The organism is Wolbachia endosymbiont (group A) of Gymnosoma rotundatum, from assembly GCF_947250765.1.
Classification (GTDB): domain Bacteria; phylum Pseudomonadota; class Alphaproteobacteria; order Rickettsiales; family Anaplasmataceae; genus Wolbachia; species Wolbachia pipientis.
Map to the genome: position 1 here is coordinate 346,029 of NZ_OX366347.1, position 115,343 is coordinate 461,371.

A 115,343-nucleotide genomic window follows, 5' to 3' on the forward strand; every position below is an offset into this window, starting at 1 on the left:
TGATGGGTGGGTATATAGCGTCTTCAAAGAGCTTGGTAGATGTAATAAGAAGTTCCGCTCCAGGATTTATTTTCACCACTGCTATGTCGCCTGTTTTAGCAGCGGCAGCAAAGGCAAGCGTTGAACACCTAAAATCGAGCAACATTGAAAGGGAAAAGCAAAAGCAAGTCGTTGAAAAAGTAAAAAACTCACTGAGAAATACAGGAATTAACTTCATTCCAACAGAAACTCATATAATTCCAATAATAATTGGCGACCCAGAGTTATCCAAAGGAGCATCAAAATTATTATTTGATGAGCATGGAATATACGTTCAACATATAAATTATCCAACAGTGCCAAGAGGAACTGAGCGTTTCCGTATTACCCCTACACCTTATCATACTGATGAAATGATAGAACATTTAACAGAATCTCTTGTAAAAGTTTTCGAAAAGTTGTCTATCTCTGTAGCCTGTTTATCCTAATTTAATATCGCCAGCAATAATCAATCCGTTGTCTTCCGTTAGCCTTCCACCGCTTTCTTGCAGAAAAAGTCTACCGAGCAAGGCTTTATATTTGTTAACTCCAGAGTAAACTGCTCCTCTGTGCCTTCCTGCTGCAAGGTACGCAAAGCCTAAAATTGTTGAACCGATGGAGCGTACATTACTATTGCCAGGCAGCAATTTATTTAATAAATTACCACTTACATCTATTAGACCCCCTTCACGGCTTTTCACCCGCATTTTTATATGACGAGATCTAAAGTCCTCAAGAAAAGCACCTTTCTTTTCTTCTGCCCAAAAAGTTTCTCTAAGAGCCGGAGCATCAATTACAGCTGCCACAACTTTATTTTTATGAATGAGACAGACTGATACTGCAAAATAAACCATGCAACTAGAAAAGTTCTCCCTGCCCTCTATAGGCATAATAAACCAAGTATAACCGTTATCTTTTATTTCTTGGTCAGTATCATCTTCGGAAATAAACCCATAGTCTCGTTTGTAGTCGTGCAAGCAATCGTATATGGTTTGCTTGGATTTTGAATAAGTTTTATTAATGAAGTCTGCTGATTTAACATTAGAAATTTGCAATTCATTAAAATCGCGCATAAGCTGCCTGGAAGCACTACGCACAGAATCAAGCATCACATTAATTCGTGGTGATGAGATGGACATTCTTCCTTTTACTCTTTCACTCTTTCATAATAGCTGTCACCTGGAGTATATACTACAATTTTATCCTCTTCTTTTATAAATTGAGGCACGTTAACGCGCATTCCGTTTTCCAAAATTGCAGGCTTATAAGAAGCAGTAGCAGTTTGTCCTTTAATAACAGACTCTGTTTCTTTCACAGCAAGTGTAACATAATCAGGCACATGCGCAGAAATTATTTTGTCTTGATAAGCTACAACTTTAATTTTCATGTTATCCTGTAAATAAATTTTTTTTTCTCCCAATAAGTCCAAATTTATAGTGATTTGCTCGTAATTACTTGGATGCATAAGATTTACAATGTTTCCTTCAGTGAAAAGGTAAACATATTCCTCTTCATCTAAAATTGCCCTTCTGATTGTTGCATCAGAACGAAATCTTTCATAGTGTTTTGCTCCGGTCTTGATATTTTTCATTTCAGCTTGTATGTATGCACCACCTTTACCAGGTTGAGTATGCATAATACCTACAACCAAAAATAATCCGCCGTTATGTTCCAACACCTGACCTGGTCTAATATCGTTAGCTCTTTCTGCCATAATTACATTTTCAGTTTGATCTTACAATTATAAATAGCTTTATATAAATATCAAAGTCTTTATTAGTCAATAAATTCTGGTATATTTAATACTATATACCTCCCCTTTATATTTATATGTGGAAATATCTCTTTAGTGAAAGACAGCATAATACGTTTTTTTGTGCTGATAACTAAAATTTCTAATATATCCCCTGAGCCGAAATTATACACAGATTTTACATAGCCATATAATTCATTACTTTTCAGCCTTACTTCCATATCTACAAGGTCACTTTGGTAAAATTCATCCTCATCATTTAGCTCTGGTAACTTGCTTCTTTCTATATATAGCTTCTTATTCCTTAAAAGCTCTGCTTCATTACGGGAATTTACTCCGCTTATTGTAGCTATTACTAAATTATCACCTATGACGGATACTGAGTCTATTTTATAATTCTCATCACCACTTATTAGCTTACCATATAAGAAGATATTTTCAGGCTTTTCAGTAAAGGTTTTTACTTTAACAGCTCCTTTAATTCCGTGAGGAGAGGTAATAATTCCTAAGCATACCAGATTGTCGTTCATATTAATGCAAGTATCTAATCAGAAGATTTCTCAGATAAATATTGAGTCAAAATCTCGATGCCTTCATCAATCTCTTTTTCAGTGATAATGAGTGGAGGTAAAATTCTCACAACGTTATCTGATGTTACCCCAACAGTAAGCAAGCCGCGATGACTTAACTCTTCTGCAAACTTTTGATTGTCTGCTTTCACTTTTATTCCAAGCATTAACCCTTTCCCTCTTACTTCCTCTATTATTGGAAATTTACTTGCTAAGTCTTCTAGTTTATTTTTTAAGTATTTACCTCTAATTTCAACATTTTTCAAAAAGCCGGGGCTGAGCAATTCTTCGAGCACAGCATTACCTACTGAGGTTGCAAGCGGATTGCCACCAAAAGTGGAACCGTGCATACCGACCGCCATATATTTAGCAGCATTTTCAGTCGCAAGACAAGCCCCTAGCGGAAACCCGCCGCCTATTCCCTTTGCAAGAGCACATATATCAGGTTCCACTCCTATATGTTCGTATGCAAATAATTTTCCTGTCCTGCCAGCACCGCATTGCACGCAATCAAAAAATAACAATATGTCATTTTCATCACACAGCTTTCTTAGTTCTTTCATAAAGACTTCATTCATTACTTTGATACCACCTTGCCCTTGTATTGGTTCTATTAATATAACGCCTATACCACTTGAAATTGCTTTCTTTACGCTCTCAATATTGGGCTCGATGTTATCACACCAATCAATGTAGGGATTTAGTAATTCAGAAAATTTCTGTTTATCGTTTGTAGCACAAGTTAAAAAGGTTCTTCCATGAAATGCACCAAGGAATGTTAAAATTCTGTGACGATTTTTATTGCCTTTTCCATTTTGATAGATCCTAGCAATCTTAAGCCCACATTCTACTGCCTCTGATCCAGAATTTGAGAAAAATACAGTGTCAGCGAAACTGTTGTTTATTAATTTTTCTGCAAAATTATTGGCAGCAGGTATATTATAGGTATTTGATATATGCCATAATTTTTCTCCTTGCAATTTAAGAGCACTAATTAATCGCGAATTAGTGTGACCTAAGCTACTAACGGCTATTCCGGAGTGAAAATCTACGTAGCGCTCACCATCAACATCATATAGGTAGATACCTTTGCCATGAGAAAAATTTATATTAACAGGAGAATAAACTGGCAAAATAGGAGAAATTGTCATAAAATATTATATGCTAAATTTTATTATTAATAACATAAAAACCGTTGTTTTACAATAAGAAGGATATGTATAAGCTAGGTAAATTGATGTTTTCTGCGTTGAAGAAAAACAAATACACAAAAGTTATTGTATTACTCTCATCGATCTTTATGATTTTATTCAGTGTGATATATTGTAATCATTTACTAAGAAGTAATTTCCTTTCTTCTTACCGTGATTCAAGTGTAAACTTAAAAAGCGTACTGGAAAATGGCATAATAAAAAAATACCATTATTTACTAATAGAAAAGCATCACATTAAATACAAAAATTTTGACTACATAAACCAACTAGTAAAACTACGTGCTGAATTATTACAATCAGTGAGCAAAGTAAAGGATTTCAGCTTAATACTGTATGATCAAAACGGCAGAATAATATTCAGTAATTTTAACACTCAAGATTATGATTATGAACAGTTACTTACAAACGATGAAATTGATAAACTATTAAGTAACCAAGAAATATTTTATACTACAGGAAATACATTAACTTCTATTTTCCCTATATTCCATGAAAATAGCGTTAAACCGTCGTTTTTTTTGAAGATTCTTCGAAACTACAATAATTCTTATGTTATAGCATATGGCCTGTTTTTAACATTTTTGGGCCTATTATTAATAATCTTAATATTAATAATGTTCTATTTGCACTTTTCTAATACCCAAATGCTAGCCAAGCAACATAAAACTAACATTGAATTACAGCAGATAAAAGAGACATTAGAGCAAGAAAATGCAAACAAGCTAAAGTTTTTTGCAAGCGTTACACATGAATTACGCACACCTCTTAATGCTATTATTGGATTTGCGGAGTTGATCAAAAATAAAACTTTAGGTTCAATGGATAATTCTCAATACAAGGAGTATGCAGACGATATATATAATGCAGGAACACACTTACTTACCTTAATTAATGATGTGCTCGATTTTTCTAAAGCTGAATCAAGTAGTTTAACAGTAGAAAAAGTGAAGTTTAACCTGAACAAAATAATGGATTCATGCGTAAATATGCTATTACCTAAATTAAAAGAAGCCGGGATTAATTTAAAAAAAGAGATGACTAATAAACAATTATTAGTCATTGCAGATCCCAAGAGAATGAAACAAGTTATAATAAATTTATTATCAAACTCAATCAAGTTTACTCCCAAAGATGGTTTAATAAGAATGGTGATAAAAGAAAATATAGAAAAAAACTTATTAACTATTGAGTTTCATGACAATGGAATAGGAATAATGCAGCAGGACATATATAAAGTTATGTCTGTTTTTGGCCAAGCAGATTCGGGGTATAGAAACGAAGGTACGGGCATCGGATTGCCGCTAAGCAAGAAATTAGTAGAGTTAATGGGTGGAACTTTTGACATTAAAAGTGAAGCAAAACTTGGTACTACGATAACATTGAACTTCTTTTATGAAGAACAAACATGTGAAGATTCGATTGATTTTTAATAGGATCTATTTGATATGGCCTTACATCAGACGAAAACCACACTTTATCAAAAGCGGCAAGCCGAGAAGGTAGGCAGAAATTCATCAATAAGCCCCCATCAAGAATCTTATCTGTTAGCTATATATAAAATTTGATACTCTGACTACAATATACTACTATAGATGGAAGTGTTATTAATGGAGCAAGGTATGGAATTAGCAGTAGGAAATAATGCACCCGATTTTAGCTTGCCAGCAGATTCTGGTGAAAATTTATCACTGAGTGAATTTTTTGATAAAAAAAATGTAGTTCTTTATTTTTATCCTAAAGACGATACTCCGGGTTGTACAATGGAGGCAAAAGGCTTTAGAGATAAAATAGATGATTTTTCTTTCCTTGACACAGTGATAATTGGTATATCAAAAGATAGTGTTAGATGTCACACTAACTTCAAAGCAAAATATTCTCTGCCGTTTTCTTTAGTTTCTGATGAGAATGCTGAAATGTTGGGAAAATATGGTGTTTGGGTAGAGAAAAGTATGTTTGGCAAAAAGTATATGGGAATAGAACGCACTACTTTTTTAATAGATAAAAAAGGTAAAATAGTGAAGATCTGGAAAAATGTAAAAGTTAGTGGACATGTTGATGAGGTTCTGGAAGAAGTAAAGAGAATATAAACTAAAGAATAGGTTAATGGCTACCCATTGCTACATAAAAAAGCTGAAATTACATAATTTTCGTAGCCACTCAAACTTTGAACTGGATTCAGATGATAGCTCAGTTGTAATAACTGGCAAAAACGGTATTGGTAAAACTAATATACTTGAAGCAATCTCGTTGCTTGCTAAAAGCAATGGAATGAAAAAAGCAAAAGCCAGTGAGATACAAAATAGATTCAGTAATGAAGATTGGGTAGTGCACTATGATTTTTTTAATGGAATGGATTTTAATTCAATTGGTATCGCAAAGAGTTTTGATAAGAAACTAATACAAATTGATGGAAAAACGCAATCGAGTTATTCATCTTTGTATAAGATATCCAATGTAATATGGCTGATTCCACAAATGGACTATGTTCTTCTTAATTCTCCAAGTGACAGATTAAAATTTTTAGACCGTATAGTCTCACTGTTTGAGGAAAATTACACTTGCTGCTACATGAAACACAGAAAAGCTAAACGTGAGCGAAGTAAACTGTTAAGAGAGAACACCTTGGACGAAAATTGGCTCTCTAGTCTTGAAAACATAATGGCCGTTAATGCAGTTAGTATTTTACGTATGCGATCGTCTGTTTTAAAGACACTACAAGACACAATTGATAACCATTCCAGTGAGTTTTTTCCGAAGGCAAGTTTGAAATTCAGCAGCCAGCTAACTTTGGACGATACTGCAGAATATTTTCAGAATCGTCTAAAGGAAAACAGAGAAAAAGATTCATTGACTGGTAGAGTAACCTTTGGTGTGCATAACGATAATTTTCGGGTTTTTTGTCAAAAAAGAAACGTACCAATAAATCTGTGCTCCACTGGAGAACAAAAGTTATTACTGCTTTCTATTATTTTATCCAGTGTAAAAGCAAGGTGTATTCATTACAATAAGGCACCACTTCTTCTACTTGATGATATAATGTCTCATCTGGATAAACATTACAGAAAGGCGTTAATGGAGGAAGTGTTAAGTATTCAATGTCAAACTTGGATAACTGATGTAAATCAAGATAATTTCAATAGCTATCTTTATTCTTTCAAGTTTTTTGAATTATCAAATGAATAGTACCTCTTTCAAAGCTCATACAGGCAACTCCCAATTGTAAATTCCGGCAATTAAACCTCAAACCAAAACATTTCTGTTTTTTTTACTTTAAATTAAATGCAAAAGTTACTTTACAAACTTCGCCAGTCCCCTTATCATGAAACTGAAGCTATTTATTTATCTTCTCTGTACAGATTAAATGACAAAAAAACTCACGTATCTGGCGTCCCATGTTTAATTTTTTGCACTATGTGCACCTTATGTCTTTATAAAATTTCTAGGTTTTTACCTAATATAAGCTGAAATGCGCTTATAAAGCATTTAAAACATCAAAAAACGCCGATTTAAAAAATGGATAGTGAATAACTAGCTACCCTAGGGTTTCTTTTGCCTTTTTTTCTGTTTAGTAAATTTCTTAATATTTATAATTTAGATTAGTTGCGGCTTAAAAGCAGCTGAATCGCGGTTATTAAGCGTTTAGAATAAAAAAACGCCATACTTGAAAGTATAATGTAAGTAATTAGCCAACCACGGGGCTTCTTTTGCCTTTTTTTTCATTTGGTAAATTTCTTAATATTCATAGCTAAACGACAACCGTTATTCCGCTGCTTGTTAGCTGATGAGATACCGCGAATGAATCGCGGTATGACGGTATGCGGCGGCATGACGATAAGCCTTGTCATTCCAGCGCGTGACGCTGGAATCTAAACTTTAACTGATATGATTACAGAAAGAGAATTTATTAGGTATTCATAGACACTGAAAGTGGTCAGCTTGACCACTTTCAAGTAAAGAAAACTACGTTTGTGCCTCCAATAATTTCTATTACTTATCCGCTACTGCACCGTCTTTACAAATCACACCTCCTGGTGTTATTTTTGAAACGACTACAGGAGCGCCAAAAAACACAGCAGTGAATGCACCGAGTGCAAAAAGCGCTGGCCACGGCATTCTACCGAATATTGCAAGCAACGCTGCACCAATTATCACTATTGTGATCATTGGTCCACCTATGCCATGAGTATAGCCTATTATCTTGCATATCACTGATGATGTTGTATCACTTGTATCAACAAAAGCATCTGCAGCATTTGCATCAAACGCAAAGGAGAAAATTAAAACCGCAAGTAGAAGAAAATTTTTCATTATACCCTCCAATCATTTCTGTCCTAAGTTAGATTATTCTGCAATTTGATTAAATTTGAGTAAATGGTAAGGGTTCTAGTAAATTTGTCATCCTATCAGTTTATAAAAATTCCCGGATCTCAGTGTTATGCACTTGGACAACATTTATACAATTGTGGAATAATGGTGCTCCTTTAAGAAGCACCGTTTAGCTAATGCTTTTCTAAATCTGCAGCGCCTATTTTTTACACGCTCCTGTACTTGTATCCCAGTTGGTACCATCAGGGCAAGCAGTTGCACCATTTTTACAAATCACACCGCCTGGTACTATTTTTGAAACAACTACAGGTGCACCAAAAAACACAGCAGTAAATGCACCGAGTGCAAAAAGCGCTGGCCACGGCATTCTGCCAAATATTGCAAGCAATGCTGCACCAATTATTACTATTGTGATCATCGGTCCACCTATGCCGTGAGTATAGCCTACTATTTTGCATATTGTGTTTGACGTTGCGTCATCAGTAACACTGCTAGCAAAAACATTATCAAATGCAAAGGAGATAACTAAAGCCACAAGTAAAAGAAAATTTTTCATTATGCCTCCAATAATTTCTATTACTTATCCGCTACTGCACCGTCTTTACAAATCACACCTCCTGGTGTTATTTTTGAAACGACTACAGGAGCGCCAAAAAACACAGCAGTGAACGCACCGAGTGCAAAAAGCGCTGGCCATGGCATTCTGCCGAATATCGCAAGCAAAGCTGCACCAATTATCACTATTGTGATCATCGGTCCACCTATGCCGTGAGTATAGCCTATTATCTTGCATATCACCGATGATGTTGTATCATTTTTATCAACAAAAGTAGTACTTGCAGGAGGAGCACCTGCATCAAACGCAAAGGAGAAGATTAAAGCCACAAGTAGAAGAAAATTTTTCATTACGCCTCCGATAATTTCTATTTAATGCTGGATTATCCTTCACTTTGATTAAATTTAAGTAAACGGCAAGGATTTTTTTGCTTAAAAATATATTTTATTTCATTTAGAATACTTTTCTTGTTCATTTATATTACATGCTACAGAAATTTTACAGCATCGTTTATTGCCTTTATCGTGCTTTGATTGACACAATTTATAATGATGGAGTGGAGCACGCAGGGTATTTGTCATTTTTAATCCTGTTATCGATATTTCCTTTTCTCATCGTTTTAATGGCTGTGGCGTCAACATTCGCAAGTTTCTTAGACCAGTACAACATTGGCTGGGTATTTATCATTGATAACATGCCACAGGATATTTTATCATCTTTGATGCCGCGCATTAGGGAGATAATATCAGGCCCGCCGCAAAGCTTACTAACTTTAGCAATTGTAGGTGCTGTTTGGACCGCTTCATCGACAATTGAAGGGCTTAGAACAATACTCAATAAGGCCTATAAAGTTCCGGTTTCGCCGCCTTATATATTAAGAAGAGTACTAAGTATATTACAATTTTTAGTAATCACGCTTATTATAACTCTAACTATAGTGTTTTCTACACTAGTACCAATGCTAATTGATTTTTCCTATCAGGGGCTAAGTTATACTAGGTATTTACTTATTGAATTTGTACTTTTCACAGTAGTCTCTTGGCTATATTTTATGTTACCAAACATAAAACAAAATTTATCAGACGTATTTCCTGGATCTTGTGTAGCTGTTATTCTTTGGACGATTTCTGCTTCAGCTTTTAAGCAATACTTAAAAGCTTCCTTTGACCAACTGGATTTGATATATGGAAGTTTAGGTGGTGTGGTAGTGTCATTACTATTTTTTTATATGCTAAGTTTGATTTTTATATATGGAGCAAAATTTAATTTTCAGCTAAAATATTTCAATGAATCTCGCTAAGGAGAAAGAAATGAGTAAGTTAGAAGGTAAAGTAGCTTTAATCACCGGAGCTTCAGGTGGAATAGGCTCTGCTGTTGCAAAAAGGTTTATAAGAGAAGGTGCATGTGTGATTCTGATTTCAAGATCTCTTGATAATCTCAAGCCACTATATAATGAAATTGAAGAGCTTGAAGAATTTAAAGAAGGCTCTGTGAAACTAATTCAGCTTGATCTTTTAGACTTTGAGAATGTAAAGATACTGACAAACATGATAGAAAGCCTGAAATTATCAGAATCTGGAGCACTTGATATATTAGTTGCGTGTGCTGGAATTTTAGGCAAACTGAACCCCATTCATGACTGTGAGATTGAAGAGCTACAGAACGTAATGAATACAAATTTTACTGCCAATTGGTACTTACTGAAAAACTTAGATCCAATGCTAAAAAAGTCTAATGCTGGAAGAGCGATATTCATGACCTCAGAAGTGACACTTTCTCCTTCCTCTTATCCATATTGGATGCCGTATGCTGCAAGTAAAGTTGCACTAGAAATAATGGTGCAGATATATGCATCTGAGACAAAACATACAAAATTATGTGTAAATGCTGTATACACGGAAGGACCTGTGGGTAGTGAGCAGGCATTTCCTGGATCTGAATTGGTGTCACCTGATAAACTAACAGATAAATTTGTGGAATTAGCTTCTGAAGACTGCAGCATATCAGGAAAAATCTTACCGCTCAGCAAATCTCCCGAATAAATTACCATAGTATCTGCAAAGATACCATTAAGCCCACAACTGTATGAACATTGTGATTTGAGAGTAATCTCCACTAGGAAGGATGTCATCCCAGTGCCTCTATGGTGTCATGCCAGTGCGTGACACTGGAATCTAGTCTTTATTATGCAGCCACTTATTTAAAGTTAAGTTTTCTGGATCCCAGTGTCTGGGCACTGGGATGACACCTCTGGGCACTGCCGTCATAAAGGAACCAGTGTCAGCTACTTGAATGACATCATTTGCTGTGCAATTTACCTTCAAAAATGAATGTTTGTACAGCTGTGTGTCAAGCACTGGAATCTGCCACGCAAATTGCAATGTTCGTACAGTTATGCGTCAAGCCTAAAAGTAATTAGCTAATAGGTTTAATAAAAATTCACATATACAGGAAAGATTGGTAACATTACTTGAATAGAGACCGTTATTGTAATTATGCCGAAACGCACAGATATAGAATCTATATTAGTAATAGGAGCAGGCCCAATAGTTATAGGTCAGGCATGCGAGTTTGATTATTCTGGAACGCAAAGCTGTAAAGTATTAAAAAGTGAAGGTTATAAAGTCATTTTGGTTAACTCCAACCCCGCAACTATAATGACAGATCCTGAATTCTCTGATGCAACTTATATTGAGCCGGTACTGCCTGAAATCATAGAGAAAATTATAATTAAGGAGAGGCCAGACGCAATATTGCCAACAATGGGCGGGCAAACAGCACTCAATTGCGCAATAAAACTTGCAGATGATGGAGTGTTAGACAAATACAACGTAGAATTAATAGGGGTAAATAGAGAAGCAATAAAAAAAGCAGAGGATAGAGAGTTATTCCGTCAGTCCATGGATAGAATAGGACTGAAATATCCCAAAAGTATCATTATAAAAAATCAAGAACAAATAAAAAAGGCTTTGGACTACGTTGGATTACCAGCAATCATCCGTTCATCATTCACTCTTGGTGGCGCAGGTAGTGGCATAGCATATAATAAAGAGGAGTTTTTCAATATCGCAGAAAGTGCTCTCAAAATTTCGCCAATAAATGAAGTTCAGATAGATGAATCAATTATCGGCTGGAAAGAGTATGAAATGGAAGTTATCCGCGATTGTAAAGATAACTGCATAATAGTCTGTTCGATAGAAAATGTTGATCCAATGGGAGTGCACACCGGAGATAGTATTACGGTTGCTCCTGCTTTGACTCTGCGTGATGCTGAATATCAACAAATGAGAAATGCATCTATAGCAGTGCTGAGGGAAATTGACGTTAGTGCCGGTGGTGCAAATGTTCAGTTTGCAGTGAACCCTAAAGAAGATGGAAGCCTCGTTGTAATTGAAATGAATCCAAGGGTTTCTCGCTCCTCTGCACTTGCTTCGAAAGCAACAGGCTATCCTATTGCAAAAGTTGTAACTAAACTTGCTATTGGCTATTCGCTCGATGAAATACGTAATGACTGCGCTCCAGTTATACCTGCTGCATTTGAACCAGTGATTGATTATATCGTCACTAAAATTCCTCGTTTTGAATTTGAGAAATTTAAGGGGACGAATTGTGAATTATCAACCTCCATGAAATCGGTGGGAGAAGTAATGTCTATAGGCCGCACTTTTAATGAGTCGCTGCAGAAAGCTTTTCGCTCGCTTGAAACTGGGCTCACGGGACTTGATGAAGTGTTTTCTGAAAATACTGATATTGATCACATCAGATCTCAATTAGCAAAATTGCTACCAAACAGATTGCTGATTGCTGCTGATGCAATGCGTCATGGAATTAGCATAGAAGAAATAAATTCAATTACAGGTTATGACTTATGGTTTTTGCAGAATATACAGCAAATCATCTTGGCTGAACAAAAAATCAAGGAAAACGGCCTCCCTGGAACTGCATATGAAATGTTAGAGCTGAAAAAAATGGGATTTTCAGATGCAAGATTGGCGAAATTAAGCAATAAGAAAGTAGAGCAAATCGAAGAAACAAGAAAAAAATTTGGCATCAAACAAGTTTATAAGCGTGTAGACACCTGTGCAGCTGAATTTGAATCGAGCACTGCTTATATGTATGGCTGTTATGAGGGAAACATTACAAATAGGACAGAATGCGAAGCGGACATTTCTGACCGAAAAAAGGTTGTCATTTTAGGAAGTGGTCCAAACCGCATTGGTCAAGGTATTGAATTTGATTATGCATGCGTACATGCAGCTTCTGCCGCCAAAGAAATGGGGTATGAAACAATAATGATCAACTGTAATCCAGAAACTGTTTCAACTGACTACGATACCGCTGATCGTTTATATTTTGCCCCACTGATTGCAGAGGATGTGCTTGAAATACTAAGCAAAGAGCAAGAAAATGGCACACTGGTTGGTGTAATAGTTCAAATAGGTGGTCAAACACCTTTAAAGTTAGCCAAAGTGCTTAACGAGAGAGGTTTCAAAATTCTGGGAACTTCGTTTGATTCTATTGACCTTGCAGAAGATCGCATGAGGTTTAAAAATCTTGCTTTGCAACTTAATTTAAAACAACCTGAAAGTTCTATCTGCCATTCAGTAGAAGAAGCGTTAACCAATGCAGAAAAGGTGGGGTTTCCACTAGTAGTCAGGCCATCATATGTCCTCGGTGGTCAATCCATGTCGATTAGACATGATACTCAGAGCTTTAAAGAGTACGTCTTAGATCAAACTAAAATCTTTGAGCATGGTTCGCTGCTTCTTGATAAATTTTTAGTCAATGCAGTTGAGGTTGACGTTGATGCTGTATGTGATGGGGAAAAAGTTTTCATTGCAGCGGTCATGGAGCACATTGAAGAAGCTGGTATTCATTCTGGCGATTCAACATGCTCAATACCGACAAATACATTGAGTGACGAAGTAATAAAAGAGATCGAGCTCCAAACTGAGAGAATAGCATTAGCATTAAAAGTGAAAGGTCTGATAAACATTCAGTTTGCTGTTCAAGAGAATAGACCTCTTGCAGAACCTGTTTGTGATGAGAAATCTTTAGGAAAAGTGCAGATGAGCACCACAGAATACTCGAATGTATTTGAGGAGCGCAGACAAGCTTTGACGACAAAATTGCCTTCAGAAATCGAGTTATGCAAGAGGTCTAGTGATGTATACATACTTGAAGTGAATTTAAGGGCTAGTCGAACCGTTCCTTTTATTTCCAAGGTAATCAATATTCCTATTGCAAAGCTTGCCACTCAGGTTGTTTTGGGTAAAAAATTGAATCAGGAAAACAAGCCTTTCAATCATTTTGCAGTTAAAGCTGCTGTTTTTCCATTTACCCGCTTTGCAGGAGTTGATACTTTACTTGGTCCTGAAATGAAATCAACAGGAGAAGTGATGGGAATTGACTCATCATTTGAAGCTGCACTTGCAAAAACGCACATGGCTGCAGGATACAAGTTACCAACAGAAGGAACAGCTCTGGTTTCAGTAAAAGATGATGATAAAAAGTATATATTGCCAGTTGCACGAATGTTGAAAGAACTGAGTTTTGAAATATATGCCACCAAAGGCACAGCTTCGTATCTGAACAATAACGGCATTGCTGCACAAGCTGTAAATAAAGTAAGAGAAGGCAGACCCCACATAGTTGATATGTTCAAAGATGGAAAAATAAATCTAGTGATTAATACTTCAAAAGGTGTAAAGTCAGTCTCAGACAGCAAAGATATCAGGAGAACTGCTATTTTGCAAAATATAGCTTACAGCACCACAGCTTCCGGAAGTAAAGCGTTAGTGCTTGCAATTCAATATGTAAAGAATAGCAAACTGGAAGTGAAATCATTACAGCAGATACAAAACGTTTAAATATCAAAACTAGAATAATTCACTCTCAAAATGCTAAAGAGAACATAATAAAAAGATGGAAATTTTGAAGGAAATAGTATACCTAAAGAATCAACTAGCGTAATTGAACAGCCAAATGCTGCAACGAATGCTCCACAATCTCACCTAGAGGACACTTCCCTTATATGTTAAGAACAAGTCTTTATAAATATCAAAGTAGTGAGATTAAAGACACACAGAGAAGAGGAATCGTCACGCCCCTTGATTATAAGAATCGTTGTTCAGCAAGGTTCTCTTCTCTGGTTTATTATACTGAAAGTTCCGAACAACTGATTGAGCTTTTAGGCTCGTATATAAGGCTGGAAAATGCAGTATATGTTATTATTACGGAGGAATTATGAATTCATCAAACATTATTGCTGGCATTGATGTTAGCAAAAGTAAATTAGATCTCCACATTCACTCACTTGAGCATTATAAAATATTTGAAAACAATGTACAATCCATTGGTGAAATGCTGGACTTTTTACGTTTGCATAATGTAACCAAAATTGGTCTTGAGGCAACTGGTGGATACGAAAAATTATGTGCCTATACTTTACTAAGCAATGGTTTTGAGGTGTACGTCATTCAACCAAGGTGGGAGAGACTATGCTAAAAGTCTTGGTATTACTACAAAAACTGATAAAATAGACTGCAGTATCATCTCACGTTATATTAATAATACAGATATGCGTGTTACTCCTTTAACAGTTAGTAATGGTAATATTGATTGCTTGAAACAAAAATTATCTCGTAGAAACCAACTTGTAGAAATAGCAAAAATACAAAAAACCCAAATCCAACAGGTAACTGATACATCTATAATCAAACAAATAGAGGAACTTCTTGCAATTTTACGTAATCAAATTAAAACTTTAGAAGATGAAATGATTACATTTATCGATCAAAACCAAGAGCTTAAAAGAAAATATATATCAATAACTATATAGTAGCGGGATGACGGTTTTTCAAATTGTCGGTAAATCTAAGTCAGTTTAGCTATAGGCAGCAATTTTCTGTATTTATTTTAAATTGAAGAAAGCTCAAATGAAAGATCGTGTTTTGCTAAAAATCACAGAATGCAGTCTGGTTACTATTTAAAAGGATATGTTCAAAAAAACTGTGTCAAATCAACTCATACACTTCATTACCAACTTCATGATGAAGTTCCGCAGTTGGATGGAAATAATCAAAAAAGAAATAATCCTTTAGTGTTTCTTTGCTACACCCAGGGTTATAGTGAACGTCAAGTTCCCCTTTAAATATCAACTTTAAGAGTATTTTTATATTTTCTTTAAATCTCCCAACTTGGTCTGCAATGTTCGATGTGCATGCATCTTGACAATTTAAACCTTTGCTCTTGTATTCGCTAAACATACTTCTCATTTTAGAGTTAAGATCAAATGCTTTTATTTCAAGATTTGTACTTTTCTTCATATAATCTAAGCCTTTAGCCAGTTTTGCATTGAAACTCTCCGTGAGCTTTGTAGCTAGTTCCCTTGCTTTTTCATCTCTATTAAAAGCTGGTATTGAGCCAACTTCAGGTGCATTTGCAACAACTACATGCTTAACACCATGTTCATTTAGAACCTTAAGTGCATTACATATTTCACTCACTGCTTGTTCCAACACTTCTTCCGCTTTAGTATCGTCATAAGCAGTGGCAACCATAACATCATTTCTGCCGATTATGATGCAAAATAAATCTTCTTTACCTATATCTGGATGATGTTTAATTACCGCATCTAGCTGGTTAGCTAAACGAAATTTATTGAAGAAATAAGAAAAAATAGGGTCAAAAATTTCAGATGCTGTTGCATATGAAACTGCGTAATTCTGACCTTGCTGTTCGTGGCATCTCCCAAAAAATGAATAACTCCACCCAGGTTTAAATTCATCTAAATCTAAATATTTTGCTATATATTCAACAGCAGTAGGGCCATTGCTAAAAGATCTTCCTTGATAAAAAGGATCATCAAATTTTACGCTTTTTGCAAAGGATAAATTATTTAAAATTCCAATGATTGCGCCATTATCGGATAAGCTATCACCCAGAACATAAAAATTTCTATACTTTGAATTAGAATTGTCATTTTTGTTTGTCATAATATTTACCGTAGATTAGCATGTTGTTTCATTAGATTCATAGAAAAAGAAAAATAGCGGTGAAATTATACAACTTTGGCCTAACTTGCTCTCCACTTTTTCCGGGCAAAATCAGCTTCTTCTTAACTTGACACGTATACTTAAAAGAACCCTCTAAGTTTTCTAGCACGGCTTGGATGTTTCAACTTGCGCAGTGCTTTTGCCTCTATTTGCCTAATTCTCTCACGTGTTACATTAAAAATTTTTCCTACTTCTTCTAAGGTATGTTCCTTCCCATCTTTACCAAGGCCAAAACGCATTCTTAAAATTCTTTCTTCCTTTGGTGTTAAAGTTGCAAGGACATTGGTTGTAATGCCACGCAAGTCAGCAAGTATTGCAGCATCCTCTGGCCTGGAGACTCGCTTGTCTTCTATACAATCACCAAAGGTACTACTATCATCTTTTCCTGTTGGAGCTTCAAGACTGACTGGATCCCTTGCTATTTTCATAACTTTGCGTATTCTTTCCAGTGGCATTGTCAGTTCTACACTCAATTCCTCTAACGTCGGCTCTCTTCCCCTCTCATGAGTCATCTTTCTTAATGCTCTGTTGATTTTACTGATAATTTCCACCATATGAACTGGTATTCTAACTACTTTAGACTGCTCAGGTATTGCTCTAGTGATTGATTGTCTTACCCACCAAGTGCCATAAGTTGAAAATTTATATCCACGTTTGTAATCAAACTTATCCACGGCCTTCATAAGACCAATATTGCCTTCTTGTATCAAATCAAGCAGATCAAGGCCTCTTTTTGAATACTTCTTAGCAATGGAAACTACTAGCCTTAAGTTAGCCTTAATCATTTCTTGCTTTGCTTCAGAGACTTCTCGTTCGTGTTTTTGTATTCTCTTGATTAGCTCCTTAAATTCTTGTACGTTATCTTCCTGTATATGCTGCTTAATACCGTTCAAGGTACTAGCTATATGTTCAGAGTTATCGTCTATAAACCTTAAAAATTTGTTTTTTAATTCACCTGTAAAAGAGGACTGATTTTCATTGATCTTTAAAAGACTTATCTTTTTCAATTCGTGCTTTAAAAGCACGTCATCATAAACTTTATAGAAACTTTCTCTATCGATATCGTATTTTCTAGCCTCAGCAATAAGATTAGCCTCTTCAAGCGTAATGGATCTATTTATCTTATAAAGTTCTTGTGTAATTCTGGCAACAGCAGCATCACTTAACTTAATTTGTAATGCTATAGACCATATTTGATTATACAAATTTTCTAGCTCATTAGAGAAATTTTTAGAATTTTTTCTTAATATCAACGCTTCATTTGTTAAAGTAATTATCTCATCCAATGCAACTATGACCTTTGGCAATAAGTCACTTTCCATTTCAAGAATAGAAACATTTAAATTGACTGAACTTATATCTTCATTATTACCGTCTTTCTCATCATCACTACAGTACTCAGCATCTTCAGAAACATCCTCAGAATCCTCAACATCTTCAGCACTTTCTTCACTCTCTTCACTTTCTTCTTTGGGTACCACATTAAAATCAGAGTTATAAATTGCATCCAGATCTATAATTTCTCTCAGTAAGAGAGCTCCATTACTTAAATCATCACGCCATACTTTTATCACCTTTAATGTTACTGATGTTTCAATTATTGCGCGTAACATGTTATGCTTTTCAGATTCAATTTTTTTTGCTATCTCGATTTCATCTGCCCTTGATAAAAGCTTTACGGAGCTCATGTCTTGTAAATAAATCCTCACTGGATCATCATTTTGTACTAAAGTTGCAGTAACATTTGGCGATGTGTCATCATCATCAAGTTTACTATCATCACTGTTGGAAGGAATATCTTCTTCATCTTCGCTACTTTCAAGCACATTAATTCCGGAATCCTGCAATAAAGATATAGCATCATCTATAAAGTCAGACGAAAAATTTTCATCTGATAATTTATCATTTATATCATCAAAGGTGATAAAACCACCCTTTTTTATACTCTTAGTTACCAGATCTTTGATAATTTTTTTCTTATCTTCTGCATCATTAATAGTTGACATCATTACCTTTATAGTTTATAATTTTATTTCTTATTAACAAACAAACTTACAACGAGCAAGTCTATAATTTTACTTTTAACTTGTGGCTATTTGTTACTTCATATAGTTTAAGATACTGTTAATTTATGTACACTTGTCTTAATCAATTGTTCCATACTTTTCTTCCATTTTTACTGCTATGGATAATCCAACTGAAAATGTTGCAATTCCAACCACTATAGCAGTAAGCATTAAAACATGGGGTATAGGATTGCTATATGAATAAAAATTTGAAACCAATATAGGAGGCAAGGAACTTTTTATATATCCTAGAGATATGTAAAATAACAAAACAGATGCTTGGAAGACGCTTACCCCTATCATTTTCTTGATTAAATTTTTATCGTTTATAATAATATATAAACCTAGCACCATTAATACAATAATAATCGTATAATTATATAAAGTCATTGTTTTTTCCTACGAGCAAAATTTATATATATAATTAACATAGAGGAGCAGACAGTAAATGCTACACCTAATTCCACCAAAAAAATACCTAATTTTTGACCGGTTCTATTATTGGTTAACAAGATATCATAAGATAAAAAATTTTGGCCAAGTAAAGTTGTTGCAACGCCCGTTCCTCCATAAATTAAAATACCTAACACGTTAGTCAATCTAATCACAGAATAAGGTATTGCTTTTAGAGTTGTAGATACACCAAATAGCATTGAATATAATATTATCCCGGAGGCAATAATTATTCCTGCTTGAAAACCTCCACCCGGAGTGTAATCACCGTGAAATTGTATGTATAAACCAAATAAAATGATAAAAGGTATCATCAAAAATGTTACTGCATTTAATATCGGATCTTTAATCATTTTCTTTTTCTTCTTTTAATATCAACGTTATACAAAGCGCAGCAGTAAAAACTACTATAGTTTCTCCAAACGTGTCATAACCACGAAAGCTTGCCAAAATAGCTGTCACTATATTAGGAATACCGGTAGCTTTTTCGGTATTTTCCACATAATAAGGAGCAACATGCAAGTGGATCGGAGCATTGTGGCTGCCAAAATCTGGCAATTGAATCATAAAATATGACAAACATACAGCCAGAAATAACATAAAAAAAAGCGTTATAGGGTTATGAGATAGATTTACTTTATGATTCTTTATCAAGGAGAGTGCTGCAAACGTAAAAACTGTACTGAGCCCCGCACCAACAGAAGCTTCAGTAATTGCAACATCAGGTGCATTCATAATTAAGTATATAAGCGCAATCAGTGAACTAAATACACACATTAGAACAGCACTTACGACTAAATGTCGCGAGAAAACTATAAAAACCGTAACTGTTAGTAACAACAAAAGTAACACTACATTTAATATTTCTAACACCTTAGCCTTCTTTAACAGTTTTTTTCTTAACTTTATAATGAGTGCGCGCTAAAATATAGCTATTAGTTGAGTTAGCTACCCATATTATAAAAATTAATAATACTATTTTAACAGTATTGATTGAAAATCCATTCTGCAAAGCAAAACCAATTAACAATAACGTTGCACCGCTAGAATCTGTAATACCTGCTGCATGTAACCTAGTATAGAAATCAGGAAATCTGATCACCCCTATATTTGAAATAATTATCAAACAAATACCTAAAAATATGAAAATGGATCCTATCATAAATTATCAAAACAACATTAATCTCATTAGTGCTATAGTTGATATAAAGCTAACGCTAGCATACAACAATGCTATATCAATTAAAAAAAAATTATTCAGAATGATTGATATTGCTGTTATAAGTACAACTACTTGCGTTGAGAAATTATTGAACGCTAAAACCTTATTGTACACATCATTTGACTTAGACACTATGCAACACAACATTACACTCATACAGAACAACAGTGTATAGATAGCAATGCAAATCATTTAAAGACTATGTGACTTCAGTAGATTTCTAAACGGATACTTCTTCATCGCCATCTTGATCATTTATTTCATCATCTATTTCACCATCCACTTCATAATCTTGGCTTTCTTGACTTGCATCAAGATCTGTGTTATCAGAAAAATTTAATAAATTCGCTAGCTTACTTGTATTACTGCTGTAAACATTATTCATATTTCCTTTCATGTATTCCTTGCATCTACCTACCAAAAGGCTAAACAGCTCATGAGTATCCACCTGTTTTCCTGCTATTTCATGTAAGGAAACTATGGTATTTTTATGACCTTTAAACTTAGCTGCTTGAATTGGATTACTTGCCCCTGTATTTAAATCATGTGTTCTTTGACTTGCCAACAGAACCAATTTGAAACGGTTACTTACCCGTTCTATACACTTTTCTACAATAGACTCAGCCATAAGATACTACCTTAATAAGTTTTATACTATATCACAAAAAACAAGTTGTCAACTTTGTATCTATTGCGATTCAACTTCATGTTTTACTTTTTCTGCCTCAGATTTTATTTCTTGGCTTTCTGTCATCGTGATTGTTATCTCATGATCAAGTTTTTTTAGAAATCCTAACAATCGCTCTAAAGAAAAACCATCTATTTTACCATTTTTAATTTGCGATACCTTTGGCTGATCAATACCAAGTTTCTCAGCTGCAAAAGCCTGAGTCCAAGCATTTTTTTCTATAATTTTATTTATTATATAAAGCAACTTTGTTTTTATTCCTGCACTGTCTAAGTTATTTAACGATATTATTTCCATAATTCTTACACTCACATATCAATTAACTTTATTAAATATTATAACATAATATTTAATATACCAAGATATTAATATCATGTAACTTGTCAATAATTATATGATATCAATATTTAAAACTTTAAGTTGATTATATATTAATATTTTTATCAAATTTCTAGTAATTTTAAATTACCATTCTACCATCAGTCTATCTGAAAAAACCATTTATAGAAAGAACAAGCTAAGATTACAAAGCTTGAAATACAAAAATAATTATTTTATAAATTTATCTTACATAAGAAGTTTATATCTCTATATCTTAATATAAATATTTATTTAAATTTTTAAAATTTCTATTTTAACGAGAATTCTATATATTATATTTATAATATAATTTAAATATTTGTTGCTTTTTAGTTGGAACATTATTTAGTTAGTAAGTAAAATTGTGTTGAATATGACAAAAATAAAAAAAGATGTTGCTGTTATTATGGGAAGTGAGTCAGATTACACCACTATGGTCCATACTGTTGATATGTTAAAAGCATTAGAAGTTTCACATGATATATTCATAATATCTGCACATAGAACACCAGAAAGGCTCTTCAATTTTGCTAAATCTGCACAAGAAGAAGGTTTTAAGGTTATTATAGCTGGTGCAGGAGGTGCAGCTCATTTACCTGGTATGGTTGCGTCACTAACTTGTTTACCAGTTATCGGCGTTCCTGTGCATAGTAAACAATTAAATGGGCTGGACAGTCTACTCTCTATAGTTCAAATGCCAAAGGGTGTTCCAGTTGCAACCATGTCTATAGGAGAAAATGGAGCATATAATGCTGCCATTACTGCCGTATCTATATTGTCAATTTCCAACAGTGAAATTGCAGGTAGGTTAAAAAAGTGGAGAGAGAAACAGACCAAAGAAGTAAAAGAGAAACCAGTTTCATAATAAATCTATGGCAATAATTCTTTTAGACACAAAAACCATAAACCGTATAGCAGCGGGGGAGGTGATAGAAAGGCCAGCAAGTGTAGTAAAGGAATTAGTGGAAAATGCAATAGATGCTGGAAGTTTAGAAATAGAGATTAAAATAGAAAGTGGTGGGCGTAACCTTATTATTGTGACAGATGATGGTAACGGAGTAGAAAAAAACGATTTAGAACTTGCGTTTATGCGCCATGCTACTTCAAAATTGAGCGATAGTGAATTAATAGAAATCAAGCATCTTGGCTTTAGAGGAGAAGCTCTGCCTTCAATAGCAGCAGTAAGTAGGATAAAATTATCGTCTAAGGCAAGAGAAGCAAATGAAGCATGGTCTATAAGTTATGAGGGTGGAGAGAAAATAGGGGAGCTAACTCCTTACCCTTTATCACAAGGGACACATATTGAAGTACGAGATTTGTTTTTCGCTACCCCAAATAGACTAAAATTTCTAAAAACCGAAAGAGCAGAAACTCAAAGCATTGTTGATATTGTAAACAACCTAGCAATGATTAACTATCATATAGGGTTTACTCTCACTTCAGGTAATAAAAAGCTCTTAAAATACGCTAAGCAGACTTCGTTATTTCATAGATTGTGTGAAGTAGAAGAAGAATTTCAGGGCAATTCTTTGGAGATCAATGAAGAAGAAGACGACATTAAACTTACGGGACACATCTGTAAGCCGACCGTCAATCGTGGTAAGTCAACTCAGATCTATACGTTTGTTAATGGAAGGCCAGTCAAAGATAATCTACTTATTGGCGCAGTTAGGTATGCATATCATGATTTTATTCCAAGCGATAGGTATCCTTTCGCAGCGTTACATTTAGAGATACCTTATGATCAAGTAGATGTAAATGTGCATCCAAATAAGTCAGAAGTAAGGTTTCAGAATAAGAAGCTCATATATGAGATAGTGACAAGAGGATTAATTAAAGCATTGTCAAGAAGGATAGGCACCTTTCTAGCGCATGACCAGAAAATGGATTCAACATTGCCAGATCCTTTTGATAAACCTAATGTTCAAAATGAAAGAAGGCCAAGTCCTTTTGAAAATCAACTAATAAAAGAATTTGCTTCTCCAAATGAAAGAGTAAAAAGCTTATCAGAACAGTCAAAATCGTTTGATTATACCGGCATACAGAAATTACCATCACAAGCGGAGACTATGGTTCTAGAAAAAAAGGTGTTAGAGCAAGTTGATTTGATAGAGAGCCACCCGCTCGGGTTTGCACGCTGTCAGGTCTATAATACTTATATTATTGCAGAGGTAAGGGACAAATTGATTATAGTCGACCAGCATGCAGCCCACGAAAGGCTAGTATATGAATGCTTAAAACAAAAATCAAGTGTAAAAAGACAAAAACTACTTCTTCCTGAAACGGTTGAAATCAAAAATCAAGCCGGAATGGAGATGATTGAAATCTATAAAGATAAGTTATTTGAAATGGGTTTTGATATTGAGATCAAACCAGAAAATAAAGTGATAGTAAAAGAAATCCCTGCAATTTTGGGAGCAATAGATGTGAAAGAGATGCTAATTAATATAGTCGATAGATTAACGGAAATAGAAGATACATTGCCAGTAGAAGATAAAGTGAACAAAATATTGGCCACTATCGCTTGTTATGGATCAATTAGAGCGGGTAGAAAAATGAGATTAGAAGAAATGAATGTGCTGCTTAGACAAATGGAAAAAACCCCATATTCCGGGCAATGCAACCACGGAAGACCAACTTATATAGAAATGAAACTCAGTGATATTGAAAAACTTTTTGAGCGGAGGTAAGAGGTTGCCATAAATATGTAAGCGCTTCTTCCTCGTCATCCAAGTAGCTATAGAAACAAAAAACTTACTTGACAAACTCCGCCAGCCCCTTTATCATGAAACTGAAGCTATTTATTTATCTTCGCAATCTGTGCAGGTTAATGACAAAAAACTTAGGGTATTTGGCGTCTCATGTTTAATTTTTCGCACTACGTGCATCGCATGTCTTTAAAAATTTCTGGGTTTTTACCTATATAAGCCGAAACGCGCTTACAAAGCGTTTAAGACAGCAAAAAACGTCAAATTGACAAGGGAGAATTTGAATGCTAGCTACTACGGGGTTTCTTTGCCTTTTTTCCTGCTTGGTAAATTTCTTAAACACTTGCGGTGTAGGTTAGTTGCAAGTTAAAAGTAGCTAAATCGCTCTTAATCAAGCGTTTTAGAATAAAAAAAACGCCGATATTTTAGTACATAGTAAATAGCTAACCACCACGGGGCTTCTTTTGCCTTTTTTTTCATTTGGTAAATTTCTTAAATATTTATGACTAAACGATAATCGTCATCCCTAAGTATCCCGCTGCTTGTTAGCGGGATCTATGTTAAGGTATGACAGTTAAGTAGGGGATCTATGTTAAGAGATACCGCGAATGAATCGCGGTATGACGGTTCGCGGCGGCATAGTATAGCCTTTCTTATAATAGTCCGAATGCGATAAGATATGTGTTTATGGCTATAGCAGGCCAGTAGCATATTACGGTCTGTTCGGATTATTGTAAAAAAAGCTATAATTCGTCATCCCGCTGCTTGTTAGCGGGATCTTTTGTTAGCGCCGCGGCGGTATGACGTCTCGCTTGCAACCTATAGCTTTGTCATTCCAGTGCTCCTTTTTTTGTCATCCCAGTGCCTTGACTATTTGGATCCAGAAAACTTAGCTTCGAGTCAAGTAGGCTGCAAATAAAAACTGGATTCCAGCGTCACGCGCTGGAATGACACCCTGACAATCGTCATCCCGCTACGTGTTAGCGGGATCTATGTTAAGAGATACCGCGAATGAATCGCGGTATGACGTATAGAAACTAAAAAAGTTCTTTTTTAAAAAACTTAAGTTATACTTATAAGTATTTGATACTTTTTATAGTGATTATGTCGAGTTTAAGCTGCCTTTATGGTGATAATGCAGAATTTGTGGAAGAAATGTATAGCCGTTATTTGCAGGGTGATAAATCAATCGGGGAGGATTGGTATAGAATTTTTTCAAGCAATTTAGAAGTTAATAAAGCGGAGACCTGCAGTCCGCAGCATGTAACCAAGACGGATGATTCGGCTTCTGATTTGGCAAATTTCTTTAGGTCCTACGGTCATTTTTTTGCAGACCTTAACCCGCTATCACCAAATGAAAATCAAGAAATAGATTATCAAAAATATTCAAATTTATCCCCAGCACGTGACGCTGAAATCTATAGAGATATTTACTGCAAGAATATCGGCTTTGAATTTATGCATATCTCCTCTTATGAAGAGAGAATGTGGCTGCAAGAAAAAATTGAAAATCAAACCTATACGCTGAGTTCACAAGATAAAAAGGAAATACTGAGGCACTTAATTGAATCTGAAATGTTCGAACAATTTCTCCATATGAAATTTCCTGGATATAAACGCTTTTCTATTGAAGGTGGAGAATCAGCTATCGTTGCAATTGAAAAAATCATTAGTGATTCTACGGTTTTTGGTATTGAAGAAATAGTCCTTGGCATGGCTCACCGCGGACGACTCAATGTTCTAACCAAAGTGATGGGGAAAGAATATGCGGCAATGCTGTCTGAATTTCAAGGCAATCTTGCATACCCAAGTGGTCTTGAGGTGTCCGGTGATGTTAAATATCACCTTGGTTACTCTTCTGATCGAGCACTTTCAGGTGGCAAAAAAATACATTTAAGTTTATGCCCTAATCCATCTCACCTTGAAGCGGTAAATCCGGTTTTGGCTGGAAGAATAAGAGCAAAACAGAATATAAGATCTGTGCTTGGCATATCAATTCATGGTGATGCGGCTTTCATCGGTCAAGGAGTGGTTGCTGAAACTTTAACCTTAAGCAATATTGAAGGCTATAAAGTGGATGGCATTGTGCACATTGTCATTAATAACCAAGTTGGTTTTACTGCTAACCCATGTTGCGCACGATCCTCTTTTTATTGCACTGATATAGCAAAATCAATAGAAGCTCCAGTGTTTCACGTCAATGGAGATAACCCGGAAGCTGTGAGTTTTGCTACAAGTCTGGCGATGGAATATAGGCAGAAATTTAAAAAGGACGTAGTAATTGACATAATGTGCTACCGCAAATATGGCCATAATGAAGGTGATGAACCGAATTTCACTCAGCCACTTATGTATAAGGCGATATCAAAGCATAAAACTCCTGGAACATTGTATGAAGAAAAATTGACTGCAGAGAAAGTATTAGATGGCGATGAAGTAAATAAATTGCGCAGTGAATTCAGGGCAAAATTAGATAAAAGTCTTGCTGAATCAGCGGCTTACACTCCAAAAAAAGCTGACTGGTTCGGTGGAGTGTGGTCAAAATTAAGAAGAGCAAAGCTGAACGATTTGAGCGAATACTACACGGATTCTGGTGTTCCGCCAGATGAGCTGAAAAAATTAGGTGTGCGTATAAATAGCAATATCCCAAGTAACTTTAACATTAACAATAAGGTTAGAAAAATACTCGATGGCAGAATAGACAGCATAAATTTTGGTAGTAATATAGACTGGGCAACTGCCGAAAGTCTTGCGTTTGCATCACTGCTCACAGAAAGAATAGGAGTGCGTTTATCAGGACAAGACTCTGGTCGTGGAACTTTCTCGCACCGTCATTCAAGGCTTGTTGATCAGGTAACAGAAGAAGCATTTATTCCGCTAAACAATATAAATGAAAAGCAAGCTCACTTTGAGGTCATAGATAGCGCACTATCTGAGTATGCTGTAATGGGCTTTGAATATGGATATAGTTTTGATTCTCCGTATTCACTGGTGCTCTGGGAAGGACAATTTGGTGATTTTGCAAATGGTGCACAAATTATGATCGACCAGTTTATCGCATCTGCAGAAACAAAGTGGTTGCGATCAAGCGGTCTAGTTTTGTTGCTGCCTCATGGTTATGAAGGACAGGGACCTGAGCATAGCTCCGCGCGTATAGAGAGATTTTTGCAACTCTGCGCAGAAGATAATATGCAGGTAGTTAATTGTTCCACTCCGGCAAATTACTTCCATGTCTTACGCAGACAAATCCATAGAGACTTTCGTAAGCCTCTGGTAGTGTTTACACCAAAATCGCTACTGCGTCACAAAAGAGCAGTTTCTAACCTATCTGACTTTGAAGGAAAATTCCTCACGGTAATCCCAGAATGTAGAACAGGTTTAGTTTCGAATGATAAAATACGTAAAGTTGTAATATGCAGCGGTAAAGTTTATTACGACATAATTGAAGTATGTGAAGCACAAAAAATAAACGATATAGCAGTAATACGTTTGGAGCAATTCTATCCATTTCCTGCCGATAAACTAAGTATTGAACTTGAAAAATACAAAAGCGCTGAAATTATATGGTGTCAAGAAGAACCAAAAAATATGGGAGGGTGGTTTTTTGTCAACCCATTGATAGAAGAAGTGTTGTCCAATCTCAATATTCAAGCAAAAAGACCTAAGTGTATCGCAAGACCTGCTGCTGCATCTCCTGCATGTGGTTATGCTAGTGTACATGCTCAGCAACAAGAGGAGATTTTAAAGCAGGTTATGCAGGGGATCTAGCACAATTGTGCAAATATTGAAGCGAGAGCTGGCAAGCGAACATTGTTCATCAGATCTTGACGCTGGGCACTGCAGCCAGGCGCAATAGAAAACGCATTACACCAATAAAGCCCTTTTGGTACTCAAGCAAATATAAAAGATTTTTATTCTATTAAAAAAAAATTAATTTTTATTAAAATTTTCATTTATTTTTATTTAAAAAGTAAACATTATTAATATTTACTTTAATTAATATAGGATATATATGAATACAAAAATATTTGAGATGTTAATAAGGAGAACTGGTCTACGCAGAGATAGCAAAGCTGAGATCATACAGTTAAATAGAAATGAAAAAGCTTTTGTAGATGAGGATAAAGAATCTATCGAATTAGCTGAGGCCATTTTTGAAGAGAATAATATGTTTCATTTCCGCAAACCAGGTCCTGCTATGGATTACATTTTGCACAAATTAATAAATGATAGGAAGCTTTTCGAGGAAATGAAAGATAGAGGTACAAGTATAATACGTCTTTTTTCTTTGTTATCAATGTATCATAGTCTTCCCAAGTGCTGTGTTGTGAGAAGAAGAGGGCGTATTACTGAGTGTGGAATATTTGCTTATGCTGACAACTGTTTAGAACTAGTACCTTTAGAGGACTTTATACTTATTGAGCCTTCCTCGTACCTCGAGTACATTGTGTTTGACAATGAGAATATCAGAAATAGGTTAGCTGAAGACTTAACTGAAGATAAAACAAAATTAGATATTTTCGTAAATGGAATTTTAGCAATAAAGAGCTCGGATTTAGTATTATCTTGTATTAACAAGATAGAGGTTCTTAATGAGGAAGATAGATATTTTGTTAATCGCTTACAGAAAAACAACATGCTAGACTACATCTTAAACAAAGATGATACAACACTTGAAAAATTAACTCTAAAGGAATTGTTGAAGCTTTCTATTTTGCAGGAAGAAAAAAGCACTGAGTTAGAATCTCCCCAAGCTTCAAGTGTAAATGTTAGCAAAGCTCAGCAACATTGTAGTATATAGCTGGTGATAAAGTTTAAAATAATTGCATATACTAAGGCTCATTTAAATATAGAGCCTCAGTGGTGCTTAATTTTTTCAATTGATGGTGACTAGTAGCCCTACTATGATGTGGATCTATGCTCGCTTATAACTAAAATTTCACTTCCACCAAGGGGATATTATTCCAGCTATTGCTTCCATAGTCATCAATAGAAGCGTTTAAGTAATCTGTATCAAAGCGCACGGGCACATCAAATTCAAAGCTCGCAGTGATTATCACATCTTTTACTGGTGGCTTCATAAATGTTATTTCTCCAGTTGAATAATTTACTGAATATTCACTCTCTTCTTTACCATTTAAATAAATCTTTACTGTCCCATGTACTGGCTTTTTGATCATACGTATATGCTTATCTTCCCCACTTACATAAGTTTTGATTAGCTGAAAAGTCGTTTTTTTGTTATCTCCTATACCAATCTCTTGGTTGATGGCTATAAAATCCGACCAATCCTTAAAACGAAACCCTATTGCTTTACCTTTTCGTGCATGAAAAAATGTTATTAGTTCTAGTAGCTGCTCGTTTGATCTGACCCCGTAAGCTATGTTGTATCTAGTGCGTGCATGAGACCAATTGATGTTACGCTGTTCACAACCATTGTGAGTTGTTACAACGTCAGTGGAAAATTCCGGTCCTCCAGCGGAACCATAAGATATATTTTCTGGAAATCTAATTTCTGTGAATGACATATACCCTCCTGTGAAAGTAAAATAGTTTGGTTGAAGAAAATGTTGTAATTTGAAAGCGTTTCACATAGTAAATGACGCTATGGAAAGTGGATGAGACTACTGAGTTAAACTGCTGTCACACCCACAGTTACTATACTCAGGTTCATTTGAGTTGTCAAGCAAAAAAATAAAATTTTATGGCAAACTGTAACTAGCCTTGCTTGTGACTTAATTCATCTACTTTTTTGCGTAATACATTCAAATCAGTTGCTCCTACAAACAGGCTATCTCCAATTATTAAAAAAGGTGTACCACCTACTCCCAAATCTCTTACTAGAAGCCTACTGTTGTTTATCATTTGCTCAATTTTGTCCGCGTTATCTTTTATGGAATCATTAAAATCGTCCTCATCAATCCCTATGTTTTTCACTATATCCAATATGCTTTCGTCTGAAAATTCTCCTTTGTGACTTAAAGCAGCATGGTGAAAATCGAAATATTTTTCTTTATCGAGAAAATAGACAGCTAAAGCACTTTTTGCTGCCTTTAAAGAAGCGTTACCAAGTATTGGAGCATCCCTAAAGATATACTTAATTTTGCCGTCGTTAATTAACTGCTTTATATCATTCTTTATAGCTTTGCAATGTCCACAAGAATAGTCAAGGAAGCCTACAGCTATAACACTACTATTTTCATTTCCGGAGTAAGGATAAGTAAGGTCAAATATTTGATCCTTGTATTGTGAAATTTTACTTTTGGTTACATTATCTCGAGCAGCGTAACTACTTTTAATCGACTCCTCTTTGAGAGTTTTTACGATCTTATCAAAATTTCTGCTTATATAATTATCTAATTTCTCACCTATATAATCATCGTTTAGCGTTTGGCTGCGATTTGAAAGCCAATTATTTATTATCGGCAAGCTTGCTATTGCTATTATTAAAATCAATAAAAACGATACCCTAGACATACAATTTATTTAAAAACCTACAACATAAAACTTTTAGTACACATTTACCTGTATATTAAAAGGAGCATCTAATGTTAATATATAAAAACATTTATATCAAGTGTATTTTATAGTCAGTTTTGCCTCGAATACAAACTTTACGTACAATGATTAGGTATATTGTCACAAAGTTCATCAGAAGACTTGATAATGTAGGTGACCAAACTACCCCCAGAATAGCCAATTATGAGATGCTCTATCTTTTACCGCCGCGCTGTAAACATGGCGGTAAAACAAAGTTGATAATTTTATTCCGCTGTGTATAATTTTCCGCGGAATAAACATATGAGTGAACCAATAATTGGCAGAGAAAAAGAAATAGCTATTCTACAAGACAAACTTCTTTCTCAATCAGCCGAATTTATTGCTGTTTATGGTCGGCGTCGTGTAAATGTTGTATTATCTGCATTTTATCAGCATAATATAGAAGTAATGTAATGCAGATATTATGCCGATGCCGAATTATACGATTACTTCTAAAATTGCTAGTTGTCTTATAAGGATTGAAGCAGCAAAAGAAAAAGTGTTACATTTGCCGCTCACTGTATCAATGCTTTTGTCTCTTCGTGAAACTGCACGGCTTTATACCACACACTATTCTACTATGATTGAAGGAAATCGACTTGAACCTAAACAGATTGAAGAGGTTTTAAGTGGTAAAAGCCACTTTCCAAAATATAGGAGAGATGAAAATGAGGTTAAAGGATATTATGCAGCTTTAACTCAAGTTGAACAATGGGCAGCAAGGAGAATACCCATTACTGAGAAAGCTGTTCAAACACTACATGCTCTAGTAATAGCAAGTGGAAAATCTAAAATAAAATCAACACCTTATCGTGATGGTCAAAATGTTATCCGCGATAGTCTTACACGTGCAATAATTTATATGCCACCTGAAGCAAAGGATGTACCAAAGCTCATGAGCAGTATGATTGATTGGATTCGTGGCAGTGAGCAAGTGCCTTGCCCAGTTATTGCAGGTATTGCTCATTATCAATTTGTAACAATTCACCCTTACTATGACGGTAATGGTCGTACTGCAAGATTGCTGACTACATTAATTTTACACCTTGGTGGATATGACCTAAAAGGACTGTACTCATTGGAAGAATATTATGCTAAAAATCTAGGGGCTTATTATGAAGCAATAACATCGCACAATTATTACATGGGGCGAGCTGAAGCAGATATCACTAAGTGGGTGGAGTATTTCGTAGAAGGTATGGCAAATTCATTTGAGAACGTTTTACAACGTATAAATGAAGAAGAATACCACACTGATCAGACTGATCTTATACGTAAGCTTGATCCTAAACAACGCAAAGCTCTTGAGCTCTTCCAGGAGTTTTCCGCTATTACAGCTAGTCAGGTTGGCGAACTATTTAATTTTAAGCCTCGTACCAGTGCGCAACTTTGTAAAAAGTGGGTGGAAATGGGGTTTATCAAGATTGTAGATTTTTCCAATAGAGGAAGGAAATACAAACTTAGTAAGCAATATGAAGATTTGATCTCAAATTAACTGAAAGCTCGCTAGACAGTGCATAGATCAAATTTCAATAAAGTGCTTGAAAACTAAATGTAAACTTAAAATTTTAAAAACTGGAATATGTACAACAACTTACGCGACTTCATCAAAGCCTTAGAAGAAAAAAAGAATTTGATTAGAATTAAGGAGAAAGTTTCAACAGTTCTTGAAATGACAGAAATTCACCGTAGGGTTTTGTCAAACAAAGGGCCAGCGATCATTTTTGAAAATGTTGTCACAGAAAATGGTAAAAATTCGATTCCTGTTTTGGTGAATTTATTTGGTACTATTAAGAGGATTGCATTGGGGTTGAACATAAATCCTGATGAACTAAGAGATCTTGGTAAACTTTTAGCATTTTTGCAATCACCTGAGCCGCCAAAAAACTTTAAGGATGCTATAAAAATGTTTCCTTTGTTGAAAGTCGTGTTATCGATGCGAAGTAAAGTCGTGAGCAAGGCTCCATGTCAAGAGGTAGTGCTAACCGGAGATGAAGTGGACCTAAGTCTACTGCCCATTCAAACATGCTGGCCAAATGAACCTGCACCACTTATCACCTGGCCGATTGTGGTGACAAAAGGACCTACGAAAGACAAACAAGATAATTTCAATCTTGGAATATATCGTATGCAGGTCATAGATAAAAAAACAACTCTAATGCGTTGGCTTGCGCATCGTGGAGGAGCAGGTCACCATAAACGATGGAAAGAGAAGGAACAAAATATGAAATTTCCTGCTGCTGCTGTGATCGGTAGTGATCCTGCAACGATTATTGCTGCGGTAACTCCAGTGCCAGAAACATTGTCAGAATACCAATTTGCTGGACTGCTGCGAAAGAAGCCGCTTGAACTTGTAAATTGTAAGACTATTCCACTTCAAGTGCCAGCTCACGCGGAAATCGTTCTGGAAGGCTATGTGAGTTTGGATAGATATCAAGATGAGGGACCATATGGAGACCACACTGGCTACTATAATTCTGTTGAGCAATTTCCAGAATTTAATATTACTGCAATTACTATGCGCAAAAATCCAATTTATCTCAGCACTTTCACTGGCAAGCCACCTGATGAACCATCGATTCTTGGTGAAGCACTCAACGAAATTTTTGTGCCCATTCTTATCAATCAATTTCCAGAGATAGTGGACTTTTATCTGCCACCGGAAGGTTGCTCATATAGAATAGCGGTAGTGTCGATAAAAAAATCCTATCCAGGGCAGGCAAAAAGAATTGTTATGGGCATACTTTCCTTTCTAAAGCAATTTTTATACACGAAGTTTATTATCGTTGTTGATGATGATATAAATATACGTGATTGGAAGGAAGTGATGTGGGCAATGTCAACAAGGATGGACCCTGTGCGTGATACAATCATGATAGAAAATGCACCTATTGATTATTTAGACTTTGCTTCCCCTGAAAGTGGACTTGGAGGTAAAATGGGATTTGATGCGACAAATAAAATCCCGCCTGAAACCAAACGAGAGTGGGGAAAGAAAATTGAGATGAGTGAGGAAATAGTAAGGAAAGTCGCGGAGAAGTGGGAGGAATATATGGACTAGACTTCTTGCATAAAAGCAGAAAAAAGTTTGGCGTTTTTTATAATGCCGCTTAACTGATAATTGTGCGTCACAGTGCCCTTTTTTTGTCATCCTATAGCTATACCGCCGCGGTATCTCTTAGCCGCTAACAAGTAGTGGGATGACGAGCTTATCGTCATCCTGCCGCGAACCGTCATACCGCGATTCATTCGCGGTATCTCAGCCGCTAACAAGCAGCGGGATACTTAGGGATGACGGTTGTTGTTTAGCTGTAAATATTAAGAAATTTACCAAATGAAAAAAAAGGCAAAAGAAGCCCTGGGGTTATTATCCGCTTTAAAATATTGGCGTTTTTTATGTTTTAAACGCTTGACAAGCGAGATTCAGCCGCTTTTAATTGCAACTAACTTACGCTGCAAATGTTTAAGAAATTTACTAAGCAGAAAAAAAGACAAAGAATCCCCGAGTTAGCTAGTCTTTTACTATCTCTGTCGAGTATTGGCATTTTTTGATGTCTTGTAACGCTTTATAAGCGCGTTCAGCTTATTTAGATAAAAATCTAGATGTAGATGAAGTTTTGTAAAGACATACAGTATCTATATACTGCAAAAAATTGAACATAAGACGCCGATACATTAAGTAATCCTTACCTTTTAATCTGCAGATTGGCGAAAGCAAATACAATAGCTTCAGTTTCATGATAAGAGGGCTGGCGGAGTTTGTCAAGCAAGTTTTTTGTTTCTGCGGGCTACCTGAGTCTATTGATTTCGTTAGAGCCGAAACTCTTGAGACCTAGGTGATAATTCTATCTAAAAGAATGCCGAAAAAGAGCAGCAACCCTACGTAGGAGTTATTTTTAAATATGGACATGCATTGACTGGGATCGTCAGGATTGAAATTTTTGTATTGGCGGTGAAATATGAACCCTACAGCAAGTAGAGCAATATAAAAAATGTTATTTAATGATGATAAAATACCAGCATATAGCCACGTCATAAGAGATATTAAATAAAATCTTTTCAACCAAGATTTTGTTGTATCACCAAAATATAATGCGGTAGATTTCATCCCGAGTTTTTCATCATCTTTTTTATCTTGATGGGCGTATATGGTGTCATAGCTAAGTGTCCAAAAGACGCATCCTATATAAAACAGCAAGGATTCTATACTGATCTGGTTTGTTATTGCTGCTGAGCCCATGAGCGATCCCATATTGAAGGTAAACCCTAAGAACAATTGTGGCCACCAAACATACCGCTTTAATAAAGGGTAAGTAGCTATCATACACATTGAGATTATTCCAAGTATAAGTGTAGTTTTATTAGTTAATAATAAGATTACCAGGGCAATAGACAGTAGCAGTGAAAGTAAAGCTAACGCCTGCTTTATGTTTAATGCACCACTTGCAAGTGGCCTATATTTTGTTCGTTCAACGTGCGCATCTATTTTTCTATCGAAGATATCATTGATTATGCACCCTGCGGGTCTCATTAAAAATGCACCTATAGTAAACAAAACAAGGAGAAAAAGAGTCTGATACGATAGAGAAGTTGAGGCTAAAAGAATACCGCTCAAACTGGGAAATAGCACAAGCCACAAACCCGTTAAACTGTGCAACCTCATTAATGAAAAGTAACGATTGAAATGCATTAATTAAGTGTGATTATGTAATATTTTGCTTACATTAACAAAATTATCGAACGCTAAGTCAGGCTTGAAAACTAGTTCAGGTATAAATCGCAAATCAACATAACACAATATAGATTTACGTATTGACCATGCAGATTGGTTCATTTCATTAACAACAGTATTAATATCACAATTATTCTCAGAAGGATCTCCAGTGCGTCTTTTTTCTGGATCTAAGTAGTCAGCTACTTGAATATTCAATGAAGATAACACAATATATACATCTGCTTTTTTCAAATCTTTACTTAATTTTACGTCAGATACCGCTACATTTTTATTGAACACCTTACCTTCCATTAGAACTCTTGATATTGCTCTATGCAATACCGATGCTATCTTTAGGTTTCTAATTTCCTTTTTCATATCCAGCTACTATAACACCCTTTCTTCTTGCACTAATTGATAAGCTTCCAAAATATCTCCAACTTTAATATCGACATTACCCTCTAGTGATACTCCGCATTCAAAGTTTACACCTACCTCTTTAACATCATCTTTAAATCTACGTAGTGCTTTTAACTTTCCTTCATGCACCAATTTGCTATTGCGTACTACCTTAATTAAAGAATCTTTTTTTATGACTCCATCACTTACGTAACATCCAATGATATTACCAGCTTTAGATACATTAAATATTTGCCTCACAGATGCAAGGCCAACACGAACCTCTCGTGTAACAGGCTTTAACATTTTAGTTAAATACATTCTCATGTCGTCAATGAGCTCGTATATTATGTTATAAGTATGTATTTCTACACCTTTTTGTTTTGCCAAGTCCCTTATTTTTGAGTCCACTTTTACATTAAAAGCTAAAATTACTGCACTTGATGCTTCTGCAAGCAGCACATCTGAATCTATTATCCCTCCTACTGCTTTGTGTAGGATATTTAATTTCACTTGGTCTTTACCGAGTTTATCAATTGAACTTGATATTGCTTCAATAGAACCAGTTACATCGCACTTTAAAACTACAGATAGTTCTTCTGTTTCGCTGTTATTACGACTGAATATATCTAAATTATTGTCGCCCAAATCTTCTTTCTTTTTCTTGATTAACTCTAGCCTGTATTCAACAATTTCACGCGCCTGCTTTTCAGAATTTATAACAACAAATTTATCTCCAGCATTTGGCACACCATTTAGACCAGTAATTTCAATTGGAGCGGAGGGTAGTGCTGCTTTTTCTCTTTGACCGAGGTGATTAACCATACTACGTACTTTGCTGTATGTTGTACCAACTACCAATATATCACCAACCTTTAACGTTCCTTCCTCAACTATCAATGTGGCTGATATTCCTTTCGCTTTATCTATTTTGGATTCTATTACCCATCCAAGTGCTCGACAATCTTCTATTGCTTCTAGCTTCATTAATTCAGCGATTAACAAAATCGTCTCTTCTAGTTTATCTAAATTAGTTTTCTTTTTTGCTGATACTGGCACAATCATAACATCACCACCAAGCCCTTCAGGGATGAGATCATATTGAGGCAAACTATTAATTATTTTTTCTACATCACCAGGCTCAGATTTATCAATTTTATTAATAGCAACTATAATGGAAACATTTGCTGCTTTTGCATGATTTATTGCTTCAACTGTTTGTTTCATGATTCCATCGTCAGCTGCAACTACTATTACAACTATATTAGTAATATTGGCACCACGTGCACGCATCGCAGTGAACGCTTCATGTCCTGGTGTATCAATAAAGGTAATTTTTTGCTTATCTTTTGTCGTTATTTGATAAGCACCTATGTGTTGAGTTATGCCACCTGACTCTCTTTCTGCAACATTAGATTCACGAAATGCATCGAGCAATGAGGTTTTACCATGATCGACGTGTCCCATAAAAGTGACGATTGGTGGTTTAGGTTTTTTAGGCAGGCTTTCTCTGCCTTCTATAAAAAATAAATCTTTTTCTCTGTTGGTATCGCTCACTCGTTTAGCCATATGATTAAATTTTTCCACTATTTCACATGCTATATCTGGATCCACCAGATCATCTACTCTATAACTCTCACCGACTTCTTCTTTGAACATTTTTAGCACACTCTTGCTATCTTCTGCCATGCGAATAGATAACTCCCTGATAGTTATTTTGTCTGGTATAATAACTTCTCTTGATATATTTTTACCCTTGGTAAACTTTGACTTTCTACTTCTTATACCAAATCTTTGCTTAAATACAGGGGGTTGTTCAGTTTTTTCATCTATTGCCTGTGCAATTACCAGTTTAGAATGCTTAGAATATATATCTTTGTTGACTTTAGAAGACTTTTTATCGTCGCCCTCATAGTCAATATTATCTTCTTTTAGTTCAACTAAGTGAGTATCACTTAAAACTTGCTTATTTATTTCTTTAGATAAAGTGTCCGCTTCATTTTTCTCGTCAATCTCTTTATTGCTGTCTTCTTTTGCTGTTTTCTCTTTTTCTTCTCTCTGATTTTTTTCTTTCAGCAAAGCAGCATTCTGCACAGCATTAATGCGGAAAATTTGTTCTTTCTCTGTTAAAGAACCTAATTTACTCTCGTCAAATAAATTATGTTCTTCTGCATCATGAGATTTTTTTCTTCTTTTTTTTACTATTGTAGCTCCAGTACTTGGGCTAGTTGAAGAGTTTAAATTGAGGTCTAATTTAAGCTTGCTTAAACCTTGGAGCGTTAATTTTTTATCACTGATATCTTCATTATTCATATTATTTTATTATATTAATCCAAGCTTTTTACGTGCTTCTATGATTATTGAATCTACTGTATCTTTTAGATCTTCTTTGCTATCGGATGAGGAAGAGAGTATGCTGCAAAACTCATAACTTGATAAATCTGCTATGTCCTCTAAAGTCTTAATATCATGCTTACTAAGAGCAATTTTATTGTCTATTGATAAAGTTAAATTGATTACATCATCCTCCATACCTAAACTTTTTAGCTCTTCTATTTTTCTATCATTTTCTGCTTTCAGGTACTTATTTGCTCTATTGTGAAGTTCGTTTGCAATATCTTCATTAAAGCCCTCTATTGAAGCAAGCTCTTTAATTGAAGCGCTAGATATGTCTTCTACACTTGAAAAACCTTCTGTTACCAATAGCTGACCCATAATCTCTTCTAAGTTTAAAGCTTCAGCAAATAAAGCTGAACATTGACTAAGTTCTTTGCTTCGCCTTTCTGATTCTTGCTGAGTGCTTAATATCTCAATTTTCCATCCAACAAGCTCTGAAGCTAATCTTACATTCTGGCCCTTTTTTCCTATCGCTAAACTCAATTGATCTTCAGCAACTATTAACTCTATGCAATTTTCATTTTCATCAATAATAACCTTCGATACTTCTGCAGGAGTAATGGCTTTAATAACAAATTGACCCAAATCTGAGGAGTAATTTATAACGTCAATTTTTTCACCATTTAATTCGTGTATAATGGTTTTTATTCTATCTCCCTTAACTCCAACACAAGCACCTACTGGATCAATGTTCTTGTCAGGAGAGAAAACAGCAACCTTAGACCTTGAGCCGGCGTCTCTAGCTATACCTTTAATTGTTACTAACCCATCAGCAATTTCTGGTATTTCTTGATTTAATAATTCCTCTAAAAAGCCTTCATGAGTCCTAGAAAGAATAATTTGACGTCCATCATCAGAGCGCTTAACAGTCTGTATATAAGTTTTAACCTTATCGCCTTCACGAAATGATTCACCACCGGTTAAATTTCGTAATGGAAGATATGCCTTAGTGCCATTTATGTCTATAATAAGATCTGAATATTCTACTTGTTTAACAATACCATACCTTATTTCTCCCACTTTATCTTTAAACTCCTCATATTGCTTTTTTGACTCTTCATCTTTAATTACTTGAGCAATCTTTTGCTGGGCAATTCTTGCTGAAGCAAGATCAGTGTTAAGAGAGAGCAATTCACTAACAGTATCTCCAACTTTTGCATCTCCTTTTATTAATTTAGCTTGTGTAAGCGTAATTGATTCACACTCAGTATTCTCTTTTTCATTTGATTCATCATCAATAACTTTTAGTTTTCTATATGAAGTAACTTTGCCTGTGTTTCTATCTATATTAACTACAATTTTACTTTTGCTACCATATTTTTGATAAGCCACTGCTTCTATAGCACTTTCTAGTGCCTTTATTACAACATCAAAATCTAAACCTTTTTGAAGTGAAAGCTCTCCTGCTGTTTTTATTACATCAAGGCTTCCAACTATGTTATTCTTGTTACTTTTCTGCTTAACACTGCTTTTACGATTAGCAATCATAATAAATAAATCCAATGTAATTAGTTATAATTATAGCTCCAACGGGCAAAGAACACTATCTTAAATGTTAAATGATTGCTAATTTAAGTCAAGTTTTTTCATGTCTTTGTATAACAAGCAACGCAGGAGTAAAGAATAAAGTTAAAACCGTTGCAACCAATATTCCACTTGCTATGGTTGTTGAAATGTCAACCCACCACTGGCTTGATGGAGCATCATATGTGATTTGTAGCGTAAAAAAATTGATATTTAACCTGGTAATCATCGGTATTAAACCAAGAACTGTGGTTGCAACGGTAAGCAATATTGGCCTAACGCGAGAAATTGCAGCGTTTATTACACATCGCTTGATGTCATTTTTGTGTACCTTAATTTGGTGATGAAAGGCATCAAGTAATAGTATGTTATTATTCACTATAATTCCCGCCAAAGCAATTATCCCCACTCCACACATAACAACTACGAAAACTTGTTGGATAAGAAAGAAAACAAAAAACACACATGTTGTGGATAAAAACACTGCTGTCATTACGATAAATGTATGGTATACATTATTAAACTGTGTCACTAATACCAATATCATTAGTGTAATCGCTAATATAAAAGCCTTTAACAAAAATGCTCCTGATTTTTGTTGATCTTCTTTGTCGCCTTTAAAATCAATTTTTACTCCCTTGTCCCAATCCTGGGCAATAGAATTCTGAATGAACTTTACTCTTTCATCAACAAGATAGCCAGTATCAACGTCAGCAGAGATTGTCACTATGCGTAATCCATCAATCCTGTTTAGTTTGTTTACCTTTTTTTCGGGAGCATATTTTACTATATTGCTCATAGGATACGGGCCATTAACTGTATTGATAAAAAGATTGTCTATAGTCTTCATGTTGCGATCCTTTCCAGGGAAACGGAGTACAATATCGATTTCTTCATCCGTGTTATTTGGTCTATATTTTCCAATCAACACTCCATTTGTAACCATCTTTATAAAATCGCCAATGGTTGCAACACTTACTTCAGAGCTTGTAGCCTTACTCTTATCAACACTCATATTCCACTCTATTTCAGGTGCTGATCTGCTATCTTGAATATTTATAAACCCGGATGAAGGTTGGTTCATAATTTCTAGAATTTTCTCTGCTGCTAAATTCAAACTGGATACACTCCCGCTGAGGTTAATTTGTATTGGCTTGTCAGCCGACGGTCCTGGCTTTTCCTCTTGAACATTAATTATTATTCCTTTCATGTCTTGCACACTGCTCCTTATATCATTTAGTATGTGCTTAGCTTTGCGCCTGAAGCGCCAATCCATAAGTTCTAGTTGTATTCTGGCGATAACGTTGTCTGAAAATGCTCCTGATCTAGCATAAGAAACATGAATTTCTTTTTCAATGCTCAAAATGCGTTCTTCCACTTCTTTGAGTATCAGATCTCGTTCTTTGGCTGATAAGCTTTCTTTTGCTTTAACACTGATTAAAATATTATCTGAATCCACTTTCGGAAAAAACTTTACTCCAGGACCAAAAGTAAAGTACAGCACACTAAATGAAAACAAAACGAATACAGTAGCACATACGAATTTTTTAGGATGATCCAAAACCTTCTCTAGCATGCGTACGTAAGCTCTTATTATAGGCCCAGCATTTTTTATTTCACCACTTTCTATAGCACTCATTTTTTTTATTTCTTTTTTTGAAGTTATCGAAGGCTTACCAAATATTGCACCAAGTGTTGGTATAAAAACCAAAGCCATAATGAGCGATCCAGTCAAAGTTAGAATTATTGTAATTGGTATGTACTGCATGAATTTACCAACAGTATCAGGCCAGAATAATAGAGGAAAAAACACTGCTAATTTAGTTAACGTTGATGATAGAACCGGATAAAACATATCACGAACTGAAGTGTAAAAAGCTTCTACTTTATCCATTCCGCAGATCATCTTTCTATCGGCATATTCGCTGATCACAATTGCATCATCAACCAGCATGCCAACAGCCATAATTAAACTGAAGAGCACAACGATATTTAAGGTTATACCCATAAAGTAAAGAGCTATTATCCCAATGAGAAAGGAACCGGGTATCGAGAGTGCCACAAGAATAGCAATCCTTGTTCCCATAGAAAGCATCATTATGATCAATATTAACAACACAGCAAATATTATGCCGTTTTCCAAGTCATCAAGCACATCGCGGACGTTTTTTGACTGGTCGTTTAAGTACACCACTTTTAAATTTTCAGGTAATTGATCTTTTGCCTTATCCATTAAGTATTTTACTTGATTTACTGTGTCTATTATGTTTTTTCCGTTACGTTTTGAAATTTCTAGCATGACACTAGGTAATCCATTAATGCGAGCAAATCCTTGGTGATTCTCAAACCTAGGGTATACTTTTGCTATATCTTTGATTCTCAAAACTGCATCGCCTTGAGATCTAATAGGAATATTCATAATATCTTCTATATCTTTTAATAACCCTGATATTTTAATCGAATATTTACCGGCCAGTGACCCAGCTCCCACTAGTCTATTATTGCTTGATATAGCTTGGAATATTTCGTTTGATTGAATGTTATATTTTGTTAGAACTGTGGGCTCAATTATAACTTCCACTGTTTCTTTACGAATACCTGCCACTTCAACTTTGAGAACATTTGGCAGAGATTCTATTTCTTTCTTTAACTTGCGTGCTATTTCAGTTAAGGCTCTTTCTGGCAGATTACCAATTAAGCCAACATTTAATATGGGAAATAGACTCAAGTTTATTTCATTTATTATTGGAGATTCCGCTTCAACAGGTAACTTCGATTTTATGTTTGAAAGCTTTGAACGGACATTATCGAGCACTTCTTTATTATCATACTCTGTTCCAAATTCGAGTATCATGTGAGCACCATCATTAGTTGCAAAAGCTCTCAATTCTCTTACACCTTCGATGGATCTTAGTTCATTTTCTATAGGAAGCACTAATAGCTTTTCACTATCTTGAGCAGAAATCCCAGGAAGTCCAACAAACACGCTGATTATAGGAATCTGTATATCAGGATTGCTTTCCCTTGGCATTTTTACATAAACGTATGAACCGAAGATAAAAATTACTATAAGTAATAATACCACCGCCCTGTTTCGCTCTATGAGTAAGCTCTGCATGTTGAATGTTAGCTGAATATGTGTGTTTGTACAATATTATAGTCGAGATACATTGCATATTAATTAATCCTTGTGTAGCTTTAAAACTTTATGCAAATAATTAAAATTTTCGCAAAATTGCAAGTATAAGAAAATTCCTGTATAATAATTCTAGAACAGTATTTGAGAGGTTATTATGGTGGCAATTTTAAATGTAACAAAAGGCAAGAATAAAGTTATTACATCTGGGTTAGCTGGAGCTTTATCAGCTTTAATATTTTTAACAGCAATTCACATTGCTGCAAAGATAGCCATTATCGTTGCTGCTGCTGTAGTTACTTACACATTACTTTCATTGATTCATAAAATAAGAACTAAAAAAGAACAGCCTGCTGAAATTACTGGTGTTTCAGGAGATAAAGTTTCAGAAGATGAAGGGTATAGCAGTGTTGATGAAGGTGAAGAAAAAGATACAGAAATATCCGCAAAAGAACCAGAAAGAACTGAAACTGAGTTAGAAGAAGAAATAATAAGGAAAAGAGCACAAGAACGCATGGAGAAAGGATCACTTGGTGGCCCTATAAATGCGTTTGGCGAACCAATTCATGTGACTATAGATGCTGAAAATAGTAATCCTGTTGATTATACAAAAACTATGGTAGTGCCTGAGAAAATTATTCTTGGCATGCCAGATGATAAAACTCTTACACAAAATAGCTCTAGCTCTATAAAGAATCAGATGAAATCTCTTCCTGAACACATGGATGTATCTGGTAATCCACTTCCTGAGCAGCCACCAAGCAACCTTCCCAATATAGGGCCTAAGTCTAAAAGTACGCAAAAACTATCTGCTGCAGACTTGCTATTACAGTACGGGAATGTAAATGATAATGTGACGAAAGTGCTAAAACAGCCAATTATTCAACGGCCGTTTAACGGGTTAGGGTTTGAGGGGTAGTTGCTATATCAAACTCTCCATCTTATATTGAGAATCAGATGCAATGCCATACACTCTATTTGGCGGAGCAATTTTGTTCTCTATACCAAAAACTATACCTTCAATTATTGCTGTAAGTACTTTTTCAAGATTACAGTCTGCTCCGGGAACGCGGTGCTCCAGGCGGCATCTTTTGAAATCGTTGCCAAAATAGGGAATTCTGATCGCAGCAGTTCTGTTATTTACTCCCCAACTAATCGTAGTTGGAGTGTGGATATCCGGGTACTGAAATCTTAAATATGAATCATCATTTGGAGCAAAAAACAACATATGTTTTTTCATCATTGTGCATAATCCACCAATACTATGAATCAAATAATCACTATACTTTTGCTCATTGATATAAAATAAGTTATCGTTATTTGAATTCACGAGATTAACATGCACATTTAATGCACTGCCTGCTCTATCCAAATAGGGCTTTGCTTTAAAAGAAACGTTTCCACCTAGTTTTTGTGCTGTTTCAGTAAGTAATTGTTTTGCTAACTCAAAATGCTTAATTAAATTGTCGAAGTTCGTGTAACAACCACTTTTTATCTCATACTGATGTGTAGAATTCTCCTTCTCGCAAGAAAATTCAAGAGATGCTATTTTATTTTTGATGCTATTCAGAAATAAGTATTCTTTTTCTATTCCTTCAATGTAAAACTCTAGTTCAATACCGAATACAGCATAACAACTCAAATTACTTAATATAATCATAAATTTGCTTCAGTAAATCTATATTAGGTTAGCTATGTTTATATGAATACTTTACTTATTTGCCAGTAAATTTAACATCTTATTTATACATAATGTATTACTGTTTTTAATAGCATGCTTCTAATCCTCGATACAAGCGACATTTACAAATTTTTCATTTTTTTGAAATAAAAATGATCAATTTTAATGTTTTTATACCCTTTACAACCCATCAAAAAATCACCATAATTTTTAGTATGTATTAAGTAGTATTAGCTTTTCATTTTGCAGTAAGCTATTGATTATCTTGTATTTTTCTAATTATTGCTTTTTTCTTGGTGTGGTATATGAACTTAACTAGCCCTAAGGTTTCTACTATGTTTTTTGATCAGATTATTACAGTAACGGATCACAATGTTACTTGGGAAAAAATCCAAAATTGTCTTTATAATCTTTATGGAGAAGCAACATATAATAGCTGGTTGAGTTCACTAAAATTTGTCAGTAGCAGAAATGGGGAAGTTCTTTTATCCGTGTCAACAAGGTTTATAAAAGAGTGGATTACAGTTCATTACATGAAAAAAATATTATCATTATGGCAAAGCGAAGATAAAAGTATACGTTCTATTGATATTCAAGTAATTGAGGAGAGGAATTCAAATTTTAATGTTATACTAAAAAACAGAGAGGAAAGTAATCATAATCTTGGTTCGCCGCTGGATCCAAGGTTCACCTTTGATAATTTTGTAGTGGGAAAGCCAAATGAATTAGCATTTACGGCGGCAAAGCGTGTGGCAGAATCTATAGATCCAATATTAGGCAGCAATCCTTTGTTTCTATATGGTGGAGTGGGACTTGGTAAAACACATCTAATGCATGCTATAGCTTGGCACATAGTCAATTCCCCATCAGCAAAAAGAAAAGTGGTGTATTTATCAGCAGAGAAATTCATGTACCAATATATTACAGCGCTGCGAAGCAAAGATATTATGTTATTTAAAGAGCAATTTAGATCAGTAGATGTATTGATGGTAGATGATGTGCAATTTATCAGTGGTAAAGATAGTACACAAGAAGAATTTTTTCACACTTTCAATGCATTGATAGACCAAAATAAACAATTGGTTATATCAGCTGATAGGTCTCCTAGTGATCTTGATGGAGTGGAAGAAAGAATAAAATCACGACTCGGTTGGGGGTTGGTGGCAGATATTAATGAAACAACTTTTGAATTGAGGCTTGGTATATTGCAGGCAAAAGTGGAGCAGATGAATATGTATGTTCCGAAAGATGTCCTAGAGTTTTTAGCAAGGAACATAAAATCTAATATAAGAGAATTAGAAGGAGCATTAAATAAGGTTACCCATACCTCATTAATTGGAAGAAGTATGACGGTAGAATCAGCTAGTGAAACCCTAATCGATCTTCTTAGGTCAAATCATAGGTCAGTCACAATAGAAGAAATACAAAAGAAAGTAGCTGAATTTTTCAATATAAAGGTTGCAGATATGCAATCCAATAGAAGGCTTCGCAGTCTTGCAAGGCCAAGACAAATAGCTATGTATTTTGCCAAAAAATTTACGCAAAAAAGCCTACCAGATATTGGGAGAAACTTTGGTGGCAGAGACCATGCTACTGTTATACATGCAGTAAAACAAGTAGAAAATTTTATAAAGACCGACTCAAAATTTGCTGATGAAATCAATCGATTAAAAAAAATGTTTAAGTAGCGTTTTTAAAATAGCTAATAACAAATCCTAAAATGAATCGACTATAGTTTTAATCCGTTTAAGTTTAAAATCTTCTGTTAGCTTCGCAGAATACATTTCCTTATTATCTTGGTTATAGAAGGTAAATTTGTGATCATCTAAGTTTAGTATTGCAAAGCCAAAGCCGAAAAAGTTTCTAACTTCGTGTGCTAAGTAGTTTCTACCATTTGAATAGTCAAATTCTACATTTTGATAAACAGGTTCTTGATCTTGAGCGTGTAGTAATGAACCGCCATTTCCAACTATAATCTGGTCTGGAACATTATCCATTAATAAAATCTGGGCTATATGAATATGGCCGGAAACTATGGTAGTAACATTGCTTAGAAATCTATCCCCAAAAGCTTCAATTTGTGTAAGATTGCCATGGCTTTTTAATGTCAAAAATTCTTTTTTTGGAGATCTCCAAAGTGGTTTATGAGTTAAAAACCACGTGGGCTTATCTTGTATCAATTTATCAAATTGCCTTTCAAAAGCATCAATTGTGCTTTGGGTTGTAAAAATATCCTCACCGGATGAAGAGTCGAAGATAAAAAATTTCATCGGTCCAGCATCTAAGGACCAACTAGAAACGAAGTTTCCACATTTTTCAGACGAAAAGGGGTATGAATCTAAATACCTGAACCATCCTTCATAAGCTCTATCACAACTCTCATGGTTTCCACGAACAAAAAGGAAAGGGGATTGTGATAAAATATCCTTTGCAGGCTCAAACCAATCAGCGTACCAAGCTTCTTTATTATATCCATAAATATCGCCACACTTTTTTGTATTTCTACATCTTGTTTGCCTATAATGATAATCACCAACATGGATAATTAAATCTGGTTTATGAAGGGCAATTGAGTCTAAATTTTTTTTTAAAGGCCAGCTATCTACCGAATTACATTCCTGCTGAAATAACATATTTATTCTACAGCCCGTGTCACCAATGAAAGCAATTTTATTAACCTTTTTTGGTAATATAGGAACCCGTAGATCCTCAATACTAACGTCTTTGGCACTTGTTTGTACTGTCAGTTCACAAACTGTTTCGTTATGATCACCATTGTTAATTGAGCTGCGATTCAGCATTTCTGTTTCCTTGCCATCAACATAAACAATGGGACACATGTCATTGTCCGTAATTGCGCGTATGCTTAGTTTATTTTCTGGGATAACTTGAGACCATGTGTATAATATTTGTGCATGGACGAAATGAAAGCTAGTTATAAGAGAGAGAGCTAAAAAAATAAAGATATTAGCTATATTCATTTGTATAAAAACCTAAGTTAAAAATTAGTAGTAAGGTTATCTTAAATGATTAAAATTTATAATCACAAAATTCATAATCAAATTATACAAACAATTTCTAAATTATTCTAGTATCAGATTGACACTCTAGATGAAAAATTCTAAAATGATTAAGTAATTTAAAATAATTATATAAAAACTAGAATATAGTGCGGCCGTGGTGGAATTGGTAGACACGCAGCGTTGAGGTCGCTGTGGCTCATAAGGCCTTGGAAGTTCAAGTCTTCTCGGCCGCACCAGTTTTTATCGCTGTTTAATATGGGTAAAAATGTTTATAGGAAATCAGAGTAGCAATAAGGTAGAAAGAGCTATCAGCGAAATCAGGCGCGGTCGGCCAATTGTAATATATGATGAAAGTAATTACCTATTGTTTGCTGCTGCTGAGGCTTTAGAAAGAGATTTATTTAATCAATACAAGCTTATATCAAGCAATGTATATGTTACTTTAACTTCAAGTAAGGTAAAATACATATCTCAGAATAAAGAACATAACAGCAAACGTCTGTTGGTGAATAATTTTGATGAACTGCTCCATTTAATAAACTGTTCAAAGGAAGATTGCATAAAAGAGTTGCAATGCTCAAAGACAATAGATGAATGTGCTATTGCCTTGCTTAAGTTCTCAGAATTATTGCCATACGCGTTAGTGGCTGATATGACTTTTGAGAATAATCATGAAATGCGAAATTGGTGCGAGAAAAATGACGTTATTGCACTGGACACGTCATTCATAAATAATTTTCAAGAAAATCAGGATGTATATGAAGTGTGCAAAACATCATTATTTTTAAAACAGACTCAAGAAGTAAATATCATATCTTATAGAACCGAAAGTGGTGGAAGAGAACATCATGCAATTATCATTGGCAATCCAGATAAAGATGGCGAACCATTAGTAAGAATTCATTCTTCGTGTTATACGGGTGACTTGTTAGATAGCTTGTCATGCGATTGCAGAAGTCAGTTACATCAAGCAATTCAAATGATAGCTGACTCTGGAAGTGGTATTATATTGTATTTGATGCAAGATGGAAGGGGCATTGGTTTAACTAATAAGTTAAGAGCGTACAGTATGCAAAGAGGACATAATCTTGATACTGTTGATGCAAATAGAACATTGGGTTTTGAAGATGATGAAAGGAGTTTTGCTGTTGCAGCTAAAATGCTTAAGAAATTGAACATTAACAAAATCCAATTACTTACAAACAATGATAGGAAATTGTCAGAATTGGAAAGTAGTGGTATAGGAGTTACAAAGTGTCTACCACTTATTGTGGAACGTAATAAATATAACGATTCATATATGGAGACAAAGTTTGGTAAATTAGGCCATAGATTAAGAGTTTTTTAGCTTTTTTGCTGTAACTACTTTGTTAATTTGCTATGTTTATTAACATAAGTTAAGATTTTTAGGAATACTAAAATGCTAAGATTTTTTAAGCGAGAAAAAAATACTGAATCCTTAGATAAGGATATAAATTGGAATTCAAACCGCTACAGCACAGTTATTGCTCAAAGGAATATTCTACTTTTATTTGCATTAATATTATTAGCAACGATCTCTATCAGCATATTAGTCATATTTAAAATTAGCACAAGTAGCACTATTGAGCCATTTGTTATAGAAATTGACAAGAAATCAGGAATAGTGCAATTGGTTGATCCTGTCACAGTAAAACAGTATTCTGCAGATGAAGCGCTAAACGATTATTTTATTTCAGAGTATATAAAAGCAAGGGAGGTTTTTGATCCATATCATTATAATTATAACTATTATACAAAGGTGAGGTTGTTTTCCTCACCTAATGTGTATAATGAATTTAGAAATTATGTAGGATCGCAGAATATGGATGATCTTTTTAATTTATATTCAGATACCAAAAGTGAATTTAAAATTCGCTCAATTCAAAAGTTGGGTAACGATGCTCTTCAGGTGAGATTTTTTGTGGAATTTACACGGAAAGATGGAAGTTCTACGAGAAAAAATAAGATAGTTATTATGTCATATAGATATGCATCGCTTGAAATGGATGATCAGCAAAGATATATTAACCCATTAGGATTTCAAGTTATTTCATATAGAGTAGATGATGAATATGTATAGGATATTATTAGTTTTAGCTTTACTTGTCAGTGGCAATTTAAACGCATCCATTAATTATAATGAGCCTATTTCTGTAGATAGTAGAATAAAGACTTTTGTGTATAGCCCTAATGAAGTATTTACGGTGGTTTTTAGTCAGGGTTACTATTCTTATATTGAATTTGCGGAAGGAGAAAAAGTTAAAAATATCGCTGTTGGTGATGCATCAAGTTGGAAAATTAATCCTTATGACAATAAATTGCTTATCATGCCATTTGAAGTTAGTAGTCGCACTAACATGATTATTACGACAACTAAAAAAAGAAATTACATTTTTGATTTAATCTCAAGGCCAAACTACGATAAATACCCGGATACTGATGCTAAGAAAGTGGATCACGATTATTCTGCTGAAAAGGATATATCTTACGTAGTACGTTTTTATTATCCTCAAGAAGAAGGTGAATTTGATGTTGATTTAGATGAGGTTTCTTTACCTACTCAAATGCAATATACTACAGACAAGCTAGAAAAAATAATACAAGAAAATGATACGAAGTACAATTATACATATATTGATGAAGGTGGTAATGCGGATATAGTTCCGATCGAGTTATTTGATGATGGTTATTTAACCTATTTAAAATTTAGAAATAATAATAAAATACCTCAGGTTTTTGTAGAAGGGGAGGATAAACCTTGTAAAAGGCTGTTATTTGATGATTATGTTATAATAAAAGGAGTACATAAAAAGCTATTTATGCGTTATGAAGATGGTGAAGTTGAAATTATAAATAGGTCACTTTAGCTGTGGTACATGCAATATGAATAAAGAAAGGCGTAACAATTCAGAAGATGAATCAGAAATAGAGAATAAGGTAGTAACAGTTGGCTCTAATCAAGGTCATAGGGCATTGATGGTCATTATTTTAGTACTTCTGGTTGGTGGAGTGTATTATCTCTATTTTAGTCCTTCTCATAAAGAGGGTTCAGAAGTTATTAAAAAAGAGGAAACAAAGCAAAACGTTCAAGAGTTGAAAGGAAAGTTGGAACAAGTTCCAGATAATGTAATGGTTCCTGAAAGAATAATAACCGATTCCTTACCACCCTTACCTCCTCTTCCTACACCACAAATCGTACCAGAAATAAAACAAATTAAAAAAGAAGAAGAGAAACCAAAAGAAACTTCTGCGTCAAATATACCTATTTTGCCAAAGCAAAATTTTCCTTCTAGTAATGTTATGGGCAATTTACCTACCTCATTTCCTACAATAGGGGGTGGCGGTTATCCTAGAGACAGACGTAGTGCACAAATGTTAACAATTTCAGGTGGTAGTGGAGAGAACAAGGCTGCTGATGCTATTTTATCCGACACTTCAGCACAATCGAGCAAAGCTACCAGGGTAGGAAAGCTTGGTTTAATGATTACTCAAGGTAAAATTATTGATGCTGTTCTTGAAACTGCAATAAACTCTGATCTGCAAGGAATGCTGCGTGCTATGGTGAGTAGAGATGTTTATGCAGAAACTGGTGATACAGTTTTAATACCTAAAGGCTCAAGATTGATAGGCAGTTATTCATTTGACTCGAATGTTGCTAAATCTCGTGTAAATATAAACTGGAATAGAGTGATTCTGCCACATGGAATAGATATTGCAATCTCATCACTTAGTACTGACGAGCTTGGTAGAGCAGGAATAGCAGGAATAGTTGATAACAAAATAGTAAGTGCGTTATTCTCTTCAGTGACACTTGCTGGTGTTTCGATTGGTTCTGCTGTTATAGGGCAAAAGGCTTCTAATCTTGTTGATACGCTAACTATCAGAGATGCAGTAAAGTCTATCACTGCAACCGAAATAGATTTTTCTTCTCTCCAACTCATTATTGACCCAGAAAAGAAGATATCTAGTGACAAATGGAAATTAGGCCTTGGGGCTATCGGAAGAATTCGGAGTGCCAAAAGCAGACAAGATTTACTAAAAATAATGAAAGAGGAAATAGCAAAAGCACTAGGAATTGAAGAAGACGAGGTAAATATAAGCCTGGAAATTGTAAATCAACTGTTAGAACAAATTCAAAGAAAAAGCAAGTCTGTTTATGATGAAGCAATCGGGAAATCAATCGAGGATTTTTCTAAAGACATGCGAGATATAGTGGGCAGATATACAGATAAAAAACCAACTATTTATGTCGATCAAGGCACTGCATTGAAAGTATTTGTTAACCAAGATATAGTATTTCCTCCACAGGCAATATTAAATCAATGAAATGAACTATGCTGCACTTGATACATATTTGGAGCCATTACAAGGCATATTTCAAGAAGAAGGTGTAAATGAAATATCAATAAATAAGCCAAAGGAAGTATGGATTGAAAATCGTGGTGAAATAAGGTGTGAAAAATTAGAAATATTCGATCTTAACCATTTGAAATCTCTTGGCAGACTGATTGCTCAAGCTACAGAACAAAAACTTAGCGAAGAAGCACCTTTACTTTCGGCAACATTACCAAATGGTTATCGTATACAGATAGTATTTCCGCCAGCATGTGAGCCTGATAAAGTAGTCATGTCGATTCGTAAGCCTTCTAGCATGCAATTAGCGCTAGATGATTATGAAAAAATGGGGGCTTTTTCTGAAACTGTTATAGAAGTGACCGATAATCCAGTTGACCGTCATTTGGATTTACTGTTAAGGCAAAAAAAAATAAAAGAGTTTTTAGAATACGCTGTAATAAGTAAGAAAAATATTATAATTAGTGGTGGAACTTCCACTGGTAAGACTACTTTTACTAATGCTACTTTGCGTGCTATTCCAGCTGAGGAAAGAATTATTACTGTTGAGGATGCAAGGGAAATCGTTTTGAATGATCATCCCAATAAAGTCCATCTAATTGCCTCTAAAGGAGGGCAGGGCAGAGCAAAAGTAACCACTCAAGATTTGATAGAAGCGTGCTTACGGTTAAGGCCAGACAGAATAATAGTTGGTGAGCTCCGTGGAGCAGAAGCTTTTAGTTTTCTTAGGGCGATAAATACTGGTCACCCTGGATCAATATCAACCCTTCATGCGGATAGTCCAACGATGGCCCTTGAGCAAATAAAACTGATGGTTATGCAAGCAAACCTTGGCATTCCTCCAGACCAAATTATACCATACATTAGAAATGTGATTGATATTGTCATTCAACTGAAAAGAACCAGTGGGGGAAAAAGAAGCATTTCTGAGATATTATTTACTAGATCTGCGAGCAAAAATGCTTAAATTTATACATAAGTTAAGGAAGAGTAGTTTATGAGTAATGGAAATCACCTACGTAATATTCTCATAGGAGGTGTAGTAGCTTTTAGCGTACTTGAGTTTTGCTTCTATCTATCTGGTATATTGTTCTTTCTATTAGTTGACGGTCCGGATGCTGTGGATTTTAAGGCAATTAATCCTAGTTTGACGCCTTTCCCTCAAGCTCTTTGGCCAACGATTTTTGATCATATACAATATTGTTGGCATCATCCAGAGTTATATAGCCTTGAGCTCAAAATCACATTAATTATATCTTCTGCACTGCCTATCATTGTTTTAATGGTTATTTTGTGGAATTTAAGAGAAAGGATAATTGAGTGGCGACCATTTAAAAAGAAAGAATCACTTCATGGAGACTCGCAGTGGGCATCAGAGAAAGACATACGAAAAGCAGGATTAAGAAGCAAAAAGGGATTACTGCTTGGTAAAGATAAAAGAGGCTACTTTATTGCTGATGGGTTTCAGCATGCATTATTGTTTGCACCTACAGGTTCTGGTAAAGGTGTTGGTTTTGTAATTCCTAATTTATTATTTTGGACTGACTCGGTAATTGTACACGACATAAAATTAGAAAACTATGAAATAACAAGTGGTTGGCGAGAACGACAAGGACAAAAAGTATACGTATGGAATCCAGCGCAGCCAGATGGAATAAGTCACTGTTACAATCCATTACAATGGATTAGTGAAAAACCTGGGCAGATGGTTGACGATGTGCAGAAAATAGCTAACCTAATCATGCCTGAACAAGACTTTTGGCAAAATGAAGCAAGAAGCTTATTTGTTGGAGTGGTATTATACTTACTTGCTGCACCAGAGAAAGTTAAATCTTTTGGTGAAGTTGTGCGTACGATGCGTAGTGATGATGTAGTCTATAATCTTGCTGTTGCTCTTGATACAATGGGTAAAATACTACACCCTGTAGCATATATGAACATTGCAGCTTTTTTACAAAAAGCTGATAAAGAAAGGTCGGGTGTTGTATCAACCATGAACTCATCGCTTGAATTGTGGGCAAACCCATTGATTGATACTGCAACTGCGTCAAGTGATTTTAATATTTTGGATTTTAAAAAGAAGAAAACTACAGTTTATGTTGGTTTAACTCCTGACAACTTGACTAGGCTCAGGCCTTTAATGCAGGTTTTTTACCAACAGGCAACTGAGTTTTTATGTAGAAAATTGCCATCAGATGACGAGCCTTATGGCGTATTGTTTTTAATGGATGAGTTTCCTACACTTGGAAAAATGGAGCAATTTCAAACAGGTATTGCATATTTTCGTGGTTATCGAGTTAGATTATTCTTAATTGTTCAAGATACTGAGCAGCTCAAAGGAATATACGAAGAAGCAGGAATGAACTCCTTTTTGTCAAACTCGACTTACAGAATAACTTTTGCAGCCAATAATATTGAAACAGCTAATTTAATATCGCAACTTATAGGAAATAAAACTGTACAACAAGAATCGTTGAATAAGCCTAAATTTTTAGATTTAAATCCTGCTTCAAGGTCATTACATATCTCTGAAATACAGAGAGCATTGCTATTGCCTCAAGAAGTTATTATGTTGCCACGTGACGATCAGATAATTTTAATAGAGTCGACTTACCCAATTAAATCAAAGAAAATTTTGTACTACAGTGATAGCACCTTCACAAGAAGGCTGCTCAAGCAAACTCGTGTGCCTACACAAGAACCATATGACCCAAATAAAGTTCTTTCTGCCGCTGCAAGCAAAGATAAGGTTAATAACGAGGGGAATAATGCTCTTGAGGGGCCTAATTCAGTTGATTATCCTGCTGAGACTAAAACAGAAGATGCAGTATATGATGAATCAGATGAATTTGCAGACGAAGATATTGATGATGAAGATATTGACGATAAGTTTGAAGATGATGACGAGGAAGATGAGGATAGGAGCGATGATGGGTTTGATGACGAAGAAGAGGAGGATGAATTTGAAGATGAGGATATTGACGATAAATTAAAAAATGATGATAAAGCCGAAGATAAAGGTTGACTTCGCCTATTTTTTAGCTTAGGAAAGTGCAAGTTATGCAAATAATTAGGTTTTTCATATTAAGCCATTTTTAATTAATTAGTATTAGATTAGCTATTTTAACTAGGGGAGTAGTAATGATTAGTAAAAAAACATTAGCGGTTACAGCACTTGCTTTATTGTTGTCACAACAATCTTTTGCGAGTGAAACAGAAGGGTTTTACTTTGGTAGTGGGTATTACGGTCAATATTTAAATAACACAAGCGTACTAAAAACAAGCACTACAGGTATCAAAAATTTGTCTATAAATGACAGGGGTGCTCAGAACACAGAAGGTCAGTCACTAAGTGAGTATAAAGGAGATTATAATCCACCTTTTGCTGCAAATGTAGTATTGGGTTATACAGGGGAATTGAATGGCAACAGCTATAGGGCTGAATTGGAAGGGATGTATTCTTCTGTAAAAGTGGATAATATTGGTTTAATAAGCAATCAAATGACTGTATCGTACACAAAGGAAAAAGTTAAGAAGCAAGCAGACAACACTGATACAGAATATTTGTATCGTGCTATAGTCAATCACGACCAAATTGAGAACATATCTGTAATGGCAAATGTTTATCATCATTGGAAGGGTGACCGTTTCTCTTTTTCTCCTTACATTGGTATTGGAATTGGTGCAACAAGAATGACAATGTTTGAAAAATCGTCAATAAGACCCGCAGGTCAATTAAAAGCTGGCCTTGATTATCGCATAAATGAAGATGTAAATATGCATATCGGATATAGGGGTTTTGCTGTTGGTGGTGTTATTGATAGCAATTTTACGCTTGAAGCAGAAGCGTTCAGGGAAGTGGTAGACGATAAAGTCAGCAAAACAAGGCGGTATAATGAACTCGTTGACAATAATAAACCGATAGAGGCTGCGAAAACAGATAAAATAAATATAGGTAATCGACTATTTCACACACACGGCATAGAAGCTGGCCTTACTTTCCACTTTGCTAGTAAAGCTTAAACATGTTGCCCTTTAAAAAATGCATAAAACCGTTCCTGTCATCCTATGGCTTGACCATAGTAAATATAGATCCAAGTAGTCACGCTACTTGGATGACTAACTAGAGGGTACTGGGATGACATAGGATAATATGGGATGAAGGAGATAATACAAGAAAACATTAGCTATGTTTTTTGCATAACAATGCATCTCTTCATTCCCGCTAAGTCATATACATATTCCTGAAAAGCTAATTCGTATGAGGGGGTTATTTTGTCAATATTGCTTTGATCTTCACCTATCTCCAATATCGCAAACCCATTTTTTTTAAGGCACCTCCTTAATATTGGAAAAATGCTCAAGTAACAACTCAAACCATCAATACCACCATCAAGGGCAATTCTTGGTTCCTTTTGCACTTCAGCTTGCAAGTCTTTCAATTTGCTTCTTTTAATATATGGAGGATTGCTAATTATCAGATCAAATAAATCGCTGCATTCTGTCCACGAACTTGGAAATATTTTGGCTCTGCTGAGAAGATCATGTTTTTTTGTGTTCTGATAGGCAACTTTATATGCTTCCAAGCTTTTTTCAAAACCGACGCCAACAGCATATTTATACTCACTAAGTACGGATATCAATAAACAACCTGTGCCTGTGCCAAAATCTGCAATTTTTAGTTTCTGTTTTTTGTTTGGGTAATATTTTAACACTGCTAGGATTATTGTTTCACTATCTGGCCTTGGATCTAAAACATGCTGGTTAACTATAAAATTTTTACTCCAGAATTCACGATTACCTATTATTTGCGATATTGGATATCTTTCCGCTCTTTTTTTTGTTAATTTCCAAAATAAAAGTTCTTTCTCCATCGGCACTTGATCAGCATGGTTCATAATTATGAATGATCTTTCCACTCCAAGTACGTGCTGCATGATGATTTCACAATCTAAATGTGGTGATTCAACTTTATGTGATGATAATAACTCCGATCCTTCTTGAATTAAAGTGCTGATTGTTTTCATTATTCTAAAAATATGTTCCTTTCAGCCAAGAATAGCAAGATGAGCTTCCAGTTTAGGGTAGCTGCACTAAATCCCAGTGTCAAGCACGCAGCTGTACGAACATTGCAATTTGCAGATCCAAGTAGCTTGACTACTTGGATCCAGCTAAGTTGGTGAGCATAAAAGTATAGCTAATGCGAGCTTTACGTCATACCGTCACGGTATCTCTAGATTCCGCTAACACGTAGCGGGACGACGAGGTCAGGGTGTCATCCTAGTACCTTCTCCTGTCATCCCAGTGCCCTGACTACTTGGATCCAGGAAAAAGAATGGTGTCATCCAAGTAGCCTCCCTCCCCTGTCATCCCAGTGCCCAGACACTGGGATCCAGAAAAGTTTGCTTGTAAGCAAGCAAACTAGCACAGAAAGTGGTTACAACATTTTCGATGAGATTATATGGAAAACTGGATTCCAGTGTCAAGCACTGGAATGACACCTTCCTGTCCAGTTCATGTTGCCATAAATATTAAGAAATTTACCAAGCAAAAAAAAGGCAAAAGAAGCCCTAGTCATTGTCTATTTTCAGTATTGGCGTTTTTTAAGTCTTAAACACTGCAATTTAGCTGCTTTTAAATGCAACTCACCTTAGTTTAAATGTTTAAGAAATTTACTAAGCAAAAAAAAGGCAAAAGATATCCCGTATTAGCTAGTTGTCACTCTCTAATCCTGCAAATTGGCGTACTATACTGTCTTAAACGCTTTATAAGCGCGTTTCAGCTTATATAGGTAAAAACCCAGAAATGTTGTGAAGAAGTAAAGTGTGCATAGTGCAAAAAATTAAAAATAAGACGCCAATTACGTAATACTGTTGTCATTTAATCTGCACAGATTGAAGATAAATGAATACCTTCAGTACCATGATAATGGGGCTGGCGAAGGGTGTCAAGTAAGTTTTTTCGTTTCTACTGAATGACAGTTGTGGCTTGGGAGGTAGTGCAAGAAGTCTACTGATGGCTTTCAAGGCAGTTGAGCTTAATTATTAGAGTAGTAATGTTTATTTTTATATTGACTATTGAGGTTTATTATTTTATAACTAAAAACTTAGTTATTTTAATGAGCTTGAGTTTATAACATATGCCTACGATAAATCAATTAATACGTAAGGGTAGATTAGGATTGACCCATAAGAAAAAGGTACCAGCTTTGGGAGAAAGCAACCCTCAAAGGAGAGGTGTTTGCACTAAGGTGTATACTACAACTCCTAGAAAGCCTAACTCAGCACTCCGTAAAGTAGCCAGAGTAAAAATTAGTGGGTATGGTGAAGTGACGGCTTATATACCTGGTGAAGGTCATAATTTACAAGAACACTCTGTTGTTTTGATACGTGGTGGGCGGGTTAAAGATTTGCCAGGTGTGCGTTATCACATAATAAGAGGTGCCCTTGATCTGCGTGGTGTGCAAAATCGAAAGAAAGCTCGTTCAAAATATGGTGTAAAGAAATCTGGTTAAAGTTTATGGCTCGTCGGAATAAAGCAAAAAAAAGAGAAATAAGTCCTGATTCGCGTTACGGCAGTGTTTTGCTGATGCGTTTCATTAATACAATCATGAAATGTGGTAAAAAATCTACTGCAGAAAAGATTATCTATGACGCTTTGTCTTTAGCTGAAAAGAAAATAGGCGAAGGTGGGTTATCAATTTTTGAGACAGCAGTAGGAAATGTTACTCCTTCTATAGAAGTGCGTTCTCGACGCATTGGTGGTGCAACTTATCAAGTACCTGTTGAAGTTCGACAAGATAGAGCGGTTTCTTTAGCATTAAGGTGGATTGCTAAAGCAACTTCTGCTGCTCGAAAAAAGAGTGGAAAAACCACTGTTGATTGTTTGCAATCTGAAATACTGGATGCTTATAATAAACGCGGTGGTGCGTTTAAGATGTGCGAAGAAAAATATAAAATGGCTGAAGCTAATAAGGCATTTTCTCATCTTCGTTTTTAATGTTAGCTAATTAATTGTGATATGGAAATTGGAATATCTAAATACAGAAATATAGGGATAATGGCTCACATAGATGCTGGTAAGACTACCACAACAGAGCGTATTTTATTTTATACTGGTAAGCAAAATAGAATTGGTGAAGTGCACGATGGTGCAGCTTCTATGGATTGGATGGAGCAGGAAAAAGAGCGTGGTATTACAATCACATCTGCTGCAACAACATGTTTTTGGAATGATCATAGGGTCAATATAATAGACACTCCTGGTCACGTTGATTTCACTATTGAAGTTGAGAGATCTTTAAGGGTTTTGGATGGTGCAGTTGCTGTATTTGATGGAGTTGCTGGAGTTGAACCTCAATCTGAGACAGTGTGGCGTCAAGCTGATAAATATAGCGTTCCTCGTATCTGCTTTGTTAATAAGATGGATAGAATAGGGGCAAATTTTTATCGATGTGTTGATATGATAAAGACGAAGCTTGGTGCAGCACCTTTAGTTATTCATTTACCAATAGGGAGTGAGAAAGATTTCAAAGGTATAATTGACCTTATTTCTATGAAAGCCATTATATGGCAAGAAGAAACGTTGGGCGCTAAATTTTCTTATGAAGATATTCCTTCTGATTTGCTTGATAAGGCTCAAGAATATCGAAATCTTTTATTAGATGCTGCAGCTGAGATGGATGATGAAGCGATGAATACTTACTTTGAGTCTAATGATCTGCCAGTGGATTTACTGAAAAAATGCGTGAGAAATGGGACCATTAAAGGAAAATTTGTTCCTGTGTTGTGTGGATCAGCTTTTAAAAATAAAGGCGTACAACCACTTTTAGATGGTGTGGTTGACTTTTTACCTTCTCCTATTGATGTTGATGTAATTGTTGGAATTGATCCTAAAGATTCAGAAAAGAAAATTGAGGTCAAACCTTCAGAAAAAGAGAAATTTGTTGCTCTTGCATTTAAAGTGATGACGGATAAATTTGTAGGCAGCTTGACGTTTATCCGTATTTATTCTGGTAAATTAAAGTCTAAATCTACCGCTTCAAATGCGTTAAAAAACGAAACTGAAGGGATTGGCAGAATGTTACTTATGCATGCAAATAACCGAGAAGATATAACTGAGGCTAGGGCTGGAGATATAGTTGCTTTAGTTGGGCTAAAGAAAACAACCACCGGAGATACTTTATGTTCTGTTGATTTTCCTATATTATTGGAGCGTATGGAATTTCCTGAGCCTGTTATTGAAATTGCTGTGGAACCTAAAACCACTTCAGATCAGGAAAAATTAGGTATTGCTCTAAATAGGTTGGTTGCAGAAGATCCTTCTTTGAGAATGTCAGTAAATGCGGAAAGTGGCCAGACTATATTGAAAGGCATGGGTGAGCTCCATCTTGAGATTATTGTTGATAGAATGAAGCGCGAATTTAACGTTGAGGCTAACGTCGGTGCTCCTCAGGTTGCATATCGTGAAACTATCACTAAATCTGTTGAAATTGATTACACTCATAAAAAACAATCTGGTGGAGCTGGTCAGTTTGCTAAGGTTAAAATAAAATTTGAACCTCTTGAGCCTGGTTCTGGGTTTCAATTTGAAAGTAAAATTGTAGGTGGTGCTATTCCAAAAGAGTATATTCCTGGGGTAGAAAATGGCTTGGAGTTGATAAAAGAAGGTGGTATAATTTCGGGATTTCCGTTGATTGATTTTAAGGCTACCCTTCTTGATGGTGCTTTTCATGAGGTTGATTCTAGTCCTTTAGCTTTTGAACTTGCTGCTAAAGGTGCTTTTAAAGAGATGGCAAATAAAGCTGGTCCAAAAATGCTGGAGCCTATAATGAAAGTTGAAATCATTACTCCTGAAGAATATATGGGTGATGTTATGGGTGATATAAATAGTAGAAGAGGAAATGTTGCTGATATGCTCGATTTAGGTAATAATAGTAAAATAATTACTGCTTCGGTACCTCTTGCAAATATGTTTGGTTATATCAACGTTTTGCGTTCTATGTCTCAGGGAAGGGCGCAGTATAGTATGCATTTTTCTTGTTATGAGCAAGTGCCACAATATGTGGTTGATGAGTTAAAGTTAGAGTATAATTAAGGGTAATAATTATGACAGCAGTAGTGGAAGCATTTGGAAAGCCGCATGTAAATGTGGGAACAATAGGACATGTGGATCATGGGAAGACGACGTTAACAGCGGCGATAACGAAGCATTATGGAAATTTTGTAGCGTACGATCAGATAGATAAAGCGCCAGAAGAAAGGAAGAGGGGGATAACGATAGCAACAGCGCATGTTGAGTATCAGACGGAAAAAAGGCATTATGCACACGTTGATTGTCCTGGACACGCTGACTATGTAAAGAACATGATAGTAGGTGCAGCACAGATGGATGCGGCGATATTGGTAGTGTCGGGGGTTGATGGGCCAATGCCACAAACGAGAGAGCATATATTGCTGGCGAAGCAGGTAGGTGTTGGATATATCGTGGTGTATATAAATAAAGCTGATGTTGCTGATGCTGATATGATAGATTTAGTAGAAATGGAAGTGAGGGAATTACTGAGTAAATACGGATTTCCAGGGGATGAAGTGCCTGTTGTGGTTGGTTCAGCACTCAAGGCGCTGGAGGATGACAGCAGCGAATATGGAAAGAAATCAATAGACAAATTGATGGAAAAATTAGATGAATATGTGGCGGTTCCACCAAGGCCTGTGGATTTACCATTTTTATTGCCAATCGAAGATGTATTTTCGATATCGGGGCGAGGAACAGTGGTAACAGGAAGAATAGAGAAGGGAGAGATAAAGACGGGAGAAGAGATAGAGATAATAGGTCTGCAAGCGACGCAAAAGACGATATGCACAGGTGTTGAGATGTTTAAGAAGTTGCTGGATAAGGGAAGTGCAGGACTCAATGTAGGAATATTGTTAAGAGGAACAAAAAGAGAAGAAGTGGAGAGAGGGCAAGTATTAGCGAAACCGGGGACGATAACACCGCATAGAAAGTTTAAGGCGGAGGTTTATATATTAAAGAAAGAGGAAGGAGGAAGGCATACACCATTTTTTGCGAATTACCAGCCACAGTTTTATTTAAGGACAACGGATGTAACTGGGAGCATAAAATTGCTAGATGGGAAGGAGATGGTAATGCCAGGAGATAATGTGAGTGTAGAAGTAGAATTGCAAGTACCGATAGCAATGGATAAGGGATTGCGTTTTGCGATAAGAGAAGGCGGTAGAACTGTTGGTTCTGGTGTTGTTTCTGAAATTTTGGAGTGAGAGTTTGAGTTATAGGAGTGTAGCTCAATTGGTAGAGCGCTGGTCTCCAAAACCAGAGGTTGTAGGTTCAATTCCTATCGCTCCTGCATTAATGTTGTGGTGGAAATGTTAAAAAGTTTGTGTGGTTTTTTCTGTGATATAAAGCAAGAAATACGAAGAATTGCTTGGGTAAAGAAACAGGAGGTGTTGTCATCTCTATTTGTTGTAATGATTGTTATATTATGCTTTTCGATTTTCTTCTGTTTTGTGGATTTTATGTCTCTTTACGTAATTAAGGCTTTATTTGGAATTATTTATGGAATGTGAATATAAATGGTATATCATTAAAGTTGATTATGGATATGAGCAAAACATACGCGAATTGGTAAGTAATGCTGTTTATTTTAAGGAAGTGTTTATTCCTTATCAAACGGTATGTAATTCAAAGTCTGATATAAAAGAGTTATGTGAAGTGTATGTATATATGCATCTGTGTGATGAAAGCAAAAATATTTTGAATCAAACGCCTGGATTCTGCAGTGGCGAATCTGGTAATTTTGAGATGATTTTAGATGATGAGATAAGTTTAAAGTGTAAAGAATTTAATAGGTATAAATGGTATATCTTGAGAGTTGCTTCTAATTGTGAAGAGAAAGTGCGCCAACATATATTGGAAAATTCTATGAGATTGGGTGTTAATGATTACTTTAAGGAAGTTTTTATTCCATATGAAGAGCTAAGTGAAGTAGAGTTGAAATCTAAGAAAATTGCTACACGAAGGAAATGCTTTCCTGGTTATGTCTTTTTATACGTGAATTTATGCGATGAAGTATTGAATTTTATCAATAATATACCAAAATCTCTTAAGGTTTATGGATTTTTGAAAAACGGTAATATTCCAAAGGTGATTTTGGATGATGAGATTCACTCAATGTGTAATGCACTTTATAATGCTCAAGAGACAAAGAAGTTAGGTTATGGTTATGAAAAAGGTGAAAAAGTGAAAATTAATGATGGTCTTTTTCAAAATTTTACTGGTAAGGTAAATATGGTAAACGATGAGAAAAAAATTATTAATGTGGAAGTATCGATTTTAGGTAAGCCGACAATAATAGAGCTTGATCTGGCTCAAGTAGAGAAAATAGAGGATTAATTATGAGTGTTATAGTTGCTAAGATTAACTTACTTATGGAAGCTGGGAAAGCAGTTCCAGGACCGAAAATTGCTTCAGTACTTGGTCCACGTGGTATACCTGTTCCTAAGTTTTGTGAAGCTTTTAATAAAGTTACTAGTGCTGCTAACGCTAATTATAAAGTAGGCGATTTAGTAACAGTGCGAATTTCCATAAAGGATGATCGCTCTCATGATTTTACTGTCAGCGGTCCGCCTGTGGCTTATTTACTTAAGCAGGAGGCTAAATTAAGTAAAAGTTCTGGTAATCCTGGTAAAGAATTAGTGGCTAAATTACCTATGTCTGCTATAATTAAAGTAGCAAAGTGCAAGATGGTTGATATGAAAGTGGATAATGAAGATTCAGCAGTGAAAATGGTTGTAGGCACTGCAAAATCTATGGGTATAGAAGTTGTGGAAGGTTAGGTAAATGAATACATATAATGATAATCCTAAGCAGTGTTTGAGGAAGATTGTTGAGTCTGCTTCAGCAAAATTTAATGAATCAGTTGATATTGCGGTCAATTTAGGCGTAGATTCACGTAAATCTGAAGAGCAGGTGCGTGGTACAGTAGTTTTGCCTAAAGGTATCGGGAAGAATATTAAAGTAGCTGTTTTCGCTCAAGATAAACATTTATTAGAAGCTGAAAAAGCTGGTGCTGATATTGCAGGAGGAGAGGATTTAGTTGAAGAAATAAAAAAAGGTAGAAAGTTAGATGTTGATTGGTGCATTACTACTCCTGATTTTATGGCAAAAATCACTCCTATTGCAAAAGTATTGGGTGCTAAAGGGCTGATGCCTAACCCTAAATTTGGTACTGTGACTTCTAACATTGCAGAAGCTATTAAAACCATTAAGTCTGGTCAGGTAAAATTTAGAACAGATAAAAATGGTGTTATTCATGGTAAATTAGGAAATATTAAATTTGATATTGATGACTTGCTAGAAAATTTAAAAGCCTTTCTTAAAGTAATTAAAGATAATAAACCTATTTCTGCGAAAGGAATTTACTTTAAGGGTGTTTTTTTAAATTCAACTATGGGTAAAGCTTATAAGATAGGCAAAGTGGAAGATATAATTTAAGGGAGTGATACCGTGAAGCGTAAAGATAAGGATGAATTTATACAGAGCACAATAAACGTATTTGTAAATAATGATTTCTTGATATTAGTAAATTTTAAATCTATAAATGCTAATGATTCATTAACTCTGAGGAATAGTCTGAAGTCTATAGCAGGTGGGGTATTAGTAGTTAAAAACACTCTAGCGCGCTTGGCTTTGGAAAGGACTGGTAAATTCTCTTATTTATCAGGCAAATTTTCCGGTCCTGTTGCTATTATATACTCTAGTGGCATAGTAGAAGCTGCAAAATTAATAGTTGATTTTACTAATGCTAACAAAGAAAAAATGTCTGTGATTTGCGCAGCTCATTTAAATGAATTGTTAACAGTGGAAGATGTTAATAAACTGGCTAAGTTGCCTTCTCTGGATGAATTGCGTGTTAAAATTATGCGTTTAATATCTTATGATATTCCTGCTCGGTTAGCGTTGTCTATTAATTCATCTTCTATGAGGCTTATGAGAGTTTTGGATTATTATAGTTCTAAAAAATAAATTTGTTGTTAAGTAAGGTGGTAATTATGAGTAATGTAACAAGTGATTTGGTTGATAAAATATTATCTTTAAACCTATTAGAGGCTTCTGAACTTGTAAAAGTTTTAGAAGAGAAAATAGGGTTGCCTGCTGGTTCTTTTCTTGGTGGAGCTGTTGGTGCTGGGGCGCCTATTGGTGATAATGCTGCTGCTCCTGCTGCTCAAGAAAAAGCTGAGTATAAAGTTGTGATTAAAGAAATTGATGCGAGTAAAAAAATAGGAGTTATTAAAGCTGTGAGAGAGGTTAATTCTACATTGGGTTTAAAAGAAGCAAAAGAGTTGGTTGAATCTTTACCTAAAGATTTGACTGCTAATGTTCCTAAAGACGAAGCAGAAAAAATCAAGCAAAAACTTATTGAAGCAGGAGCAACTAAAGTGGAGCTTGAATAATATTTAATGTATTAATTTTATATTGATATAGCTCTTTTAATTAGTTTGGGGTATTTTAATGGTTGATTCTTCTTATATGTACGCTTCTGGTGCTTTTGTTCCTAGAGTTTCTTATTCTAGGTCGATTGATTTAAAAGATTCTTTATTGGATTTGGTTAAGGTTCAAAAAGAATCATATGATTCTTTTACTCCTAAGAATAAGGGTAATGAAAGACTTGAAGTTATCTTTCATACAATCTTTCCAATAAATGATCCTTTGCGTAGGGCTACTATTGAGTTTATAAGTTGTAGGGTAGATGATCCTAAGTATGATGAATCTGAGTGTATAAAGCGTGGTGTAACTTTTTCTGCTCAGGTTATTGCTTCTATACGTCTTGTTGTTATGCAGGATGGTATTTCTCTTGATGAATATAAATCGATTAAAGAGAGTGGAGATCATTCTAAACTTGCAACCGTTGTAAAATCTATAGAAGAGCAGAAAGTCCACTTTTGTGGGTTGCCTATGATGACTGATAAGGGCACTTTCATCATTAATGGTGTGGAAAAAGTTATCGTCTCACAAATGCATAGGTCTCCTGGTGTATTTTTTGATAGCGATAAGGGAAAAACTTACAATTCTGGTAAATTGATCTATTCTGCTAGAATTATTCCTTATAGGGGTTCTTGGCTTGATATTGAATTTGATGTTAAAGACCATTTGTATTTTCGTGTTGATAGAAAAAGAAAATTGCCAATTTCAGTTTTATTAAAGGCGTTGGGTCTATCAAATAATGATATACTCGATAGATTTTATGAGAAAATAAAGTATGTAAAACATAAAGATGGTTGGAAAGTGCCTTTTGTTCCTGATAAATTTAAAGGAGTGAGGCTGCCTTTCGACTTAATGGATATTGAAGGTAATGTGCTGCTTAAAGCTAACGTTCGTATTACCTCAAGACTAGCTAAAAAGCTATATGATAATGAATTGAAAGAGTATCTGGTTCCTTTTAATTCTATATGTGATTTATTCCTCGCAGAAGATTTAATGGATAGTGCTAGCTCTACGAAAATTTTATCTGCTGGTGAATCTATAAAGCTGGAAGACATAAAGAAGCTTGAGTTATTATCTGTAGATGAAATATCAGTGTTGAACATAGATAATTTGTTTGTTGGACCTTATATATTAAATACGCTTTTCTTAGATGAAAACATGTCTTATCAGGATGCACTATATGAAATATATAGAGTTTTGCGTCCTGGTGAAGTTCCTGTTTTAGAGATAGTAGAAGAGTTTTTCCGTAATCTTTTCTTCAGTCCGGAATATTATGATTTGTCTAACATTGGTAGGTTGAAGCTTAACTCTTATCTTGGATTAAATTATGATGAGGATTTAACTGTTTTAACGCATGAAGATATTATTGAAATTGTGAAAAAAATAGTATTGTTACGTGACGGTCAAGGATCTGTAGATGATATTGATCATTTAGGAAACAGAAGAGTAAGATCAGTTGGAGAGTTTATAGAAAATCAATTTAGAACTGGGTTGTTGAAATTGGAACGCGCAATAGTTGATTCTATGTCCACTTCTAGTTTAGATAAAGTTTCTCCATCTGATTTTATTAATCCAAAAGTGTTAACTAATGTTTTAAGAGATTTCTTCAATTCTTCTCAATTATCTCAATTTATGGATCAGACTAATCCGTTATCTGAAATAACACATAAAAGAAGGTTATCCGCGTTAGGTCCTGGCGGTTTAACAAGAGAACGGGCAGGATTTGAGGTGCGTGATGTTCATCCAACTCATTATGGAAGAATTTGCCCTATTGAGACTCCTGAAGGGCAAAATATAGGGTTAATCAACAGCTTAGCTATATACGCGCGTATTAATAAATATGGTTTCATTGAAAGCCCTTATAGAAAAGTAGTCAATAGGGTTGTTACTGATCAAATTGAGTATCTTTCTGCTATAGACGAAGGCTCACATCATATAGCTGACACTAGCGTAAAGCTTGATGAAAATAATTGCTTTGTTGATGACATGCTATACTGTAGATATGCTGGTAGCTTCGTCATGGTAAGTAGCGACCAAGTTAGTTACATTGACGTATCTCCTAAGCAGGTAATATCAGTTGCAGCTTCCTTGATTCCATTTTTAGAAAATGATGATGCTAATAGAGCATTAATGGGCTCAAATATGCAACGTCAGGCCGTACCTTTATTGAAGCCTACCGCTCCTCTGGTTGCTACTGGTATGGAGTCTTTTGTAGCTTCTGGCTCTGGTGCTGTAGTTTTAGCAAAACGCGATGGCATAGTTGATAGTTCTGATAGTAACTCTATAGTTATACGTGCTTTTGATAAAGAAAGGGTTAACTACTTGGACGTAGATATTTATCATCTAAGGAAATTTCAGCGTTCTAACCATAATACTTGTATTAATCAAAGACCGCTAGTGTGCGTAGGTGATTATGTTAAAAAGGGTGATGTAATAGCTGATGGTCCTGCAATTAACAGTGGTGAGTTGGCGCTTGGTAAAAATTTGCTAGTCGCTTTTATGTCTTGGCAAGGTTATAATTTTGAAGACTCTATTATTATTTCTAGTGAAGTTGTTAAAAAAGATCTCTTTACTTCTATTCATATAGAAGAATTTGACTGTGTTGTACATGATACCCCTTTAGGATCAGAAAAAATAACTCGTGCTATACCTGGTGTTAATGAAGAAAATCTATATCACTTGGATGATAGTGGTATAGTGAAAATTGGTACAAGAGTTGGTCCAGGCTATATTCTGGTAGGTAAAGTTACACCTAAACCTTCTCTTTCATTGCCTCCTGAAACGAAGTTATTAATGACAATTTTTGGTGAAAAGTCATTCGATTGTGCGGATTCCTCTTTATATACATCTCCAGATGTTGAAGGGACAGTAATTGATGTACAAGTCTTTACACGCAGGGGGGTTGAAGAAAATGAAAGGGCATTACTCATCAAACAAAAAGAGATAAATGACTTTGAGGAAGAGCGAGATTATATAATCAATGTTACTAGTGAATATTTCTATGATGAACTGAAGAAACTTCTTATTAATTCTGGTTCTCAAGATCGAGAAAAATTTGACTCTATTGAACGTGAGCAATGGTGGGGTATAGGATTAAAAAACCAATCCATTTCTGAGCAAGTTAAGAGCTTAAAAAAAGATTTTGATGAAAAAGTATCACATGCAATAGCACAGTTTAAGCGAAAAGTAGAAAAATTACATGAAGGTTATGACCTGCCTCAAGGTGTGTCGATGTCAGTAAAAGTTTTCATTGCTGTGAAACATAGTCTGCAACCAGGGGATAAAATGGCTGGTAGACATGGAAATAAAGGTGTGATTTCTCGAGTTGTGCCAGTGGAAGATATGCCTTATTTGGAAGATGGTACTCCTGTTGATATTATTCTTAACCCTCTTGGTGTTCCTTCACGAATGAATGTAGGGCAAATACTGGAAACGCATGTAGGTTGGGCTTGTAGAAAATTAGGGGAAAAGGTAAGTAATATTCTCGATGAGATCAATAAGATCAAAAGTGCTTTTTGCAAGGGAATTAGGTCCCTTAACGATGATAATTTTACACAATTTGCAGTAGCATACCTTGATAATAAAAAAATTGAAAATATTGATGATGATGAAATAGCGGCTTCTGTTTTAAATACACCTAATAAGAATGCACTAAATGACGAGTTGAATGAGTTAGTAGAGAACTATTTGAACTCTTGTAAAAGTTCATACAGCAATTTACGTAACTTCCTGATTGAGGTTTATAGCTATGGCAGTAACGTATCTATCTGTAATGATATTCGTAATATTAGTGATAATAATCTCATTGAATTTGCACGCAAATTACGTGATGGCGTTCCTGTTGCTGCACCTGTATTTGAGGGTCCAAAAGATGAACAAATAGCAAAATTATTTGAACTTGCTGGTTTAGATAACTCTGGACAAGCTGTATTATATGACGGTTGCAGTGGTGAAAAATTCGACCGCAAGGTTACAGTTGGTTACATGTACATGCTTAAGTTGCACCACTTGGTTGATGGTAAAATTCATGCGCGTTCAGTAGGGCCTTATAGTTTGGTTACTCAACAACCTCTTGGAGGAAAATCTCATTTTGGTGGTCAGCGTTTTGGTGAAATGGAATGTTGGGCATTACAAGCCTATGGTGCTGCTTATACTTTGCAGGAAATGTTAACTGTGAAGTCTGATGATATTAATGGTAGAGTTAAGATTTATGAATCGATAATAAAAGGTGACAGTAATTTTGAATGTGGAATTCCTGAATCCTTTAATGTGATGATAAAAGAACTACGTTCTTTATGTTTAAATGTAGATTTAAAGCAAAATGATGTAGTGATTGAAGATATATCTCACACTAACATTGCACAACCTTTTAATGAGGTTAGCATATCGATTGCTAGCCCTGAAAGTATTAAGCGTATATCTTGTGGTGAGATAGAAGATGTTTCAACTGCAAATTATCGTACGTTCAAAGTTGAGAAAGGTGGATTATTTTGCCCTAAGGTTTTTGGCCCTGTCAATGACGATGAATGTTTATGTGGAAAATACAAAAAAAGAAGACACAGAGGTCGCATATGCGAAAAATGCGGAGTAGAAGTTACATCTTCTAAAGTAAGAAGAGAAAGGATGGGTCATATAGAGCTTGCATCTCCTGTTGCTCATATATGGTTTTTGAAATCGCTTCCTTCAAGAATTGGAGCATTATTGGATATGTCTCTCAGAGATATTGAGAATATTTTATATAGCGATAATTATATCGTAATAGATCCTCTTGTTTCGCCTTTTGAAAAAGGTGAGATTATTAGTGAAAAAGCTTATAATGAAGCTAAAGATAGCTATGGGATCGATAGTTTTGTAGCTATGCAAGGTGTTGAAGCTATAAGAGAGTTGCTAACGCGCCTTGATTTACATGAAATTAGGAAGGATTTAAGACTAGAATTAGAATCTGTTGCTTCTGAGATAAGAAGAAAGAAAATTATAAAGAGATTGCGTATTGTTGAAAACTTCATTAAATCTGGAAATAGGCCTGAGTGGATGATACTTACAACTATACCTATTTTACCACCTGATTTGCGTCCTTTGGTATCGCTTGAGAGTGGTCGTCCTGCAGTTTCTGATCTGAATCATCATTATAGGACTATTATTAATAGAAATAACAGGTTGAGAAAATTGTTGAGCTTAAATCCTCCTGAGATTATGATTCGTAATGAAAAAAGGATGTTACAAGAAGCAGTTGATTCTCTTTTTGATAATAGTCGTCGTAATACTTTGGTAAATAAAGCTGGTGCTGTTGGATATAAAAAGTCCATTAGTGATATGTTAAAAGGAAAACAGGGTCGTTTTCGCCAGAACCTCTTAGGAAAAAGGGTAGACTACTCTGGACGTTCTGTAATAGTTGTTGGTCCAACTTTGAAACTAAATCAGTGTGGATTACCAAAAAGAATGGCTCTTGAACTATTCAAACCTTTTGTTTACTCAAAGCTTAAGATGTATGGTATGGCTCCAACTATTAAGTTTGCTAGTAAGTTGATAAGAGCAGAAAAACCAGAAGTTTGGGATATGCTTGAAGAGGTAATAAAAGAGCATCCTGTTTTGTTGAATAGAGCGCCTACGCTACATAGACTTGGTATTCAGGCTTTTGAGCCAATCCTTATTGAAGGCAAAGCAATACAGCTTCATCCGCTTGTCTGTACGGCGTTTAATGCTGATTTTGATGGTGATCAAATGGCAGTGCATGTGCCAATTTCATTGGAAGCTCAGCTTGAAGCTAGGGTGTTGATGATGTCCACTAATAACGTTTTAAGTCCTTCTAATGGCAGACCGATTATAGTTCCTAGTAAAGATATAGTACTTGGTATATATTATCTGACTTTACAAGAACCTAAGGAAGATAATTTACCATCTTTTGGTGCTTTTTGTGAAGTTGAGCATTCCTTGAGTGATGGTACTTTACATATTCATTCTAGTATAAAGTATAGGATGGAGTATATTAATAGCAGCGGTGAAACTCACTATAAAACTGTTTGTACAACTCCTGGCCGTTTAATATTATGGCAAATTTTTCCTAAGCATGAGAATCTAGGCTTCGATCTAATAAATCAGATATTAACAGTCAAGGAAATAACTTGTATAGTTGATTTGGTATATCGTAACTGTGGTCAAAGTGCTACAGTGGCATTTTCTGATAAATTAATGGTACTTGGCTTTGAGTATGCCACATTTTCTGGTGTCTCTTTTGGTCGTTGTGATATGGTTATACCTGAAACTAAAGCTACACATGTTGATCACGCGAGGGGTGAAATTAAGAAATTCTCTATGCAATATCAAGATGGGCTAATAACTAGAAGTGAGAGGTATAACAAGGTTATAGATGAATGGTCTAAGTGTACGGATATGATAGCTAATGATATGTTAAAAGCAATATCTATATATGATGGAAATAGTAAGTACAACTCAGTGTATATGATGGTTAACTCTGGTGCAAGGGGTTCTACTTCACAGATGAAACAGCTAGCAGGAATGCGAGGGCTCATGACCAAATCTTCTGGTGAGATTATAGAAACACCTATAATTTCTAATTTCCGTGAAGGATTGAACGTATTTGAATACTTTAATTCTACTCACGGTGCGCGTAAAGGTTTAGCTGACACTGCACTTAAAACTGCAAACTCTGGATACTTAACTCGTCGTTTAGTTGATGTATCTCAAAATTGCATAGTTACAAAGCATGACTGTAAAACAAAAAATGGTCTTGTTGTGAGAGCTACAGTTGAAGGAAGTACTATAGTTGCATCTCTAGAGAGTGTTGTGCTGGGTAGAACAGCTGCAAATGATATATATAACCCAGTGACAAAAGAATTATTAGTAAAAGCAGGGGAATTAATTGATGAGGATAAAGTAAAGCAAATCAGCATTGCAGGTCTTGATGTTGTAAAAATTAGATCGCCTTTAACTTGTGAAATAAGTCCTGGTGTATGTTCTTTATGTTATGGAAGAGACCTTGCAACTGGTAAAATTGTTTCAATAGGTGAAGCAGTTGGTGTTATAGCTGCTCAATCTGTTGGAGAGCCAGGTACTCAGTTAACGATGCGTACTTTTCATATAGGTGGAGTAATGACTAGAGGCGTTGAATCCTCGAATATTATAGCTTCTATTAATGCTAAAATAAAGTTAAACAATAGTAATATAATTATAGATAGAAACGGAAATAAAATTGTGATAAGCCGTTCCTGTGAAGTCGTGTTGATTGATAGCCTTGGTAGTGAGAAGTTGAAGCACAGTGTACCTTACGGCGCTAAGCTTTATGTAGATGAGAGTGGGTCAGTAAAAATTGGCGATAAAGTTGCGGAATGGGATCCTTATACATTGCCTATTATCACGGAGAAGACTGGTACAGTGTCTTATCAGGACTTAAAAGATGGAATTTCGATCACTGAAGTGATGGATGAATCTACAGGAATATCAAGCAAAGTAGTAAAAGACTGGAAATTGCATTCTGGTGGAGCTAATTTACGTCCTCGTATTGTGCTGCTTGACGATAATGGTAAAGTAATGACACTCGCAAGTGGCGTTGAAGCATGTTATTTTATACCAATCGGTGCAGTGCTCAATGTACAAGATGGCCAGAAGGTTCATGCAGGTGATGTTATTACAAGAACACCAAGAGAGTCAGTTAAAACTCGTGATATTACTGGTGGTTTACCGAGGGTTATAGAGTTATTTGAAGCACGTCGTCCTAAAGAGCATGCTATTGTTAGTGAGATAGATGGCTATGTAGCATTTTCTGAAAAAGACCGTAGAGGAAAACGCAGTATATTAATTAAACCTGTAGATGAACAAATTTCTCCAGTTGAATATTTGGTATCAAGAAGTAAGCATGTAATAGTCAATGAAGGTGATTTTGTACGTAAAGGTGATCTATTGATGGATGGTGACCCTGATCTCCATGATATTTTACGTGTGCTTGGGTTAGAAGCTTTAGCGCACTATATGATTTCTGAAATACAGCAAGTTTATAGATTGCAGGGTGTTCGTATAGACAATAAGCATTTAGAGGTGATCTTAAAACAAATGCTACAAAAAGTGGAAATTACTGATCCTGGTGATACTATGTACTTGGTTGGCGAAAGCATTGACAAGCTGGAAGTTGATAGGGAAAATGATGCTATGAGTAACTCTGGCAAACGGCCTACTCATTATCTTCCTATTCTGCAGGGGATTACTAGGGCAAGTCTTGAAACTAGCTCCTTTATTTCTGCTGCCTCTTTCCAAGAGACAACAAAAGTACTTACAGAAGCAGCATTCTGCGGGAAGAGTGATCCTTTAAGTGGATTAAAAGAAAATGTTATAGTAGGAAGATTAATTCCTGCTGGTACAGGTTTGATTATGAATAAGATCAGAGCACTTTCACTTTGTGATAATGTGGATAAATATGAAAAATATTTTGATATTGAAACTTATGACGAGGAATGGTTGATGGATAATGGTTGTCATTTACACTCTGGTGAGGAAGAGAGCGTAGTGGCATACGATCAGTCGAATTGAGTACAGCTAGTGTGTCTCTTGACCAAAAAAGCCAATAATATTTTCTTTCACTTCTGTGCTATCTGTCATGTTATTTACTCTCACACGAAATTCAGATGAGCCTTGAAGCCCGCTACTGTACCAACCTATGTGTTTGCGGGCCATCTTTATTCCTGTGTCATTTCCATAGTACTCAAGAATATTGTCGTAATGCTCGAGTATGATGCTTAATCTCTCTGAAGCTGTTGGCTCAGAAGTTTCACTTCCACTGAGAAAGTTCATTGCTTGATTAATCAGCCAAGGTTTACCGTAGGCACCACGACCTATCATCACTCCGTCTGCTCCAGATTCTTTGAGAGCATTCTGAATATCATTTAAATTTTTAATATCACCATTTACTATAACTGGAATTTTCACTTGCTCTTTAACATTTCTAACGAATTTCCAATCTGCTTGACCATTATAAAGCTGCGCTCTTGTTCTTCCATGCACAGTGATCATTTTTGCTCCTAAGTCTTCGGCAATTTTCGCAAGTCTCGGGGCATTGCGATTTTCATCGTTCCATCCAGTGCGCATTTTCACCGTAACTGGCATATTCACTGCTTTGACCACAGCTTCAATTATCTCAGCGGCTTTTTTCTCATCACGCATTAGCGCTGATCCTGCATAACCGTTTACAACTTTCTTAACAGGGCAACCAAAATTTATATCTATAATTTTAGCTCCCATATCCTCATTCAATTTTGCAGCTTCTGCCATAACATTCGGTTCGCATCCAGCAAGCTGAACAGCAGTTAATGCATCGACTTTTGCTTTTTGCAAACTCTGGCGAGTTTGCATAATCATAGCTCTGCTTGCAATCATCTCTGAAACTAACAAACTTGCACCAAGTTTCTTCACAATACTTCTAAACGGATAATCAGTCACTCCAGACATTGGAGCTAAAATAACTGGAGAATCAATTGTCAAATTTCCTATTTGGAGGGGCATAAGGTCAATGGTAATTTTTCATTGATTACATAATGCAACACAAACTTGCATTCTCCCTTGAAATAGAAGACTGAGATGTTTTCGTCCTTGGCGGACGCTTACGATTTCTTAGATCTTCCTTACATTTCTCATCTTCCATAAGCGCTCTTGTAAATTCTTCTCTTTTCTCATTCAAATCAAATTTATATTCTGATAACTTTTTGTCAATTTCGTCAAATGATTTGTCTTCGTTAAGCATTTGTGTAATTTTATGAGCATTTTCTAACGCAAATATTCCACAGTTATACCCGTCACTTTGCTGCTTAGTTGGGGAAATTCTTATGTCTAATACCCATTCCTCTTTTTGCAGTTCTCTTTTAACAATATTTAGCACATTATCTGGCAATTGATTACCAAATGAGTCACAGTAATAAGCTCTAAATTTTTTATCACCTGCATCAGGTTTAATAACCAAAGTTACCCAATGATTATTGTTAATATGAAGAACCGAAGTAAATATCAATTTAGAATTTTGTTTGAATTCACCTCTATAATTCTGAAGAAATTCTTTTGTGAGTTCGTCCCAACCATTAGAATAGCTAGGGGCAAGAAAATAGACATTATTATTACTATATTCACTTTGTGAGTACCCATATACAACTCTTGCAATATGTGTAATGTCATTATCATCTAACCAGTAACTATAGTTTTTTCTGTTTGTCTGATGCACAAGAGTGTCCAAATCTTCGTGAAACTCTTTACCACCCAAACCACTATCCAAAGAGCTTCTACGACTACTGTTCCTTGAATTGGGTTCACTTCCTGGTACAATACCACTATCTCCATCTTGAGTTTTTTGCTCACCTTGACTTGCTCTTTTTCCATTAATATAGTTCTTCGCTAATTTGTATGCTGTTGTAAGAACTACTCCCATTATAATCCAAATCACAGGATGAGAAATTAGCATAGCAAGTGGAAAGGTCAATAGAGGGGATCCTATTACCGCCCCTAAACAGCCAGCAGCGAATGTGGCTGCTAGGCATACACAAGTAGCGTAGATAACGAATTCCTCACCAGCAAAGTCAGTGCTCTCTTTCTGATTATTTTTTGTAATACCCAACATACTACACCCTATGAACGCTAAGTTAATTAAATTTTAACAAATTCTAACAAAAAAATCAACTATAATAATTTTAGTAGTATGAGAATATATTGAATATTAAGAGCTTTTGGAGTACAGTAACAATGTTAGTAATAGCACAATATATGCACGATATAGAATATATACGCAAAAACCCTGAAGGATTTGAAAAGGCAATGAAAAGCAGGGGAATTAGAGAATCTACTGCGGAAGAGATATTAGAAATCGATCACGAGAAAAGATCATTAACCACTAAACTGCAGGATTTGAATAGGCAGCGCAATGAAATCACAGAGGAAATAAAAAAGCTTAAAATGAGCAAGAGCCCCTGTGAAGAGCAAATAGAGTTGTCAAAAAGCATCACAAATGAGATAGAGGCAATCAGCTTAAAAGAACAAGCAGAAAAGGATAAGTTAGTGAATGTTTTATCTAACTTGCCGAATATTCCTGCGCAAGATGTGCCAATAGGCGCAGATGAGAACTCTAATTTAGAGGTGAGAAGATATGGAGGAAAAAGACAGTTTGATTTTGTACCAGAATCTCATTATGAACTCGGAGAAAAATTAGGTTTAATAGACTTCGAACAAGCGGCGAGAATTTCCGGATCAAGATTTACGATATTAAAAGGACAGTTAGCTAAGCTTGGACGAGCGCTAATAAATTTTATGCTTGAAATGCATGTTAATGAATTTGGCTATACTGAGGTGTACCACCCGACTTTGGTGAAAAACGAGGCTATGTATAATGTTGGTCAGCTACCGAAATTTTCTGACGATTCGTATTTAACTACCGACGAATTGAGGTTGATTCCCACAAGTGAAGTGTTTTTAACAAATTTAGTTGCTGACAAAATAATGGAAGAAAAAGAACTGCCTATTCGCTTTACTGCATATTCGGAGTGCTTTCGTAAAGAAGCAGGTAGTGCAGGTCGCGATACCAGGGGCATGATAAGGCAACACCAATTTGGTAAAGTGGAGTTGGTAAGCATCACAACTGAAGACCAATCAAATGATGAGCTTGAGCGTATGACGAGTGTTGCTGAAGAGATATTAAAAAAATTAGAATTGCCATACAGAGTAATGCTGCTTTGCAGTGGTGATATGGGTTTTGCTGCACAAAGGACTTATGACATAGAGGTATGGTTACCTGGGCAAAATAAATATAGAGAAATATCAAGCTGCTCAAATTGTGGTGCATTTCAAGCAAGAAGGATGAACGCTAAATACTCTTCAGAAACTGATAAAAAGATGAAAAAATATATTCACACTTTAAACGGCTCAGCTTTAGCTATAGGAAGAACGATTATTGCCATAATGGAGAATTATCAAAATTCTGACGGGTCGATTGCAATACCAAACGTGTTGCAAAAATACATGAGTAATGATACTGTTATAAGCAAATAATAATTTTGACATATAGAAAAGCGAGGAAATAAAGATGAAGGTTCTGGTTATAGGTTCTGGTGGGCGTGAGCACGCTCTACTTTGGGCTCTAAAAAAATCTCCTATCTTGACTGAGTTATATGTAACTCCTGGTCGCCAGGCCATGGAAAATTTGGGAGTTCTTGTGGATGTAAATATTCAAAATTCAGTGGATGTTACACAATTTTGCAAGAGAGAAAATATAGAGTTGGTTGTTATTGGTCCAGAACAACCAATAATTGATGGGCTTGCTGATGATTTAGTTGCAGAGGGAATAAATGTTTTTGCTCCAAGTCAAGCAACTGCAAAACTTGAGGGATCGAAGTCTTTCACCAAGGGACTATGTAAACGATATGGTATACCAACTGCCAAGTACGAGTGTTTTGTTGATGAAGGGTTAGCTAAAGATTTTGTACGTAGCAATAAAATAAAGTTTCCACTTGTAGTGAAAGCAAATGGAATTGCAGCAGGAAAAGGGGTGGTTATATGTAATACAGAAAGCGAAGCTTTTTCAGCAATAAATTCAATGCTAGTGGAGAAAAAATTTGGTGAATCAGGTGAAGAAATAATCATAGAAGAGTTTTTAGTTGGAGAAGAAGTAAGTTTTTTTGCTCTTATTGATGGGTTGAAAGTAGTAACTCTTGGGTGTGCAAAAGATTATAAGAGAGTTGATGAAAGTAATGAAAGCCAAAATACTGGAGGTATGGGGTCGTACTCATCACCTTCAATTATAAGTAAGGACATGGAGCAAAAAATTATCCAAAAAATAATATACCCTACAGCTCAAGCATTGGTTAACATGGGTACGTCTTATAAAGGAGTACTCTTTGCTGGTTTAATGATTTGCAAAGATAGCCCAAAACTTCTCGAGTATAACGTTAGATTCGGTGATCCAGAAACGCAATCTATATTACCTAGATTTGATTCAAATTGCGATTTGTTAAAATTGATGTTGTCAGTTGCAGAAGGAAAGTTAAATGTCAAAATGGTGGAACTTAACAACAAATCTACAGTTTGTGTAGTTGTTGCAAGTAAAGGCTATCCGGGTGATTATCAAAAGGGAGAAGTAATTAAAGGATTAGATAAGATTGAAAGCATTCCTGGTGTGTTGGTGTTTCATGCTGGTACTAAATTCGATGAAAGTGGTAACTTAGTTTCCGATGGCGGAAGAGTGCTAAATATAGTAGCAGAAGGGAGCACTATAGAGGAAGCCAAAAGTAAAGTGTACTCAGCATTAAATTTTTTAGAATGGCCAGGGGGCTTCTTCAGATACGATATCGGTAGTTAATGTTAGCTGTCGGTTAGCAGGTGGTTCACAGAAACGAAAAACTTCCTTGACAAACTCCGCCAGCGCCCTTATCATGATAGTGAAGCTATTGTATTTGCTTTCGCCAATCTGCAGATTAAAAGGTAAGGATTACTTAATGTATCGGCGTCTTATGTTCAATTTTTTGCAGTATATAGATACTGTATGTCTTTACAAAACTTCATCTACATCTAGATTTTTATCTAAATAAGCTGAACGCGCTTATAAAGCGTTACAAGACATCAAAAAATGCCAATACTCGACAGAGATAGTAAAAGACTAGCTAACTCGGGGATTCTTTGTCTTTTTTTCTGCTTGGTAAATTTCTTAAACATTTGCAGCATAGGTTAGTTGCAATTAAAAGCAGCTAAATCTTGCTTGTCAAGCGTTTAAAACATAAAAAACGCCAATATTTTAAAGCAGATAATAACCCCAGGGCTTCTTTTGCCTTTTTTTTCATTTGGTAAATTTCTTAAATATTTATGGCTAAACGACAATCGTCATCCCGCAGCGGGATCTAGAGATACCGCGGCGGTATGACGTAGGGAAACCTTTCTTGGGTTAGCTATAAAACTAATCAGCATCTTGTTTAGCACATATAAATTAAGTTTCATAAATATAGTGTTAAACCTTGAAAATATGTTATAGCTACTTCTTCCAATTTAGTGGTGGGTTTTAACAGTACACATGTCGCTTTACTATCTACCAACTCAATCACCATAGAAGCTACAGTCATTACTTTGCATCCACTTATATTCCGTACTTTAACATTTGTTCTACTTTCTATAGGAAGCTTTACCCCCCCTACATCATTACGTACAGCAGTATGATTTATTTCATTTTTAGTTCCACTACTATGCTGCAACAAGATATCCCCATTAACTTTTATTTCAACATTTTTGTCACTACTACCATTGTTAAAATTTAATCCCTCATCTCTTCTACTTTGTCTTTTTTCTTTTAATTTTAATTCAGTTTCTCTTTCATCAAGTACGGAAACGGTAGGAAATGGGATGTGAGTTTTTTCCTGACCATCTTGATTTATAGCTCTTGTTGTATTAAAAGCTTCGTTGCTTTTACATGATATTGTATAAGTAAGTGGTGTGTAGATTTTTTCTTCACTATCTGGATATTTTATAGTTATTGTTGCATTAAGAATGTCTTTCAGAATATCGTTTTCTCTAGCTATGTCTAAAATTTTTTGAATAACTTTGCGATCATGTAATGCGGCAAGTAACTTATCAGTTACTTTTTGATTATTTTTATGTTTTATGGTTATTGTTGTGTTAAGAATGTCTTTCAGAATACCGTTTTCTTTAGCTACTCTTAACATTTTCTCAACAGCTATACTATCTTTACGTAGTATAGCATAAGCAAGTGGTGTGCAAGTTTCTTCCTGACCATCTGGATATTTTATAGTTGTTGTTGCGTCAAGAATGTCTTTCAGAATACCGTTTTCTTTAGCTACTCTTAACATTTTCTCAACAGCCATACTATCTTTACGTAGTATAGCATAAGCAAGTGGTGTAACAGTTACTCTCCGACCATCTAGACATTTTATAGTTATTGTTGCGTTAAGAATATCTTTCAGAATACTGTTCTCCTTAGAGATTTTTAAAATTTCTTCAATAGCTATACTATTTTCACGCAGTATAGCATAAGCAAGTAGTGTGTAAGTTACTTCCCGGCTATCTGAATGTTTTATAGTTGTTGTTGCGTCAAGAATGTCTTTCAGAATATCGTTTTCTTTAGCTACTCTTAACATTTTCTCAACAGCTATACTATCTTTACGTAGTATAGCATAAGTAAGCGGTGCGCAAGTTTCTTCATGACCATCTGGACATTTTATAGTTGTTGTTGCATCAAGAATATCTTTCAGAATACCGTTTTCTTTAGAGACTTTTAAAATTTCTTCAATAGTTTTGCTATTTTTACATGATATGGCGTAAGTAAGCGGTATGTAAATTTCTTCATGACCATCTAGATATTTTATAGTTGTTGTTGCGTCAAGAATGTCTTTCAGAATATCGTTTTTTTTAGAGACTTTTAAAATTTCTTCAATAGTTTTGCTATTTTTACATGATATGGCGTAAGTAAGCGGTGTGTAAATTTCTTCTTGACCATCTAGATATTTTATAGTTGTTGTTGCGTCAAGAATATCTTTCAGAATACTGTTCTCTTCAGCTGCTACTAGAATTTCTTTAATAATTTTGCTATCCTTCCGGAACATAGCAAAAGCAAGTGGTGTGTAAGTCACTTCCCGGCTATCTAAATGTTTTATAGTTGTTGTTGCGTCAAGAATATCTCTCAGAATACCTTTTTCTTTAGCTACTCTTAACACTTTTTCAACAGCTATACTATCTTTACGTAGTATAGCATAAGCAAGTGGTGTATAAGCCACTTCCCGGTCTAGATATTTCATAATTGTTGTTGTGTTAAGAATATCTTTCAGAAGAGTACTGTTCCCTTTAGCTGCTACTAGAATTTCTTTAATAGCTTTGCTATCCTTCCAGAACATAGCATAAGTAAGTGGTGTGTAAGTCATTTTCTGGCTATCTGGATATTTTATAGTTGCTGTTGTGTTAAGAATATCTTTCTCCTTAGAGACTTTTAAAATTTCTTCAATAGCTATACTATCTCCACATAGTATAGCACAAGCAAGTGGTGTGACAGTTGCTCTCCGACCATCTAGATATTTTATAGTTGTTGTTGCGTCAAGAATATCTTTCAGAATACCGTTCTCCTTAGAGACTTTTAAAATTTCTTTAATAGCTTTGCTATTTTTACATAATATGGCATAAGTAAGCGGTGTGTAAATTAATGAATCATCACTAATTATTTTTGCACTAAGAACACTCTTTAAAAGGTTGCTCAATTTAGCTTGTTGCAAAATATCCTTTACAGCTTGACTATTCTCGCAAAATATAGCATGAGTAAGTAGTGTAAAAGTTGATTCTTTACCCTGATGTTTGCTTACTTCCGTAGTAAGAATCCTTTGTTTTTCCTTTTTAGATATTTTTTCTAGTTCTTCAGCAATGCTACTTTTTTTGCCTTTTATTTTTGATGCTAATTTCAAAATACTTTTTTCATCTTTCTCTTTCAATTTCGAATCATTTGCCTGATAAGTTATTTTTCTTCCCAAGATCTTTCTTAAACTAAACATAATATTTCCTCTCTTCTTTTTAAAGTTATAGTATTCGCTTTTATAAGTCAGTTGTGTTGACAATGTATTAATTGCATAGCTCAGACATTGTTTTATAAAGTAAAATTTTAGTAGACCACCTTACAAGAACGTTTCTTGCTAATTCTGAATCCGAAAAAAGGACGCAGTAAAGTTATTTGTAAGGGAAGAATGAAACTTGTAGCTATAGCTAAACTGACTTACGATAATTTGAAAAACCGTCATCCCGCTGCTTGTTAGCGGGATCTAGAGATACCGCGGCGGTATGACGGTTCGCAGTGGTATGACGGTTCGCGGCGGGATGACGATAAGCTCGTCATCCCGCTACATTAATATTGTATTAATAAAAACTTAATAATAATCCTTAATAATATATGAACTAACATGTTCGCAATTTCGTATGACAGAGGAAACAAAAGATGGATATGCTTCCTTATACGTTGCAATTCAGGAAGGTAATATTGAAGCTGCAGAACTACTAATAAAGTGTGGCACAAACGTCAATGATCATTATGAACGCAATCGTACGCCACTGCATATTGCCATCGGACGCAAACAATTAGAAATAGCAAAATTGCTGATAAAAAATGGAGCAAACGTTAATGCAAAAACTCAAAATCATGGTAAAGATGATCTAACACCAATGCACTTTGCAGTTTTTGCAAATACGCCAGAATTTATAGAATTACTAGCTAGCCATGGTGCATTGATTAATGAAAGAGAAAGCACCGAAGGGTATACTCCTCTTCACTTTGCTGCTTTATATGGGAACAAAAATATAATACAAGCCTTAATTGATAAGGGACAAGATATTGAAGATGTGGACAATAATGGGCGAACAGCTCTGTTTTTAGCTGCTAGGCAGTGCACTGAAGCAGAAGATGATAGCAGAATAGAAATTATCAAGTATTTGATAGACAAGCTCAAAGCAGATGTAACAAAGAAAGACAATAATAACAATGCAGTACTCTTTCCTGCCGCTAATAATTGCCCTGGAAAAGTGGTAGAATTCATCATTGAGCAATATATAAAAATCTTTGAGTTAGAGAATTTTATCAACCACAAAAATAATGATGGAATGGATGCTTTGGATATTGCGCTGAATAGTGGAAACGAGAAAGCTATTGAAGTATTAAGATCATATGGAGCAGATATCAAGAATAAGGTAGATGGTAGCATTCAAAAAATTACTGCAGAAAAACCAAGTAGTACCCTAGACAGAGCAGAAAGTGCAGAGGTAGCGCCTCCAATTAAGCAAAGAGTATAAAGCTTTTTATAAAGCGATTATAAATTTCAGTAAGTTGCAGAGGCTCTACAATGGGAAGTGTAGTATGTTAGCAGATACAAATGACTAGATAAATTATATTTCATTAAAGTCATTTATCTTGAAACATAAGCAGGATTTTGTATAGTTGTTTCAATTTGGGTCTGTATATTGAAACAATGCGTGAAAATGACAGGTCATTGTACAAGAGATACCTAATTCGCCGACAAGAATACTAGATAAAGAAACTTACATTTCAATTATTTCACAATTTCTGTATAATCTTAAAAACTCAATTAGTGCGTTATGAAGATAATAATAGGTAATGCTAGTAAGGAATTAGGGGAATCAGTAGTTAACCGGCTAGATGTTCAACCATCCTCTGCTTGGATATCAAAGTTTACCGATGGTGAGGTAAATGTAGAAGTAGCAAATGATCTATATAATCAAGAAGTATATATAATACAATCTCTTTCTCCCCCTGTGAATGATAACCTTATGGAGCTTCTGCTTATAATTGATGCAGTAAATAGGTCAGGAGCAAAAAGAATAACGGCAATTATTCCTTATTATGGATATAGCAGGCAAGATAGAATTATCAAAAACAATGATATGCAATCTGCTTTAAGTGCCAAATTAGTTGCAAATCTTATTCAAACTGCAGGTGCAAGTAGTGTTGCAGTTATTGATTTGCACTCAAGTCAAATTGAAGGATTCTTTGATGTACCGGTAACTAATTTGAACTGCTTTGAAGCATTTGTTGACTCTATAAACACGGAAAATTTGGCAATTGTTGCACCTGATGTTGGAGCAATTGGCAGAGCACGTGCTTTTGCAAAGGCTTTAGAGGAAAAGTACAAGATAGGGTTAAATGATAAGATTATTGTAGTAGATAAATATAGGGAGAAAGCAGGCACATCTCAAGTAATGAACATAATAGGAGAAGTTGCAAATAAAAATTGTGTCATTGTTGATGATATAGTTGACTCTGGTGGAACATTGTGTAATGCAGCTCTTGCTTTAAAAGGCCACGGAGCAAAGTCCGTAATTTCATGCATCACACATGGCGTGCTTTCAGGAAGTGCAGTTGAGAAAATTTCTTCCTCTTCTTTAGATAAATTAGTGATTACGGATACCATACTTCACAAATTTGAAAAAACTGGTAAAATAGAAGTTGTTTCGGTTGTAAATATTTTAACTCACTTTATCCAAGGAGGTAAAGATGCCAGCTAAGTCAACAGAAGACGTTATTACTTCACTAATAGAATTTGCAAATAAGAGAAAAATAACAATTACCAAAGAAGAAATGCTTAAAATTGCACAGCTTGTAAGGATTAAGTTATCAAATGACGAGATTGATCACTACTCCAAAGAACTGACAATGCTGGATTGGATACACGATACTTTATTGCAAGTTAATACTGAAGGTGTTTCTCCTATGCGTTATGGCAGCATAGACAAGGACATTCATGTACGCGATGATGTTATAAATTCTCAAAACATTAAAAAAGAGATATTGTCCAATACAAAACCTGAGCATGGGTATTTCGTAGTGCCAAAGGTTATAAGCGATTAAAGTAAAATAAGGCTCATATCAAATCTATAATAGATCTACTTTCAAAAATAAGACCAATCCGGTAAAGAAGCATTTGTGGGAGTGGAAACCATTTTTTGATTTTTCTTTACTAAGTCTACTAAATATAGTTTAGAGTTGCTTGGTGATTCTGTTCTTGTAAAAATGATTTCTCTACCATTTGGTAACCATGCCGGGGATTCAATTTTATGCCCCTCTGAAAGCAGACGTTCTTCTTTGCCATCTGGCTTCATAACTCCTATGTAAAATTTTCCTGACTGAATCTTTGTAAAAGCTATCAGATCTCCTTTTGGCGACCAAACAGGCGTAGCATATCTTCCACTTCCAAAACTAATTCTTTTAGGTTTTTTACTTTTGTTAGTAAAATCGATAACGTACAGTTGCTGACTCCCACTTATATCAGAACTAAAAGCCATATACTTTTGATCTGGAGAAAAAGAGGGAGAAGTGCTTATAGCTGAACCTTTAGTAATTTTTTTTGTTCGTTTACTACTTAAATCCAAAGATAATATATTCGTTTCACCACCCAATGAGTGGGAAATTAAAAGAGATTTACCATCGGGAGAAAATCTTGGTGCAGAAACAACTCCTTCAAATGCGCTGATTATTGATTCAGTGTTATCTTTTAAATTTTTTAATATTATATAACTTTTACCATTTGCGTACGAGATATAAACAATGCCCTTTCCATTTGGTGAGAATCTCGGTGTTGACACAAATCTATCGCCATTTGTTAAGTATTTTATATTACTTCCATCTTGATTCATCACAGCAATTTTACGCACAGATTTGTAGTTGCTATCTTTTTCTTCAGCGATATACGTGATTTTTGTGTTGAAGTGCCCTTTCTCACCAATTAATCTATCATGTATCACATCCGAAACGAGGTGACCAATTTTTCTCCAGTCTTTTGCTGGAAAAACAACTGACTGAGTAAGTAATTCTCTTTTTGTAAAAGCGTCAAATAAACGAAATGATAGCTCTAATGCACTACCAGATATTTCGCTTAAACTTACTGTGACTACAGTATCGCTTTTCCAAGATTTAGATTCAGCTTCCGCGCCACGTTTTACATTAAATAAGCCACAATTAGATAAATTTGTTCCTATTACCTTTGCAATATTTTCGCTTAATTCGCTTTCCAACGCTGTTTTACATGTACATTTAGATACAACAAGACCAATGTTACCAACACTGCTTTTTTTTATATCAACATATAAAGCAGCTTTTGTAAAATAAGGAATAAATAACGAAATAAATAACACCAGATGAACGAATAGCTTCATTCATTTCATACCTGTTCTATCTGAACCTCAATTATAGGCCTTTTTAGTAAATATTCCTTTAAGATACTCAATATTGAACTTTCAATCTTATTTTTAATTTTTTTTGTTGGCTGCAAACTAAACAACGACTCAACTTTCTTGACAATTTTCTGTATGGTAGCTGCATCTTCTAGCACTTCAAAAACACCAGGTACAAATACTTTTGGTTTAGCAAGCAATTTATTTTTCTTGTTTACAACTGCTGTTACCACAATAACTCCGGCATCTCTCATTCTTTTACGCATTTTTATAACACTGCTCTCCGGATGACGTAGCAACATACCATCAATACCAAAGTAGTCAACATCAATTGAATCAACCTTTTCTCCGTTCTCCAAATTAACAATATCACCTGGTGCAATCATTATTGCTTTTGCCACACCGCACTCTTTAGCAAATTTTACATGTGCATGCGTGTGAATATATTCGCCGTGAACTGGAATAGACATCTTCGGTTTTATTAAAGAATACATTTCCTTTAGCTCTTCTCTTGTTGGATGCCCAGAAGCATGAACATGCTCTGTTTTTTCAGTAATAACTTCTACCCCCATCTCAATAAAGGCATTGAGCATGTTGTGCGCACGAGTTTCATTTCCAGGAATGATTTTTGACGAAAAGATCATGGTATCACCTTGCTGCATTTTAAATGCTTGATGACTCTTAGCAGCAAGTCTTGCGGTAGCTGCCAGTGGCTCACCTTGACAACCTGTGCAAAGTAGCACCAGTTCTTCCCTTGGAAAATTTACTGCTTCCTTTGCTTCAAGAAACTGAGGAGAATCAGTTAAATAACCACTATCTTGCGCAACTTTCACTATTCTCCATAAAGATCTACCAAGTAAAACTACTTTTCTATTTAGTGCTTTTGCAGCTTGGCTTATCGTTTCAATTCGTGCCACATTTGAAGCGAATAGCGAAACAGCAACTAATTTTTTAGACCGCTTTATTATGTTATAAATATTATTATAAATTTCACCTTCTGACTCAGGGTGATGCTTGCTTAATATATTGGTTGAATCGCAAATTGCTGCAAGCAGGTCACCTTTATCGCCAATTTCTTTTAGACGCTCCATATTAGAAGTTAATCCAACAACAGGTTTTGGATCAAATTTCCAGTCTCCGGTATGGAGTGCACTACCCATTTCAGTGCTAATTAATATTGAATTTGCCTCAGGAATTGAATGAGTTACATTTATAAACTCGACGGTAAAAGGACCCAAATTTATGCTGCCATTTATGTCTACCTCTTTTACAGGCACTATACCTTCCAATCGAAATTCTTTTAGTTTTTCTTTAAGAAAATTAACCGTAAACTTTGTTGTATATATGGAGCACTGCAACTCTTCCCACAAGTGGGGCACTGCACCGCAGTGGTCCTCATGTGCATGTGTAATTATTATTCCAAGTAAATCTTTTTTTCTTTGAGCAATAAAATCTATATCAGCAATGAGCAGCTCAACACCTGGCATAGTTTCATCTGCAAAACCAACACCAAGGTCGATCATAATCCACTTACCTTGGTAATGATATAGGCTAACATTCATCCCGATTCTTCCTACTCCCCCAAGCGGAAGAAATAAAAACTCATTTTTGTTTATATTCATTAAATTTAAATTATTAAAACCTGAGAATAGCAAAACTTCGACCTTAAATAAAGAAATTTATTGCTTTTACATAGTTTTAAGGAACTAAGAAGTTTCTGTTGGCTAATAATAACACTATTGTTAAGTTTTCCATTAATAAGGTCAAAGAATTGCAGGATTAAATGAAAACCCGTAAACAGTTACCCCTTTATGTCATTTAGCAGATTTCTTATTTTTTTTTTACTTTACTAAAAAACCCTTCAGATTGCTGTTGTACACTTGCATTTTCCTCTTCTTCAAGCGCTTTTAATAGTTCAATTTGCTTTTTAGTTAAATTTTTTGGATTTAAAGTCTCAACTATTACCTGTACATATAAATCACCACGAGCATGTGAGTTCATATATGGCATACCCTTTTCCCTACAACGTAGTTTGGTACCAGTTTGAGTGCCTTCAGGGACCTTTACTTTTATTTTAGCTCCATCAATTGATTGAATATCGATTTCACCACCAAGCACTGCTAGTGTCATTCTTATAGGCACTTTACAGTGTAAATCTGCTTTATTTCTAGCAAAGATTTTATGGAAAATTATTTTCACGTATACGTATAAATCTCCACTTTTTCCACCTTTTGTTCCAGCTTCTCCTTTACCACTTATCCTTACCTTAGCTCCTTCTTCTATGCCTTTTGGAATTGAAACGGATATATTTACTTCATCTCTTCTACGTCCACTTCCACCACATTTCTTACATTTGTTTTGTATTATTTCTCCTTCCCCATAGCATGTAGTACATGTTCTTTCGATGGTAAAAAAGCCTTGTTGAGTTCTAATCCTACCGCTTCCCTGGCATGTGTGGCACTGAACTGGTTTAATTGCTCCTTCGCCACCTGTGCCTTGGCATGTATCACATTTTACATTTGTCACATAATGTATAGGCGCTTGTATTCCTTTAAATGCATCTTCTAAGGTAATTTCAAGATCATAACGTAGGTCTGCTCCAGATACTCCTGTTGTACTTCTTTTTGCTCTCGATCTACTTGCACCACCACCGAATCCTCCACCAAAGAAGTCATTGAATATGTCGCTAAAATCTCCTGCAGAGCTAAAGCCTTGAAATCCACCAGAAGCACCTTCGTGGCCATAACGGTCATAGCCTGCCCTTTTCTCAGAGTCAGACAGAACTTCATATGCAGCTGTTACTTCTTTAAATTTTTCCTCTGCTTCTTGATTGCCAGGATTTCTATCAGGATGATATTTTAATGCTAATTTTTTATACGCTTTTTTTATCTCATCAATACTGGCATTTCTGCCTACTTCCAGCAGATCATAGTAGTCTTTTTTGCTCATATATAATAGTTTAGTGCTTAACCTTTAAAGATAGGTATTACATATATTAATTTCAAGTGTGACTTCTGTTTCCTATAAAATGTGGTGCACCCTGAGCGACTTGAACGCCCGACCTTTTGATCCGTAGTCAAATGCTCTAATCCAACTGAGCTAAGGGTGCTTTCACAAAGTTAACTTTAGCAGATTTTGTGGCTTGATTCAATTAATTTGGCTAAAAATAAAACTGTTAATTTTTACCACGCATGAACCACTCACAACTCCCAGACTGCTGTTCCACATTAGGATTATTAAATTCACTATAAGAAGGAGAAGCGCTTTAAGGAAAGTAAGGAGGAGCGCTTGGAGTAGTATTAGGATATTGAGGAGAGTAAGGAGGTGGTGCATCACGAGAAGAATCTCCATAACCATGCACTTGTTTAAGATAGCTATCTACCGCTCTTTCAGCTTTCTCGATATTTTCTGATTCTTCCTCATGCTTCATATGAAAAGCTAAACCACCAGCAAAACATACGAGAGAATTAACGCCAAGGATAGCTAAACCCCACACTGGTAAGACTGGGTAAACAGCACAAGCTACCAAAGCTGCCAAAGAAACAACGCCAACCGCAAATTCTATATTTCTGAACGTTTTAAATTTACTATCCAGGTAATCTATTTTTTCTTCTTTTCTAGCCACTTTTCTGCTGCTGTTATACCAAAAACACATACCAGCATGGAAAGCAACACACACAACTGCAGCTACTATACCCAAAGCTAATAGCTTTCTATTGTCTTCTGAGTCTTTTTTCTTATCTTCTCTGCTTTGATGGCTACCACTACTGAAACCAGGGTTATTTATAACTGTAGTATGACCAACAAACAGGCTGCGAAGTAGTAAATAATCCCAAAAATCTAAACCTCTATCATTGTATACATGTATATGTGTAGTCTGAGGGCCTGTAGGTTGTGCGTTATTCCCTGCGTTATATTGATCATCTCTGATTCCTGTATCGTGCCTATTGCTTGAATTTGGATATGTAAATTCTTCATACACATTTTTAAAATTCTCCTTGCTCCAAGTTAAATTCGGTGTATTATTACAATACTGTAGAAACCCTTCAATATTATTATTATTACCTAATTTCTTTATATAGGCTAACGCATACCTTTTTAAAACACTATCACTTGCTACCATAAATACCCTCTTAAGTTAAGATTAAATTAATAAATATTTATTATAACAAGATAACATCTACTTGTCAACTTGAGCCTGATTCAAGTATCCGTTCAGAGTGTGGCAGAAGAACTTATTCAAATAAAGTAGGTGGTAAAATATAAACATTTTATAAAGTGAAAAATGGACTTTTCAGACCACTGCCGAGCTAAAAAAGCCCTGAAAACCGTGATACTTAGGCCACTTCTTGCTTAAGCTGTACAATTTCAGCTTGAGAAAGGCCAGTGGATTCAGCTATTAAATTAACAGATACACCAGCTTTAAGTAAATTTTTTGCAACTTCGATTTTTCCTTTCTCTATACCTTCCTCAAGTTTGTATTCAAGAATGGCTTCTTCCTTACGTAGATCCATTATTCTTTCTTCGTAAGCTACTAAATCTTTTTCATTCCAGCTAAACCTGTCTAATTCATCGTAGGCTAACTTTATTATTGGTGCTTTTTCTGCTATTTTCCTTAAGTCTTCTTCCGTAGTTTCATCTGCATATTGTTGTCTAAGTGAAGAAGGTCGCCCCTCCTCACTCGACTTCAAAACCGTACGTGAGACTTTGCGCCTCATACGGCTTCTCTCCAATTTGGTGCTTTTCATGCACACCTCCTGTGTAATTCATCGTGACAATGTCCATGTAACAAAGATAAGTTTTTGATCATGTTGTTTCGTCTATTCCGGTCTTTGTGATGTATTTCTATTGTATCATCATTTTTAAACCATAGTCTACAATTATCACATTTACTTTGTTGTAACTTCAATAGTTTTATTACTCTTAATGGCTTATCTGGTATTTTTCTCAGACGTTTACCCCAATATACCCAATCACCATCATATGGAGATCTGGTTTTTTGCGCTTTGATATGTCGTTTAATATCATGATCGCTGTGTATAATAAGATGTATCTTGTTACTTGTCATAAAACGCCAGTTATCGTTATTATACTTTTTAAAGTATTTTCTTTTTATCCAGCATTTCCCTTTGTTTGGGTGCCTAAAGACTGCCCACTTCCAGAGCTTTCTATGTATAGTATTATCCAATGAGCTAAAGATTTTACATGAAACTACCGAAGAGTAATATTGACTCCATCCTCTGTTTATTGGATTGAGATTCCTTATTATTACTTCCTGTGGCGCCCCACGCATTTCTCTAAGTTTATGTTTAATAGCAAATGTATGCTGCTTTATAGAATTACGACTTGGTTTTATTAATAATGTGTAACCTTTTTTACTTTCTTTTGTTGGATATTGTCTTATTGAAAATCCAAGAAAATCAAATCCTGGTTTTGTTTCGTCAATGGTTCTTAATGTATGAGAAATTCTTGTTTTAGAGGGCTTTAATTTTAGTCCAATGGTTTCTAACCATTCTTCAACTAAAATTTTTGCTTTAAGAATAATCTCTTCGTTTTCATGTATGATGACAAAATCATCACAGTAGAAAATTACACTAATAGACTTTTGCGCGTTTTTATGCGATATCCTACCATATTTTCTTTTCATGCATTGAAAGAGTTCGTTTGTTAATGCTTTTTTGATATGTTGCTCTAATCCGTGTAATGCAACACAAGCTAGCAACGGTGAGATCGTCCCTCCTTGAATTGTACCACGTTTTGTGGATTGAAACTTTCCATCTTCCATAACGCCTGCCCTTAACCATCTTCTTATGATTTTCTTTAACGTTGGTGTGGTTTTCAAGCAGTTTATTATGGTTAATATTGTCAAAACATCCAGAAATATCAGCATCTAATATATATGCTGTTTTCTGTTTTAGCACATCAAATATGGCTTCAATTGCATCATGACATGATCTACCAGGTCTAAAACCATAAGTGTTTGGCTCAAGTTTTGCTTCCCATTCTGGTTCTAAAGCCATTTTTACAAGTGTTTGTTTTGCTCGACACGATATAGTAGGTATACCAAGCGGGCGATGCTCCGATGGCTTACCAGGTTTTGGGATCCAGACGCGTCTTGATGGCTTTGCTTTTTCTTTTATATCTAAAGAATATGATAGTTGTAATCTTTCTTTTTGATTAAGATTAGCCTTTCCATCAATACCTGCAGTCTTCTTCCCCCTATTGTCCTGTGCTACTTTCCTAACAGCGAGTGTTTTTGCACTTGTTGATTTGAGCAATAATTTTTGAAGATTATGCATCTTTTTGATATCATTACATTTAGAAGCTTGGTAAATTCGTTTTTGTAGCTTAAATGAAGATTTCTTCAGCTTTCGCCAAGGAATTCCATTCCATTCATACCTAGCTTTTTGCTGGTCCATAACATATTCACTACTATTCACCACTTTACCTTCCAAATTAAAGTGTTTACGTCTGCATATCCCAGATATTACTTTGGGCATTAGCTTCTTAAACAATCCTTCCACATAGCAGCTTGTGGTTGGCTACCTACTTATATTTTAATGAATATAAGAGCTTTTATGTGGTTACTCCGTTCCATGGCTTCGTTTCACGTTAAACTTAGATTCCTACTATTTGCCGGAAGCTGGGAACATCAATAACTAAAGTCTTCAATCTTTAGTTCCACTTTTGCTTCATACCGTTTTGGTCTATGCGTAATTCAACCTCCTTTCGCATACTATGCTTTGACGACAATTCAAACATAGGTTCCTCTCGTAATCATATCTAACTCTGTTTGCAAGGATTCACCATGAGGTTTAGTGTTACCTGCTTTTATCTCATGCTTGCACCCCAAAGGTTGCCACCCTTTAAAATGTGAGATATACATTATCCCCGATGTCTAGGGAAAGTGGAATTTAACCACCACAAAACCACGACTTTCAGGGTCGCACTAAAAAAATAAATCCATTTTTCAACAATATTTGAAAGCTGATCTTCTTTTGTCTTATTAAACTTTGGTAGCTCGATGAAAGTGCAACTAAAATCTTTGAGATCATGTTCATAGGTAATTTTATCAAAAGTAACGTGATCAGATTTGTAAGCCAGCTTGTTAGGAAATAAGATAAAATCGGCGATAGCAATAAAAATAACTCCTTTAAGATCTTGATCACCTTTGTGAGCTTGACTTGAATAAGCTTTAGCAGCATAGTATTGAGCGCGTTTCTCAAAACCTTTATCACGAGCAAACTGGTCAGGTAAGGAAGCAGTATTACTACTACTCCCTCCCTTAGAAACCTTACTATTACCCACAAATATGAGGTTCGTGAGCAAGTCGCCATCCTTCTGCTAGATCAAAGAGACGTCTCCACCCTTTCCAAAGAGTAATTGGTCCTGGTTTTGGGTCGCTTTTTCTTGCTAAATGACCTCCAAGTTCACGAAACGGCTTCTTTTATAGTAGGGGCTATATTTGGACATGGTTTCCTGTGTATTTTAACATATAAAACTTTCCATTCTTCCTCAGCTAATAAGGCAGTACATGGTAATGTTGGGTTAGTTCTTGCAATTGATGTAATAAAGAAAATTCTCCAAGCAATAATGCTCATGACTGTTAAATACCTCATTAATCTTTCTGCTGTTCCAAGTCTACATTCCTCAACTTTGAGACCAGATTTTAAAATCTTATGCAATATCTCTATTTTCCATCTCAAACAATACCAACTAACTTTTTCAACAGCTTCTTCAAAAGTACTGACCGGAAAAAAGCATCCACTCTAGAGGACTTGCTTCGGGAGGAGAGTTTTTTTCAACAACATGAATTGCGTGAAGTTGTAGACTCTGTCGGTTTATATTTTATGTGACCTTCTTTACATTTTATATGGCCTTCATGTGATAAATTTTCCGAATCTAATTTCTAAAAACGCTGTCCTTTTTTGCTTGTTATCTCTAGCAGGGATTTCAACTTCTACTTTTCCAGCGCAAGGGAGACCTTGGATAAATGACCATAATTTTTGCTTGTTCCTGGTATGCATGAATTTTTTATTTACATTTCTGTTGTGGCGAGCTCTTACTAAAATTGCTGAGTTAAGATTATGTGCAAGTTCAAAAAAATCATGCATATCTGCTTCTCTGTCACATACAGTTATAGCTTCGGTTTGGGCCAGATCTATAATATTATTTGTTTTCTTTAAACTTTCTAGCCATTTCATACTTTCTTTATCCTCAATATGAACGTTGTTACGATGGCTCTTTAGTCTTTTTTCTTCTTCAGAAATGAGTTGCCTCGAGTAAATCTTTTGATCCAGTATTCCCAGCTTCCGTACTAACAGCAAGGGCTGTATGCATTACTGCTCCTTTTCCAGCAATAGTTCCCAATCCGCTTATGGCTTGAGTATGAAATATAAGTTGTATCTTGAATCACAAGAATTCTTTTATGAGCTTTTGTTCTTTCAACTGTTTTATCAATGTGTGAAGCTAGAATATCGACTTCTTTTACGTTCTCATTTTGAAAAAAACGTTATGCTGCTTTTGCTTCTGACCAACTTCCGCATGCCTCATTAATTGAGCTTTCAGGTAAACTTATCAAACTATCAGCAATCTTTACTAATCGGTCAGTTAATCTTTTATCTCCAAGTACAGCATCTCCAAATTCATTTTTAGCCCATTCATTACTCTCATTTGCCATTTTTATACCCTCAATATTTGCAAACTCTAATATTGTAATACTTTATTTATAAGTACATTTATATTTGTGGGTAATAGTAAGATTTGATATGCTGCCAACACTTATGTTCAAATTAAAAATGTCATTTATGATACTAGCCACTTCACGCTTTGAGTTTTTGTAAAATCCGCTGAGTGCTGCAATTATAGACTTAACCCTTGGACCAAATGTATCTGGCGTAACACCTTCTGGTAACTTACTACTTTTTCTTTTTCTGCATCTCCAACAACGACCATGTTCCAATTACTACATAAGGCCTAATTTCCGGAAGATCAACTTTTTGGTGAACATAAGGTTTTTCGCATATTACAAGCTCTCCTCCGCATTCGCAAATATTAGGCAACTCTATTTTTACTACTTTATCCGCTTCCGTTGTGGCATGAAAATTTCCTTTATGCCCAACCTGATCGCCAACATTCCTTTCGCTTTTTGGCTTGTCCTTTTTTGTTTTGTACAATTCTTTAGAGCTCGGTAGAGATGAATTTTTCGAGTTTAAACCAAGCCTCTCTTTCAACTCAGCGTTCTCAATCCTCAAGGCCTTATTTTCTGCCTCTAACTCTTCTATCCTCCCTTCCAACTTTTCTATTTTTTGCTGTAAATTTTTGCAGAGTTCTCAAAGGTTTACCACATTACCTCACTTTTGCTCTATGATTATCTTTATTATCTTGCTTTGTCTACCTTATTCTACCACTCCGCTGAACGGATACAATTTACTAAACAGAAAAAAAGGCAAAAGAAACCCTAGGGTAGCTAGTTATTCACTATCCATTTTTTAAGTTGGCGTTTTTTAATGTTTTAAATAGCGCGTTTCAGCTTGTGTAGGTAAAAACCTAGAAATATTGTGAAGACATAAGGTGCACATAGTGCAAAAAATTAAAAATAAGACGCCAACTACGTTGTTTTCTTGCTGTTTAATCTGCACAGATGAAGATAACTGAATACCTTCAGTTTTATGATAAGGGGGCTGGCGAAGGGTGTCAAGCAAGTTTTTTCGTTTCTATTTCCAATAAAAGTTTGTTATATGGTTATGCAAGAAGTCTATTATAAATGAAATGAATGTGAAAAATATCTTATTAGCGTTTTTAGTACAAATGGTATTCAGTTTGCCGCTATTTGCAGCTGATCCTGTTTTGCTCAACTGCATTGAAACTCCAGAAATATATGACCTTGATGCAAGGCCAAAAAATTTTAGCTCTTCAAACAATTTAAGAAGGAAACCTGGTTCTCCAAATAGTGCAACAGGAGAATTAATACACATAGTGGGTAGAATTACTGATATAAACTGTTTACCAATACAAAATGCTGTAGTTTCTATATGGCACGCGAATTCACGCGGCGTGAACCATTACGATAAGAATATAGAGGATGATCCGAATTTTGCTGGATCAGGAAGGTTTGTAGTGAATAATCTTGGCTATTATAATTTTATTACGATAGCACCTGGTAAAATTGGTGATAGAGCTCCACATATTAACTTTCTAGTTCAACATCCGGATTTTCCGGAATTCACAACGCAAATGTTTTTTGTTGACCATAATTGCGATAATTGTGCTGATCCTGTTCTTGGAGATTTTGTTAGTAATGGGCTTGCAAGCCTTCTCATAACACCATTTACTTACAGTGATCAGGTCATAAAAACCTATACGTTTAACATTACCTTGGGCGGATATAATAAGTTCTCTAATAAAAGATAAAAACCCTTGCATGTAAGGGAGTCCATAGTAAACTTAAGTGTTATTGTACTTAGGATGTATATGAAAAATATCTTACTGATGTTTTTGCTATGTTTTATGTACAATTTACAATTATTTGCAACGGAGATACCAGCAATGAAAATAACAATTTCTAAAATTTCGCCCGATTTTAAAACAATAGTAATGGGTTTATTTGAAGACAACGAAACCGTAAATGATAGCGGAGTTTTGCAAAGAAAACAGGTCATAGATAATATAAAGCAATTTAGCGATTTCAATGGAAGTTTTGGTGAATTTTTCTCTACTGCTTTGCCAGAAGAAAAAAATGTTATAGTTGTTGGACTGGGTAAGAAGGATGAATGGAATGAAAATAAAGAATTAAATATTGGTGGTAAAATATATTGTGAGCTAAGCAGATTAAAAATTAAAAAAGCAGCGGTTTTAATCGAAGGTAGTGCAGCAAATGTTGCATATGGTGCGTTTCTGCGTAGTTTTAAGTTTGATAAGTATAAAACTAAAAAGGATGAGAAAATTACAGAGGTAGAGGAGATTACCGTATTAGTAAAAGATAAGCAATTAAGTAATGCTGAAAGATCATTTGAGCACTTAAGGCAAGAAGGTGAGAGTATATTCCTTGCGCGCTCTTTTATAACAGAGCCTCCTAACATTCTATATCCAGAATCCTATGCTGATCATATAAAAAAAGAACTTACTAAGCTTGGCCTTGAAATCGAGGTGCTTGATAAAAAGCAGATGGAAGAGAAAAAAATGGGAGCCTTGCTTGGAGTTGCACAAGGAAGTAGTAAAGAACCAAAATTAGTAGTGATAAAATGGAATGGGGCTGCTAAAGAACAAAAGCCAATAGCTTTTGTTGGTAAAGGTATAACGTTTGACACTGGTGGAGTATCACTCAAACCTTCACGTGGTATGGAGTCAATGAAATATGACATGGCAGGCTCTGCTACTGTGGTTGGGGTGATGCATGCTTTAGCAGGACGAAAAGCAAAAGTAAATGCGATCGGTGTGGTCGCACTTGCAGAAAATGCAGTGGGTGGTAATGCTCAAAGACCAAGTGATGTAGTAACTTCAATGTCTGGACAGACAATAGAAGTGTTGAACACCGATGCAGAAGGAAGGCTCATACTTGCAGATGCTTTATGGTATACGCAAGACAGATTCTCACCAAAATTTATGATTGATCTTGCAACTTTAACTGGTGCTATAGTGGTTGCACTTGGAAATAACGAATATGCTGGTCTTTTTTCAAATAATGATGAATTAGCAAGCCGTCTGATTGATGCAGGAAATGAAGTAAATGAGAAGTTATGGCGTTTTCCTATGAATGAAACTTATGACAAAATTATTGATTCACCGATTGCTGATGTTCAAAACATCGCTCCTGCAGGCTCTGGTGGAGATAGCATAATGGCTGCACAGTTTTTACAGCGTTTTGTGAATGAAACTTGCTGGGCACATTTAGATATCGCAGGCACTGCTTGGCACGAAAAAGGTACTGACATTTGTCCAAGAGGAGCAGTAGGTTTTGGTGTAAGGTTACTTAATAAGTTGGTTGAGAAGTACTACGAAGCCAATGATTAAAGGTCTTTATACTGGATTTATGGCTTAGCTACATGAACGTTTATTTTCGAGGCGCAGCAAATGAAAGTAGCTGATACATATTTCTTTTTTTCTGGATTCCAGTGTCAGCTACTTTCATGACACCCTGACAACCGTCATCCCGCTACTTGTTAGCGGCTGAGATACCGCGAATGAATCGCGGTATGACGGTTCGTGGCGGCGTGACGATAAGCTCGTCATCCCGCTGCTTGTTAGCGGGATCTAGAGATACCGCGGCGGTATGACGTAGGACTGCTGTCATTCCAGTGCTCCTTTTTTTGTCATCCAAGTAGCCTCCTATGGTGTCATCCCAGTGCCCAGACACTGGGATCCAGTTGAGCTATTTCAACAAAAATACTGCATTTTGAGATGAACGTTTATTTTCACCAGATTATTTACAAGTATAACAATTAAAGTCTGGATTCCAGTGTCAAGCACTGGAATGACACCGTCTTGGATGGAAACCAGTGTTGGCTACTCGGATGACATCATAGGGGCGCTGGGATGACACCCTGACAATCGTCATCCCGCTGCTTGTTAGCGGCTAAGAGATACCGCGGCGGCATGACGTAGGGAAACCGTTTTTTGGGTTAGCTATAACAGTAGTCAGGAAACAATAGCTTAAAAAGAGACTTAGTGTTAAATTTCTAATAGATTACTTATAAAAATAAATCTTATGGAAAGCAGAGCTAAGGCTTGGTTCATTTGGCTGATTAGTAACTTGGTTGTTATATTCAGCAACATGCAGATAATTTATACCTTTATAAGTGTAAATCTCGAAAAGGAACTTGGACTTACAATCGCGCAAGTTGCACTGGCTAATTCAGTATATACTTGGACTTTCGCCATCTTACAATTTTTTAGTGGAGCAACGTTTAATGTTTTTTCCAGTAAAAAAATTTATTTTTTCTCGTTATCAACTATGATCTTGGGGTTTTTTGTCCTTATTAATAGTGACAATTTCTCCCATTTGATTTTGTCTCAAGTGTTGATTGCAACTGGAGCATCATTTGGTTTTATTGGTGCTGCTCACACAAGTAGCATATGTTTTTCCGCTGCCCAATTTGGACTAATGTTTTCACTAGTGCAGACAATTTCAAGCCTTTCTGCTTTGGTAATTCAAATACTGTTCTCTAACTTGCTTGCCGAAGATGCATATTGGAAAAATCTGATTGTATGCATAATACTATTTGGTGTGTTGATATTTGTACTTACGCTTTTTTGTCCAAACACACTTCCAGAAAGCAGCTCAGAAAAGCGCACAATAAAAAGCTCTATGAAGACAGTAATGTGCTCTATATTAACAGTGCTAAAATTAAGAGATATCTGGATAACTTCAGTGGTGGGTGCTATTACTTTTGGAACATTTTTAGCACTTAATACCTTGTGGGCTCCAAGGTTACTGGGCAACTCAGAACTCAATGCAATGGAGTCAGGTATAGCAACTGCAATACTATGGCTTGGTCTTGCAGTTGGTGCTCCAATTGCAGATCGAATCTCAAACTTATTTAAAAATAGGAAACATGTAATTTCTGCTTTTGCTTTATTGCAAGGCGTCTCAATTATTATTTTACTATACAGCCATTTAACAGTCCACGTTGTGTACTTTTGTATGTTAATGTTCGGGTTTTTTGCGGGAGGACATATGCTTAATTTTACTGTCGGCAGCGAGATTGTGAAACGAAAATACATCAGCACATCATCATCCATTATCAATGGATTTATGTTTATTGGCAGTGGAGTTATAGTGTCAATGTTAGCACTTTTTACAGATCATAAAATGGCACTTTTTGCAATATTTGCGATATTGATAGTTGCCGGTATTTTAAATTATGCAACAAAAGAGACATACTCTAAAAAATAAAGTAGCTGAATCTCGAGTCGATTGCTATATTATATTTACGTATTGTAATATTTATCAATAATGGATCACGTTACAACAAAAGACACAACAGTAACTAAGGCAACGATAGCTGGAGATATAAACCAAGAAATAGGATTATCAAAGGAAGACTCTGTTTCGATAATAGATGATATATTGGACGAAATAAAGACAAGCTTGGTAAAGGATGGAATAGTAAAAATATCGTCATTTGGAACATTCTTGGTTAAGAAAAAGAAGGAAAGACCAGGAAATATACCAAATACATCGGAGAAAGTGATGATTCAGGCAAGAAATTCAGTTTCTTTTAGGCCTTCAAAAATTATAAAAAAATCAATCAATAATTAATGAACAAGGAAAAATTATTTTATACGATTGGGGAAGTAGCTGAAGAGCTACATTTGGAACAGCATGTTTTGAGATTTTGGGAAGGTCAATTTCATCAAATTAAGCCTACAAAGCGTAAAGGAAGAAGGCTATATGATCGCAAGTGTATAGAGGCCATAAAGAAAGTAAAATACATGCTATATGATAAAGGATATACAATAAAAGGAGTGCAAAAAGAATTTGGTAATGATATAAAAGTCACAAAGAATTTGTTGCAAGAACTCACCGATTTGAGGGACTATTTAACTAGTAAAATAAATAACGAGGAAAGTAACAAGCAGGCGTGAAACACTACGTCTCGCTAAAATTTTGGAGTTTTGTGAGAGTTTAAAATGTGGCATATAGCCTCATTTCTTATGTTATTAGCAATATTAATAGGCTGTGGCCTGCAAAAACCTGCACCTGTGCTGCTTAAAGGCGAAGAATTTTACGGAAAAAGAGATCTGGAATATACAAGAGAGTACCATTTAATTAGGGAGCCTTCAGTGCAAAAAGAAAGTAGAAAAGCCATCATAAATAGGATATACAAAGATAACAATAATACACAAAATGTGGGGGTAAATTGTAAATTTGTAATGCCAGTTAAAGGTTCAGCTACCTCTTCTGATGAAATGTGTAAGGATGGCATAAAAATTGCTGCTCAAAATGGAACGAACGTAGTTTCCTCTGCACCAGGCAAAGTGATATATGTAGGCAAAGGGTTGAGATGGTATGGGAATTTAATTATAGTGGAACACAAAGATAATTACATGACTGTGTACTCCTATTTAAAAAACATACATGTTGAAATTGGCGATAAAGTAAAGCAAGGTCAAGTAATTGGATCTGCAGGTAAATCAAGCACACAAGATAAAGATCCACAGATGTGTTTCACAATACGACATAATGGCCAAGCGGTTGATCCTTTGATGCATATGAACTGTAATTGAATTTGGATTTATATGAAATATGATTTTAAAAGTGTTGAAAAATTTTATCAAGATAAATGGGATTTTTCTGTAAGCAAGAGTGGTAAACAAGAAAAGTGTTACGTGTTGGAAATGTTTCCATATCCATCTGGTAAAATTCATATGGGACACTTACGTAACTATGCAATAGGGGATGTGATAGCGCGTTACAAGAGAGCTAATGGATTTGAGGTTTTGCATCCAATTGGCTGGGATGCGTTTGGATTACCAGCTGAGAATGCAGCAAGGGATAACAATATTAGCCCCGAAATATGGACAAAAGAGAATATAGATAATATGCGTACACAGTTGAAATCTATAGGTCTTTCTTATAATTGGGAGCGTGAACTCTCCACATGTGAGCCTGATTATTACAAACACGAACAAAAATTTTTCCTGGATTTTTTAAAGCATGGGCTTGCCTATCGAAAAGAATCATGGGTTAACTGGGATCCAGTGGACCAAACAGTGCTTGCAAATGAACAGGTGGTTGATGGAAAAGGATGGCGATCAGGTGCAGTTGTTGAAAAACGTAAGTTGTCCCAATGGTTTTTAAAGATTACTGATTTCGCTGAAGATTTACTCAAGTGCCTGCAAAGTTTGAAAAATTGGCCAGAAAAAGTCAAAACAATGCAGGAGCGTTGGATAGGAAAATCTGAAGGAGCAACTATAGAGTTTGAAGTAGTTGGCCTGAATAAGAAATTAAAAGTTTTTACAACTTATCCTCATACTTTGTTTGGGGCTTCTTTTTGTGCAGTGGCAGCAGAGCATCCTATTGTGCAGGATTTAAAGAATGGTTCTTCTGTTGTCATCCCAGTGCTTGACACTGGGATCCAAGAAATAAAATCGAAAAGAGAGAACGATGAAAAAATAGGAGTTTACACCGGATTAAACGTCAAACATCCATTTCTTGATAAGGAATTGCCGCTTTACATAGCGAATTTTGTGTTGATGGAATATGGGGAAGGCGCGATTTTTGGTTGCCCTGCACATGATCAGCGTGACTTTGAATTTGCACAGAAATATAATTTGCCGATAATTCCCGTTATTTCTTCAGCCCACTTAGGTGTCATTCCAGCGCGTGACCAGAATTCTTACAATGGATCCCAGTGTCAAGCTACTCAGATGACAAAGGAGGCGTATACTGGAGACGGGACAATGTTTAACTCCGAATTCTTAAACGGATTAATGGTTAGTGAAGCAAAGGAAGCCATAGTTAAAAAATTTGAAGAAAAAAAAATAGGCAAAAAAACAATAAACTATCGTTTGCACGATTGGGGAATTTCGAGACAACGTTATTGGGGATGCCCTATACCTATTATATATTGCAAAGACTGTGGTACTGTTCCAGTGCCAGAAAAAGACCTGCCTGTAATACTGTCCGCGGATGTGGAATTCACAAGTGGTGGCAATCCACTTGATAAACATCCTACTTGGAAATTTGTTGATTGCCCAAAATGTGGAAAGCAAGCAGAGCGTGAAACTGATACGTTTGACACCTTTTTTGAATCCTCTTGGTATTTTGCTGCATTCTGTAGCGAAGATAAATCAATAGACAAAGATGCGTGTAATCGTTTTATGCCTGTTGATTATTATATAGGTGGAATAGAGCATGCAATTCTGCATTTGCTTTACTCACGATTTTTCTGCCGTGCTTTAACCAAATGTGGCTATTTTGATATTAAAGAGCCTTTCTCTACTTTAATCACTCAAGGAATGGTCTGCCATGCAACTTATAAAGACGAAAATGGTAAGTGGCTATTTCCCGCAGAAGCAAAAGAGTTGATTGCACAAGGAGCTAAGGTTCAAGTGGGCAAAGTTGAAAAAATGAGCAAATCGAAAAAGAATACAGTTGACCCAAACTTTATCATAGAAAAGTATGGTGCTGATACTGCTCGCTTGTTTGTGTTGTCCGACACTCCTCCGGAGAAAGATATGGAATGGTCCGATGATGGCGTGGAGGGTTGTTCTCGTTATGTAAATAAATTGTGGCGTATGGTCATGCAGCTAAGACCTGTAAATATACACTATGATAATGAAAATGTTACGGGTGGACTTCTAGAGTACAGAAAAAAAATTCATAAACTCTTACACGGACTTACAGATGACTTGGAAAACTGCAGATTAAACTGTGTAGTGGCAAAATTTCGTGAGATGACGAATTTAATAGCTGAAATAGACGTAAAAACTGGAAAATCTCTTATTGATGAAGGTATATGTATATTAATCAGAGTAATCGAACCATTCATACCACATCTAGCTGAAAGCCTATGGCAAGAAATAGGAGGTCAACCTTGGCCAAAAGCTGATGAATCATTATTAGTTGACGATACGGTAACTATAGCAGTGCAAATCAATGGAAAATTACGTACAACAATCAAGGTGGCAATTAACTTACCTCAAGAAGAATTGAAGAAAATAGCGATAGACTCTGTGTCCAGTAAGATCGATCAAAGCAAAGTTCGCACTGTATATGCTGTACCAAATAAGATAGTAAATATAGTTGTATAAAAGACCTGAGTAGTACGTTTTATATAATCTGATTTTATGGCTATACTTTTTTTGACATGTAGTTATATCTTTTTTAATATAAAGGATATATACTTATGCATTATATATTTTTTTGTATGAGGAGTTATATGAAAATAAAGAGATTGTGCGTTTTGGCTGTGTTGCTTACTTCATCTCTAGCAGGTGCAGCTAGTAATAGTGCAAGTAAGTCAGAAGATAAGTACTATGCAGGTTTAAACTTTGGTGCTGGTTGGGGTGGTGGCTTTAAAATGAAACCTGGTGTTGTTCTTGGTTACCATTATGACCAAAACTCTAAATTTGAACTTGAGGTTCTCAGTAATATTAAGTCATTAAAGAGCATAGGAGCTAGCTTATTGGCAAACTACCGCTTCTATCCTGACCTTGATATTGATCCCGTTAAACTATATGTCAGCGGAGGTTTAGGAGGATATCTCCAAATAACACCTTTTGGCTTTGGTGTTAGTGATACAGTTGATGGTGATGACAATAGTTCACAAGAAGAAAAAGAAAAGGAAGAAGAAACACAAGGTGCTCCAGAATCAGGTGGTGAAGCTGCTGGTTCATCTGTAGTAGATAAAATACTGAGTTCTATTTCCTATAAACTAAAGTTAGGTGTTGATTATGAAATTACTCCGCAGATAATTGGTGCAGTTGGTATGACCATGGGTGGGCAACTAAGTGGTATAAAAGCAAAACAAATACCAGATGCAACTCTAGAGATAGGGGTACGTTATAATTTTTAATGCTGCTACTTAGTTCATAAAGGTAGAGACGATGTTGAGGATGAAATAAACAGCATTAAAAAAAATCCGAAAACGTATTTTCGAATATGGTTTTGAACGCTAGCTATAGATTAGAAAAATAACAAGAAAAAGGGTAAACATACTGTAATTGCTGTTGAATGATGGAGTCCATTATTTTAGCACGAAGTAACGAATTCAGTAGAATAAGTTCTTCAAAAATAATTTAAACTTTTATTAGTAGGAGCAGTCTCATGGAATATTATAGCGATCTCACTAAAAGAAACTTTTATAAGTATCGTTGATGAGAAAGGAAAAATTGTTAAGGAAGAAGTTGTTGCAAGAGAAAGTAAGGCAATAGCTGAATTTTTTCTTGGTCAAGGCAAAAAATATGAATCCATGGGAATAGAAAGTGGACAGTTGTCAATTGACCTTACCCAGAAAAAGTGGAGAGAAAGTGTGGAATGTTTTTTACAAAAAGAATGATGCATCAAATTGTTCTGGAATGCAATAGTTAATAGTGACGTTGTTTGTTATAAAAAATTTCTATATATTCAAATATAGCAGTTTTGATATGCTGTTTAGAGTGCCGAGAGGTGTCTATTGGTAACTCCCTTTTTAGAGAACTGAAGAAGCTTTCCACAACAGAATTGTCGTAACAACAACCTTTATGATTCATCTATGTTTTTTATGGATAAGAGATATTGATACCCTTGCGCAGTATATTGTGAACCTTGGTCACTGTGCAGCAGTAGATTTTTAACAGGTTTACGCCTATTAATGGCCATTAATAAAGAGTTCATAACCAATTGTTTATTTATTGCACTACTCATTAACTACCATACGTGAGAATTATTGCTGCCAAATATAGCCATCCCTCCTTGGTTTTGATGTAAGTAATCCCATACTTTATTTGGTTGATCAACAATAAAGTTTTGATCTAGTATATTGGGAGCTACAGCTCTATTATCTGTTTGTTGTTTTTTAATTTTAAACTTTCTTTTCAGTATAGCCCTGATGTCATTTTTCTGCATAATACTTTGCACCGTTTTCAAATTGCAACTTTTACCCAAAGCCTTCAATTCAGCATGAATTTTAGGAGCTCCATATCTACATTTAGAAACTTGATATATTTTTTGAATAGCTTCGAGTAGCTCTTTATTTGCTGATTCTCTACTGCTTATTTTTCTTGTGGTCCACTTATAGTAGCCACTAGCAGAAAATCCTACATAATTCCTGTACTTTATAGCAGTTACTATATAAAAAAATATTTTACTCTTTTTGACTGGCCAGGGCTTTTTTTTAAATGTCTCTTTCCCTTGTTACTCTTGCTTTGTAAATCAAACCTCTCTTTGTCGTAAGGAGCCATGTTACCTCTACCTGGAAATGCATCTGCTGCCGACTTTTTTTCGTTGTGTTTCTTTATCCATTTTCCTAATAAACCACCCTTTATTCCTAAATTCTTTGCTATTTTTGTAATTGTTTGACCTGCCTTTCTTTGTTCATTTGCCAGTTTAACAGCTTCCAATTTGAATTCTGCTGTATATTCTCTTACCATTTCTAATCCTCCAAAATTTTATTTTACCCGAAAAAACTCCTTTCTTTCTCTCCACTTTTTCTGGATAAGGTCAAACAATGACTATGCAAAAAACCTAATAACATGTATAATCTATAAATAATTTCTGAGGTAGATTGTGAAACTAGGTGTTAATATCGATCACGTTGCAACCCTCCGCAACGCACGCGGAACTTCTTATCCAGATCCATTGAAAGCAGCAGAAATAGCCATTGACGCTGGAGCAGACTTTATTACTGTACACTTACGAGAAGATAGAAGGCATATTAGAGATGAAGACGTATTTAACCTAAAAAAAAGCATTAGCACTGAGCTAAATCTTGAAATTGCAGCCACGGAAGAAATGCTTGAAATAGCAAAAAAGGTAAAACCCTATTCGATTAGTATAGTACCAGAAAAAAGAGAAGAATTAACAACCGAAGGTGGCCTGGATATCGTGAATATGCACAGTAAACTTTCTAGTATAATAGAGGAAATGCATAGCTCTAGCATAAAAGTCTCACTGTTTATCGATCCAAATATTGATCAACTAAAATATCTTGAAAAGCTAGTGACAAAACCTGACATAATAGAAATTCACACAGGGGATTACTGTGATAATCCATCAGAAAAAAAGTTACAGTTAATTACTAATGCTGCAGAGTACGTCAATAAATTAGGAATAGAATGCCACGCAGGACATGGCATAACTTATAAACACGCTAAGAAGATGACAAGAATACCTCACATCTCAGCTCTTAACATAGGCCACTATTTAATTAGCGAAGCTGTATTTTACGGCTTACACAGCGTAGTAAAAACAATGAAAATGACAATGTCTAACTAACTGCTGCTTTTTCCTTCTCATTTAAAATACTTAAAAGAGTTTGGCTTGCTTTAAATTTTACCCTTGTCTTTTTAGGAACAGTCATGATCTGACCACTTTGGGGGTTACGACATTGTTTTTCCTGACTGATAGCAGTAGAAAATGTTCCTATTCCATGCAAACGTATTTCACCTTTCCCATGCAGCTCATTCTTTATTATTTTAATAAACGCATCATGAATCTTGCTCAAATCAGATTTTGTTATATCTATATTCTGACTAGAACAATCTTCCTTTAATTGTTTTATTATATCTTCTTTACTCATAAATTACCTTAATATTGAAAAAATCACATAAATAGCATATTATGTTGACACCGATAGTCAACTAAATTCATCACAAAAATAGAGGATATCATACATTTTTGCAAATATTTGTATAATACTTACAAAAAAACACCCCTATAAAATAACTATCTCTTAGAAAATTGACACTTTTTCCGAGCTTTATGTTGACCATATTTCTTACGTTCAACAACACGTGAATCTCTAGTTAAGAACTCACCATTACGTAGTATAGAATGCAAATCTTGGCTTACACTACTTAAAGCTCTGCTTATTCCATGAGCTAGAGCACCTGCTTGACCAGATAGCCCTCCACCTTTTACAGTTGCAAATACATCGTATTTATCCAATGTGGAAGTTGCAACAAATGGCATTTTTACTATTTGGCACACTGACTCTCTTTTAAAATAAGAAATTAGATCGCCTTTTTTGTTAACACTAAATTTTCCACTCCCCGGCTTTATCCATACTCTTGCTACAGATTCTTTTCTTCGGCCTGTAGCATATAAACGACCAAGCGAATCAACTGCTGATTTAATTGTCTTTTCTGACCAATCATTGTTATTTATTGTAGAACTCTTCATTTTTACTCCATTACTTTTTATTTTTACGATTCAAAGAGGCAAAATCTATCTTTTCAGGTTGCTGTCCTTGATGCTTATGCTCTGAACCAGAATAAACATACAAATTTTCAAAGCGTCTACGTGCCATAGGCCCATCATCAAGCATCCTTTTCACTGCCATTTCTATTACACGCTCAGGAAATTTGCCATTTAAAATATTATCTGGAGTAGTTTTCTTCAAACCACCAGAATAACCTGTATGCTTATAGTAAATTTTATCTTTAAGCTTCTTTCCGGTGAAATGCACCTTTTCTGCGTTGATAATAATTACATTATCGCCACAATCCATATGAGGTGTATACTCAGGTTTATGCTTTCCACGTAATAGTGTCGCTACAAATGCTGCAAGCCTCCCTACCACTAATCCTTCTGCATCTATGACAAACCACTTTTTATTGATTTGTTTCTCCTTTAAGAAAAAAGTCTTCATTATTTGATCCAACAATAGTAAGCTATGATATACTTAATTTCTCAATAGTGTCAACAATATTAGTTATTGATTATTAAAGTAATTTATGTTAGTAATTGAGCTGCGCAACCAATATGCATAGGAATTAGAATGTTTCGATTGATTATCACACTTGCGATCATTTTTAATACTATAAGTTGCTATGCAACCGATGTGGGAGAAGTGATAAGCAAAGCCATCAAAAATAGCTCAAAAATAAAGTCTCAATTTTACCAATATAAAAGCGCAGAAAAACACTATAAATCTTCTGGGTTAGCTGGATTTTTACCTGACATTAATTTGCAATACAATTTCGATAGTAACTTTAATCTTGATACATCTGAAAAAAAACTTACATTGCGCCAGAAATTAATCGATGGCGGTGGTACCTTTGCCACATTCAGTCGATCAAGCCATCTTCTCAAAGCAGAAAAGATGCGATTTCAGCAATTAAAACAAGAGCTTGCACTTAATGCTGTGAAAGCATATGTTAATGTTTTACAAAAGACAGAAATATTAAAGCTCAGAGAACATAAAGAACGCGTTTCTTTGGAACATTTGTCAGCTATGAAAAAACGCTTTTCCCTTGGAGAGGTAACCAATGCTGAAGTTTTGTTAGCAAAAGCAAAATTTTCGTCTTCTATATCCGAAAGAGTTGATGCTGAAGGTAAATTAAAGTTGGTAAATATTGCTTATTATCATTTGATTGGCGAAGATGCTGATGACCTTTCTGAAGCTAATGATAAACTACCTTCTGTTCCAGAGCTAAATGAATGTTTACAGTTAGCAAAAACCAATAATTTATCTCTAAAAGCAGCAGTTTATCAAAAAAGAGCAGCCGGAATGGAAGTGATTGCTGAAAGCTCCAAGTGGCTTCCTTCTTTAAATCTAAGTGCAAGCAAAAATTTTGGGGAGGATGGTATGAAGGTAGACAAACTATTAGAAAATGTTCATGTAGTTTTTACTCTTGATGTTCCAATCTTTAAGAGAGGAGTTAATGCTTTTGGTGTCAGTAAAGCTAAAATGGATGCAAAAAAATCTACCTACGATTATTATGAAACGGTAAAAAATATAGAACAAGCAGTTGTAAATGCTTGGAATAATGTGTTGACAGCAAAGGCCATTATCAAAGCAAGTCAAGAAGCGGAAAAAGCAGCAGCTCTAGCATTGGAAGGAGTTGAGCAAGAAGTAAACTTAAATTTAAAGAGTACATCTGACCTTTTGGACACTGAAGATGCATTATTTAAAGCACGTTCAGACTTAGTTGAAGCAAAAAGCAATTATGTGATTAGTGTTTACAACTTGCTTTTTATGATAAATAGTATAGACCTCTAAATTTAATGGTATTAGCACTATGCATGGTGAACAAGGCAATCAATCTGTAAAAGATATCCTAGAAGATATAAAAAAAGCTATATCGGGTAAAAACGCGAGTAACGATAAAGCAGAAATAAAGGATGAAAATGATGATGTGCTATACCTTGAGGAAGAGTATCCAGAAGAAATAGAAGAAGATGGCAAAAAAGAAAATAATGAAAAAGAGGACATTGATAATGATGACCAAAGTGAGGAAATGGCTTGCAACAATAACCAATTTAATGGCCATAGCTACAATTCAGAAGAAAAAAAAGATATTTATTTGTACGATAATATCCAAATGAGTAATAACAAAGCGAGTAATAGCGGCTTACAAGCGCAAAATAACGATCATCTAATTTTAAAAGAGAATATGGAAGAGATCAAAGCGTTGCTTGGAAAAATGCAAAACGAATTACAGCATAAACAACAAAAAAAAGCGAACCTTACTGTTGAAGAATTAGTTACATCTCTTTTAAAACCTCAGCTCTCAGAATGGCTGAATAAATATCTACATGCACTGGTAAAAGAAGTAGTTGAAAAAGAGCTTAAAAATATAATCAATAATAAGTAGGGTATTAGCAATAAAAACTAGAGTAAAGACGGCTAGAGGCAGAAAACTATCTTCAACAAGGTGGCTACATCGTCATTTGAATGATCAGTATGTGCAAAAAACTAGCAAGGATGGTTATAGGTCACGCTCAGCATATAAGCTGGTAGAAATGGATAACAAATTTAAATTATTCCAAGAAGGGCAAAAAATTATTGATCTTGGTGCTTCTCCTGGTGGATGGTCACAAGTTGCATCTCAGAAAGGTGCAAATGTGGTTGCTCTTGACATAAAACCAATGAACGCAATTAATGGAGTAGAGTTTATACAATGTGATATTATCAATGAGTTTGAAATTTTAAGAGAAAAATTCAAGGATCAAAAATTTGATGTAATTTTATCTGACATGGCGCCCGAATCTTGTGGTTTAAAATCGTTGGATCATATCAGAATTATGCTTTTATGTGAGGCAGCGCTCAATTTTGCAAAGCATTTCTTGAGCCATGGTGGCACGTTTGTAGTAAAAATTTTCCAAGGAGAATCTGATAAAGATTTTTGTAACGAGCTAAAAAAAATGTTTAAAACAGTAAAATACTTTAAACCAAAGTCCAGTAGATCTGAATCTACAGAAATGTATTTGGTAAGTTTAGGCTTTATTGGCAGCAAACCTTCTATATAATATTAATCCAGGTACTCACAGAAGCAAGAAAGTTGCTTGACAAACTCTGACAGCCACCTTATCATGAAACTGAAGCTATTGTATTTGCTTTCGTCAATCTGCAGATTAAAAGGTAAGGATTACTTAATGTATCGGCGTCTTATGTTCAATTTTTTGCAGTATATAGATACTGTATGTCTTTACAAAACTTCATCTACATCTAGATTTTTATCTAAATAAGCTGAACGCGCTTATAAAGCGTTACAAGACATCAAAAAATGCCAATACTCGACAGAGATAGTAAAAGACTAGCTAACTCGGGGATTCTTTGTCTTTTTTTCTGCTTGGTAAATTTCTTAAACATTTGCAGCATAGGTTAGTTGCAATTAAAAGCAGCTAAATCTTGCTTGTCAAGCGTTTAAAGCATAAAAAACGCCAATATTTTAAAGCAGATAATAACCCCAGGGCTTCTTTTGCCTTTTTTTTTATTTGGTAAATTTCTTAATGTTTATGGCTAAACGACAATCGTCATCCCGCTACTTGTTAGCAGGATCTAGAGATACCGCGAATGAATCGCGGTATGACGGTTTGTGGCGGTATGACGATAAGGTTTATATCTTGTCATCCCAGTGCTTGACACTGGGATCCAGGAATTTTATTAAGTTGGTGAGCATAAAAATAGCTGTTTTACGTTAAAATACAATGTTTTGATGATTATGGAAAGGTTGGATTCCAGTGTCAAGCACTGGAATGACACCATAGGGGCACTGCCATCATAAAGGAACCAGTGTCTGCTACTTGGATGACATCATAGGGGCGCTGGGATGACACCCTGACAATCGTCATCCCGCTACTTGTTAGCGGGATCTGGAGATACCGTGACGGTATGATGAGGGAGAACAGTTAGCGGATGAGATACCGCGAATGAATCGCGGTATAACGGTTCGCGGTGGTATAGTAACTCGTCATCCCGCTACTTGTTAGCGGGATCTGGAGATACCGTGACGGTATGATGAGGGAGAACAGTTAGCGGATGAGATACCGCGAATGAATCGTGGTATGACGGTTCGCGGTGGCATGATGTAGGACTGCTGTGACACCATTATAGAATGAACCAGTGTCAGCTACTTGCATAGAAAATGTTTATGACTAATTTTTAGATCAAACATGGAATTTCGACAAACTTAACTTTTTTGTGAGATGGTTCAGCAATAATAAATAAATTGAGAGGAAAGGTTATGGCAATAAAAAAGGAAAAGTTTTTTGAAATAATACGCAATGTGAGTGAGAGTGAAGGTTTGAATAAGGATAATTTGCTTGAAAGAATAGGAAGTGAGCTAAAAGGTGTAAACTCAGGAGTATATAGCACTTATAACAATTTGAAGATAGATAAGATGTTCAGTATATTAGATTCAGACAAAACTGTAAATTGTATGTTGTTACATCTTGCTGTGGAATGTAACAGTGTACCAATAGTAAAACTCCTACTAGCAAAGGGAGTAAAAGTTAATAAACCAACACATGAACTTGATGGAGTTAAGTCTCAATTAACTGCTTTGCACATTGCTGCTTTGCATGGTCATCAAGAGATAGTTCAGCTTTTATTGAATAATGACGCAAATCCTTTACTAAAAGATAGTCAAGGCCGAACTCCAAGGGATATTGTCGGTGATGTAAAAGGTAAAAAGGCTATAATAGAAATGTTAGAGGAAGGAGAACAACGTTATGCTGAGGCAGGAGCTACGAGAAGACAAAATAGACAAGGCACTTTACCGCAGCCTAATAATAAAACTCCAGCAAATTTAGCTGTGAACGGAAATAACGCAACTGCTGCAGTGCAAGCATGTAATGCAAGAGATCAGGAAGAGAACAACGGAACTACACCAAACAACAGAAAAATCTATGTACAAGATGAGGATGAACAGACTTCTTCAAACTCAATCGTTAATGAAAACAATACAGACAAAGTAGATGATACATTAGAAAGAGAACAGGCTATAAGAGAAAGAGATGCTATGTTGCAAAAGTTGCGAGAGGCAGAGCAACGACTTGCCAATAATCAGAAGCGCATAGAACAAGATTACTTGCACGATCAACATCTAGAGCAGTATACTATACATAATGGTGAACAGACCTTTTTAAATAAAAGTAGTAGTGACGACAGTGGAATATGTTTTGATGGAGATGGATCTGAAGCTTTAGGCCAATCTATATTAGAAAATGGAGAAGACATTGATGCACAAGATAAAGATGGCGTGACCCCTTTACATTGGGCTGTTGCAGATAACAATGAAGAATCAGTGAAACTTTTTGTAACACGTGGAGCAAAAGTTGATGTACAGGATAAAGATGAACTGACCCCTTTACATTATGCTGCTACATATGGTTATGTAGAGATTGCAGAATATCTAATAGATAATGGAGCAGGTGTTGATGCGCAAGATAAAGATGGCGTGACCCCTTTACACTATGCTGCTGCAAAAAGCGCTAAAGAATCAGTAAAACTTTTGATAAAACGTAAAGCAAATGTTAATGCACAAGATAAAGATGGACATACCCCTTTATATTTTGCTGTTGCAAAGGACAATAAAGAATTAGCAAAACTTTTGATAAAATATGGAGCAGATCGCTCATTGATAAAGGATGAAGGCCTAGTAATAGATAGACTAAACAGTGTGTGTGATCAGCCATCTGAGGTTGTATCTAGTACTTCTTCCCATTCCAAAACACACAACGCAACGGAAACTCCAGAAGAAGCAGAAAAGGTTAAAAAAAGTAAAGTTAAGTCAAAAGAATTACGTGCTCAACTAAAGGAAGAGAATCAATCACTAAAACGAAAAATACAAGATCTAGAAAGTGAAAAAGCAACGCTTAAGGATAAATTAGACAAAACAAAAACTAAAGAGGTGTTACTAGAAAAAAAGCAAAAGGAACTAAAGAATGACATAGCTGGGCAAGAGGCTAGGCTGGAAGCACTAGAACAAGAAATACAAGAGCTAGGAAATGAAAACACAAAGCTTAAGGATAAATTAGACAAAACAGAAAGTCAGTATTCTAAAGCAGAAGCGTTGTTAGAAAAAACGCAAAAGGAACTAGCAGAATCAAAAAGTTGCATAGTTGGACATGAGACTAAGTTGAAACAATTCAATAAAGAGAATGAATCACTAACACAAAAAATAAAAAGTCTGGAGAATGAAAACACACCACTTGAGGGTGAACTGGGCAAAACTAAAACAAATGAAGTGTCGCTAGAAAAAGCAGGAAAAAGACAATTTTCCCCAAAAGTTGCCTATGCGAGCCTTGCAGCTATGTTAGCAGTAGGTGCTGCTCTTAGTATTGCTTCCGGATTGTCTGCTCTATTAATAGTTGCAGCTTCTGTGGTATCTGCACTGATAGCTGGTGGCATTACATACACAATATCAAAACCCATCGCTCCTGACACTGAATTGAAAGAAGTGGATATTCAAGGTTCAGCACAACGGTGTTTGTAAAACTTAGCACCCACAGTTGTACGAACATTGCAATTTGCAGATGCAAGTAGCTGCACTGGAATCCCAAAAAAAGGATGACAGGAAAAGGAGGCTACTTGCATGACGAGCTGGGATAACACCTATAGCCCTAGCGCGTAAAAGTATTTGCAAGTTACACAGTAGTGTGAATTTTTTACTTCGGTAGTTTTTCATTGTCATTATAATCATAATAGTAGTTGAGTTTAATTGATATGAAAACTTTTACGAAAAATTTTAAAAATAACGAAAGAAAGCTAGAGGAGTTTAATAAGGAAATTGAAGATATAACAACTATAGCTCAAGATAAATTTGCACATGAACTTGAGAACATCGCATATGACAGTGTGCAGAAATTTCGCAGTCTGCTTGCTAAAGAGTTAAACTCCATCTTCAACAATATTCATTCTCAAAATGTCAATCTACTAAAATCCAGCCTAGTTGAATATGCTATAAGTTCAAATTTTATCAACAAAAAAGGAGAAACAGCTTTAATACGTTCTCTTTTCAATATATTCATACGATAAAGCACTCAGAGTTGTTGCTGCGTCAATTTAACTTAATGTTGAATGCAAGCTGCATAGCTAAAGTAAGTAAGATTTGCCCCATGCTGTCACGAGGTAAACCTTACTTATTCTAGCTATATCAAAAAGGAGGGTTATCATGTCAACAAGATCTACTTCACCAAGAATATCTGTGCAACGTAAATCTAAGCCTGAATCTTTTCCAGTTACTTTAGAAGAGGTTAAATCTTTTTTACGTATTGAGAACGACCAGGATGATAAGTTGATTTCAGATCTAATTTTTATGGCAACTGATTATGCTGAGTGGCATATGGAAAAGTCACTGGTGAAACAAACATGGCAAGTTTCATATGAAGATTATGTACCTCGTAGGATCTATTTAAGCTATGGCCCTGTGAGTAAGATAGTATTGGCTACTGCAATGATGTCTAAAAATCAAGAAAAGAGAACACTTG

General features: G+C 35.4%; 103 protein-coding genes, 3 tRNA genes and 5 pseudogenes (2 of these 111 cut by a window edge). 62 read left to right on the forward strand and 49 right to left on the reverse strand.

What is annotated here, in order from left to right:
- On the forward strand, positions 1–467 hold the final stretch of the coding sequence (gene hemA / locus OOK97_RS01735; protein WP_264705485.1) for a 5-aminolevulinate synthase. 736 nt of this gene lie to the left of the window's left edge; 467 of the gene's 1,203 nt are visible here — the last part of the coding sequence; its start codon lies beyond the left edge, outside the window; its stop codon occupies positions 465–467.
- Here hemA and OOK97_RS01740 read toward each other — a convergent pair.
- The 4 genes from OOK97_RS01740 to OOK97_RS01755 form a co-directional block, all read right to left on the reverse strand.
- Positions 459–1,157, reverse strand: coding sequence for an inositol monophosphatase family protein (locus OOK97_RS01740; RefSeq protein ID WP_182321100.1), 699 nt, complete (start codon positions 1,155–1,157; stop codon positions 459–461). The two genes, hemA and OOK97_RS01740, sit on opposite strands and share 9 nt — an antisense overlap.
- An 8-nt stretch (positions 1,158–1,165) precedes the next feature.
- A complete protein-coding gene (efp, locus tag OOK97_RS01745; protein ID WP_006279719.1) occupies positions 1,166–1,732 on the reverse strand; it encodes an elongation factor P in 567 nt (188 codons plus the stop codon).
- 62 nt (positions 1,733–1,794) lie between these two features.
- Positions 1,795–2,301: a ribosome maturation factor RimM gene (gene rimM, locus OOK97_RS01750; RefSeq protein WP_038250708.1), complete on the reverse strand. Its 507-nt coding sequence runs from the start codon at positions 2,299–2,301 to the stop codon at positions 1,795–1,797.
- Positions 2,302–2,315: 14 nt separating this feature from the next.
- Positions 2,316–3,491 carry an aspartate aminotransferase family protein gene (locus tag OOK97_RS01755; protein ID WP_264705487.1) on the reverse strand — a complete coding sequence of 392 codons (1,176 nt, stop codon included), beginning with the start codon at positions 3,489–3,491 and terminating at the stop codon, positions 2,316–2,318.
- Positions 3,492–3,556: 65 nt separating this feature from the next.
- Between OOK97_RS01755 and OOK97_RS01760 the strand changes: the two genes are divergently transcribed.
- The 4 genes from OOK97_RS01760 (at position 3,557) to OOK97_RS01775 (ending at position 7,424) form a co-directional block, all read left to right on the forward strand.
- Positions 3,557–4,984 carry a sensor histidine kinase gene (locus tag OOK97_RS01760; RefSeq protein ID WP_209473279.1) on the forward strand — a complete coding sequence of 476 codons (1,428 nt, stop codon included), beginning with the start codon at positions 3,557–3,559 and terminating at the stop codon, positions 4,982–4,984.
- Between the two features lie 189 nt (positions 4,985–5,173).
- On the forward strand, positions 5,174–5,641 hold the full coding sequence (gene bcp / locus OOK97_RS01765) for a thioredoxin-dependent thiol peroxidase (protein ID WP_213863331.1): 468 nt from the start codon (positions 5,174–5,176) through the stop codon (positions 5,639–5,641).
- Positions 5,642–5,657: 16 nt separating this feature from the next.
- Complete coding sequence (gene recF / locus OOK97_RS01770; protein WP_182319834.1) at positions 5,658–6,737, forward strand: DNA replication/repair protein RecF; 1,080 nt, start codon at positions 5,658–5,660, stop codon at positions 6,735–6,737.
- A 537-nt stretch (positions 6,738–7,274) separates the two neighbouring features.
- Positions 7,275–7,424 carry a hypothetical protein gene (locus tag OOK97_RS01775; RefSeq protein WP_156517978.1) on the forward strand — a complete coding sequence of 50 codons (150 nt, stop codon included), beginning with the start codon at positions 7,275–7,277 and terminating at the stop codon, positions 7,422–7,424.
- A 117-nt stretch (positions 7,425–7,541) separates the two neighbouring features.
- On the opposite strand, the gene OOK97_RS01780 is transcribed toward OOK97_RS01775, so the two are convergent.
- The 4 genes from OOK97_RS01780 to OOK97_RS01795 form a co-directional block, all read right to left on the reverse strand.
- The gene (locus tag OOK97_RS01780; protein ID WP_012673416.1) at positions 7,542–7,862 is read right to left on the reverse strand and encodes a TrbC/VirB2 family protein; all 321 of its coding nucleotides are present in this window, start codon (positions 7,860–7,862) and stop codon (positions 7,542–7,544) included.
- A gap of 217 nt (positions 7,863–8,079) precedes the next feature.
- Positions 8,080–8,436, reverse strand: a complete 357-nt coding sequence (locus OOK97_RS01785; RefSeq protein WP_015589491.1) for a TrbC/VirB2 family protein — start codon at positions 8,434–8,436, stop codon at positions 8,080–8,082.
- 20 nt (positions 8,437–8,456) lie between these two features.
- The gene (locus OOK97_RS01790) at positions 8,457–8,786 is read right to left on the reverse strand and encodes a TrbC/VirB2 family protein (RefSeq protein ID WP_264705488.1); all 330 of its coding nucleotides are present in this window, start codon (positions 8,784–8,786) and stop codon (positions 8,457–8,459) included.
- 99 nt (positions 8,787–8,885) lie between these two features.
- Positions 8,886–9,017 (reverse strand): hypothetical protein, encoded by a 132-nt coding sequence (locus OOK97_RS01795; protein WP_264705693.1) that lies wholly within the window; start codon positions 9,015–9,017, stop codon positions 8,886–8,888.
- Between OOK97_RS01795 and OOK97_RS01800 the strand changes: the two genes are divergently transcribed.
- Positions 8,993–9,736, forward strand: coding sequence for a YihY/virulence factor BrkB family protein (locus OOK97_RS01800; RefSeq protein ID WP_264705648.1), 744 nt, complete (start codon positions 8,993–8,995; stop codon positions 9,734–9,736). The genes OOK97_RS01795 and OOK97_RS01800 overlap by 25 nt on opposite strands.
- Positions 9,723–10,478: an SDR family oxidoreductase gene (locus tag OOK97_RS01805; protein WP_264705489.1), complete on the forward strand. Its 756-nt coding sequence runs from the start codon at positions 9,723–9,725 to the stop codon at positions 10,476–10,478. The genes OOK97_RS01800 and OOK97_RS01805 overlap by 14 nt, the downstream gene beginning before the upstream one ends.
- 132 nt (positions 10,479–10,610) lie before the next feature.
- Here OOK97_RS01805 and OOK97_RS01810 read toward each other — a convergent pair whose 3' ends face one another.
- Positions 10,611–10,793: a WPE palindromic element domain-containing protein gene (locus tag OOK97_RS01810; protein WP_264705490.1), complete on the reverse strand. Its 183-nt coding sequence runs from the start codon at positions 10,791–10,793 to the stop codon at positions 10,611–10,613.
- Between the two features lie 138 nt (positions 10,794–10,931).
- Here OOK97_RS01810 and carB point away from each other — a divergent pair, with 138 nt between their 5' ends.
- From carB to OOK97_RS01830, 4 genes are all read left to right on the forward strand, one after another.
- The gene (gene carB / locus OOK97_RS01815) at positions 10,932–14,306 is read left to right on the forward strand and encodes a carbamoyl-phosphate synthase large subunit (protein ID WP_264705491.1); all 3,375 of its coding nucleotides are present in this window, start codon (positions 10,932–10,934) and stop codon (positions 14,304–14,306) included.
- A gap of 164 nt (positions 14,307–14,470) precedes the next feature.
- The gene (locus OOK97_RS01820) at positions 14,471–14,686 is read left to right on the forward strand and encodes a hypothetical protein (protein ID WP_080717592.1); all 216 of its coding nucleotides are present in this window, start codon (positions 14,471–14,473) and stop codon (positions 14,684–14,686) included.
- Positions 14,683–14,943 carry an IS110 family transposase gene (locus OOK97_RS01825; protein WP_264705492.1) on the forward strand — a complete coding sequence of 87 codons (261 nt, stop codon included), beginning with the start codon at positions 14,683–14,685 and terminating at the stop codon, positions 14,941–14,943. The genes OOK97_RS01820 and OOK97_RS01825 overlap by 4 nt, the downstream gene beginning before the upstream one ends.
- Positions 14,894–15,277 (forward strand): hypothetical protein, encoded by a 384-nt coding sequence (locus OOK97_RS01830; RefSeq protein ID WP_227738615.1) that lies wholly within the window; start codon positions 14,894–14,896, stop codon positions 15,275–15,277. The genes OOK97_RS01825 and OOK97_RS01830 overlap by 50 nt, the downstream gene beginning before the upstream one ends.
- Before the next feature lie 175 nt (positions 15,278–15,452).
- On the opposite strand, the gene OOK97_RS01835 is transcribed toward OOK97_RS01830, so the two are convergent.
- From OOK97_RS01835 to OOK97_RS01875, 9 genes are all read right to left on the reverse strand, one after another.
- Entirely contained in the window at positions 15,453–16,433 is a 981-nt protein-coding gene (locus OOK97_RS01835; protein ID WP_264705493.1) for an SGNH/GDSL hydrolase family protein, read from the reverse strand.
- Positions 16,434–16,573: 140 nt separating this feature from the next.
- The gene (rpoD, locus tag OOK97_RS01840) at positions 16,574–18,499 is read right to left on the reverse strand and encodes an RNA polymerase sigma factor RpoD (protein ID WP_264705494.1); all 1,926 of its coding nucleotides are present in this window, start codon (positions 18,497–18,499) and stop codon (positions 16,574–16,576) included.
- A gap of 138 nt (positions 18,500–18,637) precedes the next feature.
- Complete coding sequence (locus OOK97_RS01845; protein WP_006279706.1) at positions 18,638–18,949, reverse strand: cation:proton antiporter subunit C; 312 nt, start codon at positions 18,947–18,949, stop codon at positions 18,638–18,640.
- Entirely contained in the window at positions 18,946–19,365 is a 420-nt protein-coding gene (locus OOK97_RS01850; RefSeq protein WP_006279705.1) for a Na(+)/H(+) antiporter subunit B, read from the reverse strand. Before OOK97_RS01850 ends, OOK97_RS01845 begins: the two co-directional genes overlap by 4 nt.
- The gene (locus OOK97_RS01855; RefSeq protein WP_015589497.1) at positions 19,358–19,885 is read right to left on the reverse strand and encodes a DUF4040 domain-containing protein; all 528 of its coding nucleotides are present in this window, start codon (positions 19,883–19,885) and stop codon (positions 19,358–19,360) included. The genes OOK97_RS01850 and OOK97_RS01855 overlap by 8 nt, the downstream gene beginning before the upstream one ends.
- A gap of 1 nt (position 19,886) precedes the next feature.
- The gene (gene mnhG, locus OOK97_RS01860) at positions 19,887–20,174 is read right to left on the reverse strand and encodes a monovalent cation/H(+) antiporter subunit G (RefSeq protein ID WP_006279703.1); all 288 of its coding nucleotides are present in this window, start codon (positions 20,172–20,174) and stop codon (positions 19,887–19,889) included.
- A gap of 6 nt (positions 20,175–20,180) precedes the next feature.
- Positions 20,181–20,426, reverse strand: a complete 246-nt coding sequence (locus OOK97_RS01865; RefSeq protein ID WP_007548527.1) for a monovalent cation/H+ antiporter complex subunit F — start codon at positions 20,424–20,426, stop codon at positions 20,181–20,183.
- 28 nt (positions 20,427–20,454) lie between these two features.
- Positions 20,455–20,862, reverse strand: coding sequence for a DNA-directed RNA polymerase subunit omega (rpoZ, locus tag OOK97_RS01870; RefSeq protein ID WP_007548528.1), 408 nt, complete (start codon positions 20,860–20,862; stop codon positions 20,455–20,457).
- A 60-nt stretch (positions 20,863–20,922) separates the two neighbouring features.
- The gene (locus tag OOK97_RS01875; RefSeq protein WP_010081926.1) at positions 20,923–21,219 is read right to left on the reverse strand and encodes a helix-turn-helix domain-containing protein; all 297 of its coding nucleotides are present in this window, start codon (positions 21,217–21,219) and stop codon (positions 20,923–20,925) included.
- Positions 21,220–21,655: 436 nt separating this feature from the next.
- On the opposite strand from OOK97_RS01875, the gene purE reads away from it, so the two are divergent.
- Positions 21,656–22,147, forward strand: coding sequence for a 5-(carboxyamino)imidazole ribonucleotide mutase (purE, locus tag OOK97_RS01880; protein ID WP_006280351.1), 492 nt, complete (start codon positions 21,656–21,658; stop codon positions 22,145–22,147).
- Between the two features lie 7 nt (positions 22,148–22,154).
- Positions 22,155–23,972, forward strand: a complete 1,818-nt coding sequence (mutL, locus tag OOK97_RS01885) for a DNA mismatch repair endonuclease MutL (RefSeq protein ID WP_264705495.1) — start codon at positions 22,155–22,157, stop codon at positions 23,970–23,972.
- 573 nt (positions 23,973–24,545) lie between these two features.
- Here the strand turns inward: mutL and OOK97_RS01890 are convergent.
- Positions 24,546–24,701, reverse strand: coding sequence for a hypothetical protein (locus tag OOK97_RS01890; protein WP_264705496.1), 156 nt, complete (start codon positions 24,699–24,701; stop codon positions 24,546–24,548).
- A 393-nt stretch (positions 24,702–25,094) separates the two neighbouring features.
- Between OOK97_RS01890 and OOK97_RS01895 the strand changes: the two genes are divergently transcribed.
- Together OOK97_RS01895 and OOK97_RS01900 are read left to right on the forward strand one after the other, a co-directional pair.
- Complete coding sequence (locus OOK97_RS01895) at positions 25,095–27,758, forward strand: 2-oxoglutarate dehydrogenase E1 component (protein WP_264705497.1); 2,664 nt, start codon at positions 25,095–25,097, stop codon at positions 27,756–27,758.
- A gap of 244 nt (positions 27,759–28,002) precedes the next feature.
- Positions 28,003–28,791, forward strand: a complete 789-nt coding sequence (locus OOK97_RS01900; RefSeq protein ID WP_264705498.1) for a hypothetical protein — start codon at positions 28,003–28,005, stop codon at positions 28,789–28,791.
- Positions 28,792–28,921: 130 nt separating this feature from the next.
- On the opposite strand, the gene OOK97_RS01905 is transcribed toward OOK97_RS01900, so the two are convergent.
- Positions 28,922–29,518: a TIGR02217 family protein gene (locus tag OOK97_RS01905; RefSeq protein WP_182319892.1), complete on the reverse strand. Its 597-nt coding sequence runs from the start codon at positions 29,516–29,518 to the stop codon at positions 28,922–28,924.
- Positions 29,519–29,708: 190 nt separating this feature from the next.
- Positions 29,709–30,467: a DsbA family protein gene (locus OOK97_RS01910; protein ID WP_264705499.1), complete on the reverse strand. Its 759-nt coding sequence runs from the start codon at positions 30,465–30,467 to the stop codon at positions 29,709–29,711.
- A 324-nt stretch (positions 30,468–30,791) separates the two neighbouring features.
- Here OOK97_RS01910 and OOK97_RS01915 point away from each other — a divergent pair, with 324 nt between their 5' ends.
- The 3 genes from OOK97_RS01915 (at position 30,792) to OOK97_RS01925 (ending at position 33,591) form a co-directional block, all read left to right on the forward strand.
- The gene (locus OOK97_RS01915; RefSeq protein WP_007548541.1) at positions 30,792–30,944 is read left to right on the forward strand and encodes a hypothetical protein; all 153 of its coding nucleotides are present in this window, start codon (positions 30,792–30,794) and stop codon (positions 30,942–30,944) included.
- Between the two features lie 16 nt (positions 30,945–30,960).
- Positions 30,961–32,025: a Fic family protein gene (locus OOK97_RS01920; protein WP_264705500.1), complete on the forward strand. Its 1,065-nt coding sequence runs from the start codon at positions 30,961–30,963 to the stop codon at positions 32,023–32,025.
- Between the two features lie 87 nt (positions 32,026–32,112).
- Positions 32,113–33,591 (forward strand): UbiD family decarboxylase, encoded by a 1,479-nt coding sequence (locus tag OOK97_RS01925; RefSeq protein WP_264705501.1) that lies wholly within the window; start codon positions 32,113–32,115, stop codon positions 33,589–33,591.
- A gap of 86 nt (positions 33,592–33,677) precedes the next feature.
- Here the strand turns inward: OOK97_RS01925 and OOK97_RS01930 are convergent, their stop codons facing one another.
- The 6 genes from OOK97_RS01930 to OOK97_RS01955 all read right to left on the reverse strand — a co-directional run bounded on the left by OOK97_RS01930 (position 33,678) and on the right by OOK97_RS01955 (position 42,682).
- Positions 33,678–33,803, reverse strand: coding sequence for a hypothetical protein (locus tag OOK97_RS01930; RefSeq protein WP_264374340.1), 126 nt, complete (start codon positions 33,801–33,803; stop codon positions 33,678–33,680).
- A 559-nt stretch (positions 33,804–34,362) separates the two neighbouring features.
- Positions 34,363–35,220: a 4-hydroxybenzoate octaprenyltransferase gene (gene ubiA / locus OOK97_RS01935; RefSeq protein ID WP_264705502.1), complete on the reverse strand. Its 858-nt coding sequence runs from the start codon at positions 35,218–35,220 to the stop codon at positions 34,363–34,365.
- Between the two features lie 3 nt (positions 35,221–35,223).
- Positions 35,224–35,622, reverse strand: a complete 399-nt coding sequence (locus OOK97_RS01940; protein WP_006279769.1) for a ribosome-binding factor A — start codon at positions 35,620–35,622, stop codon at positions 35,224–35,226.
- A 9-nt stretch (positions 35,623–35,631) separates the two neighbouring features.
- Positions 35,632–37,956, reverse strand: a complete 2,325-nt coding sequence (gene infB, locus OOK97_RS01945; RefSeq protein WP_264705503.1) for a translation initiation factor IF-2 — start codon at positions 37,954–37,956, stop codon at positions 35,632–35,634.
- Positions 37,957–37,965: 9 nt separating this feature from the next.
- Positions 37,966–39,528, reverse strand: coding sequence for a transcription termination factor NusA (nusA, locus tag OOK97_RS01950; protein WP_264705504.1), 1,563 nt, complete (start codon positions 39,526–39,528; stop codon positions 37,966–37,968).
- Between the two features lie 88 nt (positions 39,529–39,616).
- On the reverse strand, positions 39,617–42,682 hold the full coding sequence (locus tag OOK97_RS01955) for an efflux RND transporter permease subunit (protein WP_264705505.1): 3,066 nt from the start codon (positions 42,680–42,682) through the stop codon (positions 39,617–39,619).
- A 175-nt stretch (positions 42,683–42,857) separates the two neighbouring features.
- Here OOK97_RS01955 and OOK97_RS01960 point away from each other — a divergent pair, with 175 nt between their 5' ends.
- Positions 42,858–43,619, forward strand: a complete 762-nt coding sequence (locus OOK97_RS01960) for a hypothetical protein (protein WP_264705506.1) — start codon at positions 42,858–42,860, stop codon at positions 43,617–43,619.
- 3 nt (positions 43,620–43,622) lie between these two features.
- On the opposite strand, the gene OOK97_RS01965 is transcribed toward OOK97_RS01960, so the two are convergent.
- Positions 43,623–44,360, reverse strand: coding sequence for a type I glutamate--ammonia ligase (locus OOK97_RS01965; protein ID WP_264705507.1), 738 nt, complete (start codon positions 44,358–44,360; stop codon positions 43,623–43,625).
- Between the two features lie 326 nt (positions 44,361–44,686).
- On the opposite strand from OOK97_RS01965, the gene dnaA reads away from it, so the two are divergent.
- Positions 44,687–46,069: a chromosomal replication initiator protein DnaA gene (gene dnaA, locus OOK97_RS01970; RefSeq protein ID WP_010962298.1), complete on the forward strand. Its 1,383-nt coding sequence runs from the start codon at positions 44,687–44,689 to the stop codon at positions 46,067–46,069.
- Between the two features lie 27 nt (positions 46,070–46,096).
- Here the strand turns inward: dnaA and OOK97_RS01975 are convergent, their stop codons facing one another.
- A complete protein-coding gene (locus OOK97_RS01975) occupies positions 46,097–47,362 on the reverse strand; it encodes a metallophosphoesterase family protein (RefSeq protein WP_264705508.1) in 1,266 nt (421 codons plus the stop codon).
- 190 nt (positions 47,363–47,552) lie between these two features.
- Between OOK97_RS01975 and OOK97_RS01980 the strand changes: the two genes are divergently transcribed.
- The 8 genes from OOK97_RS01980 (at position 47,553) to OOK97_RS02015 (ending at position 55,801) form a co-directional block, all read left to right on the forward strand.
- Positions 47,553–47,640 (forward strand) — tRNA-Leu (locus OOK97_RS01980).
- A 29-nt stretch (positions 47,641–47,669) separates the two neighbouring features.
- Complete coding sequence (locus OOK97_RS01985; protein ID WP_065094641.1) at positions 47,670–48,752, forward strand: GTP cyclohydrolase II; 1,083 nt, start codon at positions 47,670–47,672, stop codon at positions 48,750–48,752.
- 72 nt (positions 48,753–48,824) lie between these two features.
- Positions 48,825–49,505 carry a VirB8 family type IV secretion system protein gene (locus OOK97_RS01990; protein ID WP_151807683.1) on the forward strand — a complete coding sequence of 227 codons (681 nt, stop codon included), beginning with the start codon at positions 48,825–48,827 and terminating at the stop codon, positions 49,503–49,505.
- A complete protein-coding gene (virB9, locus tag OOK97_RS01995) occupies positions 49,492–50,292 on the forward strand; it encodes a P-type conjugative transfer protein VirB9 (protein ID WP_174525402.1) in 801 nt (266 codons plus the stop codon). Before OOK97_RS01990 ends, virB9 begins: the two co-directional genes overlap by 14 nt.
- Before the next feature lie 16 nt (positions 50,293–50,308).
- Positions 50,309–51,751, forward strand: a complete 1,443-nt coding sequence (locus OOK97_RS02000; protein ID WP_264705509.1) for a TrbI/VirB10 family protein — start codon at positions 50,309–50,311, stop codon at positions 51,749–51,751.
- 1 nt (position 51,752) lies between these two features.
- Positions 51,753–52,745 (forward strand): P-type DNA transfer ATPase VirB11, encoded by a 993-nt coding sequence (gene virB11 / locus OOK97_RS02005; protein ID WP_264705510.1) that lies wholly within the window; start codon positions 51,753–51,755, stop codon positions 52,743–52,745.
- A 30-nt stretch (positions 52,746–52,775) separates the two neighbouring features.
- Positions 52,776–54,803 (forward strand): type IV secretory system conjugative DNA transfer family protein, encoded by a 2,028-nt coding sequence (locus OOK97_RS02010; RefSeq protein WP_264705511.1) that lies wholly within the window; start codon positions 52,776–52,778, stop codon positions 54,801–54,803.
- Between the two features lie 116 nt (positions 54,804–54,919).
- Positions 54,920–55,801 carry a P44/Msp2 family outer membrane protein gene (locus tag OOK97_RS02015; RefSeq protein WP_264705512.1) on the forward strand — a complete coding sequence of 294 codons (882 nt, stop codon included), beginning with the start codon at positions 54,920–54,922 and terminating at the stop codon, positions 55,799–55,801.
- Positions 55,802–55,965: 164 nt separating this feature from the next.
- Here the strand turns inward: OOK97_RS02015 and prmC are convergent, their stop codons facing one another.
- Positions 55,966–56,805 carry a peptide chain release factor N(5)-glutamine methyltransferase gene (gene prmC, locus OOK97_RS02020; protein WP_264705513.1) on the reverse strand — a complete coding sequence of 280 codons (840 nt, stop codon included), beginning with the start codon at positions 56,803–56,805 and terminating at the stop codon, positions 55,966–55,968.
- Positions 56,806–57,239: 434 nt separating this feature from the next.
- On the opposite strand from prmC, the gene OOK97_RS02025 reads away from it, so the two are divergent.
- From OOK97_RS02025 to OOK97_RS02085, 13 genes are all read left to right on the forward strand, one after another.
- Positions 57,240–57,392 carry a hypothetical protein gene (locus OOK97_RS02025; RefSeq protein ID WP_007549315.1) on the forward strand — a complete coding sequence of 51 codons (153 nt, stop codon included), beginning with the start codon at positions 57,240–57,242 and terminating at the stop codon, positions 57,390–57,392.
- 525 nt (positions 57,393–57,917) lie between these two features.
- A complete protein-coding gene (gene rpsL / locus OOK97_RS02030) occupies positions 57,918–58,292 on the forward strand; it encodes a 30S ribosomal protein S12 (protein ID WP_006279787.1) in 375 nt (124 codons plus the stop codon).
- Between the two features lie 5 nt (positions 58,293–58,297).
- Positions 58,298–58,777 (forward strand): 30S ribosomal protein S7, encoded by a 480-nt coding sequence (gene rpsG / locus OOK97_RS02035; RefSeq protein WP_007549313.1) that lies wholly within the window; start codon positions 58,298–58,300, stop codon positions 58,775–58,777.
- A gap of 21 nt (positions 58,778–58,798) precedes the next feature.
- Positions 58,799–60,874, forward strand: coding sequence for an elongation factor G (gene fusA / locus OOK97_RS02040; RefSeq protein WP_236514502.1), 2,076 nt, complete (start codon positions 58,799–58,801; stop codon positions 60,872–60,874).
- 11 nt (positions 60,875–60,885) lie between these two features.
- Positions 60,886–62,058 carry an elongation factor Tu gene (tuf, locus tag OOK97_RS02045; protein ID WP_253303378.1) on the forward strand — a complete coding sequence of 391 codons (1,173 nt, stop codon included), beginning with the start codon at positions 60,886–60,888 and terminating at the stop codon, positions 62,056–62,058.
- A 13-nt stretch (positions 62,059–62,071) separates the two neighbouring features.
- Positions 62,072–62,144 (forward strand) — tRNA-Trp (locus OOK97_RS02050).
- Between the two features lie 19 nt (positions 62,145–62,163).
- Positions 62,164–62,364, forward strand: a complete 201-nt coding sequence (secE, locus tag OOK97_RS02055; protein ID WP_022626186.1) for a preprotein translocase subunit SecE — start codon at positions 62,164–62,166, stop codon at positions 62,362–62,364.
- A complete protein-coding gene (gene nusG / locus OOK97_RS02060; RefSeq protein ID WP_264705516.1) occupies positions 62,354–63,190 on the forward strand; it encodes a transcription termination/antitermination protein NusG in 837 nt (278 codons plus the stop codon). The genes secE and nusG overlap by 11 nt, the downstream gene beginning before the upstream one ends.
- Before the next feature lie 2 nt (positions 63,191–63,192).
- On the forward strand, positions 63,193–63,633 hold the full coding sequence (locus OOK97_RS02065; RefSeq protein WP_006279541.1) for a 50S ribosomal protein L11: 441 nt from the start codon (positions 63,193–63,195) through the stop codon (positions 63,631–63,633).
- 4 nt (positions 63,634–63,637) lie between these two features.
- Positions 63,638–64,291, forward strand: coding sequence for a 50S ribosomal protein L1 (rplA, locus tag OOK97_RS02070; protein WP_077188473.1), 654 nt, complete (start codon positions 63,638–63,640; stop codon positions 64,289–64,291).
- 12 nt (positions 64,292–64,303) lie between these two features.
- Complete coding sequence (gene rplJ / locus OOK97_RS02075; RefSeq protein ID WP_006279539.1) at positions 64,304–64,822, forward strand: 50S ribosomal protein L10; 519 nt, start codon at positions 64,304–64,306, stop codon at positions 64,820–64,822.
- 26 nt (positions 64,823–64,848) lie between these two features.
- Positions 64,849–65,250: a 50S ribosomal protein L7/L12 gene (gene rplL, locus OOK97_RS02080; RefSeq protein WP_007551887.1), complete on the forward strand. Its 402-nt coding sequence runs from the start codon at positions 64,849–64,851 to the stop codon at positions 65,248–65,250.
- A 58-nt stretch (positions 65,251–65,308) separates the two neighbouring features.
- Positions 65,309–73,822 (forward strand): DNA-directed RNA polymerase subunit beta/beta', encoded by an 8,514-nt coding sequence (locus OOK97_RS02085; protein ID WP_264705517.1) that lies wholly within the window; start codon positions 65,309–65,311, stop codon positions 73,820–73,822.
- 6 nt (positions 73,823–73,828) lie between these two features.
- On the opposite strand, the gene dusB is transcribed toward OOK97_RS02085, so the two are convergent.
- Positions 73,829–74,791, reverse strand: a complete 963-nt coding sequence (gene dusB, locus OOK97_RS02090) for a tRNA dihydrouridine synthase DusB (RefSeq protein ID WP_264339239.1) — start codon at positions 74,789–74,791, stop codon at positions 73,829–73,831.
- A 25-nt stretch (positions 74,792–74,816) separates the two neighbouring features.
- Positions 74,817–75,893: a C48 family peptidase gene (locus tag OOK97_RS02095; protein WP_264705518.1), complete on the reverse strand. Its 1,077-nt coding sequence runs from the start codon at positions 75,891–75,893 to the stop codon at positions 74,817–74,819.
- Positions 75,894–76,036: 143 nt separating this feature from the next.
- Here OOK97_RS02095 and serS point away from each other — a divergent pair, with 143 nt between their 5' ends.
- Both serS and purD read left to right on the forward strand, forming a co-directional pair.
- Positions 76,037–77,314, forward strand: coding sequence for a serine--tRNA ligase (gene serS / locus OOK97_RS02100; RefSeq protein ID WP_264705649.1), 1,278 nt, complete (start codon positions 76,037–76,039; stop codon positions 77,312–77,314).
- A 34-nt stretch (positions 77,315–77,348) separates the two neighbouring features.
- Positions 77,349–78,620 carry a phosphoribosylamine--glycine ligase gene (gene purD / locus OOK97_RS02105; RefSeq protein ID WP_264705519.1) on the forward strand — a complete coding sequence of 424 codons (1,272 nt, stop codon included), beginning with the start codon at positions 77,349–77,351 and terminating at the stop codon, positions 78,618–78,620.
- Positions 78,621–79,248: 628 nt separating this feature from the next.
- Here the strand turns inward: purD and OOK97_RS02110 are convergent.
- Positions 79,249–81,801, reverse strand: a complete 2,553-nt coding sequence (locus OOK97_RS02110; protein ID WP_264705520.1) for a WD_0033/WD_0034 family tandem repeat-containing protein — start codon at positions 81,799–81,801, stop codon at positions 79,249–79,251.
- A 418-nt stretch (positions 81,802–82,219) separates the two neighbouring features.
- Here OOK97_RS02110 and OOK97_RS02115 point away from each other — a divergent pair, with 418 nt between their 5' ends.
- The 3 genes from OOK97_RS02115 (at position 82,220) to gatC (ending at position 84,659) form a co-directional block, all read left to right on the forward strand.
- Positions 82,220–83,086, forward strand: coding sequence for an ankyrin repeat domain-containing protein (locus OOK97_RS02115; RefSeq protein WP_006280296.1), 867 nt, complete (start codon positions 82,220–82,222; stop codon positions 83,084–83,086).
- A gap of 303 nt (positions 83,087–83,389) precedes the next feature.
- Positions 83,390–84,316, forward strand: a complete 927-nt coding sequence (locus tag OOK97_RS02120; RefSeq protein WP_264705521.1) for a ribose-phosphate diphosphokinase — start codon at positions 83,390–83,392, stop codon at positions 84,314–84,316.
- On the forward strand, positions 84,306–84,659 hold the full coding sequence (gatC, locus tag OOK97_RS02125) for an Asp-tRNA(Asn)/Glu-tRNA(Gln) amidotransferase subunit GatC (RefSeq protein WP_015588776.1): 354 nt from the start codon (positions 84,306–84,308) through the stop codon (positions 84,657–84,659). The genes OOK97_RS02120 and gatC overlap by 11 nt, the downstream gene beginning before the upstream one ends.
- Positions 84,660–84,700: 41 nt before the next feature.
- Here gatC and OOK97_RS02130 read toward each other — a convergent pair whose 3' ends face one another.
- The 11 genes and pseudogenes from OOK97_RS02130 to OOK97_RS02180 all read right to left on the reverse strand — a co-directional run.
- Positions 84,701–85,963, reverse strand: a complete 1,263-nt coding sequence (locus tag OOK97_RS02130; RefSeq protein ID WP_006279726.1) for a Tol-Pal system protein TolB — start codon at positions 85,961–85,963, stop codon at positions 84,701–84,703.
- A gap of 5 nt (positions 85,964–85,968) precedes the next feature.
- Complete coding sequence (locus tag OOK97_RS02135; RefSeq protein WP_012673044.1) at positions 85,969–87,603, reverse strand: ribonuclease J; 1,635 nt, start codon at positions 87,601–87,603, stop codon at positions 85,969–85,971.
- A gap of 208 nt (positions 87,604–87,811) precedes the next feature.
- The gene (gene dnaJ / locus OOK97_RS02140) at positions 87,812–88,930 is read right to left on the reverse strand and encodes a molecular chaperone DnaJ (protein WP_012673045.1); all 1,119 of its coding nucleotides are present in this window, start codon (positions 88,928–88,930) and stop codon (positions 87,812–87,814) included.
- An 82-nt stretch (positions 88,931–89,012) separates the two neighbouring features.
- A tRNA-Arg gene (locus OOK97_RS02145) sits at positions 89,013–89,090 on the reverse strand.
- Positions 89,091–89,246: 156 nt separating this feature from the next.
- Entirely contained in the window at positions 89,247–90,104 is an 858-nt protein-coding gene (locus OOK97_RS02150) for a hypothetical protein (protein ID WP_264705522.1), read from the reverse strand.
- A 214-nt stretch (positions 90,105–90,318) separates the two neighbouring features.
- Positions 90,319–90,630 (reverse strand): annotated as a pseudogene (locus tag OOK97_RS02155) (nuclease/transposase family protein); the annotation flags it as partial.
- 95 nt (positions 90,631–90,725) lie between these two features.
- On the reverse strand, positions 90,726–91,727 hold the full coding sequence (locus OOK97_RS02160; RefSeq protein ID WP_406719937.1) for a group II intron maturase-specific domain-containing protein: 1,002 nt from the start codon (positions 91,725–91,727) through the stop codon (positions 90,726–90,728).
- On the reverse strand, positions 91,609–92,481 hold the full coding sequence (locus OOK97_RS02165; protein WP_406719926.1) for a reverse transcriptase N-terminal domain-containing protein: 873 nt from the start codon (positions 92,479–92,481) through the stop codon (positions 91,609–91,611). The genes OOK97_RS02160 and OOK97_RS02165 overlap by 119 nt, the downstream gene beginning before the upstream one ends.
- Positions 92,482–92,932: 451 nt before the next feature.
- Positions 92,933–93,229, reverse strand: a pseudogene (locus OOK97_RS02170) (PD-(D/E)XK nuclease family transposase); the annotation flags it as partial.
- 52 nt (positions 93,230–93,281) lie between these two features.
- A pseudogene (locus tag OOK97_RS02175) lies at positions 93,282–94,661 on the reverse strand (IS4 family transposase).
- Positions 94,662–94,715: 54 nt separating this feature from the next.
- Positions 94,716–95,286: pseudogene (locus tag OOK97_RS02180) on the reverse strand (DUF6444 domain-containing protein); the annotation flags it as partial.
- Positions 95,287–95,752: 466 nt separating this feature from the next.
- Here OOK97_RS02180 and OOK97_RS02185 point away from each other — a divergent pair.
- Together OOK97_RS02185 and OOK97_RS02190 are read left to right on the forward strand one after the other, a co-directional pair.
- Positions 95,753–96,394: a protocatechuate 3,4-dioxygenase gene (locus OOK97_RS02185; RefSeq protein WP_253303174.1), complete on the forward strand. Its 642-nt coding sequence runs from the start codon at positions 95,753–95,755 to the stop codon at positions 96,392–96,394.
- 96 nt (positions 96,395–96,490) lie between these two features.
- Complete coding sequence (locus OOK97_RS02190) at positions 96,491–97,993, forward strand: leucyl aminopeptidase (protein WP_264705524.1); 1,503 nt, start codon at positions 96,491–96,493, stop codon at positions 97,991–97,993.
- A gap of 142 nt (positions 97,994–98,135) precedes the next feature.
- On the opposite strand, the gene OOK97_RS02195 is transcribed toward OOK97_RS02190, so the two are convergent.
- A complete protein-coding gene (locus OOK97_RS02195; RefSeq protein WP_174515785.1) occupies positions 98,136–98,336 on the reverse strand; it encodes a hypothetical protein in 201 nt (66 codons plus the stop codon).
- A 351-nt stretch (positions 98,337–98,687) separates the two neighbouring features.
- Between OOK97_RS02195 and OOK97_RS02200 the strand changes: the two genes are divergently transcribed.
- The 6 genes from OOK97_RS02200 to OOK97_RS02225 all read left to right on the forward strand — a co-directional run bounded on the left by OOK97_RS02200 (position 98,688) and on the right by OOK97_RS02225 (position 104,502).
- Positions 98,688–99,875 (forward strand): MFS transporter, encoded by a 1,188-nt coding sequence (locus OOK97_RS02200; protein ID WP_006279883.1) that lies wholly within the window; start codon positions 98,688–98,690, stop codon positions 99,873–99,875.
- Between the two features lie 60 nt (positions 99,876–99,935).
- On the forward strand, positions 99,936–100,241 hold the full coding sequence (locus OOK97_RS02205; RefSeq protein WP_006279881.1) for an integration host factor subunit alpha: 306 nt from the start codon (positions 99,936–99,938) through the stop codon (positions 100,239–100,241).
- On the forward strand, positions 100,241–100,567 hold the full coding sequence (locus tag OOK97_RS02210; protein ID WP_006279880.1) for a MerR family transcriptional regulator: 327 nt from the start codon (positions 100,241–100,243) through the stop codon (positions 100,565–100,567). The genes OOK97_RS02205 and OOK97_RS02210 overlap by 1 nt, the downstream gene beginning before the upstream one ends.
- A 45-nt stretch (positions 100,568–100,612) precedes the next feature.
- The gene (locus OOK97_RS02215; protein ID WP_006279879.1) at positions 100,613–101,209 is read left to right on the forward strand and encodes a murein hydrolase activator EnvC family protein; all 597 of its coding nucleotides are present in this window, start codon (positions 100,613–100,615) and stop codon (positions 101,207–101,209) included.
- Between the two features lie 12 nt (positions 101,210–101,221).
- Complete coding sequence (gene leuS / locus OOK97_RS02220) at positions 101,222–103,738, forward strand: leucine--tRNA ligase (protein ID WP_264705525.1); 2,517 nt, start codon at positions 101,222–101,224, stop codon at positions 103,736–103,738.
- A 128-nt stretch (positions 103,739–103,866) separates the two neighbouring features.
- A complete protein-coding gene (locus OOK97_RS02225) occupies positions 103,867–104,502 on the forward strand; it encodes a hypothetical protein (protein WP_077188484.1) in 636 nt (211 codons plus the stop codon).
- Positions 104,503–104,970: 468 nt separating this feature from the next.
- On the opposite strand, the pseudogene OOK97_RS07560 reads toward OOK97_RS02225, so the two are convergent.
- A pseudogene (locus OOK97_RS07560) lies at positions 104,971–106,057 on the reverse strand (IS3 family transposase).
- A 136-nt stretch (positions 106,058–106,193) separates the two neighbouring features.
- On the opposite strand from OOK97_RS07560, the gene OOK97_RS02245 reads away from it, so the two are divergent.
- On the forward strand, positions 106,194–106,901 hold the full coding sequence (locus OOK97_RS02245) for a pyridoxine 5'-phosphate synthase (protein WP_264705527.1): 708 nt from the start codon (positions 106,194–106,196) through the stop codon (positions 106,899–106,901).
- On the opposite strand, the gene OOK97_RS02250 is transcribed toward OOK97_RS02245, so the two are convergent.
- From OOK97_RS02250 to rplM, 3 genes are all read right to left on the reverse strand, one after another.
- Positions 106,894–107,205, reverse strand: a complete 312-nt coding sequence (locus OOK97_RS02250) for an HU family DNA-binding protein (protein ID WP_010082594.1) — start codon at positions 107,203–107,205, stop codon at positions 106,894–106,896. The genes OOK97_RS02245 and OOK97_RS02250 overlap by 8 nt on opposite strands.
- 146 nt (positions 107,206–107,351) lie before the next feature.
- Positions 107,352–107,807 (reverse strand): 30S ribosomal protein S9, encoded by a 456-nt coding sequence (rpsI, locus tag OOK97_RS02255; RefSeq protein ID WP_006279875.1) that lies wholly within the window; start codon positions 107,805–107,807, stop codon positions 107,352–107,354.
- 10 nt (positions 107,808–107,817) lie between these two features.
- Positions 107,818–108,276 (reverse strand): 50S ribosomal protein L13, encoded by a 459-nt coding sequence (rplM, locus tag OOK97_RS02260; RefSeq protein ID WP_010082596.1) that lies wholly within the window; start codon positions 108,274–108,276, stop codon positions 107,818–107,820.
- A gap of 129 nt (positions 108,277–108,405) precedes the next feature.
- Between rplM and OOK97_RS02265 the strand changes: the two genes are divergently transcribed.
- The 7 genes from OOK97_RS02265 to OOK97_RS02295 all read left to right on the forward strand — a co-directional run.
- Complete coding sequence (locus tag OOK97_RS02265) at positions 108,406–109,629, forward strand: TolC family protein (protein ID WP_006279873.1); 1,224 nt, start codon at positions 108,406–108,408, stop codon at positions 109,627–109,629.
- A 19-nt stretch (positions 109,630–109,648) separates the two neighbouring features.
- Complete coding sequence (locus OOK97_RS02270) at positions 109,649–110,224, forward strand: PopZ family protein (protein ID WP_264705528.1); 576 nt, start codon at positions 109,649–109,651, stop codon at positions 110,222–110,224.
- Positions 110,225–110,300: 76 nt separating this feature from the next.
- Complete coding sequence (locus OOK97_RS02275; protein ID WP_010962344.1) at positions 110,301–110,879, forward strand: RlmE family RNA methyltransferase; 579 nt, start codon at positions 110,301–110,303, stop codon at positions 110,877–110,879.
- Positions 110,880–111,368: 489 nt separating this feature from the next.
- On the forward strand, positions 111,369–111,554 hold the full coding sequence (locus OOK97_RS02280) for a hypothetical protein (protein WP_182319960.1): 186 nt from the start codon (positions 111,369–111,371) through the stop codon (positions 111,552–111,554).
- Positions 111,555–112,096: 542 nt separating this feature from the next.
- The gene (locus OOK97_RS02285; protein WP_264705529.1) at positions 112,097–114,349 is read left to right on the forward strand and encodes an ankyrin repeat domain-containing protein; all 2,253 of its coding nucleotides are present in this window, start codon (positions 112,097–112,099) and stop codon (positions 114,347–114,349) included.
- Between the two features lie 230 nt (positions 114,350–114,579).
- On the forward strand, positions 114,580–114,891 hold the full coding sequence (locus OOK97_RS02290; RefSeq protein WP_264705530.1) for an ECH_0659 family protein: 312 nt from the start codon (positions 114,580–114,582) through the stop codon (positions 114,889–114,891).
- Between the two features lie 136 nt (positions 114,892–115,027).
- A protein-coding gene (locus OOK97_RS02295) for a head-tail connector protein (protein ID WP_264705531.1) crosses the window boundary here: on the forward strand, positions 115,028–115,343 show its 5' portion. The gene runs 233 nt beyond the window's last position; the window shows 316 of its 549 coding nt (coding positions 1–316); its start codon is at positions 115,028–115,030; its stop codon lies off the right edge, out of view.

Bases quoted from the DNA above. Each gene is read 5' to 3' on its own strand.
- OOK97_RS01740 (WP_182321100.1), bottom strand. From the start codon at position 1,157: ATGTCCATCTCATCACCACGAATTAATGTGATGCTTGATTCTGTGCGT.
- efp (WP_006279719.1), bottom strand. From the start codon at position 1,732: ATGGCAGAAAGAGCTAACGATATTAGACCAGGTCAGGTGTTGGAACAT.
- rimM (WP_038250708.1), bottom strand. From the start codon at position 2,301: ATGAACGACAATCTGGTATGCTTAGGAATTATTACCTCTCCTCACGGA.
- OOK97_RS01755 (WP_264705487.1), bottom strand. From the start codon at position 3,491: ATGACAATTTCTCCTATTTTGCCAGTTTATTCTCCTGTTAATATAAAT.
- OOK97_RS01760 (WP_209473279.1), top strand. From the start codon at position 3,557: ATGTATAAGCTAGGTAAATTGATGTTTTCTGCGTTGAAGAAAAACAAA.
- bcp (WP_213863331.1), top strand. From the start codon at position 5,174: ATGGAATTAGCAGTAGGAAATAATGCACCCGATTTTAGCTTGCCAGCA.
- recF (WP_182319834.1), top strand. From the start codon at position 5,658: ATGGCTACCCATTGCTACATAAAAAAGCTGAAATTACATAATTTTCGT.
- OOK97_RS01780 (WP_012673416.1), bottom strand. From the start codon at position 7,862: ATGAAAAATTTTCTTCTACTTGCGGTTTTAATTTTCTCCTTTGCGTTT.
- OOK97_RS01785 (WP_015589491.1), bottom strand. From the start codon at position 8,436: ATGAAAAATTTTCTTTTACTTGTGGCTTTAGTTATCTCCTTTGCATTT.
- OOK97_RS01790 (WP_264705488.1), bottom strand. From the start codon at position 8,786: ATGAAAAATTTTCTTCTACTTGTGGCTTTAATCTTCTCCTTTGCGTTT.
- OOK97_RS01795 (WP_264705693.1), bottom strand. From the start codon at position 9,017: ATGACAAATACCCTGCGTGCTCCACTCCATCATTATAAATTGTGTCAA.
- OOK97_RS01805 (WP_264705489.1), top strand. From the start codon at position 9,723: ATGAATCTCGCTAAGGAGAAAGAAATGAGTAAGTTAGAAGGTAAAGTA.
- carB (WP_264705491.1), top strand. From the start codon at position 10,932: ATGCCGAAACGCACAGATATAGAATCTATATTAGTAATAGGAGCAGGC.
- OOK97_RS01820 (WP_080717592.1), top strand. From the start codon at position 14,471: ATGTTAAGAACAAGTCTTTATAAATATCAAAGTAGTGAGATTAAAGAC.
- OOK97_RS01825 (WP_264705492.1), top strand. From the start codon at position 14,683: ATGAATTCATCAAACATTATTGCTGGCATTGATGTTAGCAAAAGTAAA.
- OOK97_RS01830 (WP_227738615.1), top strand. From the start codon at position 14,894: ATGGTTTTGAGGTGTACGTCATTCAACCAAGGTGGGAGAGACTATGCT.
- OOK97_RS01835 (WP_264705493.1), bottom strand. From the start codon at position 16,433: ATGACAAACAAAAATGACAATTCTAATTCAAAGTATAGAAATTTTTAT.
- rpoD (WP_264705494.1), bottom strand. From the start codon at position 18,499: ATGTCAACTATTAATGATGCAGAAGATAAGAAAAAAATTATCAAAGAT.
- OOK97_RS01845 (WP_006279706.1), bottom strand. From the start codon at position 18,949: ATGACTTTATATAATTATACGATTATTATTGTATTAATGGTGCTAGGT.
- OOK97_RS01850 (WP_006279705.1), bottom strand. From the start codon at position 19,365: ATGATTAAAGATCCGATATTAAATGCAGTAACATTTTTGATGATACCT.
- mnhG (WP_006279703.1), bottom strand. From the start codon at position 20,174: ATGATAGGATCCATTTTCATATTTTTAGGTATTTGTTTGATAATTATT.
- OOK97_RS01865 (WP_007548527.1), bottom strand. From the start codon at position 20,426: ATGATTTGCATTGCTATCTATACACTGTTGTTCTGTATGAGTGTAATG.
- rpoZ (WP_007548528.1), bottom strand. From the start codon at position 20,862: ATGGCTGAGTCTATTGTAGAAAAGTGTATAGAACGGGTAAGTAACCGT.
- OOK97_RS01875 (WP_010081926.1), bottom strand. From the start codon at position 21,219: ATGGAAATAATATCGTTAAATAACTTAGACAGTGCAGGAATAAAAACA.
- purE (WP_006280351.1), top strand. From the start codon at position 21,656: ATGACAAAAATAAAAAAAGATGTTGCTGTTATTATGGGAAGTGAGTCA.
- mutL (WP_264705495.1), top strand. From the start codon at position 22,155: ATGGCAATAATTCTTTTAGACACAAAAACCATAAACCGTATAGCAGCG.
- OOK97_RS01890 (WP_264705496.1), bottom strand. From the start codon at position 24,701: ATGCTACTGGCCTGCTATAGCCATAAACACATATCTTATCGCATTCGG.
- OOK97_RS01895 (WP_264705497.1), top strand. From the start codon at position 25,095: ATGTCGAGTTTAAGCTGCCTTTATGGTGATAATGCAGAATTTGTGGAA.
- OOK97_RS01900 (WP_264705498.1), top strand. From the start codon at position 28,003: ATGAATACAAAAATATTTGAGATGTTAATAAGGAGAACTGGTCTACGC.
- OOK97_RS01905 (WP_182319892.1), bottom strand. From the start codon at position 29,518: ATGTCATTCACAGAAATTAGATTTCCAGAAAATATATCTTATGGTTCC.
- OOK97_RS01910 (WP_264705499.1), bottom strand. From the start codon at position 30,467: ATGTCTAGGGTATCGTTTTTATTGATTTTAATAATAGCAATAGCAAGC.
- OOK97_RS01915 (WP_007548541.1), top strand. From the start codon at position 30,792: ATGAGTGAACCAATAATTGGCAGAGAAAAAGAAATAGCTATTCTACAA.
- OOK97_RS01920 (WP_264705500.1), top strand. From the start codon at position 30,961: ATGCCGAATTATACGATTACTTCTAAAATTGCTAGTTGTCTTATAAGG.
- OOK97_RS01925 (WP_264705501.1), top strand. From the start codon at position 32,113: ATGTACAACAACTTACGCGACTTCATCAAAGCCTTAGAAGAAAAAAAG.
- ubiA (WP_264705502.1), bottom strand. From the start codon at position 35,220: ATGCATTTCAATCGTTACTTTTCATTAATGAGGTTGCACAGTTTAACG.
- OOK97_RS01940 (WP_006279769.1), bottom strand. From the start codon at position 35,622: ATGAAAAAGGAAATTAGAAACCTAAAGATAGCATCGGTATTGCATAGA.
- infB (WP_264705503.1), bottom strand. From the start codon at position 37,956: ATGAATAATGAAGATATCAGTGATAAAAAATTAACGCTCCAAGGTTTA.
- nusA (WP_264705504.1), bottom strand. From the start codon at position 39,528: ATGATTGCTAATCGTAAAAGCAGTGTTAAGCAGAAAAGTAACAAGAAT.
- OOK97_RS01955 (WP_264705505.1), bottom strand. From the start codon at position 42,682: ATGCAGAGCTTACTCATAGAGCGAAACAGGGCGGTGGTATTATTACTT.
- OOK97_RS01960 (WP_264705506.1), top strand. From the start codon at position 42,858: ATGGTGGCAATTTTAAATGTAACAAAAGGCAAGAATAAAGTTATTACA.
- OOK97_RS01965 (WP_264705507.1), bottom strand. From the start codon at position 44,360: ATGATTATATTAAGTAATTTGAGTTGTTATGCTGTATTCGGTATTGAA.
- dnaA (WP_010962298.1), top strand. From the start codon at position 44,687: ATGAACTTAACTAGCCCTAAGGTTTCTACTATGTTTTTTGATCAGATT.
- OOK97_RS01975 (WP_264705508.1), bottom strand. From the start codon at position 47,362: ATGAATATAGCTAATATCTTTATTTTTTTAGCTCTCTCTCTTATAACT.
- OOK97_RS01985 (WP_065094641.1), top strand. From the start codon at position 47,670: ATGTTTATAGGAAATCAGAGTAGCAATAAGGTAGAAAGAGCTATCAGC.
- OOK97_RS01990 (WP_151807683.1), top strand. From the start codon at position 48,825: ATGCTAAGATTTTTTAAGCGAGAAAAAAATACTGAATCCTTAGATAAG.
- virB9 (WP_174525402.1), top strand. From the start codon at position 49,492: ATGAATATGTATAGGATATTATTAGTTTTAGCTTTACTTGTCAGTGGC.
- OOK97_RS02000 (WP_264705509.1), top strand. From the start codon at position 50,309: ATGAATAAAGAAAGGCGTAACAATTCAGAAGATGAATCAGAAATAGAG.
- virB11 (WP_264705510.1), top strand. From the start codon at position 51,753: ATGAACTATGCTGCACTTGATACATATTTGGAGCCATTACAAGGCATA.
- OOK97_RS02010 (WP_264705511.1), top strand. From the start codon at position 52,776: ATGAGTAATGGAAATCACCTACGTAATATTCTCATAGGAGGTGTAGTA.
- OOK97_RS02015 (WP_264705512.1), top strand. From the start codon at position 54,920: ATGATTAGTAAAAAAACATTAGCGGTTACAGCACTTGCTTTATTGTTG.
- prmC (WP_264705513.1), bottom strand. From the start codon at position 56,805: ATGAAAACAATCAGCACTTTAATTCAAGAAGGATCGGAGTTATTATCA.
- OOK97_RS02025 (WP_007549315.1), top strand. From the start codon at position 57,240: ATGGAAAACTGGATTCCAGTGTCAAGCACTGGAATGACACCTTCCTGT.
- rpsL (WP_006279787.1), top strand. From the start codon at position 57,918: ATGCCTACGATAAATCAATTAATACGTAAGGGTAGATTAGGATTGACC.
- rpsG (WP_007549313.1), top strand. From the start codon at position 58,298: ATGGCTCGTCGGAATAAAGCAAAAAAAAGAGAAATAAGTCCTGATTCG.
- fusA (WP_236514502.1), top strand. From the start codon at position 58,799: ATGGAAATTGGAATATCTAAATACAGAAATATAGGGATAATGGCTCAC.
- tuf (WP_253303378.1), top strand. From the start codon at position 60,886: ATGACAGCAGTAGTGGAAGCATTTGGAAAGCCGCATGTAAATGTGGGA.
- secE (WP_022626186.1), top strand. From the start codon at position 62,164: ATGTTAAAAAGTTTGTGTGGTTTTTTCTGTGATATAAAGCAAGAAATA.
- nusG (WP_264705516.1), top strand. From the start codon at position 62,354: ATGGAATGTGAATATAAATGGTATATCATTAAAGTTGATTATGGATAT.
- OOK97_RS02065 (WP_006279541.1), top strand. From the start codon at position 63,193: ATGAGTGTTATAGTTGCTAAGATTAACTTACTTATGGAAGCTGGGAAA.
- rplA (WP_077188473.1), top strand. From the start codon at position 63,638: ATGAATACATATAATGATAATCCTAAGCAGTGTTTGAGGAAGATTGTT.
- rplL (WP_007551887.1), top strand. From the start codon at position 64,849: ATGAGTAATGTAACAAGTGATTTGGTTGATAAAATATTATCTTTAAAC.
- OOK97_RS02085 (WP_264705517.1), top strand. From the start codon at position 65,309: ATGGTTGATTCTTCTTATATGTACGCTTCTGGTGCTTTTGTTCCTAGA.
- dusB (WP_264339239.1), bottom strand. From the start codon at position 74,791: ATGCCCCTCCAAATAGGAAATTTGACAATTGATTCTCCAGTTATTTTA.
- OOK97_RS02095 (WP_264705518.1), bottom strand. From the start codon at position 75,893: ATGTTGGGTATTACAAAAAATAATCAGAAAGAGAGCACTGACTTTGCT.
- serS (WP_264705649.1), top strand. From the start codon at position 76,037: ATGCACGATATAGAATATATACGCAAAAACCCTGAAGGATTTGAAAAG.
- purD (WP_264705519.1), top strand. From the start codon at position 77,349: ATGAAGGTTCTGGTTATAGGTTCTGGTGGGCGTGAGCACGCTCTACTT.
- OOK97_RS02110 (WP_264705520.1), bottom strand. From the start codon at position 81,801: ATGTTTAGTTTAAGAAAGATCTTGGGAAGAAAAATAACTTATCAGGCA.
- OOK97_RS02115 (WP_006280296.1), top strand. From the start codon at position 82,220: ATGACAGAGGAAACAAAAGATGGATATGCTTCCTTATACGTTGCAATT.
- OOK97_RS02120 (WP_264705521.1), top strand. From the start codon at position 83,390: ATGAAGATAATAATAGGTAATGCTAGTAAGGAATTAGGGGAATCAGTA.
- gatC (WP_015588776.1), top strand. From the start codon at position 84,306: ATGCCAGCTAAGTCAACAGAAGACGTTATTACTTCACTAATAGAATTT.
- OOK97_RS02130 (WP_006279726.1), bottom strand. From the start codon at position 85,963: ATGAAGCTATTCGTTCATCTGGTGTTATTTATTTCGTTATTTATTCCT.
- OOK97_RS02135 (WP_012673044.1), bottom strand. From the start codon at position 87,603: ATGAATATAAACAAAAATGAGTTTTTATTTCTTCCGCTTGGGGGAGTA.
- dnaJ (WP_012673045.1), bottom strand. From the start codon at position 88,930: ATGAGCAAAAAAGACTACTATGATCTGCTGGAAGTAGGCAGAAATGCC.
- OOK97_RS02150 (WP_264705522.1), bottom strand. From the start codon at position 90,104: ATGGTAGCAAGTGATAGTGTTTTAAAAAGGTATGCGTTAGCCTATATA.
- OOK97_RS02165 (WP_406719926.1), bottom strand. From the start codon at position 92,481: ATGCCCAAAGTAATATCTGGGATATGCAGACGTAAACACTTTAATTTG.
- OOK97_RS02185 (WP_253303174.1), top strand. From the start codon at position 95,753: ATGAATGTGAAAAATATCTTATTAGCGTTTTTAGTACAAATGGTATTC.
- OOK97_RS02190 (WP_264705524.1), top strand. From the start codon at position 96,491: ATGTACAATTTACAATTATTTGCAACGGAGATACCAGCAATGAAAATA.
- OOK97_RS02200 (WP_006279883.1), top strand. From the start codon at position 98,688: ATGGAAAGCAGAGCTAAGGCTTGGTTCATTTGGCTGATTAGTAACTTG.
- OOK97_RS02205 (WP_006279881.1), top strand. From the start codon at position 99,936: ATGGATCACGTTACAACAAAAGACACAACAGTAACTAAGGCAACGATA.
- OOK97_RS02210 (WP_006279880.1), top strand. From the start codon at position 100,241: ATGAACAAGGAAAAATTATTTTATACGATTGGGGAAGTAGCTGAAGAG.
- OOK97_RS02215 (WP_006279879.1), top strand. From the start codon at position 100,613: ATGTGGCATATAGCCTCATTTCTTATGTTATTAGCAATATTAATAGGC.
- leuS (WP_264705525.1), top strand. From the start codon at position 101,222: ATGAAATATGATTTTAAAAGTGTTGAAAAATTTTATCAAGATAAATGG.
- OOK97_RS02225 (WP_077188484.1), top strand. From the start codon at position 103,867: ATGAAAATAAAGAGATTGTGCGTTTTGGCTGTGTTGCTTACTTCATCT.
- OOK97_RS02250 (WP_010082594.1), bottom strand. From the start codon at position 107,205: ATGAGTAAAGAAGATATAATAAAACAATTAAAGGAAGATTGTTCTAGT.
- rpsI (WP_006279875.1), bottom strand. From the start codon at position 107,807: ATGAAGAGTTCTACAATAAATAACAATGATTGGTCAGAAAAGACAATT.
- rplM (WP_010082596.1), bottom strand. From the start codon at position 108,276: ATGAAGACTTTTTTCTTAAAGGAGAAACAAATCAATAAAAAGTGGTTT.
- OOK97_RS02265 (WP_006279873.1), top strand. From the start codon at position 108,406: ATGTTTCGATTGATTATCACACTTGCGATCATTTTTAATACTATAAGT.
- OOK97_RS02270 (WP_264705528.1), top strand. From the start codon at position 109,649: ATGCATGGTGAACAAGGCAATCAATCTGTAAAAGATATCCTAGAAGAT.
- OOK97_RS02280 (WP_182319960.1), top strand. From the start codon at position 111,369: ATGGCTAAACGACAATCGTCATCCCGCTACTTGTTAGCAGGATCTAGA.
- OOK97_RS02285 (WP_264705529.1), top strand. From the start codon at position 112,097: ATGGCAATAAAAAAGGAAAAGTTTTTTGAAATAATACGCAATGTGAGT.
- OOK97_RS02290 (WP_264705530.1), top strand. From the start codon at position 114,580: ATGAAAACTTTTACGAAAAATTTTAAAAATAACGAAAGAAAGCTAGAG.